The 107415-nt window shown below is 33.7% G+C and carries 90 protein-coding genes and 1 pseudogene; 41 read left to right on the top strand and 50 right to left on the bottom strand.

Features of this window, described 5'->3' with window-relative positions:
* The 4 genes from FNW17_RS16370 to FNW17_RS12895 all read right to left on the bottom strand — a co-directional run.
* Window positions 1–1207: CHASE3 domain-containing protein (locus FNW17_RS16370; protein WP_185965306.1), on the bottom strand; the 1207-nt coding region annotated here is incomplete at its 3' end.
* A 43-nt stretch (window positions 1208–1250) separates the two neighbouring features.
* Window positions 1251–1790: a helix-turn-helix domain-containing protein gene (locus FNW17_RS12905; RefSeq protein WP_144071845.1), complete on the bottom strand. Its 540-nt coding sequence runs from the start codon at window positions 1788–1790 to the stop codon at window positions 1251–1253.
* A gap of 452 nt (window positions 1791–2242) precedes the next feature.
* The gene (locus tag FNW17_RS12900) at window positions 2243–3151 is read right to left on the bottom strand and encodes a phospholipase A (protein ID WP_235893277.1); all 909 of its coding nucleotides are present in this window, start codon (window positions 3149–3151) and stop codon (window positions 2243–2245) included.
* Window positions 3152–3387: 236 nt separating this feature from the next.
* On the bottom strand, window positions 3388–3672 hold the full coding sequence (locus FNW17_RS12895) for a GNAT family N-acetyltransferase (protein ID WP_143391942.1): 285 nt from the start codon (window positions 3670–3672) through the stop codon (window positions 3388–3390).
* Between the two features lie 267 nt (window positions 3673–3939).
* Here FNW17_RS12895 and FNW17_RS12890 point away from each other — a divergent pair, with 267 nt between their 5' ends.
* The gene (locus FNW17_RS12890) at window positions 3940–4596 is read left to right on the top strand and encodes an alpha/beta fold hydrolase (protein WP_143391940.1); all 657 of its coding nucleotides are present in this window, start codon (window positions 3940–3942) and stop codon (window positions 4594–4596) included.
* 77 nt (window positions 4597–4673) lie between these two features.
* On the opposite strand, the gene FNW17_RS12885 is transcribed toward FNW17_RS12890, so the two are convergent.
* A complete protein-coding gene (locus FNW17_RS12885; protein WP_143391939.1) occupies window positions 4674–5189 on the bottom strand; it encodes a DUF2892 domain-containing protein in 516 nt (171 codons plus the stop codon).
* 164 nt (window positions 5190–5353) lie between these two features.
* Here FNW17_RS12885 and rpmH point away from each other — a divergent pair, with 164 nt between their 5' ends.
* The 4 genes and pseudogenes from rpmH to FNW17_RS12865 form a co-directional block, all read left to right on the top strand.
* Window positions 5354–5515: a 50S ribosomal protein L34 gene (rpmH, locus tag FNW17_RS12880; RefSeq protein WP_022828464.1), complete on the top strand. Its 162-nt coding sequence runs from the start codon at window positions 5354–5356 to the stop codon at window positions 5513–5515.
* A gap of 163 nt (window positions 5516–5678) precedes the next feature.
* A complete protein-coding gene (carB, locus tag FNW17_RS12875) occupies window positions 5679–8531 on the top strand; it encodes a carbamoyl-phosphate synthase large subunit (RefSeq protein ID WP_144071843.1) in 2853 nt (950 codons plus the stop codon).
* Between the two features lie 368 nt (window positions 8532–8899).
* Window positions 8900–9820 (top strand): AEC family transporter, encoded by a 921-nt coding sequence (locus tag FNW17_RS12870; protein ID WP_143391937.1) that lies wholly within the window; start codon window positions 8900–8902, stop codon window positions 9818–9820.
* Window positions 9821–9873: 53 nt separating this feature from the next.
* A pseudogene (locus FNW17_RS12865) lies at window positions 9874–10098 on the top strand (hypothetical protein); the annotation flags it as partial.
* 279 nt (window positions 10099–10377) lie between these two features.
* On the opposite strand, the gene FNW17_RS12860 reads toward FNW17_RS12865, so the two are convergent.
* Window positions 10378–10833 (bottom strand): hypothetical protein, encoded by a 456-nt coding sequence (locus tag FNW17_RS12860; RefSeq protein WP_143391936.1) that lies wholly within the window; start codon window positions 10831–10833, stop codon window positions 10378–10380.
* A gap of 262 nt (window positions 10834–11095) precedes the next feature.
* Here FNW17_RS12860 and FNW17_RS12855 point away from each other — a divergent pair, with 262 nt between their 5' ends.
* Window positions 11096–12058 carry an ion channel gene (locus FNW17_RS12855; RefSeq protein WP_144071842.1) on the top strand — a complete coding sequence of 321 codons (963 nt, stop codon included), beginning with the start codon at window positions 11096–11098 and terminating at the stop codon, window positions 12056–12058.
* A 287-nt stretch (window positions 12059–12345) separates the two neighbouring features.
* Here FNW17_RS12855 and FNW17_RS12850 read toward each other — a convergent pair whose 3' ends face one another.
* The 5 genes from FNW17_RS12850 to FNW17_RS12830 form a co-directional block, all read right to left on the bottom strand.
* Window positions 12346–12711 carry a hypothetical protein gene (locus tag FNW17_RS12850; RefSeq protein WP_144071841.1) on the bottom strand — a complete coding sequence of 122 codons (366 nt, stop codon included), beginning with the start codon at window positions 12709–12711 and terminating at the stop codon, window positions 12346–12348.
* A 206-nt stretch (window positions 12712–12917) separates the two neighbouring features.
* Window positions 12918–15623, bottom strand: a complete 2706-nt coding sequence (locus FNW17_RS12845; protein WP_143391933.1) for a phosphoenolpyruvate carboxylase — start codon at window positions 15621–15623, stop codon at window positions 12918–12920.
* A gap of 171 nt (window positions 15624–15794) precedes the next feature.
* On the bottom strand, window positions 15795–18281 hold the full coding sequence (locus FNW17_RS12840) for a DUF5686 and carboxypeptidase regulatory-like domain-containing protein (RefSeq protein WP_144071840.1): 2487 nt from the start codon (window positions 18279–18281) through the stop codon (window positions 15795–15797).
* Window positions 18282–18381: 100 nt separating this feature from the next.
* A complete protein-coding gene (gene aroQ, locus FNW17_RS12835) occupies window positions 18382–18795 on the bottom strand; it encodes a type II 3-dehydroquinate dehydratase (protein ID WP_143391931.1) in 414 nt (137 codons plus the stop codon).
* 72 nt (window positions 18796–18867) lie between these two features.
* Window positions 18868–19431, bottom strand: a complete 564-nt coding sequence (locus FNW17_RS12830) for a porin family protein (protein ID WP_144071839.1) — start codon at window positions 19429–19431, stop codon at window positions 18868–18870.
* A gap of 970 nt (window positions 19432–20401) precedes the next feature.
* Here FNW17_RS12830 and FNW17_RS12825 point away from each other — a divergent pair.
* Window positions 20402–21001 (top strand): porin family protein, encoded by a 600-nt coding sequence (locus tag FNW17_RS12825; RefSeq protein ID WP_143391929.1) that lies wholly within the window; start codon window positions 20402–20404, stop codon window positions 20999–21001.
* A 73-nt stretch (window positions 21002–21074) separates the two neighbouring features.
* On the top strand, window positions 21075–21971 hold the full coding sequence (gene xerD, locus FNW17_RS12820; protein WP_126563193.1) for a site-specific tyrosine recombinase XerD: 897 nt from the start codon (window positions 21075–21077) through the stop codon (window positions 21969–21971).
* A 113-nt stretch (window positions 21972–22084) separates the two neighbouring features.
* On the opposite strand, the gene rny is transcribed toward xerD, so the two are convergent.
* From rny to FNW17_RS12800, 3 genes are all read right to left on the bottom strand, one after another.
* Complete coding sequence (gene rny / locus FNW17_RS12815; RefSeq protein ID WP_143391233.1) at window positions 22085–23647, bottom strand: ribonuclease Y; 1563 nt, start codon at window positions 23645–23647, stop codon at window positions 22085–22087.
* Between the two features lie 209 nt (window positions 23648–23856).
* A complete protein-coding gene (locus tag FNW17_RS12805) occupies window positions 23857–24150 on the bottom strand; it encodes a cell division protein ZapA (RefSeq protein WP_143391232.1) in 294 nt (97 codons plus the stop codon).
* Between the two features lie 8 nt (window positions 24151–24158).
* Window positions 24159–24449, bottom strand: coding sequence for a hypothetical protein (locus FNW17_RS12800; RefSeq protein WP_143391231.1), 291 nt, complete (start codon window positions 24447–24449; stop codon window positions 24159–24161).
* Window positions 24450–24627: 178 nt separating this feature from the next.
* Between FNW17_RS12800 and FNW17_RS12795 the strand changes: the two genes are divergently transcribed.
* Both FNW17_RS12795 and FNW17_RS12790 read left to right on the top strand, forming a co-directional pair.
* Window positions 24628–26322, top strand: a complete 1695-nt coding sequence (locus FNW17_RS12795; RefSeq protein WP_144071838.1) for a M23 family metallopeptidase — start codon at window positions 24628–24630, stop codon at window positions 26320–26322.
* An 11-nt stretch (window positions 26323–26333) separates the two neighbouring features.
* The gene (locus tag FNW17_RS12790) at window positions 26334–28799 is read left to right on the top strand and encodes a TonB-dependent receptor (RefSeq protein ID WP_144071837.1); all 2466 of its coding nucleotides are present in this window, start codon (window positions 26334–26336) and stop codon (window positions 28797–28799) included.
* On the opposite strand, the gene FNW17_RS12785 is transcribed toward FNW17_RS12790, so the two are convergent.
* From FNW17_RS12785 to FNW17_RS12765, 5 genes are all read right to left on the bottom strand, one after another.
* Window positions 28800–29501 (bottom strand): hypothetical protein, encoded by a 702-nt coding sequence (locus FNW17_RS12785; protein ID WP_144071836.1) that lies wholly within the window; start codon window positions 29499–29501, stop codon window positions 28800–28802. It lies immediately after the preceding gene.
* A 49-nt stretch (window positions 29502–29550) separates the two neighbouring features.
* Window positions 29551–31419 carry an ABC transporter ATP-binding protein gene (locus FNW17_RS12780; RefSeq protein WP_144071835.1) on the bottom strand — a complete coding sequence of 623 codons (1869 nt, stop codon included), beginning with the start codon at window positions 31417–31419 and terminating at the stop codon, window positions 29551–29553.
* Window positions 31420–31495: 76 nt separating this feature from the next.
* Complete coding sequence (locus FNW17_RS12775) at window positions 31496–33223, bottom strand: phospho-sugar mutase (RefSeq protein ID WP_144071834.1); 1728 nt, start codon at window positions 33221–33223, stop codon at window positions 31496–31498.
* 68 nt (window positions 33224–33291) lie between these two features.
* Window positions 33292–34245: a glycosyltransferase family 2 protein gene (locus FNW17_RS12770; protein WP_143391225.1), complete on the bottom strand. Its 954-nt coding sequence runs from the start codon at window positions 34243–34245 to the stop codon at window positions 33292–33294.
* 7 nt (window positions 34246–34252) lie between these two features.
* The gene (locus FNW17_RS12765) at window positions 34253–34780 is read right to left on the bottom strand and encodes a DUF4199 domain-containing protein (RefSeq protein ID WP_235892994.1); all 528 of its coding nucleotides are present in this window, start codon (window positions 34778–34780) and stop codon (window positions 34253–34255) included.
* A 243-nt stretch (window positions 34781–35023) separates the two neighbouring features.
* On the opposite strand from FNW17_RS12765, the gene FNW17_RS12760 reads away from it, so the two are divergent.
* From FNW17_RS12760 to mtaB, 3 genes are all read left to right on the top strand, one after another.
* Window positions 35024–35275, top strand: coding sequence for a type B 50S ribosomal protein L31 (locus tag FNW17_RS12760; protein WP_143391223.1), 252 nt, complete (start codon window positions 35024–35026; stop codon window positions 35273–35275).
* A 135-nt stretch (window positions 35276–35410) separates the two neighbouring features.
* The gene (locus FNW17_RS12755; protein WP_144071833.1) at window positions 35411–36586 is read left to right on the top strand and encodes a GlmU family protein; all 1176 of its coding nucleotides are present in this window, start codon (window positions 35411–35413) and stop codon (window positions 36584–36586) included.
* A gap of 165 nt (window positions 36587–36751) precedes the next feature.
* A complete protein-coding gene (gene mtaB / locus FNW17_RS12750) occupies window positions 36752–38080 on the top strand; it encodes a tRNA (N(6)-L-threonylcarbamoyladenosine(37)-C(2))-methylthiotransferase MtaB (protein WP_143391221.1) in 1329 nt (442 codons plus the stop codon).
* 73 nt (window positions 38081–38153) lie between these two features.
* Here mtaB and FNW17_RS12745 read toward each other — a convergent pair whose 3' ends face one another.
* A complete protein-coding gene (locus FNW17_RS12745) occupies window positions 38154–38870 on the bottom strand; it encodes a 3-ketoacyl-ACP reductase (protein WP_143391220.1) in 717 nt (238 codons plus the stop codon).
* A 1-nt stretch (window position 38871) separates the two neighbouring features.
* Window positions 38872–39699 (bottom strand): DUF6929 family protein, encoded by an 828-nt coding sequence (locus tag FNW17_RS12740; RefSeq protein ID WP_144071832.1) that lies wholly within the window; start codon window positions 39697–39699, stop codon window positions 38872–38874.
* Between the two features lie 148 nt (window positions 39700–39847).
* Between FNW17_RS12740 and FNW17_RS12735 the strand changes: the two genes are divergently transcribed.
* Window positions 39848–40726 (top strand): PPK2 family polyphosphate kinase, encoded by an 879-nt coding sequence (locus tag FNW17_RS12735; protein WP_144071831.1) that lies wholly within the window; start codon window positions 39848–39850, stop codon window positions 40724–40726.
* A 73-nt stretch (window positions 40727–40799) separates the two neighbouring features.
* Here the strand turns inward: FNW17_RS12735 and FNW17_RS12730 are convergent, their stop codons facing one another.
* On the bottom strand, window positions 40800–41351 hold the full coding sequence (locus FNW17_RS12730; protein WP_143391217.1) for a hypothetical protein: 552 nt from the start codon (window positions 41349–41351) through the stop codon (window positions 40800–40802).
* A gap of 170 nt (window positions 41352–41521) precedes the next feature.
* On the opposite strand from FNW17_RS12730, the gene FNW17_RS12725 reads away from it, so the two are divergent.
* From FNW17_RS12725 to FNW17_RS12715, 3 genes are all read left to right on the top strand, one after another.
* Entirely contained in the window at window positions 41522–42898 is a 1377-nt protein-coding gene (locus tag FNW17_RS12725) for an MATE family efflux transporter (RefSeq protein WP_143391216.1), read from the top strand.
* Window positions 42899–42979: 81 nt separating this feature from the next.
* Window positions 42980–43888: a prohibitin family protein gene (locus FNW17_RS12720; RefSeq protein ID WP_143391215.1), complete on the top strand. Its 909-nt coding sequence runs from the start codon at window positions 42980–42982 to the stop codon at window positions 43886–43888.
* Between the two features lie 80 nt (window positions 43889–43968).
* Window positions 43969–44199: a hypothetical protein gene (locus tag FNW17_RS12715; RefSeq protein WP_132004290.1), complete on the top strand. Its 231-nt coding sequence runs from the start codon at window positions 43969–43971 to the stop codon at window positions 44197–44199.
* 14 nt (window positions 44200–44213) lie between these two features.
* Here the strand turns inward: FNW17_RS12715 and FNW17_RS12710 are convergent, their stop codons facing one another.
* Genes FNW17_RS12710 through FNW17_RS12700 form a run of 3 tightly spaced genes read right to left on the bottom strand, consistent with a single transcriptional unit; the run spans window position 44214 to window position 46652 of the window.
* Window positions 44214–44783 (bottom strand): dual specificity protein phosphatase family protein, encoded by a 570-nt coding sequence (locus FNW17_RS12710; protein ID WP_143391214.1) that lies wholly within the window; start codon window positions 44781–44783, stop codon window positions 44214–44216.
* 59 nt (window positions 44784–44842) lie between these two features.
* A complete protein-coding gene (locus tag FNW17_RS12705) occupies window positions 44843–45709 on the bottom strand; it encodes a lysylphosphatidylglycerol synthase transmembrane domain-containing protein (RefSeq protein ID WP_143391213.1) in 867 nt (288 codons plus the stop codon).
* Complete coding sequence (locus FNW17_RS12700; RefSeq protein ID WP_143391212.1) at window positions 45696–46652, bottom strand: glycosyltransferase family 2 protein; 957 nt, start codon at window positions 46650–46652, stop codon at window positions 45696–45698. The genes FNW17_RS12705 and FNW17_RS12700 overlap by 14 nt, the downstream gene beginning before the upstream one ends.
* A 172-nt stretch (window positions 46653–46824) precedes the next feature.
* Between FNW17_RS12700 and FNW17_RS12695 the strand changes: the two genes are divergently transcribed.
* Complete coding sequence (locus FNW17_RS12695) at window positions 46825–48501, top strand: ArnT family glycosyltransferase (RefSeq protein WP_185964833.1); 1677 nt, start codon at window positions 46825–46827, stop codon at window positions 48499–48501.
* Between the two features lie 31 nt (window positions 48502–48532).
* On the opposite strand, the gene meaB is transcribed toward FNW17_RS12695, so the two are convergent.
* Window positions 48533–49633, bottom strand: coding sequence for a methylmalonyl Co-A mutase-associated GTPase MeaB (gene meaB / locus FNW17_RS12690; protein ID WP_144071830.1), 1101 nt, complete (start codon window positions 49631–49633; stop codon window positions 48533–48535).
* A 358-nt stretch (window positions 49634–49991) separates the two neighbouring features.
* On the opposite strand from meaB, the gene FNW17_RS12685 reads away from it, so the two are divergent.
* Window positions 49992–50648 carry a T9SS type A sorting domain-containing protein gene (locus FNW17_RS12685; protein ID WP_143391209.1) on the top strand — a complete coding sequence of 219 codons (657 nt, stop codon included), beginning with the start codon at window positions 49992–49994 and terminating at the stop codon, window positions 50646–50648.
* A gap of 217 nt (window positions 50649–50865) precedes the next feature.
* Here the strand turns inward: FNW17_RS12685 and nudK are convergent, their stop codons facing one another.
* The 12 genes from nudK to FNW17_RS12625 form a co-directional block, all read right to left on the bottom strand.
* Entirely contained in the window at window positions 50866–51447 is a 582-nt protein-coding gene (gene nudK, locus FNW17_RS12680) for a GDP-mannose pyrophosphatase NudK (protein WP_143391208.1), read from the bottom strand.
* Between the two features lie 55 nt (window positions 51448–51502).
* Window positions 51503–52774: an adenylosuccinate synthase gene (locus FNW17_RS12675; RefSeq protein WP_143391207.1), complete on the bottom strand. Its 1272-nt coding sequence runs from the start codon at window positions 52772–52774 to the stop codon at window positions 51503–51505.
* A gap of 18 nt (window positions 52775–52792) precedes the next feature.
* Complete coding sequence (locus FNW17_RS12670) at window positions 52793–53260, bottom strand: Fur family transcriptional regulator (protein ID WP_143391206.1); 468 nt, start codon at window positions 53258–53260, stop codon at window positions 52793–52795.
* 96 nt (window positions 53261–53356) lie between these two features.
* A complete protein-coding gene (locus tag FNW17_RS12665; RefSeq protein ID WP_144071829.1) occupies window positions 53357–55576 on the bottom strand; it encodes a RelA/SpoT family protein in 2220 nt (739 codons plus the stop codon).
* A gap of 78 nt (window positions 55577–55654) precedes the next feature.
* Window positions 55655–57205 carry a serine hydrolase gene (locus tag FNW17_RS12660; RefSeq protein WP_144071828.1) on the bottom strand — a complete coding sequence of 517 codons (1551 nt, stop codon included), beginning with the start codon at window positions 57203–57205 and terminating at the stop codon, window positions 55655–55657.
* 64 nt (window positions 57206–57269) lie between these two features.
* Window positions 57270–58055 (bottom strand): TrmH family RNA methyltransferase, encoded by a 786-nt coding sequence (locus tag FNW17_RS12655; protein ID WP_144071827.1) that lies wholly within the window; start codon window positions 58053–58055, stop codon window positions 57270–57272.
* Between the two features lie 217 nt (window positions 58056–58272).
* Entirely contained in the window at window positions 58273–59604 is a 1332-nt protein-coding gene (locus FNW17_RS12650; protein ID WP_144071826.1) for a DUF58 domain-containing protein, read from the bottom strand.
* Window positions 59605–59755: 151 nt separating this feature from the next.
* On the bottom strand, window positions 59756–60013 hold the full coding sequence (locus FNW17_RS12645) for a hypothetical protein (protein ID WP_144071825.1): 258 nt from the start codon (window positions 60011–60013) through the stop codon (window positions 59756–59758).
* Between the two features lie 33 nt (window positions 60014–60046).
* Window positions 60047–61054, bottom strand: coding sequence for an AAA family ATPase (locus FNW17_RS12640; RefSeq protein ID WP_144071824.1), 1008 nt, complete (start codon window positions 61052–61054; stop codon window positions 60047–60049).
* Between the two features lie 135 nt (window positions 61055–61189).
* A complete protein-coding gene (locus tag FNW17_RS12635) occupies window positions 61190–62389 on the bottom strand; it encodes a DUF4350 domain-containing protein (protein ID WP_144071823.1) in 1200 nt (399 codons plus the stop codon).
* Window positions 62382–63143, bottom strand: coding sequence for a DUF4129 domain-containing protein (locus FNW17_RS12630; protein ID WP_143391199.1), 762 nt, complete (start codon window positions 63141–63143; stop codon window positions 62382–62384). Before FNW17_RS12630 ends, FNW17_RS12635 begins: the two co-directional genes overlap by 8 nt.
* 75 nt (window positions 63144–63218) lie before the next feature.
* On the bottom strand, window positions 63219–64187 hold the full coding sequence (locus tag FNW17_RS12625; protein WP_143391198.1) for a stage II sporulation protein M: 969 nt from the start codon (window positions 64185–64187) through the stop codon (window positions 63219–63221).
* Window positions 64188–64208: 21 nt separating this feature from the next.
* Between FNW17_RS12625 and FNW17_RS12620 the strand changes: the two genes are divergently transcribed.
* The 8 genes from FNW17_RS12620 (at window position 64209) to FNW17_RS12585 (ending at window position 72134) form a co-directional block, all read left to right on the top strand.
* Window positions 64209–64952, top strand: coding sequence for an RDD family protein (locus FNW17_RS12620; protein ID WP_143391197.1), 744 nt, complete (start codon window positions 64209–64211; stop codon window positions 64950–64952).
* A 70-nt stretch (window positions 64953–65022) separates the two neighbouring features.
* Window positions 65023–65625, top strand: coding sequence for a trimeric intracellular cation channel family protein (locus FNW17_RS12615; protein ID WP_143391196.1), 603 nt, complete (start codon window positions 65023–65025; stop codon window positions 65623–65625).
* A gap of 35 nt (window positions 65626–65660) precedes the next feature.
* Window positions 65661–66638 carry a GNAT family N-acetyltransferase gene (locus tag FNW17_RS12610; protein WP_144071822.1) on the top strand — a complete coding sequence of 326 codons (978 nt, stop codon included), beginning with the start codon at window positions 65661–65663 and terminating at the stop codon, window positions 66636–66638.
* On the top strand, window positions 66635–67732 hold the full coding sequence (locus FNW17_RS12605; RefSeq protein WP_144071821.1) for a DegT/DnrJ/EryC1/StrS family aminotransferase: 1098 nt from the start codon (window positions 66635–66637) through the stop codon (window positions 67730–67732). Before FNW17_RS12610 ends, FNW17_RS12605 begins: the two co-directional genes overlap by 4 nt.
* Before the next feature lies 1 nt (window position 67733).
* Window positions 67734–69008, top strand: coding sequence for an O-antigen translocase (locus FNW17_RS12600; RefSeq protein WP_144071820.1), 1275 nt, complete (start codon window positions 67734–67736; stop codon window positions 69006–69008).
* Window positions 69009–69098: 90 nt separating this feature from the next.
* Window positions 69099–69284: a hypothetical protein gene (locus FNW17_RS12595; protein ID WP_144071819.1), complete on the top strand. Its 186-nt coding sequence runs from the start codon at window positions 69099–69101 to the stop codon at window positions 69282–69284.
* Window positions 69285–70655 carry a methyltransferase domain-containing protein gene (locus tag FNW17_RS12590; RefSeq protein ID WP_144071818.1) on the top strand — a complete coding sequence of 457 codons (1371 nt, stop codon included), beginning with the start codon at window positions 69285–69287 and terminating at the stop codon, window positions 70653–70655.
* A 21-nt stretch (window positions 70656–70676) separates the two neighbouring features.
* Complete coding sequence (locus FNW17_RS12585; RefSeq protein WP_144071817.1) at window positions 70677–72134, top strand: hypothetical protein; 1458 nt, start codon at window positions 70677–70679, stop codon at window positions 72132–72134.
* Here the strand turns inward: FNW17_RS12585 and FNW17_RS12580 are convergent, their stop codons facing one another.
* Window positions 72135–73274 (bottom strand): glycosyltransferase, encoded by a 1140-nt coding sequence (locus FNW17_RS12580; protein WP_144071816.1) that lies wholly within the window; start codon window positions 73272–73274, stop codon window positions 72135–72137.
* 43 nt (window positions 73275–73317) lie between these two features.
* On the opposite strand from FNW17_RS12580, the gene FNW17_RS12575 reads away from it, so the two are divergent.
* Together FNW17_RS12575 and FNW17_RS12570 are read left to right on the top strand one after the other, a co-directional pair.
* Window positions 73318–74142 carry a glycosyltransferase family A protein gene (locus tag FNW17_RS12575; RefSeq protein WP_144071815.1) on the top strand — a complete coding sequence of 275 codons (825 nt, stop codon included), beginning with the start codon at window positions 73318–73320 and terminating at the stop codon, window positions 74140–74142.
* Window positions 74142–74555, top strand: a complete 414-nt coding sequence (locus FNW17_RS12570; RefSeq protein ID WP_144071814.1) for a sugar 3,4-ketoisomerase — start codon at window positions 74142–74144, stop codon at window positions 74553–74555. Before FNW17_RS12575 ends, FNW17_RS12570 begins: the two co-directional genes overlap by 1 nt.
* Here the strand turns inward: FNW17_RS12570 and FNW17_RS12565 are convergent.
* The 4 genes from FNW17_RS12565 to FNW17_RS12550 all read right to left on the bottom strand — a co-directional run bounded on the left by FNW17_RS12565 (window position 74532) and on the right by FNW17_RS12550 (window position 77781).
* The gene (locus tag FNW17_RS12565; protein ID WP_144071813.1) at window positions 74532–75458 is read right to left on the bottom strand and encodes a glycosyltransferase family 2 protein; all 927 of its coding nucleotides are present in this window, start codon (window positions 75456–75458) and stop codon (window positions 74532–74534) included. The genes FNW17_RS12570 and FNW17_RS12565 overlap by 24 nt on opposite strands.
* Window positions 75459–75956, bottom strand: a complete 498-nt coding sequence (locus tag FNW17_RS16570) for a class I SAM-dependent methyltransferase (protein ID WP_262710857.1) — start codon at window positions 75954–75956, stop codon at window positions 75459–75461.
* A gap of 254 nt (window positions 75957–76210) precedes the next feature.
* Window positions 76211–77098, bottom strand: a complete 888-nt coding sequence (locus FNW17_RS12555; protein ID WP_144071812.1) for a glycosyltransferase family 2 protein — start codon at window positions 77096–77098, stop codon at window positions 76211–76213.
* Window positions 77098–77781 (bottom strand): cell division ATP-binding protein FtsE, encoded by a 684-nt coding sequence (locus tag FNW17_RS12550; protein WP_143391184.1) that lies wholly within the window; start codon window positions 77779–77781, stop codon window positions 77098–77100. The genes FNW17_RS12555 and FNW17_RS12550 overlap by 1 nt, the downstream gene beginning before the upstream one ends.
* A gap of 182 nt (window positions 77782–77963) precedes the next feature.
* On the opposite strand from FNW17_RS12550, the gene FNW17_RS12545 reads away from it, so the two are divergent.
* The 11 genes from FNW17_RS12545 (at window position 77964) to FNW17_RS12495 (ending at window position 99739) form a co-directional block, all read left to right on the top strand.
* The gene (locus FNW17_RS12545) at window positions 77964–80978 is read left to right on the top strand and encodes a tetratricopeptide repeat protein (RefSeq protein ID WP_144071811.1); all 3015 of its coding nucleotides are present in this window, start codon (window positions 77964–77966) and stop codon (window positions 80976–80978) included.
* A gap of 120 nt (window positions 80979–81098) precedes the next feature.
* Window positions 81099–82850, top strand: coding sequence for a TonB-dependent receptor (locus FNW17_RS12540; protein WP_144071810.1), 1752 nt, complete (start codon window positions 81099–81101; stop codon window positions 82848–82850).
* Between the two features lie 125 nt (window positions 82851–82975).
* Window positions 82976–83425: a hypothetical protein gene (locus FNW17_RS12535; protein ID WP_143391181.1), complete on the top strand. Its 450-nt coding sequence runs from the start codon at window positions 82976–82978 to the stop codon at window positions 83423–83425.
* Window positions 83426–83629: 204 nt separating this feature from the next.
* Complete coding sequence (locus tag FNW17_RS12530) at window positions 83630–83899, top strand: Asp-tRNA(Asn)/Glu-tRNA(Gln) amidotransferase subunit GatC (RefSeq protein ID WP_185964831.1); 270 nt, start codon at window positions 83630–83632, stop codon at window positions 83897–83899.
* A gap of 1 nt (window position 83900) precedes the next feature.
* Complete coding sequence (locus FNW17_RS12525) at window positions 83901–85298, top strand: amidase (RefSeq protein WP_144071809.1); 1398 nt, start codon at window positions 83901–83903, stop codon at window positions 85296–85298.
* The gene (gene gatB/aspS, locus FNW17_RS12520) at window positions 85298–88654 is read left to right on the top strand and encodes a bifunctional amidotransferase subunit GatB/aspartate--tRNA ligase AspS (protein WP_144071808.1); all 3357 of its coding nucleotides are present in this window, start codon (window positions 85298–85300) and stop codon (window positions 88652–88654) included. The genes FNW17_RS12525 and gatB/aspS overlap by 1 nt, the downstream gene beginning before the upstream one ends.
* A gap of 289 nt (window positions 88655–88943) precedes the next feature.
* Window positions 88944–90887 (top strand): DNA topoisomerase (ATP-hydrolyzing) subunit B, encoded by a 1944-nt coding sequence (gene gyrB, locus FNW17_RS12515; protein ID WP_144071807.1) that lies wholly within the window; start codon window positions 88944–88946, stop codon window positions 90885–90887.
* A gap of 91 nt (window positions 90888–90978) precedes the next feature.
* Window positions 90979–91914: a malate dehydrogenase gene (locus FNW17_RS12510; protein WP_144071806.1), complete on the top strand. Its 936-nt coding sequence runs from the start codon at window positions 90979–90981 to the stop codon at window positions 91912–91914.
* Window positions 91915–92136: 222 nt separating this feature from the next.
* Window positions 92137–95109 carry a protein translocase subunit SecDF gene (gene secDF, locus FNW17_RS12505; RefSeq protein ID WP_144071805.1) on the top strand — a complete coding sequence of 991 codons (2973 nt, stop codon included), beginning with the start codon at window positions 92137–92139 and terminating at the stop codon, window positions 95107–95109.
* A 204-nt stretch (window positions 95110–95313) separates the two neighbouring features.
* Window positions 95314–96849 carry a T9SS type B sorting domain-containing protein gene (locus tag FNW17_RS12500; RefSeq protein WP_185965305.1) on the top strand — a complete coding sequence of 512 codons (1536 nt, stop codon included), beginning with the start codon at window positions 95314–95316 and terminating at the stop codon, window positions 96847–96849.
* Window positions 96850–97210: 361 nt separating this feature from the next.
* Window positions 97211–99739, top strand: coding sequence for a glycoside hydrolase family 9 protein (locus FNW17_RS12495; protein WP_144071803.1), 2529 nt, complete (start codon window positions 97211–97213; stop codon window positions 99737–99739).
* Window positions 99740–100284: 545 nt separating this feature from the next.
* On the opposite strand, the gene lgt is transcribed toward FNW17_RS12495, so the two are convergent.
* The 6 genes from lgt to FNW17_RS12465 all read right to left on the bottom strand — a co-directional run bounded on the left by lgt (window position 100285) and on the right by FNW17_RS12465 (window position 105721).
* Complete coding sequence (gene lgt / locus FNW17_RS12490) at window positions 100285–101238, bottom strand: prolipoprotein diacylglyceryl transferase (protein ID WP_144071802.1); 954 nt, start codon at window positions 101236–101238, stop codon at window positions 100285–100287.
* A gap of 61 nt (window positions 101239–101299) precedes the next feature.
* Window positions 101300–101581 carry a membrane protein insertion efficiency factor YidD gene (yidD, locus tag FNW17_RS12485; protein WP_143391674.1) on the bottom strand — a complete coding sequence of 94 codons (282 nt, stop codon included), beginning with the start codon at window positions 101579–101581 and terminating at the stop codon, window positions 101300–101302.
* Window positions 101582–101745: 164 nt separating this feature from the next.
* Window positions 101746–103230 (bottom strand): cysteine--tRNA ligase, encoded by a 1485-nt coding sequence (gene cysS, locus FNW17_RS12480; RefSeq protein ID WP_144071801.1) that lies wholly within the window; start codon window positions 103228–103230, stop codon window positions 101746–101748.
* A gap of 65 nt (window positions 103231–103295) precedes the next feature.
* Window positions 103296–103685, bottom strand: a complete 390-nt coding sequence (locus tag FNW17_RS12475) for a four helix bundle protein (RefSeq protein ID WP_143391672.1) — start codon at window positions 103683–103685, stop codon at window positions 103296–103298.
* A 34-nt stretch (window positions 103686–103719) separates the two neighbouring features.
* On the bottom strand, window positions 103720–104391 hold the full coding sequence (gene folE, locus FNW17_RS12470; RefSeq protein WP_143391671.1) for a GTP cyclohydrolase I FolE: 672 nt from the start codon (window positions 104389–104391) through the stop codon (window positions 103720–103722).
* A 133-nt stretch (window positions 104392–104524) separates the two neighbouring features.
* A complete protein-coding gene (locus FNW17_RS12465; RefSeq protein WP_144071800.1) occupies window positions 104525–105721 on the bottom strand; it encodes a pyridoxal phosphate-dependent aminotransferase in 1197 nt (398 codons plus the stop codon).
* A gap of 121 nt (window positions 105722–105842) precedes the next feature.
* Between FNW17_RS12465 and FNW17_RS12460 the strand changes: the two genes are divergently transcribed.
* On the top strand, window positions 105843–107171 hold the full coding sequence (locus tag FNW17_RS12460) for a PDZ domain-containing protein (RefSeq protein ID WP_144071799.1): 1329 nt from the start codon (window positions 105843–105845) through the stop codon (window positions 107169–107171).
* A 50-nt stretch (window positions 107172–107221) separates the two neighbouring features.
* On the opposite strand, the gene FNW17_RS16365 is transcribed toward FNW17_RS12460, so the two are convergent.
* Window positions 107222–107362, bottom strand: coding sequence for a hypothetical protein (locus FNW17_RS16365; protein WP_185965304.1), 141 nt, complete (start codon window positions 107360–107362; stop codon window positions 107222–107224).
* Window positions 107363–107415 lie beyond the last annotated feature (53 nt).

The raw sequence follows: 107415 nt of genomic DNA, 5'->3' as shown, positions 1-107415 counted from the left end.
TATTTTCTTTCTCTTGGTTTTGGTAAGCGAGTTCTTTATTGGCAATGCTCAATTCATTGGCTCTATTTTCTTTCTCTTGGTTTTGGTAAGCGAGTTCTTTATTGGCAATGCTCAATTCATTGGCTCTGTTTTCTTTCTCTTGGTTTTGGTAAGCGAGTTCTTTATTGGCAATTTGTAAATCTAAGGCCCATTTTTGTTCCGCAATATCTCTGGCTACAATTACAACTCCCAGAATAGCCCCATTGTCATTTCTATATACGGAACCGTTAAATAAAACGTCTGTCAATTTTCCGTCTTTATGACGAATAGTCAGAGGGAAATCGGCTACGTAACCTTTTTCAAAAACTTCTTGATAAACTTCTCTAGCACTTTGTTGATCAGTAAAATAATCGAAAAAATCAGAACCTACAAGTTCCTCTCGAGTTACACCAGTAATGTTTACTAATGCTTCATTCATATCCATGATTTTTCCTTTAACATTAATGGTCACTAGCGGGTCATGACTTGCCTCGATGAGGCTTAGAGCATAATGAGAGGCTGATTTTTGATTGGCATTAAAAGTTTTTAATTCGTTATTCGTTTTCTTCTGATTTTTTATGATAATTATCACGAGAATAAAAATGACACCCAAAAAAACAAGAAGCAAAAAAAAGATTAATTCAGAAAAATGATAGTCTTTTTCGTTTTCAATTTTTTGATTCTTAAGCAGTCTGGATTCTTCATTAGTAACAGAGCTTTTGGTCGTTCTTATATTGTCAGTAATAATTTTGCCTTCTTCAATTATTCCTATTTTTTCAGCAACAGTCAATTCTTTAGGACTCTTGAATGCTAGATATTTTTCGGTAAAATTAAGTCGTTCTTCCACCTTTTTTTTCAACAAAAGGACATTGTTTTGCTGATTTGGATTGTCTTTGGTTAGTATATCCAATGTGTCTAAATTGGCGTTTACTTTATTTTTAGACAGATTATAAGGTTCCAAAAAAACGCTATTGCCAGATAACAAATAGCCTCTGAATCCGGTTTCAATATTAAGGACATCCAACAAGACTTCGTTACTCTTGCTGATGACTTCCTGATTGTGTAACAATTTTTTGCTCGAAGCAATTTCTTTTTGATTGTTTAAATAAAGTACCGACAAAACTGTGGTCAACAGAATAACGGAGAGGATATAAAAGAGGGTAGTTTTCTTTTCAAATAGAAGTTTCATAATGTTTTTTGTGATAATAGGTTAGTCTCTTTTGCTATTTGAATCAAATTTCTTCAATCGGACTTCGCCTTTTGTCTTTCAATTGTTTAAAATGAGAAGGAGTAAGCCCAGTGACTTTCTTGAACTGGCTCGATAAATGCGCTACACTGCTGTACCCCATTTTCCAAGCAATTTCGGTAATATTGTGTTCGCCGTAAATAATTAATTCTTTGATGCGTTCTATTTTATGAGAAATAATATATTGCTCAATTGTAGTTCCTTGAACCTCTGAAAACAAATTAGACAAATAAGTGTAATCGTGATTCATTTTTTCACTCAAGTAATCCGAAAAATTGACCTTGATAATTTCGTTCGAGTGATGCACCATTTCTATAATTATAGTTTTGATTTTTTCGATCATCATGGCTTTCTTATCATCCATTAACTCGAGGCCTGATTGAAGCAAATTTGCTTTTAACAACGCTCGTTTTTCCATAGAAATATTTTCCATAATATCAACTTCCCCTAAATCGACTAGGATATAATGGAGGCCAAGATTTTTTAGCTCTTCTTTTACCGCCATTTTGCAACGGTTGCTAACCATGTATTTGATATATAATTTCAAATTATTTTGTGATTAAAATAGTTGATGTAAAAGTCTAACGATTCGCATAAAAAAAACTTATATAACTTTAGAAAAAACTTATATAATTCACACATTTCAGATCGGAATGTACTAGGATGCTAAGCTATTTATAAAGGTTTTTTTCTTTCTTTTATTTAGTTAAAAAGCTAAAACAGCACTCCTTTTTTGTCTAAGATACAATTTAATCTACTTAAATGGGTACTTTTTGAATATTATAGCATTCGAACAAGAAAGAAACTACAATTGTTATGAATTTATATCAAAAAGGATTTGTGTCAAAATTGATTTTATGCAACTATTTGATGCTTTACTATTTGGTATATTTTACATCATAAATTTTTAATATTTACTAGATGCAACTTTTTATACTATAAAACCAACTGTTATCAGTTTTCAAATTTGTTTAAATTTTATTGCCATTCAATCAAGGAGACGCCGACTCCTACTGTAGTTTGATTATGGTTGTAATCTATGAGTGAATTTCCATAGCCGTGAGTAACTTGTATGTATCCTTTAAGATTTCCTTTTATTGGATAGGACCAAGAAAATGCTGCACTACCTCTCATTTCTCCTTTAAAATTAAAATTATGACTTCCTTCAAAAGAATAAACACTTCTGTTTTTAGAATAAATTAGAGTCAAATCACCATTGCCAACGAAGTCAGAAATATCTGGATTGTCTCCTTTCGATTCGGGAATTACATACCAAGGCCTGATATAGATATTCCAATTTTCTCTTTCAAAACCAGCAAACAGGATTATCCTATTCCAACTTCTTGTATTTGGAAAACTCTTGCCATTGGATTCGTGATTAAACGAAGTCCCAATCATTCTGGTTTTAAAACCAAGAAAATTAAATTTTAGCGGAAAATTAAGTATGATTTCGGGCTCATAATTTATCTCTCTAAACGGACGAGATAAATCTGAATTGTAAATTTGCCAATGCGAAACTTGTGTATATGCAACCCATAAATCGGCTTTTCCCCATAAAAAACTTTGCAGAATTTTAGTTTTAAAACTCAATTGAAACTTTAACTCAACTACGTCAAAATCTACATTAGGCGCAATATAATCTGGAGATTCATTCCCAGAATTAGGAAGTTCATTAATTCTATTAGACCAAACAAAAGGCAGTATGTATATTGACTTGTAAGGGGTTACCAAAAATGTTCCTCTTGCTGAAGTCGCGTCTAATTCCCAACGTGCAACCATCGATTTGAGTTCAATTTTATCATTAAATAAAGTTTGGACTTGGGCATTGGAATCATAAAAGCCGATTATAAATAAAAATAATACAAGAAATTTTTTGAGTAGAGCCACGGTTTGAGTTTATATACAACAAAGAAAATGCTTAAATTTCAGTGTGATATTACATCATCCTATATTAATTTTATATAATTTACGTATTCTTTAATGGTGATTTTGTATCCGTTTATTGAGAGTTGTTTTTTTGAAAATTTGACTTGTTTGAGTTTTGAAATGAGCTAAACTAAGGGTTATGTTTTTTTGCCTTTTTTAGACATAATAAAGCTGTTTCTTTTAGCGAAACAGTTTTTTTATAATCGAATGCCTGGCGGGAGTAACTCTTTGTAAACTGGATTCTTTTTGAAGAAAACAACAATTTTAGGAAGTATAGGAACGACTTTTAGTTTTCTTTCAATGGCAATTGCCATAATTTCTTTGAGTAAATTCGAAATAAATAGCTCATCATCAAATGAATCTGGAGTATTAATTTTTGTTAAAAATATTTTTTTCTCCTGAAAAGAATATTCAACTGTTACTAAGCCTTTTTTAGTTATGGTTTCAAATTGTCGGGCAAAAGTATTGTCCTTGATTTCAATAATGGCTGCAGTTTCCATACTATTTAATTTAATGGGCATTTAGGACACAAAAAGTATTTTGGTTTAAATTGATTTTGATTTCAATGATGATATATACTAGGTGATTTATTTTGGTATTGTGAATAGGTTTACAAAGGTATCGATTTGATTTTCAATATCAAACGATTATTGATAGTATAATAGTATTGGTTTCAAATAAAACGTTTAATTTTATCCAAATTTCGTTTACAAAAAAGGTATTGAAAATTCTGCCTTAAAACTAACAATATGAGTAAAATTCCAGTTTATTTTATGCCTGGTTTGGCTGCAAGTGCTCAAATTTTTGAACGAATAGTACTTCCTGATGCTACTTTTGAAACAGTACTTTTAGAATGGGAAATCCCTTTGGATAATGAAACTTTACTTCAATATGCCAAACGAATGAGCCAGAAGATTACACACCCGAATCCAGTATTAATAGGAGTTTCATTTGGTGGAATTTTAGTTCAGGAAATGGCTCAATTTATTCAAGTTAGAAAAGTTATCATCATTTCGAGTGTTAAAACAAATCTCGAGTTTCCTATAAGAATGAAATTGGCCAAAACCACCAAAGCTTATAAATTGATTCCAACCGCTTTATTTGCCAATATTGAAAGTCTATCTAAATTTTCCTTTGGCGAAAAAATAAACCAAAGGCTAAAATTATATGAAAAATTTCTTCGCGTTCGAGACAAGCGTTATTTAGACTGGGCTGTGGAGCAAGTTATTTTGTGGACAAGAAACGTTGCTGACAAAAGTGTAATTCACATTCACGGAGATGCCGATGATGTTTTTCCGATAAAAAACATTCAAAACTGTATTGCGGTAAAAGGCGGAACACACGTTATGATTCTGAGTAAATACAAGTGGTTGAATGAAAATTTACCCAAAATAATCTTGGAATAAAAAAAGCGATTAGATTTTAGTCTAACCGCTTTTCTGTTTTTAGCTCACTCTCCTTCGTAAAGGGTCGGGGAGAGGAATTATATTTTCTTCATTTGATCTTTCATCATCTTAATCTGATCGGTTAACATATTCTGTTTGTCTAGTTTTCTTGCTTCATTAAGTAAATTTGTCGCTTCCAGTTTTCTTCTTCGAGTCATTGCAACTCCGGCGAGATTTAATTTGGCAACAGCCAAGTCCATATCCATGGACAATCCCAATTCGATTGCTTTCTTGAAATATTTTTCAGCTTGATTAATATTCGTTTGCGAAAGCATAATTCCATGTAAATAATTAAAATAACCTTGTTGTTTTCTAACTAAAGCTCCTTCTGGATTTTTGATGTAAGCCAACCATTTTTTGGCTCCTTCGAAATCTTGTTTTCTCAATTTTAAGAAGGCCAATAATATAAATTCATTTTTAAAGTAAAGAAAAATTGGAAAAGCAGTCAATAATATAAGGAAGATTCCGTTGCCAATATTAGATTCTGTAAATTGCCAAACCGCTGCAACTACTAGAAGGCCAGCGATAATAAGTTTGATATTCTTGTGAAACATAGTGTGTAAATTTATATCAGCAAAGATAGTAAAAGGAATTAAAAAAAAAATTATAAAACCACTTGCCAGAAATAAAAGTCTTTGTATATTTGCACTCGGTTTTAGAATAACGGAATTCAAAACTACCAAAGACATTTAAATACATTTTTTAAAGATACAAAGCAATGAGCAAAAGAACGTTTCAACCATCGAAAAGAAAAAGAAGAAATAAGCACGGATTTATGGACAGAATGGAATCTGCAAATGGAAGAAAAGTCCTAGCTCGTCGTAGAGCAAAGGGAAGACATAAATTGACTGTTTCTTGCGAACCAAGACATAAAAAATAATGTTTCTATAAACATCATAAAGGCGTTACTTTTTTTAGTATCGCCTTTTTTTATACCTTATCGTTAAAAAGGTTTAAAGTTTCATGTTTAAAGTTAGTTGAGCAACTTGAAACCTGAAACCTGAAACCTGAAACTAAAAATACAAACAACAAACAACTACACTATGCCAAAAGACAACTCCATAAAATCAGTTTTAATAATAGGTTCGGGTCCAATCGTGATTGGTCAAGCTTGCGAATTTGATTATGCAGGTTCCCAATCGGCACGTTCTATTCGTGAAGAAGGAATCGAAGTTATCTTGATCAATTCCAATCCGGCAACAATTATGACCGACCCATCAATGGCCGATCATATTTATTTATTGCCTTTGACCACTAAATCAATTATTCAAATCTTAAAAGAACATCCACAAATTGATGCTGTTTTGCCAACAATGGGAGGTCAAACTGCTTTAAATCTTTGTTTGGAAGCGGATGAAAAAGGGATTTGGAATGATTTTGGAGTGAAACTAATTGGCGTTGATGTCAATGCCATCAACATTACCGAAGACAGAGAGCAGTTCAAGCAATTGCTAAAGAAAATTGGAGTTCCATCTGCACCCGCAGAAATCTGTACTTCTTACCTTCGTGGAAAAGAAATTGCACAGGAATTTGGTTTTCCGTTGGTTATTCGTCCATCCTTTACTTTGGGAGGAACTGGAGCTGCAATTGTATACAAAAAAGAAGATTTCAACGAACTTTTAACTCGCGGGTTAGAAGCTTCTCCTATTCACGAAGTCTTGATCGACAAGGCCTTGATGGGTTGGAAAGAATATGAATTGGAATTGTTGAGAGATAAAAACGACAATGTCGTGATTATTTGTTCTATCGAAAATATGGATCCAATGGGGATTCATACCGGAGATTCTATAACAGTCGCGCCAGCAATGACTCTGTCTGACACGACTTTCCAAAGGATGCGTGATTATGCTATTTTGATGATGCGTTCTATCGGAAATTTTGCTGGAGGTTGTAACGTGCAATTCGCCGTTTCGCCCGACGATAAAGAAGATATCGTGGCAATTGAAATCAATCCTCGTGTGTCTCGTTCATCAGCATTAGCATCAAAAGCAACGGGTTATCCTATTGCAAAAATTGCTTCGAAACTGGCTTTGGGTTACAACTTGGATGAATTGCAAAACCAAATTACCAAATCGACTTCGGCGCTTTTTGAACCGACTTTGGATTATGTGATTGTAAAAATACCACGTTGGAATTTTGATAAATTTGAAGGAGCCGACAGAACTTTGGGGCTTCAAATGAAATCCGTAGGTGAAGTAATGGGAATTGGACGTTCGTTCCAAGAAGCCTTGCACAAAGCTACACAATCATTGGAAATCAAAAGAAATGGACTTGGAGCTGACGGAAAAGGATATAAAAACTACGAGCAAATTATCGAGAAACTGACTTTTGCGAGTTGGGATCGTGTTTTCGTAATTTATGATGCCATTGCTTTGGGAATTCCATTGAGTCGCATTCACGAAATCACCAAAATCGATATGTGGTTCTTGAAACAATACGAGGAATTATATACTTTGGAAAAGGAAATATCCAACTTTAAATTGGAAACTTTACCAAGAGAATTATTACTCGAAGCAAAACAAAAAGGGTTTGCCGACAGACAAATTGCACATATGTTGGGATGTTTGGAAAGTCAAATACATACTTTGCGTATGTCAATGAACATCAATCGCGTGTTCAAACTAGTCGATACTTGTGCTGCGGAATTCAAGGCATTGACTCCTTATTATTACTCCACTTTTGAGGCCGAAATCGAAAAAGCAAACGGAGAACGTTACGTTCACAACGAAAGTATCGTAACCGACAAGAAAAAAATAATCGTTTTGGGTTCAGGACCAAACCGAATTGGACAAGGAATTGAATTTGATTATTCTTGTGTTCACGGGGTTTTGGCGGCCAAAGAATGTGGTTATGAAACTATTATGATCAACTGTAATCCAGAAACGGTTTCGACCGATTTTGATACGGCCGACAAATTGTATTTCGAGCCCGTTTTTTGGGAACATATTTACGATATTATCCAACACGAAAAACCGGAAGGTGTCATCGTGCAATTAGGCGGACAAACGGCTTTAAAAATTGCTGAAAAGTTAGCCAAATACGGAATAAAAATTATTGGAACCAGTTTCGATGCTTTGGATTTAGCCGAAGACAGAGGACGTTTCTCGGAACTTTTAACCGATTTGAAAATTCCTTTTCCACAGTTTGGTATTGCTGAAACGGCTGACGAAGCTTCTGCTTTGGCTGACACTTTGGACTTTCCATTGTTGATTCGTCCATCTTATGTTTTGGGAGGTCAGGGAATGAAAATCGTGATCAACAAACAAGAATTGGAAGAACACGTCATCAATTTATTGAAAACGATTCCAGGAAATAAATTGCTTTTAGACCATTATTTAGATGGAGCAATCGAAGCTGAAGCCGATGCGATTTGCGACGGTGAAAACGTGTACATCATTGGAATAATGGAGCACATAGAGCCTTGCGGAGTTCACTCTGGCGACAGTAATGCGACTTTGCCACCGTTCAACTTGGGCGAATTTGTGATGACCCAGATAAAAGACCATACCAAAAAAATTGCTTTAGCCTTGCGAACCGTTGGTTTAATCAACATCCAGTTTGCGATAAAAGACGATATCGTTTATATCATTGAAGCGAATCCTAGAGCGTCTCGTACCGTTCCATTTATTGCGAAAGCCTACGGAGAACCTTATGTGAACTACGCTACCAAAGTGATGTTGGGCGAAAAGAAAGTAACTGATTTTGTTTTCAATCCGCAATTAAAAGGATTTGCCATCAAGCAACCCGTTTTCTCTTTCAGCAAGTTCCATAACGTGAATAAAGCGTTGGGACCAGAAATGAAATCAACTGGCGAAAGCATTTTGTTTATTGACGATTTGAAAGACGACCAATTCTACGAATTGTACTCTAGAAGAAAAATGTATTTGAGCAAATAAAATTTAATTTTGTATATTGAAAAAGCCCCGTTTGGGGCTTTTCTTGTTTGTAGATACGAGCGGTACGCTCGCACCAGCCTGGGGTTTTTCAATCTTATTTGTTAAAGCTGTAAGATTTGATAAGCTAATTTTCCCAGTTTGTATTGTTTTTAGGATAGTGTCTTCTGAAACTGTAGGTTCTTCATTGGTGCTAAGATTTAGGTATAAAAAAGTTTTATCCTTTGATGTATCCCAAAATCAGGATTCAGGATTTTAGCCATAAAGTCATTTTTATACTTTATTGGTACTATTTTTAGTTTAGATCTTAACAAATTTCCATTACTTTTGTGACTTATATAAAATTGTATAAAGCAAATAATCTCTAATTTATGAACGCTATTCTTGTCAAGATTTTTCCAATATTTTTAATGTTAATTATTGGTTTCTTACTCCAAAAATCCAAAGAAATTAATACAACTGTCATTAATGGTCTTAAATTTTTGATTCTAAGAGTTTCCTTGCCTTGCATATTGTTTTTTGCTTTTAGTAAAGCCAATTTACAATTAAGTTATACATTGCTGTTTCTTATAGTTTTTCTTTTCTGTATTTTATTATATGGCATTGGAATTTTTTTAAGAAAATATTTGAAGCGTTCTTATACAGGTCTTTTTTTTACAGGCTTCGAATTTGGCATGATAGGTATTGCACTTTTTGGTGCGCTTTATGGTATTGAAAATATTTCGGTAATAGCCCTGTTGGCTTTGGGGCATGAGTTTTTTATTTGGTTTGTCTATTTTCCTTTGTTGGAGAGTAAAAACAATGGACAAATAAGCATATCGCAAAATTTCATTCGTTTTCTCAAATCACCGACTATAGTAGCTATTTTTGTAGGTATAATAACCAATTTAACCAATACATATGATTGGTTTTCACATCAAGCTGTTATAATTGGTGTTTTTTCGGCGATGGAAACATTGTCAAAAATCACTGTTCCATTAATTCTAGTTGTAGTGGGATATTCGATTCAATTTACTGATGTCAATTGGGCTGAAACTTTTAAATTTATTGGTTTACGGATTTTGGTTGTAGCCATCTGTGGTTTTTTTACCTACCAACTTATTTTTTTTACCGTTGGGGAATTTAATCCCTTATTTAAGGTCGGTTTTATAACGTTTGTACTACTTCCTCCACCATTTATTCTGCCTTTATTTATTAAAAATAATGAAGATGAGCTGAAGTTTTTCAGCAATGCTATTTTGGTTTATACACTAATTTCATTGGTTTTATTTACAGTACTTTCCGTGTTTTAATCTAAGCTAAAACGTGTCTTTTACTTAGAAATCTGTTTGCATCAATTTATTCAGTAATGTTGGGCCACAATAAAGCAGTTGATTTTGTTTTCAATGCGCAGTTAAAAGGATATGCAGACAAACAACCGGTTTTCTCTTTCAGCAAGTTTCATAACGTAAACAAAGCATTAGGTCCAGAAATGAAATCTACCGGAGAAAGCATTTTGTTTATTGATGATTTGAAAGACGACCAGTTTTATGAATTGTATAGTAGAAGAAAAATGTATTTGAGTAATTAAGCTTATATTTAAAACAGAAAAGCCCCGTTTTGGGGCTTTTCTGTTTTAAATATAAGAATGGCGAGTAGCCATAAGAACTTTTTTTAATGATATAATTTTATTTAATTTTGGTTTTAATAACGGTTTGGCGCTTGGCGAAGAAGCGGATTCGAAGCAAAAAACCGTCTGCCACCACTGAACTAGATACGAAGCACAAAGCACCATTTAAGCAATGAACCCGCTTTTTTGCCAAACGCCTGTTAAGCGGTTCGACTTTCTATAAATTGTCTGAATTTTTTACTATTTAACTTCAAAATCTAATTGTCTCCCTTCATTAAAAGCCTTTTTGTCCATACTTGAACCAACCCCAATTCCAATTGCCATACCAATCGGTAGTCCAATTCCTAGCATTCCTAAATTTCCAATACTTAAACCAAATGCAACACCCATAGGTATTCCGAATATAGACATACCTAAAATCATCCACAGTTTCCTGTAATAATTTTTTGGTGCAATTTTGTGTTTTTTCTCTATCAATTTTATTACTCCATTTTCTTTTTCTTTTATTGCTTTCACAAAATATTTATCAATATCTGAAATAGAATTTATTTGTTCTATTTCATTGTTTATCAAATCAACTGTTTCGTCGGGCAATTCTTTTATTTCTATGGAATTTAAAAGTTTGCCAAGTTGTTCATAAGCATTAGAATCTTTTGAGTTTTCTGAAATGTTCGTTCTTTCGATTAGTTTTTTCATAGTAGATTTTGTTTTAAGCTGACCGCCAACTTGCATATTGGTAAGACAAAATCAGACATATCATTCCTAAATTGGGTCGCTTTATCTGACAAACGTTAATGTTTATTCAAATTCAAATATAGTGAAATCCTTTGATTTCTTTGTGTTTACAAATCGTATTTTCTTTAAAAAAACATTTAAACTAGACCTAAATAAGTTCCAATCCGTGGACTTTTTTGTATGCTATTTTTAGTTAATTTTACTTTTCAAAAAATTAGAACCAATGGCGTTTTTAAATAGCATCAATACTAAAGCAAAAGCTTTTTTTAATTCTGGATTTGGAACAAATTCTAATAGTTATGGTGGGCGTTTTTTAAATAAAGATGGTACTGCAAATGTTCAAAAACGTGGAATGGGTTTTTTTAACCGCATTAGTTGGTATCACACCTTATTGGATATGCCTACTTGGAAGTTTATTATGATTATTTTGATCTTTTATATTGTTATTAATTTTGCTTTTGCTCTTATTTATTTTGTAATAGGAATTGAATATTTAAATGGGATTGATACTTCTAGTTCGACTTGGGTGCAATTTGGGCAAGCTTATTTTTTTAGTGCACAAACTTTTACCACAGTTGGTTATGGACATATAAGTCCTTCTGGATTTTTGACAAGTGCAATTTCAGCTGCTGAAGCATTGACAGGCTTGCTAAGTTTTGCTATTGCAACAGGTTTGTTCTTTGGTAGATTTAGCAAACCAGTTGCATTTTTGAAATTTTCACATAATGCAATTATTGCACCTTATCAGGATATTACTGCTTTGATGATTAGAATCACGCCTTATAAAAATACTAATTTTACAGATATTGAAGCCAAAATTACTTTAGGAATGAATGTTTTGGAAAATGGTAATTTGAGTAATAAATTTTATTTTTTGGATCTCGAGTATGATAAAATAAATGCGCTAAATTTAAGTTGGACTCTAGTTCATCCCATAACGGAAGAAAGCCCATTGTTTCAATTTGATGCAGCCAATTTTGCCAATACAACAGGGGAGATAATGGTATACATTAAAACCTTTGACGATATGTATAGTACAGTTGTTGCCACTCGAACTTCCTACACTTTTGAAGAGGTAGTTTATGGTGCTAAATTCAAACCAATGTATTCACGAAGCTCTGATAATTCGAAAACTATTTTACATTTAAATATGTTAAACGAATTTGAAAGACAACCAGTTTTATGAATTGTATAGTAGAAGAAAAATGTATTTGAGCAAGTAAGATTTAGTTTTATATTAAAAAAGCCCCGATTGGGGCTTTTTTTGTTTTAAATATAAAAATGGCGAGTAGCCATAAGTGCTTTTTAATTTTTCGTTTTTAACGTTCCGGCGCTTGGCGAGGTTGCGAACTTCGGAACGAATTATTTTCTGTTAAAGATAAAAAATCTTGCGAAACGAGAACGTGAACTTACCACAAAACTCGCAATTGCGAGAAACGGCTGTTACCGGCTGTTCTTGTTATCATCGCAACGTTAATCCACATAAATTGTTGGGTCAAAAATCTCGGCTCTTTTCTTCAAGATTGTATCAAACTCCATATTTTTCGGATTATCATTTCCGAAATATTTTTCTTTTGCATTATAAATTTCTAAAATTTCGGCTTTAATTTCTGAATCAGGTTTTTCCAAATACTTTTCACACAAACATAATGCTAATTGACGTTTTGCTGATTCAAGTTCCCATTCATTTGATACTGAATGACCTTCATAAAGTTTTTTTTCTCCACATTCGTAACTCGGATATTCTACTTTACAATCTTTAAATGACAATATTTTGGTTTCATCCTTTCGGCAAGAAATGAATAAAAAAAGAATTGCAAAAAAAATAGTTCTATTCATAACCATTCGTGTTTAAGAATTGCCGGTAACTAGTATATAGGTCTGACAAAATCATACAAAGCCACCCGATTTTGGGTAGATAGGTCTGACAAACGTCAGTGTTTATTCAAATTCAAATAAAGTTTAATCCTTTCATTTCATTATGTCGACAAAGCGTATTCTTTAAAAACAAGAATGTGTTTCTTAGAAAGCCACCATTTATATAATCAACCTGTATTTTTCAAGCCGCTAGATAAAGCATTGGTTAAACTTAACAATTTATTTAATAATTTACTCTTTTCTAATTGGTGTTCATCATCCATGCTTCTCCATATTTTTAGGTATTTGATATGCAATTGATGTAAAACAAAAAGTTTGTCATTGCGCCATTTCAAATTGTCATACTGAGCATTTCTTCTGATGGATGCAGGTTCGTGAAACAACTCTTCAACTAACTCAAAACCATTTTGATGATCCGCCAAAAGCTTGTTCATAAACAAATCTCGTTCAACTACATCCTCATCCAGAGCCGCATATTGCTTCATCATTTCTAAATTAGAAAGGATTAAATTTGTTTCCGTTTGAATCATCAAAAACTTAAAGAATTTCCAATGGTTTGCTGATTGTTTTAAAAGGTTATATTCTTCTGGTTTTTCTTCTTTCAGTGTTTTTAAAGCTTCACCTAGTCCGTACCAACCTGTCAAAGAAATTCTGGATAAATTCCAACTAAATACCCACGGAATAGCTCTGAGGTCTTTCAAAGTTCTTGTGCCTGTTCTTCTGGCTGGCCGTGAGCCAATTTTACTATTCTCTAAAACATCTATGCAAGTGGCTGTACTATAAAAATTTATAAAACCAGGCGTTTCTATCAAATTTTTATAATGCTCAAATGATTTTTGTGCTAAAAACTCCAAAGTTTCAATGGGATATTTTGGAGCTTCTGCTTTACTTTTATTTTCAATCACATGTCTTACTACGCCAGAGGATAAGGCGCTTAAGTTATATTTTGCCGTCATTGGATTTCCAAAAAGTTGGGCAACTGATTCACCTTGTACTGTTATTTTAAAGGTGCCGCAAACTGTGTTCTCAGGCATGCTTTCTAAGAAACGATGGTATTTTCCTCCGCCTCTGCTGATTGTCCCACCAGTTCCGTGGAAAAAGTATATTTCGGTGCTATTTTTTCTTCCCACTTCGGACAACGCAATTTCGGCTTTGTATAAATTCCATTTACTGGCAATAGTACCTCCATCTTTATTGCTGTCACTATAACCCAACATCACTTCCTGTTTGTGAGCCATTTTTTTAGCTCGTGATTGCGTGATTGGGTGTTTTAAAAATGAATCTAAAATTTGCGGGCCGTTATACAGATCTTCAATAGTCTCCAGTAGCGGAACCACTCTTATGTCCGTGTTTAATAACTGGGTTTCACGCATCAATAGGTAAACAACTAATAAATCACTTAAATTTCTGGTCATACTGATAATGAAGGAACCAATACCACCTGTACCATACCGATTTATGTGCTGTCTAACAACACTATAACAATCTAAAACAGCATCAGCCTCAATGCCATAAGAAACGGTGACATCTATAATAGGTGAATTTTTTTCTAATAAGTGGTTTAAATAGTGAACACGTTTCTCTTCATTCCAATTTTCAAAGTCAAATTCTTTTTCGCCATTGGCTTGCAAAATTTGAGTAATGGCTTTATCATGAAAGGCACTATTTTGTCGAATATCTAATTTTGCCAAATGAAAACCAAAGGTTTTGACCGAACGTTCCACTGAAAATACTACATCTTCAGCAAGACTTTTTAGACCATTATTCAGCAAAACGTCTCTAAGAAGTTTTAAGTCTTCTTCTAAGGCTTTGCTTGATTTATAATATGTTTTGGAGTCAGCAAAATTTTCAGAAATAGTATTATCAAATTGACAAATTATCAAATTGACAAATTGTCTCCACGGTTCATAATGATTGCGTTCAATGGCTTTTTGCCCTATTTCACCTAGCGACTTCGCTTTTTGGTTTATGGCCTCAGAAAGTTCAAAAGGAACGGGGTTTGAAATGGCAGAAATAGAAAGTTTCTTTACCAAAGTAATTAATTCTTCTCGTAGGAGTGCTAGGGCATTTTTTCGGTGAAGCAATAATGTTTCTTTAGTTACTAAAGCAGATACAAAAGGATGCCCATCTCTGTCACCGCCTACCCAACTTCCAAAACTAATTTTTGGAAATAAATCGGGGTTTTTAATTTTATTGGGATTCAAGCCTAGGGTTACCCAAGAGCTTTTCAATTGATTATCTGCATTTTTTAGCACAACAGGAAAAACCTTGCTCAAATAATGAATTGCGTTTGTTCTTTCATCTTTTATATCTGGTTTTTCCAAGTATATTTCACCTGTTCTCCACCATCTTTCTAAAAGATTAATAATATTTTCTCTGTTTACTGCTTGTTCAATTTTACTTAACGAAGTGTTTTCTTTTTGTACTAAAAGCAAATACAACTCCCGATGAATTTCAATGACAGTAATCCTTTTAGCTTCTGTAGGGTGTGCTGTAAGCACTGGAATTAAGTGAGTTTCAGCAATAGCCGTAAGCATCTCATCTTCACTAACGTTGGCATTTTTCCATAGATTCAATGCTTCCGCCCAAGATCCTCTCATAGATGTAATCTGGTCTTGGTCTTCCAATCTTCTCCGGTATTGCGTTGCAGCATTTTCTTCAACTAAAGTTATTAATTGGAAATAAATACTCAGGGATTGAATCGTTTTTTCGTTTGGAAGTTTGTCTTCTTCTGCGCTAATGACTTGCAAATCAGTATTAATCAAGGAAACTACTTCATTTTCGTTAATTCGAGAAAGCATTTCGGTATAGCAAGCGATGATAAATCTTCTATCATCTGAAATTTTTTTTAATGGAGAATCTACAATACTCATAACTATTATGTTTTATACTGTTTAAAATCTCAAATATAGCTAAATTCTAAAATTTCTAAGTGCTTATAAAGTATTATTAATCAACATACCGTTTTTCAATTATAAATGATTTTAAAAACTATGAACTTCTTGATAAATTGGTACTTTTTTAAAATTGTATTTTTTTAAATTCTATTCCAAAACATTCAAGATTTTCAAACCAAACACAACACCATTTTCTTGAATTCCGTTTTGTAAAGAATGAACATAATCTAAGCGAAATACCTTCAATTTTCCAAAACCAAGATTGTCTAACCCAACCGTAAATTCTGTGTATGGTTTTCTGTCCGGAACAGCAAGTGAGTGAAATCCTAAAACCAAAGTCGAATTCAATTTGTTTAATAAAGGAATTTTGTTCATAATATAGCCTTTGTCGTTGTGCTCCAAATGCGCTTCGAAATAGGATTTATTCGTGCTGTTCGAATAATATGGCATTAGGTTGAAAACGTTCAAATAGCGTGCGCTAGTTCCCATATGTGTTCTATTTCCGTTGAAATGCTTGTAATCTACAAACGAAATATTATCACCGTGAATGAAAGTTCCTGCTTTCAGATTTATGCCTAAAGTTCCCTTGTTTCCAGCATCAAAATCATACCTAACTTGACCTGTAATCAATTGGTATTCGTATTTACTTTCATTAGATGCAAAAGCATTTTCATAGCCAAAAGTCAAAGTGGGGTAGTCGTAGTTGCGGATATTTAATTTCCCGTCTGGTCTTGAAATGTATTTGTTTCCAAAATTTATTTTTGCAAAAACAGCAGCTTTTGTGAGATGATGTTGTTCGAATGCAGGAATCAAATTTTCTTCTGGCAGCAACGGATTATTGGAGCTATAAATATCATCGCTTTTTATAAATGTATAATCTGTCGTGTTAAACAAAGGTTTTCGTTGCTGGTATTCTAAAGTCCCTTTAAAATAAAAATTATTTCCAACGTCTTGACCATAAGTTGCGCCAGCAAATTCCTTATTGTACAATTTCATATAATTGTCTTTAAAAAACAAAGTACTTACTGTGTTTATGAAGCTTGTAATAGGTTCTTCAGGATTGAATTGGTTTACTTTGCTTCCCCCAAAAACGGTTAGTGTTGCGTAATTTTGATTATTGAATCGATGGTAATAATCGGCAGTAGCGCGCAATCTATCATCCGAAAATCCATAATTGAACTTGGTGCTTATCGACGTCGTTTTTCCTTTTTCTTCTTCCGCTGCCCAATCACGGAAAGAAAATCCCGAATCCAGATTCCAACCCTGAAGGGTGTTGAAACTCAATGATGATAAATTGAGTAAACCATCATAATTAAACGATTTTTTTTGACTACTATTTTTCCAATGATAACCGGTAATTGGACTAAAAATTTTGAATTTATTTCCCTTTTTGTCAATAGAGTCCAAATAGGTTTTGGAGTTTCGAACAGTATGAACGCTGTCTTTTTTTATGTAATCGGTATTCTCTTCGATGGTAAGAGGAATTGGTCTGATTTTGTTCCAAAAAAACGTATCTTTTTTATTGGAATTGTCTTCAAAACTTACAATTTCATTGGTAAATGTTTTTTTTACAAACGCTTTTTCAAATTCGTAATTGCTGTAAACATAAGAGAATTTTCCGTTGAATTTTATTCCAAAAATACCCGCTGTAAATTCAAGACTTTGGGTGTTTTTTGCCCAAATTTTATTGTTTTTATTGTAGCTGAAGTTTTGTCTCAATTTCATCACATCTACAAATTCCTGGTGCATTCGATAGCCCTTGATGTCTAAATCTAACGCGTAAATAGCCCAAGAATCTTCGACAATATAAATGTAGCCTTCAAAAACGGGTTCGGCATCTCGCTTTGCAATGACTTTTATTTTGTTAATCATCAGGTTGTTTTCATCCTGAAATGTGCCTTCTAATTTGTATTTGTAATAGTTGAAAGCATTATCGGCAATAGGCGAAATTATTTTGCTGTCGAAGTCCAAAGTGTTGTCATAAAAATCATAAATCGTTGAACGGGCTGTGTTGTAACTGAAACCTTTGTTGTCTCCACTTACTTTTGAGGCAATAATTCGTTCCTTTAAATTGTCGGGTTTTTCAAAAATAATTTTCGAAACAGTTTCTGATAAATAAATTATCCCGGTTCCGGTTGAATCGACTGCGCCGTTTAAATCACCCACTTTTTGACCCAATATTTTTTTGGGTAAATCTTTGACTTTAAAAATGCCACGGGAATAAAAATCAGCTTTGAAACGAGCTGTTTTTTCAGAGTTTTCTTTTTTGCTGGCAATAGCTTGCCTGATTACCGCGTTGGCTGGATTATCTTTGGAGTTGATTAAAACTTCGGAAAGTGATAAATTTTCTTCTGCCAATTTTATGTTTTGAATAAAAGGAAAATTATCAATTGTGAGATTTATTTTCTGGGTTTTGAATCCTAAATATTGGAAAACGATAGTATGTTTTCCTGTTTTTTTGATGTTCAATTCGTAATTTCCTTGCTCATTCGAGGAAGTTCCGTTATAGGTGTTCTCTTCTAAAATAGTTACAAGCGATAGCGGAATTCCTTTATTGTCTGTAATAGTTCCTCTAATTTGTGCAAATGAAAAAAACGAAACTAAAAGAGATAGTAACAAGTAGGAATTTTTCATACAGTAATTTTTTCCTACAAATATACAAGTAGGACTCCATTACAATCATAAAATTTTGTTATTTAAATGCTAAACAAATCGTAACGAAATTAATGGGAAACTACAAAAAAGAAGTGATCGCCAATTCGTAACTTTTCATTCCAAAACCTAGAATTACACCTTTAGCATTTCCAGAAATATAAGATTGATGACGGAAACTTTCGCGCGAAAAAGTATTCGAAATATGTACTTCGACCACCGGAGTTGTTATGCTTTTTATGGCGTCGCCAATGCCAATTGAAGTATGAGTGTATGCGCCGGCATTGATAATAATTCCATCATATGAAAAACCAAATTCTTGAATTTTACCAATCAATTCGCCTTCGATATTACTTTGAAAATAGGTCAATTCCACGTTTGAAAATTTACTTTTCAAGATTTCAAGATACTCTTCAAAAGTTTGTGAGCCATATATTTCTGGTTCGCGTTTTCCCAATAAGTTGAGGTTTGGTCCGTTGATGATGCAAATTTTCATAAAATGTTTTTTGTAAAAATAAAAAAACCCTTCCATAAATTGGAACGGTTTTAATAAAATTTATTATTTTTCTTAGAATTTAATACCTGCTGAAACTTGAACAACAGAGTTTTTAACTTCAGCGTCCTTTGAGGCATCGGTTAATCCCAAGCAATAACGTCCCTGTATAAATAAATGATTAGTAATGTTTATACCTAAACCTCCAACGATTGCAAATTCGAAAGAATTTGCATCTCTGACGTCAAAATTATTTTTTTCGCTCAATAAAAAGGAAGTTTGTGGGCCTAATTCGATGCTTATGACTTTATTCAAATTGATTTTTGCCAAAACAGGAATGGATAAATAGCCCAATTCATTGTCGAATTCTTCAATTGCATTTTTGTAATTAGCTCCTTGTGTAGAATATAGTAATTCGGGTTGTATGGCGAAACTATCTATAAGTTTAATTTCTGCGATTAAGCCAGCGTGGTAACTTGTAATGGCTGAAGTTTTATAATTGGAACTGTTAATTGTTATTTCTGATCCTGTTTGATTTGCGTAATTTAAACCAGCTTTTATGCCTAATTTAAATATTTGTGCTTGCATATTAAAAGATGCTACAAGAAGTAAAACGGTAATTAAGATTGCTTTTTTCATAATTTTTTAATTGTATAGATTAGGGACTTAATTTAAAACTACATAATAGTATATATATTGTATTTCTCCAAAGTAATTCAACTTTTTTGTTTTAATATAGATGGATTCCATAAGTGGAAAATATAGAATATGATAAAAATAAAAGCTTTTAAACGAGTAATTATTAAAAAATAGGTTAATAAGTTTGTCGGTAACCCTTGAATCATGTTTATTACTTGTTTTTTTTGTTTTATTTTAAATTTGGATTATTAACTAAAAATAAAAACGAAAAAAAATATTTTATAGTAGTTTCGATTTTCACATCTGGTATTGCAAACGCACAAGATGTTCCAGATAATGGTTTCTAAAAATGGCTTATATGATTGATGATAAATGGGCTATTGGAGGTTTTTAGCTCTTGCAAGTCAAGACAATGCAAACAATAAAGTAGGTAATTTGGTATTGGTGCTTTCGCTCGTTATTATTTCTTGTATTTAGGCGCTAGTAAAAGCTTCAATGCTTATGGTGAAATTGGATTGGGTTATTCTTTTATCTCAACACAAATAAATAACGGAAACTAAAACACTAATAGTGCTATGAATGCCAACATCGATTTGGGATTGAACTATTTCTTTGCTTCTCATTGAGCAACAACATTCTAATTAGCAAATATTTTGAGCTATAACAACGTGAATCCTGAAAGTGGATCAAATTCAAGTGATTTAAATATAAACTTGTTTAATAACATTTTTGCTACTCCAGATTTCGGATTGTTGTACAAATGGTAATTTAAGTTAACTAAAGGCTGTTTGAAACAATCCGAAAGGGTGTTTTTTTATTGCATTTTGTAAGAAGATAATTTTATTGTATTGTAGGTTATTATTTCTTTTTTCGATTCATTTCTAATAATTTATACAGAAAATAGTCTAATAATAAAATATTTTATTAATTTTAACAAGTATTAGGTGTGTAATCTTTAAATATATAAATTATGAAAAAAATTATTTTAGTAGTCCTGTTAGCTTTGGCTTTTACTTATGGGTATTCACAAGAACAAGGAAAATTTAGAGTTGGTTTAGACTTAGGTTTTGTTCCTTCAGGAGGGGGTGGAGGAGTGATGTTTTCTTTAGAACCTAAATTCAATATTAATGACAATATGAATATTGGTTTAAGGTTTGGGATAGCAGCAATTGTTAAAGATATAAATACTGATGCTAATTCTCCCTCTGCAAAAGTTTCCGCTAGCGGTTCCTATGTTGGAACCTATGATTATTATTTTCATAAATCAGGCAGTTCTTTTGCCCCTTATGTTGGAGGTGGACTTGGTTACTATTCACTAGCAAATGTTGAAGTGGATGAAAATACTGGCGGTGATTCAACTACTGAATATTCACCTGCTGTATCTGGTGCATTTGGCGGTTTAATTCGTGGAGGTTTTGAATGGGCGGGATTTAGAATGGGGTTAGAATATAATTTTATTCCTGATTCTGATTTAGAAGATATAAACGGTGTTAAAAAAGGAACTGCAAAAAACGCCTATTTAGGTATCCACATCGGATTTTTTGTTGGAGGAGGAAAATGGGGGAAATAATTTTTTCTTTATAAAATCAAACCACGCATTTGCGTGGTTTTTTTATGTCCAAAAATAGCTTTACTTTGCTTATATGAACTGGAAAACAGATATCAAAAATTATCAGTCTTATCTTAGGATTGAAAGAGGATTATCTAAAAACACCATCGAAAATTATTCTTTTGATATAGAACGGTTGTGTCTTTTTTTGGAGGAAAATAATTTCTCAGTTTCGCCCATAAAGATAAGCGAAGAAACGATTCAGCAGTTTATTTATAGTGTTTCAAAAGAAGTAAATCCACGTTCGCAGGCCAGAATAATTTCGGGATTAAAAAGTTTTTTTAGCTATTTAATTTTTGAAGATTATCGCTTAGACAATCCCATGGAATTGATTGAAACTCCCAAAACAGGTCGAAAACTCCCCGATACTTTATCAGTCGATGAAATTGATGCTTTAATTTCGGCAATAGATTTGAGTTCCAATGAAGGCGAACGAAATCGAGCAATGTTGGAAACGCTTTATGGTTGTGGGCTTCGGGTTTCGGAATTGGTTTCCTTGAAGATTTCTGATTTATTTTTTGATGAGGGCTTCATTAAAATTACCGGAAAAGGGAATAAACAACGTTTAGTTCCCATAGGGAATTTGACTCAAAAATACATCCAAATTTATAGAGATTACAAACGAAATGATTTGAATATAAAGAAAGGTCACGAAGATACTTTGTTCTTAAATAGGAGAGGAAGTCAGTTGACAAGAGCAATGATTTTTACGATAATCAAAGGTTTAGCAGCTAAAATTGAACTAAAAAAAAGCATCAGCCCTCATACTTTGCGCCATTCGTTTGCCACCCATCTTCTGGAGAATGGTGCCGATTTGCGTTCGATTCAGTTAATGCTAGGGCACGAATCGATAACTACTACGGAAATTTATGTGCATCTGGATAGGAGGTTTTTAACAGAAGTAATCAATAATTTTCATCCGAGAAGATAGTTAGCAGACAGCAGATTTTAGGTTGCAGATAAAAAAAATGACTTTTGTTCAACAAGTCATTTTTTTAAATAATCTATGCTTTCATCTGAAAACGGCCACCTGCAATCTGAAATCTATTTTGCAATATTTACCGCTCTTGTTTCTCTAATTACGGTAACTTTTACTTGGCCAGGATAGGTCATTTCGGTTTGAATTTTTTGTGAAATTTCAAAGGATAAAGTGGCTGCATTTTCATCAGAAACCTTTTCGCTTTCTACAATCACACGTAGTTCTCTACCTGCTTGAATGGCATACGCATTTTTCACACCGCCAAATCCATAAGCTACTTCTTCTAAGTCTTTCAAACGTTGAATGTAGGAATCTAAAACCTGTCTTCTAGCGCCTGGTCTAGCACCTGAAATAGCATCACAAACTTGAACAATTGGCGATAACAATGATTTCATTTCGATCTCGTCGTGGTGTGCTCCAATAGCGTTGCAAACTTCTTCTTTTTCGCCATATTTCTCCGCCCATTGCATTCCTAATAAAGCGTGAGGTAAATCACTTTCGGCATCTGGAACTTTACCAATATCGTGCAGTAAACCAGCTCTTTTGGCTAGTTTCACATTCAATCCTAATTCGGCAGCCATAATTCCACAAAGTTTAGACACTTCGCGAGAGTGTTGCAATAAGTTTTGCCCGTAAGACGAACGGTATTTCATACGTCCAACCACTTTGATTAACTCTGGGTGTAATCCGTGAATTCCTAAATCGATTACAGTACGTTTACCCACTTCGATGATTTCGTCGTCAATTTGTTTGGTGGTTTTAGCCACCACTTCTTCGATACGTGCTGGGTGAATTCTTCCGTCAGTTACTAATTTATGCAAAGCCAAACGTGCAATTTCTCTACGAACGGGGTCAAAACAAGAAAGAATGATAGCTTCTGGTGTGTCATCTACAATGATTTCTACTCCGGTTGCGGCTTCAATTGCTCTAATGTTTCTACCTTCACGCCCAATAATTCTACCTTTTACATCATCAGATTCTATGTTAAAAACAGAAACGCAATTTTCTACAGCTTCTTCTGTTCCAACTCTTTGAATGGTGTTGATGATAATTTTCTTTGCTTCTTGTTGTGCTGTTAATTTTGCTTCTTCAATAGTGTCTTGAATGTGTGACATAGCCTGAGTTTTGGCCTCAGCTCTTAAGCCTTCAATTAACTGATTTTTGGCATCTTCAGTAGATAAACCAGCGATAACTTCTAGTTGTTGAAGGTGGCTTTTGTGCAATCTGTCAACTTCTACTTGTTTTTTGTCTAAAGTTTCAATTTTAGCTGTGTATTCTATTGTTTTTGTTTCAAAATCATCATTTACTTTCTTAGCTTTCGACAATTCATTCGAAACTTGGGATTCTTTGTCTCGAATTCTTTTTTCTACTTCCGCCATCTTTTGATCGCGAGAAAGGATTACTTGTTCGTGTTCTGATTTTAATTCGATAAATTTCTCTTTCGCTTGAAGTATTTTATCTTTTTTGATGTTTTCGGCTTCAAGATTAGCATCTTTTAAGATGGAAGTAGCTTCTTTTTTTGCGCTTTTAATCAAATTAGAAATGTTACTTTTTTCGATTATTTTGGCTAATCCAAAACCTCCTGCAATACCTACAATTCCTGAAATAATTATTGTTAAAATGTCCATAGTTGTTAAAATTTATATATAAAAAAAGCCTACATTAGATTGCTTGAATAAACTCGGAAATACAAGTTTTGAGCTAACTCGCTGTTCAAGCTTCCAAACTGAATTGGCTTGCTATAGTAACGATGATTTGCTCATTCTAAATTGTTAGTGTTGAGTTTACCAAATGTGAACTAATGTAGGCAGTATCTTAGTTTCTGTAAAGAACGTGTTTAATCTAGGAGATATTGATCTAAAAGCGCATTGATTTTTTTAATTCTTTCTATAGTTGCTACACCATCGATAGCATTATCAATTTGCTTTTGTTCTGTTTGAGACGCAAATTGCAAAGCACACATGGCTAGTACATCTTGTTTGTCGCGAACGGCATAATTTTCTTCAAATTGCTTTATCATCGTATCAATTTTCTTCGAAGCGCTTCTAAGTCCTTCTTCTTGAGAGAGTTCTACGGTTAATGGGTAGACTCTGTCCGCAATCGATATCTTAATTTTAAGCTTTTCGTCCATATCTTTTATTAATCTGATAGTTGTGCTATACAGTAATCAATTTCACGAATTAATGAATTTATTTTAAGCTTTGTATCTCTTTTATTCTCTTCACTGCCTAGTAATGCGTTGGCTATTTTTAGTGTTTCATACTGTGCTTTTAGACCTTCAATTTCTTGAGACTGATTTTGTATGATAGCTGCAGATTTTGTTAATTCAATTTTCAAATCTTGAGATTTTTTCTCCAAACTATTTATTTTTGCAAACAGTTTTTCAATCTTATTTTCAAGAGTATCAATTATTTCTACAATTACACTCATATTCTTCCTAAGTATTACTTAATCTTACAAAGTTAGTATTCCTTTTTATTTTTACAATATTTTATTAGCTTTTTTATATAAAAAAAATCAATTGTCAGTATAACAGTTGATTATAATTTTAGATGCCTATATAAATTTTTGTAAACTACTTTTTTTTATCTTAGCAAAAATGAATTCTATGAGATTTAACCTGTTTTTCATCCTTTTTTACGGTTCTGTTTTTGCCCAAGTCGATTATCCAAAAGATTATTTTAGTCCTCCACTGGATATTCCAATGCAGTTGTCAGGAAATTTTGGGGAATTGAGACCCAATCATTTTCATGCAGGTTTTGATTTAAAAACCATGCAAAGGGAAGGGTTAGAAGTTCATGCTGTGGCTGATGGCTATGTCTCAAGAATAAAAATTTCAACCTTTGGAAACGGTAAAACGATTTATATTACTCATTCTAATGGCTATACTTCGGTTTACGGTCATTTACAAAGAGCAACAGATGCGATAGAAGATTTTATCAAAAAAACGCATTATGAGGAACAATCTTTTGAAATTGAAAAGTATCTCAAACCAGGAGAATTAGTAGTCACGAAAGGGCAGACCATTGGATTTTCCGGAAATTCAGGAGCTTCTGAAGGGCCACATTTACATTTCGAATTTCGTGATAATGTTACCGAGAATATTATCAATCCAATGCTTTTTGGCTTTGATAAATTCTTGAAAGACACTAAAAAACCCATTATTTACAACATATATGTCTATCCTTTAGATAATGAAACTTTAGTAAATCAATCTAAAAGACCTTTATTGCTTAATCTTGTTTTACAGAGAGACGGAACTTATCTTGCTGATAAGGTCATTGCTAATGGCAGAATTGGTTTTGGCATCAATACTTTCGATTATGATGATGTTTCATTTAATAAGAATGGGGTGTATAAAGTGCAAACATTTTATAACGGAATGCCTAATTTTGGTTATCAATTTGATACGTATTCTTTTGATGAAATGCGTTATATAAATGCTTTGATAGACTATTCAATGTATAAAAAAACTCTGCAAAGAGTCCAAAAGTTGTTTATGAAAAGCCCTTTCAATTTAAGTATTATCAAAACAGATGCAAGAAATGGTATTGTAAATGTTGTGCCCAATTTGACTACTCAATACCGTGTAGAAGTTTCTGATTTTTACGGAAATTTGACCACCGTAACCATTCCAATTGTCAATGAAGTTTTGCCTGTTATTATAACCAAAGAACCTGTTTCTAAATATTTTGTAAAAGCAAAAAATGAATCCAATTTTACTAAAGAAAATATGTCGGTTTTCTTTCCACCAAATACTTTCTATGAAGATTTCAATTTGAATTTTGATGTTATAAACGACACTTTATTTCTTCATAGTGATACCGTTCCCGCACATTCTAATTTTACTATCGAAATCGAAGATCATAAATTCAGCGAAGCTCAAAGAGAAAAAGTGTTTATTGGCTCAATTGGTTCCAACAAGATTGGATATAATCATACCTTTCGAAAAGACAGTGTTTTTAAGATTAATGTTAAAACTTTAGGCAAATACGCTCTAGTTTTAGACATAATTCCTCCAAAAATCAGTATTTCAAAATCCATTGAAGGCAAATGGTTAACGGATAAAAAGTTTATTCAGTTCACTATTAGCGATGATTTATCAGGCATAAAATCCTATAATGGTTATTTGAACGGGAAATGGATTTTATTCGAATATGACAACAAAACCAAGAAAATAACCCATAATTTTAGCGACGGAATTGTTGCCGAAGGATCCAATGAATTAAAAATTATTGTGATGGATAATTTAGGAAATTCTACTATCTTTGAAACTCAGTTTTTTAGAAGTCAAAAACAATAAAATCAAATTCCTTGGGTTTAAATAAAATAATACTTGTTTTCCTTTTTTTCTGTTTAGGGTCAGTTGCTTTCGCTCAATCTGCTCAAATAAAAGGTGTTATTCTTGATAAAAATAATCAACCAGTTTCCAATGTTAATGTGTCGAGCCAAGATATTGGGACTAGATCCAATGTCAATGGTTTTTATATTTTGAAAGTTTCTGCAAATCAGAAGGTTGTCGTTGTTTTTTCGCATATTTCTTTAAAAAAAGCTACAGTTGCTATTACCCTAAAGCCAGATGAAGATTACGAGTTCAATTTGGTTATGAACGACAAAGATGAACAAATGGGTGAAGTAATTATTACTGTTAATAATAAAAAAAGAGTTCAAGGAGTTACAGTTTTAGAACCCGAAATGATTCGGAAAATTCCTGGCGCCAATCCAGGTGTCGAAAATATTTTAAAATCCTTACCAGGTGTAAATTCCAATAATGAATTGAGTACCCAATATGCCGTTCGAGGCGGAAATTATGATGAAAATTTAGTTTATGTAAACGAAATCGAAGTCTATCGTCCTTTCCTAATTCGTTCCGGTCAACAAGAAGGATTGAGTTTTACAAATACCGATTTAGTTCAAAATGTTGATTTTTCGGCCGGAGGTTTTCAGTCTAAATTTGGTGATAAATTATCTTCTGTTTTAGATATTACCTATCGAACTCCAATCCAATTTGGAGCGGTAGCCGAAGCTAGTTTGCTAGGTGCAAGCCTAGCCGTAGATGCGGTTTCTAAAAACGGTAAATGGTCTGAAGTTTCTGGAATTCGCTATCGCAATAATTCACTTTTGGTGGATAGCCAAGAAACGCAAACCAATTATACGCCCGTATTTGCCGATTTTCAAACGAATGTTAATTTTAAGCCTTCGGACAAATGGGAATTTAGTTTTTTAGGTAATATTTCTTCCAACGATTACAAATACCAACCCTTAAGCCGTCAGACCAATTTTGGTACTATTCAAGATCCAATGGCTTTGTTGATTTATTATGAAGGACAAGAAAAAGACAAATACACTACCGTTTTTGGTGCAGTAAAATCTACTTATACTGCCTCGAAAAACACTACATATAAATTGATTGCTTCTGCTTATCATACGCAAGAACAAGAATATTATGATATTTTAGCGCAATACCGTTTGGGCGAAGTGGATTCTAATTTTGGTTCTGAAAATTTTGGAGATGTTGCTTTCACTAGAGGAATTGGAGCACAACTCAATCATGCCAGAAATGATTTAGATGCTTTAATTATCAATACTGAATTAAAAGGAATTCACAATTGGAAAAAAAACCAATTCGAATGGGGAGCTAAATTTACCCGCGAATCTATTCGGGACAGAGTGATTGAATGGGAAGTGATTGATTCGGCTGGATTTTCTATAAATCCCCCTATTGAATTTTTACCAAAAAACGACCAACCGTATTCACCATATACAGGTCCATTGGTTCCGTATCAAAATGTGAGAGCGACAAATTTTGTTGACATCAACCGATTTTCGGGTTATGCCCAATGGAGTCGAAAAGGATATATTGGTAGCAACGAAGTTTGGATGAATGCGGGCGTTCGTTCTCAAAATTGGATGGTTTCTGGCGACAATATTACGAGTACAAACCAAATTACTTTTAGTCCAAGAGCGCAATTTTCGTTGAAACCCAATTGGAACAAGGATATGTTTTTTAGACTTTCAGGAGGATTGTACCATCAGCCGCCTTCGTATCGTGAATTGCGTGATGCTAATGGAGTTGTGCAACCCGATGTCAAAGCGCAACAATCCATACATATTGTTTTGAGTAATGATTATAGTTTTAAAATGTGGGATCGCCCTTTCAAAATGGTTTCGGAATTGTATTATAAATCCTTGACAGACGTGAATCCATATACTTTGGACAATGTTCGAATTCGTTATGCTGCCGCCAATAATGCAAAAGCCTATGCCGAAGGATTTGATTTTAGATTGAACGGAGAATTTGTTCCCGGAACTGAATCTTGGTTCAGCTTTGGCTATTTAAAAACCGAAGAAAATATTGAAAACAAAGGTTATATATCCAGGCCAACCGACCAAAGATTGAAATTTGCCCTTTTGTTTCAAGATTATATGCCAAAGATTCCAAGCATAAAATTATACCTGAATTTGGTTTACAACACAGGATTACCAGGTGGCTCGCCTTCGTATGCTGATCCTTATTTTTATCAAAACAGATTGCGAGATTATCGTCGTGCCGATGTGGGATTTTCTAAAGTTTTAATTGATGAACAAAATCCAACTTCAAAAAGATGGCTACAAAGTTTCAAAGAATTGGCCATTGGATTAGAAATTTTCAACCTTTTCGACAATCAAAACGCCATTACCAATACTTGGGTTCGTGATGTGTATTCCAAAAATCAATACGCGATTCCAAATTATATGACTACACGTGTTTTTAATGTGAAGGTCAATATGAGGTTTTAATCAAATCAAAATATCACTCTCCAAATCTGATTTTTCTATCGTAAAATCGAAACCCAATTGTTTTACCAATTGAATTACGAGGTTTTTATACCAGTTTTCTGACTTGGGATGGATGTAGATTTTTTCAATTAATTGATTGATGTCCACATTTATTTTTAGACCATCGTTCAATTTGATGTTGCTTTGAGTCACATCCGAAATGATGCGAACTTCTCTCTCGTACTGAAAACTTTTTCGCTTGAATAAGAAAGGGAAAAACATATCGTCAAACGGAATGTACTCTTTTTTGTAATCAATATAGTTCACTTCGCCAATGTACTGATCGTATTTTTTTTCCGGAATTACAGCATTTTGTAATCTTCCAATCGTAGATTGTATCGCTAAACCTTCACTGTTTTGAGTGAAAATTTGCCACATTGCAAACGATTCGTATTCGTTGATGTGCCAACTACTGACGGCTACTTTTTCGCGATGTGATTTGTAATAATTAAGAAATTCAGGATTATTTACAGAAAGTTTTTTTATTTCCTCGTAGGTTGGTTCGCTAAAAGTTCCTTCGTATTGATCTTCAAACTTATCCGAACGCGACATAAAAAGTTTCTGTGACATTAGTAAATCAAGAAACTTTGACAAGTCCAAGTATTTCCAAACAACGGTGTCGGGATCTTCGGGAAGACTTATGTTTTTGTTGTTAAGATACATTGCTGTTAAATTTCGTTTTTATAAAACCAAAAGTCTAAAATTTTAATTATTATTCAAACGACTGCATCGTTACCAATTTGGTATATGTTCCGTTTAAGGCAATCAGTTCTTCGTGAGTTCCTTGTTCGACGATTTCTCCTTTTTGCATTACCACAATCTTGTCTGCTTTTTGAATGGTCGAAAGACGGTGTGCAATCACAATCGAAGTTCTGTTTTGCATCATATTTTCTAACGCCACTTGCACGAATTTTTCACTTTCAGTGTCCAAAGCTGAAGTGGCTTCGTCCAAAATCATAATCGGTGGATTTTTCAAAACTGCTCGAGCAATAGACAATCGTTGTTTTTGACCGCCCGAAAGTTTGTTTCCGCTGTCGCCAATGTTGGTGTAAATTCCAAGTGGTAAATTTTGGACAAATTCATAAGCATTAGCAATTTTCAAGGCTTCGATAATTTCATCGTCGGTTGCGTCTAGTTTTCCTAGCGAAATATTGGCTTTTATGGTGTCATTAAACAAAATACTGTCTTGGGTTACCAATCCCATCAAACCCCGAAGAGACTGCAAATTCAAATCTTTAATATTAACAGCATCAATAGTAATTGTTCCATCATTCACATCATAAAAACGAGTCAATAAATTGGCAATCGTACTTTTTCCACTTCCAGATTGACCCACAAGCGCCACGGTTTGTCCTTTTTTAACTTCGAGTGAAAAGTTCTTTAAAACGGTTTCTTCTTCGTATTTGAAGTTGATGTTTTGTAGCACAATTTCAGAATGAAAAGTTGATTTTTCTACAGCATCAATTTTACTGGTAATTGTGTTTTCTTGTTCGAGAATTTCCAATACGCGTTCTGCTGCTGCATTTCCTCTTTTGATAGCATAAGATGCTTTGGATATGGCTTTTGCAGGAGTCAAAATATTATAAGCCAACCCCATATAAGCAATAAATGAAGCGCCATTCAATGTTTTTTCTATCAAAACCATATGTCCACCGTACCAAAGCAAAATAGCGATAACCATAATTCCCATAAATTCGCTTGCTGGTGAAGCTAGATTTTGTCTGTTGCCAATGCTATTTGATAAAACAAAAAATCGTTCCGTCGATTCTTGGAATATTTTGTTGAAATAGTTCTCAGAATTATAGCCTTTTACCACTTTCAATCCGCCAAGGGTTTCTTCGATAGTCGATAAAAATATGCCTTGTTCGTTTTGAGCTCGCGTTGATTTCTTTTTTAATTGTTTTCCAATAAGTGAAATAACATAACCCGAAATTGGAATGAAAACAAACACAAAAAGAGTTAGTTTTGAACTTATCATAAGCATTGCAATGATCGTAAAAATGATGGTCAATGGCTCTTTTACAGCAATTTCAAGAATAGAAAGGAAGGAATTTTGAACTTCATTTACATCGGCAGAAATCCTTGAAATGGTATCTCCTTTTCTTTTTTCGGAAAAGAAGGAAATAGGCAAATTGATGGTTTTTTTATACATAGCATTTCGCATATCTCTCAAAACACCATTTCTCAAAAAAGTGATAAAAAACATTGCTAAATAATCACTCAAATTTTTTAATAAAAAAACAGATATTATCACAACCACCATAATAGACAAGGTGTAACCTACGCCAAATGTTTGTGTTGTATTTGTTATGTAATAGGATAAATAATTCTCAAAAAAAAGTTTTGTGCTCTCAAAAAAAAGTTTTGTGTCCTCAACAAAATGTCCTGTATTTATAAATCCTTCATAAATAGGTTTTATTAAATTCTTCTTAGTTTGGTCAAATAAAACTTGCATCATAGGAATTAATGATACAAAAGACAGGGTTCCAAAAAGAGCATACAATACATTGAAAAATATGTTTGCGTAAGCATATTTTTTATACGGAATTATGAAGGGAACTATTTTTTTGAAATTACTCATTTAAATTGGTTTTTACCTTATGAGACCCGAAAGCTTTTGAGCTATCGGGTCTTTAGAAAAAATTAGTTGTATTTAATTAACTCAACTGCATAGCAGCAATGATGTTTTTGATTTTATTATCAAGAATAGTTTCCACTTCGGTGAAATCTTGAACGTTATCCAATTGCGAATTTACACTGATGTAAAATTTAATTTTTGGTTCTGTTCCACTTGGTCTAGCACAAATTTTCGAACCGTCTTCAGTATAATAAATCAAAACGTCCGATTTTGGAATGTTCATCGTTTCTTCTTCGCCTGTCAATAGATTTTTAGCAACAGATGATTTGTAATCTTCCAACATAATCACACGTTGTCCGTTGATTTCTTTCACAGGATTTTCACGTAAATCTACCATCATTTGATTGATTTGAGCTAAACCTTCCATTCCTTTTTTGGTAATCGAAATCAAATGCTCTTTATAGAAACCGTGTTCTACATATAATTGTTGTAATTCTTTGTAAATAGAACTTCCGCTAGCTTTGGCTTGAGCCGCCAATTCGCAAATCAATAAAGTGGCTGCTACTGCATCCTTATCACGAACAGCATCGCCTACCATATATCCAAAACTTTCTTCGCCACCACCAATGAATTCTAATTCCGGGAAATCTTTGATCATTTTAGCAATCCATTTGAAACCCGTCAGACCTACTTTGCATTCTACGCCATAAGCTGTCGCCAATTCCATAATCATTGGAGTGGAAACAATAGTCGAACCCACAAATTGTTTTCCGTTGATTTTGTCCTCTTTTTTCCATTCTTTCAATAGAAATGCAGTCATCAAAATCATCGTTTGGTTTCCGTTCAACAAAGTCATTTTGCCTTCGTTATTTCGAACTGCAACGCCCAATCTGTCGCAATCTGGGTCGGTTCCAACAACAATATCCGAGTTGGTTTTGTCAGCTAATGCCATTGCCATTGCCAACGCCTCCGGCTCTTCAGGATTTGGTGATTTCACCGTTGGAAAGTCGCCATTTGGGACTCTTTGTTCTTCAACGATATGTACGTTTTTATATCTCGCTTGCAAAAAAGTATCAGGAACTAAAGTAATCGAAGTTCCATGTAATGAAGTAAATACAATATTCAAATTGTCTTTGGCTTCTTGCGATGTTCCAAAACTTGCATTTTCGATAGTCGATTTGATGAAAGCTTGGTCGATTTCTGTATCGATATATTGTATCAAATCTTCGTTGGCGTCAAACTTAATTTGGTTGTAATTCAAATTTTCGATGGTGTTAATGATGTCTCCATCTTGCGGAGGCACGATTTGACCACCATCTTCCCAATATACTTTGTAACCGTTGTATTCCGGTGGATTGTGCGATGCAGTTAATACAATTCCACATTGACAACCTAAATATTTAAGCGCAAAAGACAATTCTGGAGTTGGTCGCAAATCCGAAAATAAATACACTTGAATGCCATTCGCAGAGAAAACATCGGCCACAGTTTTTGCCAAAGTCTTGCTGTTATGACGACAGTCAAAAGCGATAACGGCCTTCAAAGGTTGGTTCGGAAAAGCAATTTTTAAATAATCCGAAAGTCCTTGGGTGCTTTTTCCAAGCGTGTATTTGTTGATGCGATTGTTTCCAACGCCCATAACACCGCGCATTCCGCCTGTTCCAAATTCCAAATTTTTATAAAAACTTTCTTCTAAATCTTTTGGCGAAGAAGTCATCATTTCGATAACTGCTTCTTGTGTTTTTGTGTCAAATGTTGGCGTAAGCCATTCGTTTACTGCGTCTAAAATGTTTTGTTTGATTTCCATTTTATTTATTTTTTAAAATTGAATATTTTTTATAATGTTTTGAGGTCACAAATTGTGTTCTCAAGTTTTTAATTTATTTCCTTCGAAACCTTATAGCGTTCCTCATTGTTCTTGGTTCTTAAAATAATTTCGCCAAGAAATCCAGCCAAGAATAATTGTGTTCCTAAAATCATTGTGGTCAACGAAATATAAAACCAAGGATTGTTGGTTACTAAACTATATCGCATTCCGTTGTACATATGGTAAAGTTTAGAACATCCGATAAAACCAGCAGCAAAGAATCCAATAATAAACATTATTGACCCTAAAGCACCAAACAAGTGCATTGGTCTTTTTCCAAAACGGGACAGAAACCAAATTGTGATTAAATCCAGAAAACCATTGACGAAACGATCCATTCCAAATTTGGTCTCTCCGTATTTCCGGGCTTGGTGTTGCACCACTTTTTCGCCAATTTTTCCAAAACCGGCATTTTTTGCCAAAACCGGAATGTAACGGTGCATTTCGCCCGAAACCTCCACGTTTTTCACAACAATATTTTTGTAAGCTTTCAATCCGCAATTAAAATCGTTCAATTCTACACCCGAAGTTTTTCTGGCAGCCCAATTGAATAATTTAGAAGGAAGATTTTTTGAAACTATTGAATCGTATCTTTTCTTTTTCCAACCGGAAACCAAATCATAATTTTGGGCTGTAATCATTTCGTACAAGCCCGGAATTTCTTCGGGACTGTCTTGTAAATCAGCATCCATCGTGATGATGACATCGCCTTGGGCTTTGGCAAAACCAGCGTGTAAGGCTTGTGATTTTCCAAAGTTTTTCATAAAACGAATGCCTTTTACATTCGGATTTTCGGATGCTAATTCTTCGATAATTGTCCAAGAATTGTCAGAACTTCCATCGTCTATAAAAATAACTTCGTACGAATAATTGTTGGATTTCATTACCGAGATAATCCAAGTGTACAATTCTTTGATTGATTCGTCTTCGTTGAGAAGGGGTATGAGTATGGATAAATTCATTTATTTTTTATTCTTGAGTAGGTTTGCTTTTAAAGATTAAAGCTAATAATAATCCAAAAAGAGCACTTCCTGCCATGCTAAAAATAGAACTCTTTAATAGTTCAATTGTAGAATATGGATTGTTTTCTTCCATTTTTTTAACCGCCTCAGCGATTGAAGCCGATGGAGCGCCAAAATTTTGCATAGTTTCGGCAGTGTATTTAATGACAATTTCATTTATTGAATCCTTTGCCGAAGGGTCAATAACATTAAATAAAAGGATATTGAAACCTACAGAAATCAATATTCCAATAACAGCAGAAATAAAATAAGTAGTAAAAGCCTCTTTAAATGAGAAGATACCTTTTAATTCTTTTTTGGTTTTTGATAATAAAATTATTCCAATAGTGATGTAAACTAAGAATATTATAATCCCAAGCCACCATTTTACAAATAAATTTAAATCAATTGAATAAATAGCTGTTGTAATCAATGCGCTTACAACACCTGTAATAATCCCATAAGAAATTCCGTTTTTCTTTATAATTTCGTTCATAATTGAAAGTTTTTATTTAATAATCTACAAATATAACAATTCCCAATTTATTCAAGGGTAAAATTCGTTTTTTACGTTTATAAAAAAAATCAAACTAAACATTTGATTATTGAAAAATTAGTGTAAATTTGCACACTCAAAATAAATAATTAGGTTTTAAACAAAACGAGTAGTTGCATTTACACCTTTTTCGAAATCGAGAAAGCTTCAAAATTAAAACGCTCAAAAAATAAATAAATAAAGATGAAAAAAGGAATTCACCCAGAAAATTACAGATTAGTTGCATTTAAAGACATGTCAAATGAAGACGTTTTTATCACTAAATCTACTGCAGATACAAGAGAAACAATCACTGTTGACGGTGTTGAATATCCAGTTGTGAAAATGGAGATCTCTAGAACTTCTCACCCTTTTTACACAGGTAAATCTAAACTTATCGACACTGCAGGACGTATTGATAAATTCAAAACTAAATACGCTAAACACGGTAAATAATATTTATCAGTTTAATAATATACGAAGTCCCGATTTTATCGGGACTTTTTTTATTTTTATTGCGTCCAAAACTTTGTAACTTTGAAATCTATAAGTACGGACAAGTCGCGACTTGTTCCTATCAAAAAACATACTATGAATTATATACTTTTTGACGGACCAGCTAGAAATGCTTTGTTGCCTTTTACCTTTACACGTCCAGTTGCTGATATTCTTATTGGTATTATGACCATTCGTCAAAAATGGGAAATGCGTTTGGGTTCGACCACGACGACATTAACCGAGGAGTATTTGTCGGATAAATTTCCAATGGTGGAAATGGAAGAGAATGTAATGATAAACGCATCCTTTCTTCCCAATGTAATTTTGGCCGAAATGGTCAGTAATCTAACTTCTAATCAAGCTATTTTCAAAGGCGAGGATGTAATTGCCTTTTTTACAAATGAAGAACAAGAGGAAGTGAATTTTGACTCTTATGAAATTATAGAATTCGAATGTGACTGTTTGAGAATCGAGCATTCGTATGATATCTTTTCCAAAAATGCGGCTGCGATTAAAGAAGATTTTGAGCTTTTAACCGAAGATCGAAAATCGCAACCCATTCCTAAGAGTGTTAATGTAATAGATAAAGAAAATATATTTATTGAAGAAGGAGCAAAGTTGGAGTTTGTAACTTTGAATGCTACAAATGGACCAATTTATATTGGAAAAAATTCCGAAATTATGGAAGGCACTGTCATTCGTGGCCCTTTTGCTTTGTGTGAAGGAGCTATCGTGAAGATGATGGCAAAAATATATGGGGCAACCACCGTTGGTCCTTTTTCAAAAATTGGAGGAGAAGTAAATAATGCGGTATTATTTGCCTATTCTAACAAAGGTCACGATGGGTTTTTGGGAAATTCTGTACTAGGCGAATGGTGTAATATTGGTGCCGACACTAATACGTCTAACTTAAAAAATAATTACGAAGAAGTCAAACTGTGGGATTATGAAACCGAAAGTTTTGAAAAAACGGGACTTCAATTCTGTGGATTAATGATGGGAGACCACAGCAAATGTGGTATCAACACCATGTTCAACACAGGAACCGTGGTAGGAGTAAGTGCCAATATTTTTGGTGCTGGATTTCCACGCAACTTCGTGCCGAGTTTTTCTTGGGGTGGGCCTGCAGGTACTACTGTGTATATGACCCGGAAAGCTTTTGAAACCGCTCGATTAGTAATGAGTCGCAGGAATATTGACTTTGACGAGAAAGAAGCCGCTATTTTGCAACACGTTTTTGACGAAACCAAAATTTGGAGGAAAGAGTAATTTGAAAATAATCTAATCGAAATTTAAATAGCCACAATTGCGAAAGTAATTGTGGTTTTTTATTTGTTCATTTTCTATGCAAATTAATGATTTCTTTTTAAAGTTTTTGTTCGTAAATTTGCACACTCAATTTTTTGACAACGATTTCATTAATTGAGCTATTTTATGGAAAACAGAAAAAAAGTAGCGTTCTACACGCTAGGCTGTAAATTAAATTTTTCGGAAACTTCAACCATTGCCCGAAGTTTTCAGGACGAAGGTTTTGATCGCGTCGATTTTGAAGAAGTAGCCGATATGTATGTCATTAATACGTGTTCGGTTACTGAAAATGCCGACAAACAATTCAAGCAGGTCGTGCGAAAAGCAATGAAGCTCAATGACAAAGCTTTTGTAGCTGCCATTGGTTGTTATGCCCAATTAAAACCCGAAGAATTAGCCAATGTTGATGGAGTTGATTTGGTTTTGGGTGCTACCGAAAAGTTTAAAATTACCGATTACATCAACGATTTGTCGAAAAATGATTTTGGCGAAATCCATTCTTGCGAAATCGCAGAAGCCGATTTTTATGTAGGCAGCTATTCCATTGGCGACAGAACTCGTGCATTCTTGAAAGTGCAAGACGGTTGCGATTACAAATGTACCTATTGTACGATTCCATTAGCCAGAGGGATTTCAAGAAGTGACGAACTCGAAAATGTGTTGAAAAATGCCAAAGAAATTTCGGAACAAGGAATTAAAGAAATCGTCTTGACTGGTGTGAACATTGGCGATTACGGAAAAGGGGAATTTGGAAACAAAAAACACGAACATACTTTCTTAGAATTAGTTCAAGAATTAGATAAAGTAGAAGGAATCGAAAGATTGAGAATATCCTCCATCGAACCCAATTTATTGAAAAACGAAACGATTGAATTTGTGTCTAAAAGTCGCACTTTTGTACCTCATTTTCATATTCCGTTGCAATCTGGAAGCAATGAAATCCTGAAGTTGATGAAACGTCGTTACCTTCGAGAAATCTACACAGAACGAGTAAATAAAATTCGTGAAGTTATGCCAGACGCTTGTATTGGTGTTGATGTAATAGTTGGTTTTCCAGGTGAAACGGACGAGCATTTCTTGGAAACATATCATTTTTTGAATGATTTGGATATTTCGTATTTACACGTTTTTACCTATTCTGAGCGTGACAATACCGAAGCTGCAGTTATGGAAGGCATTGTTCCTGCCAATGTACGAGCCAAACGAAGCAAAATGTTGCGCGGATTATCAGTAAAAAAACGTCGTGCTTTTTATGAAAGCCAAATTGGAACTAACAGAACCGTGCTTTTTGAAGCTGAAAATAAAGAAGGGTACATTCACGGATTTACCGAAAATTACGTAAGAGTAAAAACCCCTTGGAATCCAGAATTAGCCAACACTTTACAAGAAATTCATTTGACCAAAATTGATGAAGAAGGAAGCGTTCGAATGGAATTCTTGAATATTGAAGTGTAAATTGAATTAAAGACTTTCTATATATAACAAAACCCCTTTTCGAGGGGTTTTGTTATTTTAAAGAAAAAATATATTATGGATTGGTCGACCAAATACTACTGTTTTTGATAAAAACACGTCGGTTTAATTTAAGTTGGGCGATGATTAATTCGGCCATATCTTCGGCTTGCATTACTTTTTCGGGATTACCGTCAGTAAGTTTAAGTTCTTTGGCTAGATCAGTGGCGACAGTACTTGGTGTAAGAGCGGTTACACGGATATTGTGTTTTCGAACTTCTTGCATCAACGAATCTGTTAATCCTAAAACAGCAAATTTAGAGGCACTGTAAGCGCTTGTTAAAGCATTTCCGCTCAGTCCAGCCGTTGAGGAAATATTGATGATATCACCAGTTTGTCTTTCAATCATATTAGGTAAAACGGCGCGAGTTACATAATAAGTTCCCATTAAATTGACCTGGATAATGCGTTCCCAAGCCGCTGGTTGCAATTCCAAAAATTTTCCAAAAGCAGCAATTCCAGCATTATTGATTAAAATATCGATGGTTTTGAATTCGGCTAAAGCTTTTTCTACGGCAATATTTACTGAATTAATATCAGCTACATCGGCTGTTATTGCTAGTGCCTTCACTCTTAATGAGCGTGCTTTAGCGGCTACATTGTCTATCTCTTCTTGAGTTCGTGCCAATAAAATTACATTGACTCCTTCTTTGGCCAAAGCCAATGCTATAGCTTTTCCAATTCCTTTTCCAGCTCCCGTAATCAGGGCGTTTTTGTTTTTTAAGTCGCTCATTTTATTCTTTATTTAATGTTAATTTATAAATATTTGTTTCCAAAACATCGGTATCATTGTCTTCGCAAATCAGAAATTGGATTTCGGTTTCGGTTTTAGTGTAAAGCGTCAAGCCTTCGAATTTATGGTTATCGGAGATTTTTTGAGTGAATTCGATTTCGAATGTTTGGCTGTTCATTCGACCAATAATACTTCCTAGAATTTCGCCGTCATCATAGGTAGAAATGGTGTTTTCGGCTGTGGCTAAAAAGTAAATTTTATCTTCAACCAAAATGGCATCTGTAAACGAAGTTTCGATGTGTTTGATTTTTGGCAATTGTACTTTTATAAACTCAGTGTGAAATTCAGTTTTGAGAGAATTAATTTTAAAAATTCCGTTTCTGGAATTGACACCATTTCCTCTTTGGAATAAGTGCCATTTTTTCTTAAAAAATGAAGCACCTTCAATATTGAGTTCATCGTCTGAAATGGAAGCAGTTTGTTTTAGATTTTGATACACTTTTGACAAATCTTTTTCAGCTACATTTTTGGTTTCAAGATTGTATGTTATTCTTTTTTCTCTTTTGGGAGTAGACCCAGATCCCAAAATATGGAGTTTATTTCCTTTTAATACAATGGATTCAAAGTCGAATTTGTCTTTTTTTGTGATGTTTTCTTGGCTGTTTGCCAATAGTTTAGTTTTGGATAGTTTTTTTTCGAGAATGTTGTATTCGTAAAGGAATGAACTATTGTCCGAAATAATAAATAAGGAATTGTCTATGTAAACCAATCCTGAAGCAGAACCAATACTAATGATTTGAAATTGTAATTCGAGTGTAAAATTTTGCATAAAATTTATTTTGAAAACGGATGCCCTAGCCCTGATGGAAGCGGCATCCTTTTTGTTTTTGCTGCCAAAAATAAAAAGATAAAGCACACAGCAGGAAACAGCTTCAAATAATTATTATATTTGAATTTGTAAATATAAATCATTCCATATGAAATCTATAAATCCTGATGATTTTAAAGTTGTTGGCAAAATTAAATTGTCAAAAATCCCTACAAATTTGTTTAATGAGGCGAGTGAGGATGATAAAGAAGAGAAATTGGATAAGGTGCAAGCTAAGTTGAGTGAGTTGCAGGACGTGATGTATGCCCACAACAAATATGGTGTTTTGATTTGTTTACAAGGAATGGATACATCGGGAAAGGACAGTTTGATTCGGGAAGTTTTCAAGGAATTTAATCCGCGTGGTGTTGTGGTGAGTAGTTTTAAAACGCCTAATTCGGCCGAATTGGAACACGATTATTTGTGGAGGCATTACCTTGCTTTGCCTGAAAAAGGGAAGTTTGCAGTTTTTAATCGTACACATTATGAAAATGTTTTGGTGACCCGAGTTCATCCTGAATATATTTTAAGCGAAAACTTGCCTGGAATTGAAAAAGTGGAGGATATTACTCCTGTATTTTGGGAAAATCGGATGGATCAAATCAATAATTTCGAGAAACATATTTCGCAAAATGGAACGATAGTGATGAAATTTTACTTTCACCTGAGTAAGGAGGAGCAAAGAAAGCGCTTGTTGAGAAGATTAGAAGAAAAGGAACATCATTGGAAATTTTCGCCTGGAGATTTGAAAGAACGCGAACATTGGGAGGATTATATGAAATTTTATGAAGAAGCGATTAACGAAACTTCTACAGAAATTGCACCTTGGTACATCATTCCCGCCGATGATAAGGAAATGGCACGTTATATAGTGGCAAAAATTATTTGGGAAGAAATGAAAAAACACACTGATATTAAAGAACCGGAGTTGGACGAAAAGGTAAAAGCCAATTTTGAGGAATATAAAAAGCAGCTAGAAATGGAGTGAGACATATTATTGCAAAACATACATTTATAAAAAATGCGCTGAATTACAGCGCATTTTTTATGGGTTTTAATTTTTACAATTCGAAACCGTATGCTAGACGAACACCTAATTGGCCAACACCTTTACCTTGAGAACCATTATTGTTTAATCTTACAAAGTCATTATAGTGTTCATATCGTAAAGAAATGTCCACATATTTTGTTGCATAACCAATACTTGGAGCTAGAAGCAACGAGGTTTTGTGATAACCATTTGTCACTGCAAAAGCTGCTCCAGCTTCACCCATTACATAAAATTGGTCATTCCAAACGAAAGCCTTGAATCCTGCTTTTGCAGGGATAAATCCTAAGTCAGAACCGTCAACTTTGCTTACAAATAGATTTGTAAATCCGGTTGTTAGTGTAATAGAATACCTTTTTGACAGGTCATATTGTAATCTTGTATCTGCTCCTAAAGCTAATTTGTATGGATCGTGAGCAGCATAACCTGCATTTATACCAATTCCCATTTTGAATCCTTGATCATAATTTTTAGAGGTTGTGGTATCTTGAGCTTGTGTGTTACTCGCAAATAGTATCGAAATAGCAAATACTAATACGAACTTGATTTTTTCAATAGTTTTCATAATTTTATTTTTAGTGTTGTATTTATTGACAACATTGCAAATGTAGGTTGGTGTATCAGTGCAGTTATTATAGAATTATTAGTGTTTGTTGTATAATTATGAGTTTATTATTGAAATAGTATTATAGAATTGATTCGTTCTAATTACCTTTGCCAACTAAAAAAAGCAAAGTGAAATTTTCTCAATACACCAAAGAGTTTTCCTATAATCTAAGATTGGCATATCCTGTAATTTTGGGAATGCTCGGGCATACGTTGATAGGAATTGTAGATAATTTTATGGTTGGGAACCTTGGTTCAACGGAGTTGGCTGCGGTTTCACTCGGCAACAGTTTCATCTTTATTGGAATGTCGTTGGGCATTGGATTTTCTACAGCCATCACGCCTTTGATTGCGGAAGCCGATGCTGAGAAAGATGATAAAAAAATCAGAACTACCTTTCATCACGGATTGTTGTTGTGTACTATTTTAGGAATTGCTGTATTCATTTTAATTGTTTTGTCCAAACCAATAATGGAATTGATGAACCAGCCTGAAGCTGTTGTAAGCCTTGCCGCACCTTATATTGATTGGGTCGCATTTTCGTTGATTCCGGTGATTATTTTTCAAGGATACAAACAATTTGCCGACGGTTTGTCACAAACCAAATATTCGATGTATGCGATTTATTTGGCCAATGTGGTTCACATTTTCTTTAATTATGTGTTGATTTATGGCGTTTGGGGTTTTCCAAAATTAGGAATTTTAGGAGCAGCATTGGGAACTGTGATATCCAGAATTATGATGGTGGTTTTTATGCATTATATTCTGAAATACAATGTTACTTTCAAAAGGTATTTTAAGAATTTTAGTTTCAAAGAAATTAGAAAATCAATCTTGATGAAAATCATCAATCTTGGTCTTCCTTCGGCGATGCAAATGTTGTTTGAAGTAACTTTGTTTACAGCGGCAATTTGGCTTTCGGGGTCGCTAGGAAAAAATAGTCAGGCGGCCAATCAAATTGCGTTGACATTGGCTTCTTCTACTTTTATGGTGGCAATGGGTTTTAGCGTGGCGGCGATGATACGAGTTAGTAATGCCAAAGGGATTAGAGATTACAAGCAATTAATTACTGTGGCTCGTTCCATTTTTTTATTGGCCATTATGGTCGAAACTTTCTTCGGAATTGTTTTTGTGATTTCACATAATTTTCTACCGCATTTGTTTTTAAATATGTCCGATGCTTCGCAGCAATTGGATAATACTGAAATAATATTTATTGCTTCTAAATTGCTTTTGGTAGCCGCTGTATTCCAAATTTCGGATGGAATTCAGGTGGTGGTTTTGGGCGCTTTAAGAGGATTACAAGACGTAAAAATTCCAATGTACATTACCTTTGTGGCCTATTGGATTGTGGGTTTTCCAATTTCGTATTATTTAGGAACGCATACTAATTTGGGTGCAACGGGAATCTGGATTGGGCTTTTGGCAGGACTCACCGCTGCAGCTTTATTTTTGTATATTCGCTTTGCGAGATTGACAAAAAAATTAGTTTCGGAAAATATATAATTATAAAGTCTTTTCTTAAAAAATTGTAACTTCTAAATCAATTCTACGTATAATAATCGAACAAATTAATTTTCAAAAAAAATGATACTATTAATTATTATTGGGGTTATTTTACTGATTGTAAGTTTTGCATTAAAAAGCAATGCGAGTAATCCATTTTTCAAGCTTTCGGGACCACTAAGGTTTGCTGGACTTTTAGTCATAGTGTTAGGCGTTTTTTCTTCGATGTTCAAACAAATCGATGCTGGAAAAGTTGGGGTTAAGTCGCTCTATGGAAGCGTTCAACCTGATGTTCTCGAAAGTGGTTTGCATTTGATAAATCCACTTCTTGATGTAACCGATTTTGATATTCAAACCCAAAATTACACAATGTCTGCGGTTCACGGAGAAGGGGCTCAGGAAGGCGATGATGCCATTCGGGTGTTGTCGAATGATGGATTGGAAGTAGTTATTGATTTAACGGTTTTGTATAAAATCACTCCCACTGATGCGCCAAAAATATTCAAACAAATTGGGGTCAATTACACCGATAAAATTGTTCGTCCCGTAACCAGAACTCGTATTCGTGACAACGCTGTTTATTATGATGCTGTGGCTTTGTATTCGACCAAAAGGAATGAATTTCAACAACGAATTTTCAAAAGTATTGAAGAAGATTTTAAAAGTAGAGGTTTGATTTTAGAGCAATTGTTGATAAGAAATATCAATCTTCCTTCTTCAGTAAAAACAACTATCGAAAGCAAGATTAATGCCGAGCAAGATGCCCAAAAAATGACTTTTGTACTTCAGAAAGAAAAACAAGAAGCCGAAAGAAAAAGAGTAGAAGCACAAGGAATTGCTGATTATCAAAGAATTATTTCACAAGGATTAACAGATAAACAATTGCAATACGAACAAATAAAAGCACAAAAAGAAATTGCCACTTCGCCTAACACCAAAATTATTTTTATGGGAAAAGGAAGTGCACCAGTAATTTTGTCTGATAAATAGAAACTGTTTGTAGTTTGTGGTTTGTTGTTCAGAGTGGAGCAACAAACCATAAACCATAAACCATAAACAACAAACTTGAAATGGAATTACCAAAATTTTTACTAGGCGACAACACTGATTTTCCTGAGGATATTTTTATCATTCACCTTGATTATCCTCGATTCATCATCAATCTTAAAGACGATGAGGTGGAGTTTATGGAAGAAGCCGAAGATCTTGATGAAGGAGAATTGAATGTCGAAATGGAAGGTTTGATTGAACAAGCCAACGCATTTTATGACCGTGAAATGGAGCGTTACGAGAAAGAGTAATCTCTACTTTTTTATTATTTTTTAATTTTTTGATATTGATGTAAATAATCTCCCTTAGGAGTTCCTAAATCAAAGGAGCTCCATTTAGTTAAAAGGCGAGTGCTTTTTCTGGCTTCATCAGGATCCATATTTTCATATTCAATTCTATAAATTGCCGAATACATTTCGGCGCGTCCTACTCCGTGATAACAATGGATTAGTACAGGATAATTTTCTGGTTTATCCATAATGGAGAAAAACACATCTAAATTTTTCTGATTAGGAACTTGATCCGAACCATTATTAAAATAATTGACACCTTTTATTTTTGCAATAGCCTCTCTTTCGGCGGTAAGTTCAACGGGTATTTCAGGGTTATTTACATCGTCTCCTGTTCCTGGAAAACGTAAATCAACAACCGATTTGATGTGGTATTTTTTGATGTAATCCTCCAGCTGCTCTGGCGGTATTACGCCTGATTTATAAACTTTCTCTTCGGTAATTGTCTCAAAATTATGATTGATGTTCATATCATAAACATATTTACCCACTCCAACTAGAATAATTATTCCAACTGTTATTAAAAGTTTATTTCTTAATTTCATTTTATTTTGTTTTTTATGGTTGAATTAATTCTTCAGCTTTATTTCGTCACGAACATTATTTAATTTTTTGAATCTTTGATTTTTGTGTTATTGAAATGAAAATATATTCCAAACAAAGATACAAAAGCAGTGAGTATTGAAAACAAAAGTCCGATTGTTACTGCTTTAATTGAATCAAAAACTAATAAAGTTGATGCTTGATAGAGTATCATTTCTCTTATTCCAATTCCAGAAAACGAGAAAATTGAAAGCACCGAAGATAGTAAAAAAGCAATCACATATTTAAAATAATCATCTGTTTCTGAAATGCTTGAAAGCAATAAAACAATACAAAGACATTGTAAAAGTTGTATCAGAATTGATTTTAGAACAGATTTTAGTGTTATTCCCAAAAAAGAAGGGAACAACCATTTTATAAATAAATAGGACGATACAAGTCCAATTACAAGCAGTGCAAATAGTAGCCAAACTAAATTTTCAGTAGTAAAAAAAGGAATAAATAAACAAAAAATTAGGATTAAAATTCCAATAGCAATCAACCCCATTAGTCTATCAATAAAAACGACCGAGGTGAGTTTTTTTATGGGCCATTGGTATTCTTTATTCAAAATATAAATCTTGTAAGCATCTCCTCCTATGCCTCCCGGAATAAAAAAATTGTAAAACATTCCAACGAGGTATAGAATGTAATTTTTTTTTGAGTCTAAATCAAAGCCAGACCATTTGAACAATTGCAATAATCGATTGGCTGATATTAATTGGGATAGGATAAAACAAACTAAAGCTAAGAATAGTAGAAAAGGATTCGATTGTTTTAAAATTAGCCAGACGTCATTCAACGGAATATTAGAAAATACTACATAAAGTAGAATGAAAGTAAGTGCTATTTTAAGAAAAGTAAAAACTAATTTTCTATTTATTTTCATTAGTGTAGGTTCTAATATGTCTTATCTTATAAGGCGTTTTATTTTGAGATTCGTAGTAGGTTCTCATCAACAAATCGGTAACAATGCCGATAGTAAAAAACTGAATTCCTACCAAAATTAATAAGATTCCTAATATCAACAAAGGTCGGGTTCCAATATCGTTGCCCATTAATTTAACTACTAATAAATACAAATTGATAATGACACCAATACCAAAAAAAGTCATCCCTAAATTACCAAATAAATATAAAGGATTTTGTAAATATTTGCGTTGAAAAAGAATTAGTAAAAGGTCATTTATAACTTTAAAAGTTCTCCCTAATCCATATTTTGAAACCCCTAAATGCCTTGCGTGATGTTTTACTGGAATCTCAGTAATTCGAGCGCCATCAATGTGTGCATTTAATGCTATAAAACGGTGTAATTCCCCATAAAGAGGAAGGTTTTTAGCGGTTTCGGCAGTCATTACTTTTAGGGCGCAACCTGCATCTGTAATGTGCAGTTTTGTAGATTTTCTAATAATATAATTGGCTATTTTAGAAGGTAATGTTCTAACAAAACTGTCTTTCCTTTTTTGGCGAATTCCAGTAACCAAATCCCAATCTTCTTTGATGGCAAGTGCTAACATCTCAGGAATATCCGATGGGTCATTTTGCATATCGCCATCCATAGTTACTATATAGTCCCCTTTGGCATAATCTATACCTGCAGCTAGAGCCGAACTTTGTCCATAGTTTCTTTTTAATTCAATAAGAACTACATTTGGATTGTTTAAATCTTTGATTTCTTTTCTAGTATTATCCGAAGAAAAATCATCGATATATATAATTTCATATTTATACCCTTTTAGGCCATTTTCGATAGATTCGGTTAATAAACCAACATTTCCTTCTTCATTATAAACAGGAATTACAATAGATAATAATGTAGTTAAACTACTCATAGTACAATATATTTATGTTGCAAATATAAAACAATAAACCAATTTTGTATTTAGTTCTTGATAAGAAATCTTTTCTTAAATTTGTTTATTATATTTAATGGCTGTTTTTAAACGCTATTTTATCTTATTTTTGCTGGTTTTTAAAATTATAAGTTAACCCTACAACATGTCAATGAACACATTCCTTTCAAAAAGAGATTATATTCCATTATATATATTACTTGCAGTAGTTTATCTTTCAGGATTATGGATTCCACTGATGGAGAATGACTCGGCACAACATGCCACAATGGCTATGCGGATGTTCCTAGAAAATGATTTTTTAAATATTTATAAAGGGGGACAAGATTATCTCGACAAACCACACATGCATTTTTGGTTGGCAGCATTGTCTTTTAAACTTTTTGGAATTTCTCAATGGTCTTATCGAATTCCAGCCCTGTTATTTACACTTTTAGGAGCCTATTCTACGAACCGTTTGGCAAAGGAATTTTATGGATATAAAGCCAGCCATATTGCCTCTTTAGTATTCTTATCCGCTCAAGCCATTATTTTATCAAATCACGATGTTAGAACTGATGCTGTTTTAACGGGAGCAACTATTTTTGGTGTCTGGCAACTTGTGCTTTATGTAAATCATAATAAACTGATTAACGCAGTTCTAGGGGCTATTGGAGTTGCTATTGCTTTTTCGTGCAAAGGGCAATTGGGCGTTTTCGTACCCGCAATTTGCATTCTAAGTTATCTTGCTTATAATAAAAAATGGAAGGCGATTTGGTCTTGGAAAACTATTATTACCATTCTTACTTTTGTATTGGCTATAGCTCCAGTTTTGTACGCCTATTATGTGCAATTCGATTTACATCCTGAAAAAATTATACAAGGACAATCTAATATTTCTGGAATACGATTTATTCTTTGGGATCAAAGTTTTAATAGATTGACAGCCTCTGGTTTTACTGAAACTAGTCCAGATTATTTTTTCTTTTTCCATACACTTTTATGGGCTTTTCTACCTTGGTCTGTTATGGTATATTTAGCTTTATTTTCTAGAATAAAGCTATTTATTGTGTCAAAATTTAAATTTCAATCAGGAATAGAAGCTTTGACATCAATTGGAGTTTTGGCAATCATGATTGTTATTAGTTTTTCAAAATTTAAATTACCTCATTATTTAAATAGTTTATTACCTATTTTGTCTGTTTTAGTTGCTGGATATGTTATTAGTTTATATGAAAATAATAAACTTAAAACTTTAAAAACAGTATTAAATATTCAATATTTCACACTCTCTTTAGGATGTGGATTTGTTTTATTTATTATTTTTTGGTCTTTTCCTATACCTCATTTTGCTTTTATTTTATGCGATTTATTATTATTAATTGGATTAGGTTATATCATTTTTAGCAAAACAAATAGTGCCAAAAAAATGATTTTGATTTCTGTTTATTTTATGATTGTTATAAACTTTTGTTTAAACACTCAGTTTTATCCAAAAATATTACAATATCAAGCCGGAAATAATGCTGCTTTGCTTCTAGAGAAAGAACATATAAATCCTAAAGATGTATATAGGATAGAAGGAGATAAAAATAGTTGGTCGTTGGATTTTTACACAAAACAAACAACTCCCAAAATTACCATAAATAAAATTCCTAAGTATTTAAAAAAAGGACAATGGTTGTTTGTTTATGAAGATCAGATGAAAGAACTCAAAGAAAACAAAATACAATGGTCAAAAGAATTTATGATTGACCATTATAGAATCACTCGATTAAATCTAAAATTTTTAAATCCCAACACTCGTAACGCTAATTTAGAAAAAGCGTTTTTATTACAACTTAAATAAAATGAGATTTAGAAGAACAAGTGAAATGGTATCAGGATATTTTCTTGTAATTTTGGTACACATTCAATAATTCTTGAGCGGCTGCAAAAGGGGATATTTCATCAGTTGAAACCGCCTTTTTAGAAGATTCTAAAAGTTTTATAATTTCAGGATGATTGTAAAAATTACTTTTTAATTGTTCGTTAATGGTTTCCAACAGCCAATATTGATTCTGTTCTTTTCTCTTTTTAAAAAAATATTTATTTCTTTTTGTAAATTCCAGAAACTGCTCTATTGTTTTCCAAACTTCAGGAATCCCATCGTGTGTAATCGCACTACAAGTTGAAGTTATTGGTGTCCAGCCTGATTTTTTGGCGGGAAATAAATGCAAAGCCCTGTTGAATTCTGCTTTTGCTAAATTCGCTTTCTTAATGTTATCGCCATCGGCTTTGTTGATAATAATAGCATCGGCCATTTCCATTATCCCACGTTTTATGCCTTGCAATTCGTCACCTGCACCAGAAATTTTTAATAATAAAAAGAAATCTACCATACTGTGAACAGCAGTTTCGCTTTGGCCAACGCCAATAGTTTCGATAAGAATCGTATCAAATCCGGCAGCTTCGCAAAGGGTTATGGTTTCTCTAGTTTTTCGAGCAACTCCTCCCAACGTTTCTCCCGAAGCCGATGGTCTAATGTAAGCATTCGTATCTTTTACCAATTCTTCCATTCTGGTTTTGTCGCCTAGAATGCTTCCGTGAGAAATTGTGCTTGATGGATCAACGGCAAGTACCGCCACTTTTTTCCCTAATGAAGTTAAATATTTTCCAAAAGCTTCGATAAAAGTACTTTTCCCTACACCGGGAACTCCTGTGATTCCTATTCTTAACGATTCATTGGCATACGGCAAACAAGCATTAATTATTTCATTGGCTTTCGCCAAATGGTTGGCGTTGGTACTTTCGACCAAAGTAATCGCTCGGCTTAAATCAGCAATGTTTCCAGATAAAATTCCGTCGATTAATTCTCTTGAAGAAAGTTGTTTTTTTCTGAACTTCTGAATTTGCTCCACAGCATTTAGACTGATAATTTCGGGTGGTGAAATTCCATCTTTTTCGTGAAGTGCGGAGTGTTTTTTCTTTTCGTTTTTCAAAACTTAAAATCGTTTGAGTAAAATTAGTGTTTAAATATGAATTAATTTTTTTTAGCAATAAATTTAATATGTTTTTGGTTTCAATTTGAAGTGTCAATAAAGTAAAAATAGAATCAAAATTTAAGAAATTTATTTGTGTGAATTGCATAAGAATTGATTCATTAATTTATCGGGTGTAAAATGATTAGTTTTCTAAATCCTAATGATTTAGAGGTATTATTTTAGATATAAAAAAATAATTCATTTATTTTTTTGATATGTAAAAATAATTCATATTTTTGTTAAACAATCGGTTGTATTGTACAACCGATTGTTTAACAAAATATATATAAATAATAACCTTTAAAAAAAATTAATTATGATGAACTTTACTAAAAAAATCTTGCTTACCGCTACTTTAGTAGCAACTTCTTTTGGTTATGCACAAGACACCATGACTGCAGTTGATTTTCCAACTTCAGTAGCTTTGGGATCAACACAAACTGTTAAATTTAATTACACTGCTAGTGTTGATGGTACGTGCGAGATTCAGATTGTTCCCTTAGATGCGAATGATAATACAGTCTATGATGGAGCAATGAGTTATAAAACTGGTATTCCGGTTCCTGCGGCAGCAACGACCACTCTTTTTACTACAACAGCAAATATTGCTTCTGCAATTCCACAAAAATTTATTGATGCAGGGTACACTAGCTACAGATGGTTTACATATATAACAGTTGCAGGTACAACAACTTATTTACAAAGTGCTACTCAATTTGTCAGTTTTACTGGTGGTACAATGGGATTGGAATCTTTCGTAAACCCAAGAGATATGTATGTAAACAAGGCTGCAAAATTACTTGTGGTGAATAAATCAGGTGCTTATGAGTCTGCATCTGTATATGACGTAACTGGTAAAACGGTTATGAATTTTAAGCTTGCTAATGCTTCTAACGTAGATTTGTCTAAATTAACTACCGGAGTGTACATTTTAGTCACTAACGACAACAAAAAATTAAAATTTATGTTGTAGTCAATCAAAATAATTAATTAGAGCCAGCTCATTGAGCTGGTTTTTTTTTTTAATTGTAAAGACTTTTGAGATTAAAAACAAATGATTTTGTTTAGGAATAGTATATAAATTGACCGTCTATAATCAATTGTATTTGTTCTCCTATTTATTAAGACTAACTTGTTGGTTGTAATTATTAAAAAAAGTCAGTTCGAAACTGATCGTCATATTAGATTATTTAAACCAACCCATTTATTTTGGCATATTGCAATAGCATAATAGTTTTAGCATCTTTTATTTCACCAGTTGCAATCAACGCATAAGCTTCCTCAAAAGGCATTTCAATTACTTCAATTTCTTCTTGCTCGTGTTCCAATCCTCCACCTTCGTTTACTTTCATCGAAGCATCATATTCGCCAGCGTATAGATGTAAAATTTCGGTTACGGCTCCCGGAGACATAAAAGTTTCCATAATTTTTTGAACTGATTTTATTCGGTATCCAGTTTCTTCTTCGGTTTCACGAATAATGCATTGTTCAGGATGATCTTGGTCGAGAAGTCCTGCGCATACTTCTATCATCATTCCAGTTTTGTTGCCGTTGAGGTAGGCAGGAAGTCTGAATTGTCGAGTAAGAATGATTGTTTTTTGTTGGCTATTGTAGAGTAATATTGCAGCTCCGTTTCCACGGTCATATACTTCTCTTTTTTGGGTAATCCAAACGCCGTCTTTTCTTAAGAAATCGAATGTGACTTTGTTCAATAAGTACCAATTATCGGAAAGTAACTCGGTTTGTTTTATTTTTATTTTCGGGTTGTTCATTTGAAGTGATTGTTTTAAAAAAAAACGTCCCGATAAATCGAGACGTTCAGTGTTTTTATTTTAAAATCGTTTGCTTTCTATCTGGTCCAACAGACACAATTTTTATAGGAACTTCGATATAGTTTTCTATAAATTCTATATATTCTTTTAATTCGATAGGCATTTCATCATAAGTGGTCATTCCAGTTAGATCAGCTTGCCATCCTTTGAATTCTTTATAAATAGGAGTTACGTTTTCAGTTTCAATATTGTAAGGAAAATGAGAAATTGCTTTGCCTTTGTAGTTGTATTGTGTACACACTTTCAAGGTGGAAAATCCAGAAAGAATATCCCCTTTCATCATCATCAATTGGGTTACACCATTAATTTGGACTGCATATTTCAAAGCTACTAAATCCAACCATCCGCAACGACGTTTTCTACCTGTAACAGAGCCATATTCATTTCCAACTCTGGCCATTGTTTCTCCGTCTTCGTCAAAAAGTTCTGTTGGAAAAGGTCCACTACCTACACGAGTTACATAGGCTTTGAAAATTCCGTATACTTCTTTGATTTTGTTTGGAGCAATTCCTAATCCTGTACACGCACCAGCAGCAGTTGTATTTGAAGAAGTTACATACGGATAAGTTCCAAAATCTACATCAAGCAAAGATCCTTGAGCACCTTCGCATAAAATTGTTTTTCCAGCTCTTTGGGCTTGATTGATATACTCTTCGCTGTCAATAAACTCTATTTTCTTCAATTCCTCGATGGCTTCGAAGAATTCTTTTTCCATTTCATCTAAATTATACTGAATGTTAACATCGTAGAATTTAATCATTTCTTCGTGCTTGTTGGCCAATACACGGTATCTTTCGTTGAAATCTTCCAGTTCAATATCTCCAACACGAATTCCATTTCTACCAGTTTTGTCCATATAAGTCGGACCAATTCCTTTAAGAGTAGAACCAATTTTTGCTTTTCCTTTTGAGGCTTCGGAAGCTGCATCGAGTAAACGGTGTGTTGGTAAAATTAAGTGTGCTTTTCTGGAAATGATTAATTTGGATTTGATATCCATATTAAATTTAGCCAATCCTTCGATTTCTTTTTGAAAAACAACAGGGTCAATTACGACTCCGTTTCCAATAATATTCATTGCAGTTTTATGAAAAATCCCAGATGGAATGGTTCTCAAAACGTGTTTAATTCCATCAAATTCTAAAGTGTGTCCAGCATTTGGTCCACCTTGAAAGCGAGCAATAATGTCATATTTAGACGTAAGGACGTCAACAATTTTTCCTTTTCCTTCATCTCCCCATTGTAATCCTAGTAATAAATCTGCGGTCATTCTATTTATAATTTGTAGTTAGTTTGTTATTTCTTTATTTCGTTTTGTTCCGTATAAATATAAGGAGTGATGTGTGATTTCAATATCGAATATTTCTTCAATGGTTTTTTTGATAGTTTGAATTCGAGGGTCACAAAACTCGATTACTTCGCCAGTATCGGTCATTATAATGTGATCGTGTTGTTTGTCGAAATATGATTTTTCATAATGTGCCTGATTTTGTCCAAATTGATGTTTACGAACTAAACCAGATTCTAATAAAAGTTCAATGGTGTTGTAAAGAGTGGCTCTACTCACACGGTAGTTTTTATTTTTCATCTTGATGTAGAGATTTTCTATATCAAAATGTTCCTCACTATCATATATTTCTTGAAGGATAGCATAACGCTCTGGCGTTTTGCGATGTCCGTTATTTTCCAGATAGATTGTAAAAACATTTTTTACAATTTCTTGATTACTGCTGTTATCAACTGAAATTTGTGTCATATCATGCAAAGATAAATTATATTTTTTAGTTTAGAAGTTTAAGAGTTTAAAAGTTTAGTCACTAAATGCATAACTTTCCCAACTTACACTCTTTTATTAATTTTTATATTCCCGTGTCACTTTATCTACACCATCTATTTGTTTGATATTATCAATTAATTTTTTCAAAATATTGTTGTTTTGAACGATTACTGCTATTTGTCCGTTAAAAATTCCAGCCTCGCCACTCAAAGAAATACTTTGAATATTTACATTCATATTGTCCGAAATTACTTTGGTGAGTTTGTTTGTAAGTCCAATGGTGTCCATCCCTGTAATGTGTAAAATAGCCTTGAATTCCTGTTGTGAAGAGTCAATCCATTTAGCTTGCATAATGCGATACGCATAATTCGATTGGAGACTTATTGAATTTGGACAATCTCTTTTGTGTACTTTAATCCCTTCATTTATTGTGATAAAACCAAATACTTCGTCGCCCGGAATGGGATTGCAGCAGGTTGATAATTTATAATCTAATTTGTCTTGGTCAGCGCCAAAAACCAACATGTCATAATTACTGTTCAGTACTTGTTTGTGAATGTCTTCATTAGAAGTACTAGCTGAACGTTTAATTTTGTTCTTGAAAAAATTAATGAAAGTGTTGCTTTTTTGGGCTGCGTAATCCTTTAATTGTTGATTTTCGATAGCACCAACTCCCACGCGATAAAACAAATCTAAACTTGTTTTTAATTTGAAAAAATTGACTAATTCGTTCACCACCGATTCACTCAAAGTAATTTTTAAGTGTCTCAGTTTTCGAGTGAGTATTTCTTTTCCTTCTTCGGCAATTTTTTTCGTGTTTTCGTTTAGAACATTTTTTATTTTATTTTTTGCTCTCGAAGTGGTTACATAATCCAGCCAGTTGATGGTTGGTTTTTGATATTGGGAGGTTATGATTTCTATTTGATCTCCACTTTTTAATTCGTGATTCAAAGGAACTAATTTTCCGTTGACGCGTGTTCCTCGTGTACGAATTCCAACTTCGGAGTGAATACTGAAAGCAAAATCGAGTGAGGTTGCGCCTTTTGGTAATGATTTTATTTCTCCTTTTGGTGTAAAAACAAAGATTTCCTTAGAATATAAATTCATTTTAAAATCTTCAACAAAATCTACAGCATTGGTTTCAGGGTTTTCTAACGCTTCTTTTAGCAGATTGAGCCAAATGTCTAAACCACTATCTTCAGAGCCGCCTTGTTTGTATTTGTAATGCGCCGCATATCCTTTTTCGGCTATTTCGTCCATGCGTTCGCTTCGAACTTGTACTTCGACCCAGCGCCCTTTTGGTCCCATTACCGTAATATGCAAGGCTTCGTAACCCGTGGTTTTTGGAGATGAAATCCAATCTCTCAAACGACTAGGGCTAGGTCTATAGTGGTCTGTAACGATAGAATATATTTTCCAAGCCAAGAATTTTTCTTCGTGAGGGTTCGATTTGTATACAATTCGCAAAGCAAATTTGTCGTAAACTTCATCAAAACCCACACCTTGAACTTTCATTTTTCTATAAATAGAATAGATTGATTTGGGCCTTCCTTTGATGATGTAATCGAGTTCTTCTGTGTCTAATGCAATCTTTAGAATGTCCGAAATGTCTTTTATATAAGCGTCTTGCTCCTCTTTTGTTTCCTTTATTTTACTTACAATATCATCATAAATAACAGGTTCAGTATATTTTAATCCTAAATCCTCAAGTTTGTTTTTTATTTTATATAAACCCAAACGATGTGCTAATGGTGCATAAATGTATAAAGTTTCTGAGGCAATTTTGATTTGTTTGAAATCTTCCATATTGTCCAAAGTTTGCATATTATGCAATCTATCGGCAATTTTTATCAGGATTACACGCACATCATCATTGAGTGTGAAAAGCATTTTCCTAAAATTCTCGGCTTGCATCGAAACATTCATTTCTTTTTGAACTTTCGAAATTTTGGTCAATCCTTCAACGAGTTGGGCTACTTTTGATCCAAACATCTGTTCGATATCTTCTACTGTTATTGGAGTATCTTCGACCACATCGTGCAATAGTGCAGCGGCAATAGCAGTTGCTCCCAAACCTATCTCCGAAGCCACAATTTTGGCCACAGCAATAGGATGGAAAAAGTATGCTTCTCCAGATTTTCTGCGCTGATCTTTGTGCGCATCCATAGCAACATCAAATGCTTTACGAATGAGTTTCTTGTCTTCGGGTGATAAAGTTTGATAACTTATTCGAAGTAACTCTTTGTATTCGTGAGCAATTGCTTTGTTTTCCTTTTCAAGATCTATTTCTAACATAACAGAATTGTTGATTTTTTAAAAATAGGTATAACTAATGAGATATGCAAACTGGGATTGAATTTATATTTCGAAAATCTATTCCCTAACTCTAACAAAATCCAAATCCTGAAAATCATAACTGAAGTCCGTTAAATCCGAAATGGGTTTCATTTTTATGCCAATTGATTTTCCTTTTTCATCCATTTCAAAAAATAAAAAAGCATCGGCATTAAAACTGCGATTGTTCCATTTTACGGCAAAAATATTGTCTTTATAATAGAAAATTTCGCCAGCAAGTTGTGGCGAACGAATAGATTTAAAAAATAATTTTCCTTTTTTTTCTGAAAGTTCAACTTTGCCAAACCAGTTGTCAACATACAAACTCGTATATTTTTTATAATCGATTTTTAGTTTGTTTTTTTGATTTTTGGCAACCGTTGCCCAAACTTCCACGGTAGTTTTATCCGCTTCGGCGATGTTGTCTTTTTCTCGTTTGCTATACATTTCTACGTAATTGGCGTACGGAATATTGAGATAGCTGTCTTTTATTGTGTTTGTAATCGCTGTAAAAGCGGCTCCAGATTGCTGATTGGTCAATACTACAATTCCTAAATTTAGCTCTGGAAATAACGTCGTTTGCGTCACAATTCCTTCGAGTCCTCCAGTATGAGTCACTTGTTTGTAGCCTTTTATGTCGCTCAAAAACCAACCCAATCCATAGCCGCTAAAGTGCGTATTATAAGGAGGTCTTGTATTGGCGGGAATTATGGTTTGAAGGCTCCACATTTCGTTTTGTTCTTTTTTAGAAAACAATTGAAACTGTTTTTCCGAACCATATTTTCCGTTTTGCAACTGCAGAATCATCCATTTGCTCAAATCATTTACGCTAGAATAAATTCCTGCCGCAGCATCGAAAGCTTGATTTTTATAACGTGAAATTATTTTAAGTTTTCCATCCGTTGGAACGTGTGGCGCAATGATATTTGTGGTGTCTTTTAGTCGTACGAAAGAAGCTGCACTATTATTCATTTCCAATGGTTTCATAATCCGCTCTTCGATGAAATCACACCAAGATTGCCCGCTTACTTTAGCAATGACTTCTCCAGCCACGATGTATAATAAATTGTCGTAATCGTATTTAGTTCTAAAAGCCGAAACAGGTTTTAAATATTGCAAATTATGAATAATATCTGTCGTAATAAAATCACTTCCGTCGGGCCAAATCATCAAATCGCCTGCGCCAAGACCCAATCCGCTGCGGTGCGTCACTAAATCCCGAATGGTAAATTCATTAGTAACATACTCATTATACATTTTGAATTCAGGAATGTATTGAATGACTTTATCATCCCAATTTATTTTTTTTTCATCGACTAACATTGATAATGCTGCAGTTGTAAAGGCTTTGCTGTTGGAAGCAATTCCGAACAAGGTGTTGGCATCTACTTTCTCATTATTCAGGATAGATTTCACTCCATACCCTTTCGAAAGCACCATTTTTCGGTCTTTGACAATCGCCACGGCTATTCCGGGAACATTGAAGCTTTTTAGGGTGTTTTCGACTAATTCATCCACTTGTTTTTCGCTTATTTGTGCGAATGAGTTACAAGTTATTAGCAATATAAATAAGGCAATTAATTTTCTCATAATCTTTTTTTAATTCTAAGTTTCTATATTCTGCAATCTGCTCCCGAAGCTTCGGGACTAAAATCTAAAAACCCCTCTGTCTTTTGGCTTCGAAAATTAAAATGGCAGCGGCAACCGAAACGTTCATACTGTCGATTTCGCCTTGCATCGGGATGATGATGTTTTGGGTAGCAGCCTCTCGCCATTCTTGGGTTAAACCAGTGGCTTCTGTACCGACAACCAAAGCCGTTGACGTGGTGTAATCTTGGGTGTGATAGGAAGTCGAATTTTGTAAAGTAGCACAATAAATGTCAATTTTTTGCTCTTTCAAAAAAGCAATAATTTCGGTTGTAGTTCCTGTTGCAATTTGGTTGGTAAACAAACAACCTACGCTGGAGCGAACGATATTGGGATTGTACAAATCACTTTTCGGATTGGCAATAATCACGGCATCCAAATTCGCAGCATCGGCAGTTCTCAATAAAGCACCAATGTTTCCCGGTTTTTCAGGAGCTTCGGCAACAAGAATCAATGGATTTTCAGATAATTTTAAATCGGATAATTGCAGGGATTTGGTTTTGGCTACAGCCAAAATCCCTTCGGTGGTATCGCGATAAGCCAGTTTTTGATAAATGTCTTTCGAAATTTCGATTAATTCTGCGCTTTTGGAAAGTTTTCTGGCTTCGGTTTCCGAAATTAATTCGGGCAAAAACAAAATCGTTTCCATTTCGTAACCGCCTTTCATCGCGATTTCGATTTCTCTTTTGCCTTCAATCAAGAAAGTGCCGGATTGTTTGCGGGCTTTTGCTTTTTCTTGTAAAAGCACCAACGATTTTATAAATGGATTTTGAGATGAAGTGATTTGTTTCATTGTGAATTATTCGAAAAGTTTCAAAGCCTCAAAGTTACCACCTTTTTTTAAAACCTAAATCCGTAATGCAAACTCTAATGTTGTTTTTGCCACAGATTCACAGATTTATTTTTTTATAAATAGATTTTGTGATTATTGGAAGAACAGATTTTTTTGTCAGTCTTGCTTATTTTTACGAGTATTTTATTAAAATCTGTGAATCTGTGGCTATTTTAATTTACAAAATCCCTCTCGCCTTAATCTCTAAATATTTATTAATGGTTTCCAATGTCAGGTTTTCGGGTTGGGTTAGCACCGAATAAATTCCGTATTTCTTTAGCTCGTTAACGATTAATCGTTTCTCGAAAGAGAATTTCTCGGCGATAACTTTGTCATAGACTTCTTGAATGTTTTCGGCTTTTTTGTTGATGAGTTCGTTGAGTTCCGTGTTTTGGAAGAAAACCACAACCAACAAATGGTTCTTGGCGATTCCTTTCAAATAGGGAAGTTGCCGATGCAAAGCATCCATCGTTTCGAAATTGGTGTACAAAATAATCAAACTTCTTTGGTTGATGTTTTTCTTGATGTCGGTGTACAAACGGCTGAAATCGCTTTCGAAAAAATCGGTTTTGATGTTGTACAAAGTTTCCAGAATTTTGTGCATTTGCGAAGCGCGCCTTTCGGCAAAAACTCGATTTTCTACTTTTTTCGAAAAGGCAAATAGTCCCGCTTTATCTTGTTTTTTCAAGATGACATTCGATAAAACCAAAGTGGCATTAATGGCATAATCCAATAAACTCAAACCGTTGAAAGGCATTTTCATCACGCGACCTTTATCGATAATCATATAAACCGATTGCGATTTTTCGTCCTGAAATTGGTTGACCATCAAGGCATTTTTCTTGGCGGTGGCTTTCCAATTCAAGGTTCTAATGTCGTCGCCTTGATTGTATTCCTTGATTTGTTCAAACTCCATTGTGTGACCAATTCTCCTGATTTTCTTGATGCCGTATTGAAACAAATTATTAGAAAAAGCCATCAAACTGTATTTTCGAAGCTGAATGTACGACGGATAAGTCGGCACCATTCTTTCCTTGTCGAATTGAAATCGTCTCGAAATTAGAAATAGTGGTGAAGAAACATACACATTCAAATTCCCGAAAACATATTCGCCACGTTCGGTGGGACGCAAATAATAGTGGATTTCTTTTTCTGTAGACGCTTTGATTTTTTGCTTTATTTCGAAATTTCGAACCTGAAATTGAAAAGGAATTTCGTCAATTATTTTCACCAAAATCGGAAAAGTATAATAGTTTTTGATGTTGACTTTTATTTCATTTTCATCGCCATTGGACAGTTTTTCGGGCATCATTCGGATTCCTTCGATGCCGTTTTTGGAGAAAAACAAAATCAAGACATCCAAAAACAAAAAGGTCAAAAGCATCAGCAAAACATACCAAGTGGCGTTGTATAAGGCTGGAAATATGAAGGCCAAAACAAACAATCCCACCACGCCCAAAAGCGCATAGAAAAAGAAATTGTTGATGTATAAACTTTTTAGTAGTTTCATAATTTTTAGAATCTGAAAACTTAATTTTTAGCTACGGATTTAACTGGTTAAACGGATTTACGCAGATCTTTTAATCAAACTTTTTTTAATCCGTTTTTATTTGTGTGACATTTTTTTTATGCTTTGCAAGTAATGATACAATCCTTTTATATTACCAGCTTTTGTTTTCGTAATATCCATTTTCTCCAGTTTTTAAATCCTCAATAATTAGTTTTTTTCCAAAACAGAATACAATTTGACAGTTAGAATTATCTATTTGTTTCTGATTTGTAATAACGTCTCCAATGTATTTTCCAGCATTATATTTCCAAAATTGTTTCTCTATATAATAAGAACTATTGAGGTATAATAATACAATCACAAAAATTGATATTAAGATTAAAGATATTTTAATGAATTTTGCTTTCATATTTTTGAATTCTAGAAAATTTACATCTAAAAACTACCTCGGAATCTCCACACTCTCCAAAATCTGTTTGATAATTTCGATACTCGTAATGCCTTCCATTTCACGTTCTGGCGTTACGATAACACGGTGTTGCAACACAGGAATCGCCGCTTCCTTGATGTCTTCTGGCGTTACGAAATCACGTCCTCGAATCGCTGCAAAACCTTTGGCAGCGTTCAAAATCGCTATCGAAGCACGAGGCGAAGCACCCAGATACAAAAAGGCATTTTCACGAGTGTTAATTACGATTTTGGCAATGTATTCCAGCAAGTTTTGTTCGACTATAATTTGTTTGACCAAGGCTTGATACAGCTTAATTTCTTCCGAGGAAAGCACGGTTTTGATGTTGTCGAGTTTGCCTTGGTTTTGGAGTAAATGTTCTCTTTGGATAATCAGGATTTCTTCCTCTATTTTTGGATAATCGATAGAGATTTTGAATAGAAAACGGTCCAATTGCGCTTCGGGCAAACGATAGGTTCCTTCTTGTTCTATTGGATTTTGGGTGGCAATGACCAAAAATGGCGTGTCCAAAATATAAGTAGTTCCATCGATGGTGATTTGGCGTTCTTCCATTACTTCAAAAAGTGCGGCTTGGGTTTTTGCCGGCGCACGATTGATTTCGTCAATCAGGATAAGGTTCGAGAAAATAGGCCCTTTCTTGAATTCGAATTCCGATTTTTTCAAGTCGAAAACCGAGGTTCCCAAAATGTCCGAAGGCATCAAATCGGGTGTGAACTGGATTCGGCTAAAGCCAATGTTCAAGGTTTTGGATAATAGTTTTGCCGTAATCGTTTTGGCAACACCGGGAACACCTTCAAGCAAAACGTGACCGTTAGACAAAATGGCGACCAACAATTGATCGATCATTTTGCTTTGTCCCACGATTACAGTTCCCAATTCCTGTTTGATGGCATTGATGCTTTCTAAAAGCGGTTCTAAATTAATTCGAGATTGAAAATTCAGGTTTTCGGTTGGGTTTTCAGAGTTGGTTATTTCTTCCATATATTTTTGTTTTATTTTTTTTACCACAAATTACACTGATTTTCACAAATTCATCGTTGTTTTGTATTGCACAAATTCCTAATTTAGGTAAAAATAAAATTTGTGCTAATTTGTGTAATTTGTGGTTGATTTTTATTAGTTCATCACTTTTTCTATAGCATTGTTAATTTGCAACAAATCCTCTTCAATGCTCATATAATTATTTTTTCGGTAGGCGTTTATCAAAGACACAATGTTTTTAATATCGTCTAAATCTTTTCCTGATTTAAGGTGCAATTTTTTGATAAAATCATCGTCTAATCTATGAGTTTCAATCAAATATTCGTTCCTGATTTTTTCGAGAAAATAAATAATTTTTTTATCGATAATGTTGTTGTGATCGCCTTCCTGGTAATACAAATTCCCAATGGTTTTTGTAAAATCGACCGTGGTGTTTGCCAACGGTTTTATTATTGGAACGACTCTTTGTTTTCGTTTGGCATTGAAAAATATAAACACAAGCATTCCAATCAAGAAAATATACCAAGCCCATTTTAGCGATGGTTGACTCAAAATGTACCGCATTGGCGAATCCGAAATTACTTCTCCTGTTTGATCTTTGACGCACCAAAAGACTTTTCTTTTCGGGATGTATGACAAGACTTTTTCGGCATATTCGTGATGATTGCCTTTCAATAAATGAAAATTGGTAAACGCCACGGGTTGCGTGTGCAAATAAAATACGCCAGTTTTATAATTGACTTTTATGAAATTGATTCTGGTGCTGTCGCCATTCTGATAGCCTAAAACAGTCGTATTCAGCGTATCGATTTTGGAAAAATAATTGTTGTTTACGCCTTCTATGATTTTGTATTTTTGATTGCCCAGTTTTTTGTTGGCGACCCAATTGTAGATGCTGTCCGAGTATTTGTATTCGCTATCCATTTTTAGATTCAAACTGTCTAACAAGGCATTCGGAATCATTTCGGAACTGATAAAAGCATTGTTTCCGTGATCTACAAACGAGCAAATTTCGGTAATTGATTGGTTGTCAAAATTTGATATTTTCGAAATACTGAGAAACGTTCCTTTGATTCGGTAATCATTTACAAGGGAATCATAATCGTATTTACTATCAAAATATTCATAAGGTGTCGTTTTGAATTTCCTGATTTTTTGTCCCTTCAAAAGCGAATTGATTTCTTGGTCGAATACATACATTCCATAAGGAATTTTGTCTTTGAGGGAAAAGGTTGGTGTCCAATCAATGGGTTTTGGGCGATTGCTATCGATTACAACAATAGCCGCTATGAGCAACACCAAAAGGGCGATGTAGATTTTTAGCGTTTTATCCATTGTTAATAGTTTTTATTGATTTTTCGAAAGCGGTTCTGGCTTTTGTAAAAGTGTTTTCGTCCAATTCGAATTCGCCGTACCAAATATTGTTGTACAGATACGACAAATAGGCAAAATCTTCTTTTTGAGCTTCGTTTTTTATTTCATAAAGATAATCCGAGTTGGTTTTTTCGACATCCCATTCGATGATTTGTTTTTCGGACATTTTCTTGAGCATCCAAAGGTAATAATAACGAATCGTCAATCGTTTTTCGTCGGACTGCAAGCTTTTTTGAATGAGTTTTTCGAAGTCAACCAAATGAAGGTTTTTTTCGATTTCGTCATAGTTTATAATTTTTCTATCAGAATTTCGGCCAAAAATCCATTGTCCTTCTTTGTTCATTATGGCTTTTGCAATTAAATAAATTACCGCAAGAACAATAAGAATGGCGATAGTTCTGAGTAAAATATCCACAAAATGTACAGCCGATTTGCTATCGGTAAAACTGAAAATATTTTTGAAAAAATTGGCTAGCCATTCCTTGAAACGATCCCAAGCATTTTTCTCGGGCGTTTTGAATTCGTAGATAAATGCTGCGTCGGTGTACTTCTTTTTGAAATTTTTGGAAAAAGGTTTTAGCGTTACAAAAGCCGAATCGACAAGGATATCTTTTTTGGTAAAAACGATTTTTTCTTTTTTGGCTACAGCCAATGAATCCTGTGCTCCAACATTGGAATAAAAGAAAAAAAGAAGGATTATGATGAGTTTATTCAATGGTTGACGAAATAGTTTTTGAATTAATATTTGCAAAAGATTAAATGGTATTGTACCTGAAAATTTATTTTTAAATCATTGGATAGCTTGTGTTTTTTGGTGAACAATAAAGGGATAAATCAGGTAATAAAAAGAGATAATTGCCAAGGTGAACAAAATAATAAAACTGCTCAGCCAATTCGGCATATCAATAGAATATCGAGTAATGAAACCTTCGAGAAAGCCCGCTGCAATGGTAAAAGGAACAGTGCTCAAGAATATTTTGAAACTGTTTTTGAAACCAATTTTAAAAGAATTCATTCTCGAATAGGTTTTAGGAAACAGTATGGAAGCACCAAGAATGTAACCTGCAGCAGTTTCTATCACGATGCCAAAAATTTCCATCGAACCGTGAATCCAAATGCCTCGAACGCTTTTCCAAAAAACACCTTGTTGCAAGAAAAAATATTGAAAGGAACCCAACATAATGGCGTTTTGCAACGAAATATAGAAAGTGCCAATACCACCAAAAATTCCAAAAATGTAACACATCATCCCGACCTTTAAATTGTTGAAAGTGATGCCAATAAAACTGCCCCAATTGCTTCCCGATTTGTAGATTGCTACAGGATTTCCAGCTTTGATGTTTTCCAAAGTTGTATTCACATAGCTGTCGCCCAGAATTAATCGAATAAAATCGGCATCGTATCGGGCAGAAATAGCTCCAATAAAAACGGTCACAAAAAACAGCACAAAAGCATAAACCAAATACCTGCGATAGTCGTAAAGAATTAACGGAACTTCGGTTTTGAAGAAATACACCAATCGATTGCTTTCGGTTCGTTTGGTTTTGTAAATTTTTTGATAAATATGTGAAGCTAAATAGTTTAAGTAAACAACGGTTTTGCTTTTGGTATAATACGTTTGTGCATAAGATAAATCATTCATTAATTGAATGTATAAATTTGCCATTTCATCAGGATTTTTTTTAGCTTTACCAAAAATAGCTTGTTCAAATTCAAGCCATTTGTATTTATTGATTTTTATAAATGCTATCTCTCTCATACGAGTGCTAAAATAAGGAATATGTCAGAATTATCTATACATACAACACAAAATGTTGTAATAAATTATAAAGCTGCTTCAGTCGGTGAGAGAATGTCAGCCAGCTTATTGGATTTACTCATAAAAGGGGCCTATATTATTGTAGTTGCTTACCTCTTTTTTGATTTATTAGGAATATCAAATGTCTTGAATAGTGCAGATATGTGGACTAGAATGGCTATAATTATACTGTTTTTCTTTCCCGTTATAATTTATTCCGTGACACTAGAAAGTCTTTTTGAAGGTCAAACCATCGGGAAAAGGTTGGTAAAGATAAAAGTCGTAAAAATTGACGGCTATCAAGCGAGTTTTGGTGATTACCTTACACGTTGGCTTTTCAGGATCGTCGAAAACAATTTGATGGGCGGATTAATAGGTTTGGTGGCAATGATAGTCAATAGCAAAACCCAACGAATGGGCGATATAGCAGCGGGAACGGCTGTTATTACATTAAAAAATAATATCTCCATTAATCATACTATTCTCGAAGAAATTGGGGATGCTTATGTGCCCATTTATCCATTGGTTATCAAACTTTCGGATAATGATATGCGAATTATAAAAGACACTTTTCTGGTTGCCGAAAAGAAAAACGATTTTGAAACCATTGATAAGTTGACCAAAAAAATTGAAAGTGTTACTGGGATAAAAAATCAATCTGGTTTTCAAATTGATTTTATAAAGACCATTTTGAAAGATTATAATTTTTATACTCAAAATATGTAGTTGAACTTTTTGTGGAATAATGCCTATATTTTTTAGGTATTAAAAAAATCTTCATTTAAAATCAAAATTTATGTTCCATTTATTAGACATCATTGGTACGATGGCATTTGCTATGTCAGGAGCTTTAACCGCAATGCATAAAAAACTGGATCCTTTTGGTGTTTTTATTATTGCATTTGTAACCGCAGTTGGAGGGGGAACTTTACGCGATATTATGATTGGGAGAACACCAGTAGGCTGGATGCTAGATGTGAATTATGTTTATGTCATAGTTGTTGGATTTATTTTGGCAATTCTTTTTAGAAAGAAATTCGACAGTTTACGGACTTCTTTGTTTTTTTTCGATACCATTGGACTGGGCGTTTTTACTTTAATAGGTCTTGAAAAAGGAATAAATATTGGTTTGCATCCTGCAATTTGTATTGCTTTAGGAACATTGACCGCTTGTTTTGGAGGCGTGATTCGCGATATTTTATGTACAGAAATCCCCGTTATTTTTAGGAAAGAAATTTATGCCACAATTTGTATTTTCGGAGGAATTGTTTTTTTTATGTTGAGAAAACTAAATCTAGATGCGGATGTTTTGTATTTGACGACTTCTTTATTTATTATTTCAATCCGATTAATGGCCGTGAAATTCAAATGGCATTTGTCTCCTTTAAGTTATAAATAAAAAATGCTTAATTTCACAAAGTCAAAATCAAAATAGTGAAAAATTTCTCTGTCAAATTCTACCAAAACAACGATTATAAAGATTGGAATGCATTTATTGGTCAAGCCAAAAATGCTACTTTCCTTTTTTATCGTGATTTTATGGAATATCATTCGGATCGATTTCAGGATTATTCTTTGATTGTTTTGGATGGCGAAAAATGGGTTGCCGTTCTTCCGGCAAATGTTGTTGGCAATGAAGTTTTCTCACATCAAGGCTTGACTTATGGTGGATTGGTTTATAATGAGAAACTAAAATTGGCTTCGGTTATTGCAATTTTCAAAAGTATTTTATCTTTTTTGAATGCCAATAAAATGGAGAAATTACAGGTGAAATTATTGCCTTCCATTTACCATCAAAAACCCGCCGAAGAATTGAATTATGCTTTGTTTTTAGCTGATGCCCAATTAATACGAAGAGATACATTGGCCGTTTTGGATTTGTCCAAGAAAAATAGTTTGTCAAAACTCAGAAAAAGAAGCATTCAAAAAGGAGTGTCGAATGATTTTGAGATAAAAGAGGTGACTGATTTTGAGGAATTTTGGAATAAAATATTAATTCCGAATTTAGCCCAAAAACACCAAGCCAAACCCGTTCATAGTTTAGATGAAATCATAAAATTGAAAGGATTATTTACAGGAAATATTCGCCAATTTAATGTGTATGAAAATGGAATTATTATTGCTGGAACCACTATTTTCGAAACTTCAAACGTGGCTCATTGTCAATATATTTCAGGCAAAGAAGATAAAAACGAATTGGGCGGATTGGATTTATTATTTCAAAAATTGATTTCAGAGACTTTCAAAAACAAACGTTTCTTTGATTTTGGAATTTCCAACGAAAATCAAGGTCGCAAGCTCAATGGTGGTCTGTCTTATTGGAAGGAAAGCTTTGGTGCAAGTACGATTGTTCACGATTTTTATGAGGTGGAAACTTCAAATTATAGTTTATTAGACACAGTATTGTTATGATAAAATTCCTCGATTTAAAAAAAACAAACGCTCCTTATGAAACTGCTTTTCAAGATAAATTGAAATTGGTTTTAGAAAATGGTTGGTATATTTTGGGCAATGAAGTAGCTGTGTTTGAAACTAATTTTGCCAGCTATTGTGGTACAAAACATTGCATAGGCGTGGGTAATGGTTTTGATGCTTTGGTTTTGATTTTCAAAGGCTATATTCAATTGGGGAAAATGCAAAAAGGAGATGAAGTGATTGTTCCTGCGAATACTTATATTGCCAGTATTTTGGCCATTTTAGAAGCTGATTTAGTTCCTGTTTTGGTTGAACCAAAGTTGGAAACGTACAACCTCAATCCCGATTTGATTTCAGAAAAAATAACATCCAAAACCAAGGCAATTCTTGAGGTTCATTTATATGGACAATTGGCAGAAATGGAGAAAATAAATGCAATTGCCATTCAAAATAATCTTTTGGTAATTGAAGATGCCGCTCAAGCACACGGAGCAGTTTCAAATTTCAGGAAATCTGGAAATTTATCTAATGCAGCTGCTTTTAGCTTTTATCCTGGGAAAAACTTGGGAGCTTTGGGAGACGGAGGAGCAGTTACCACAAATGATGATACATTGGCAAAAGTCATACAATCTTTACGTAATTATGGCTCTGAGACAAAATATCATAATGAATATATTGGCATAAATTCAAGATTAGATGAGTTGCAAGCGGCTTTCTTGAATGTCAAATTACCTCATTTAGATGCTGAAAATAATGTTCGTAGAATCATTGCGAAACGCTATATTTCTGAAATAAAAAACAATAAAATTACTTTACCATTTTGGAATTTGTCCGGAAATCACGTTTTTCATTTGTTTATCATTCGAACTGAAAACAGAGAGGATTTGCAACACTATTTACTAGAAAACGGAATTCAAACGATGATTCATTACCCGATTCCGCCACATAAGCAAAAAGCTTTTAAGGCTTGGAATCATTTGTCTTTTCCCATTACCGAAAAAATCCATAATGAAGTTCTGAGTTTGCCCATAAGTCCTGTATTGACAAAGGAGGAAGTTGATTTTGTTGTTTCAATTTTAAATCAGTATTAACTTGGAATTGATTAAAAAAATTATCCAAACCAATCTGTTTAAAATCACTTCTTTAAATAGTGTAAGTGTTCTGATTAAAATTGGAATTGGGCTGGTGACTTCAAAATTATTAGCTGTTTTTGTGGGTCCAAGCGGAATGGCTTTGGTGGGGAATCTGAGGAATTTTTCAACTTCATTAGAAAGTATTTCAACTCTTGGATTTCAAAACGGAATTGTAAAATATATAGCCGAAAGTAAAGACGACAAGCAGCAACTTCAGAAAACAATTTCTACAGTTTTTATCAGTTTGTTAGTAGTAGCATTTTTCTTGAGTGGTATGCTGTATTTTTTTGCAGCATTTTGGAACCAGCAAATTTTTGGTGCTCATTTCGAATATGAGATAGTTATAAAAGCAATGGCTTTGGCTTTACCCTGGTTTGCAATTGCTGTTTTTTTTCTATCGGTGATTAATGGTTTGGGGAAATTTGCGGCCGTAATTTGGATTAATATTTTAGGAAATTGTATTGGATTGATTGTTTCGATTAGTATGATTGTGCAATATAAGACTTTGGGAGCCTTACTTTCGATAGTGATTTCGCCTGCTTTATTATTTTTTGTAACCTATTATTTCATTGCCAGAGAATTTCATTTTTCAAAACTAATTCAATATAAATTATATGATTTTCAAGTGATTATAAATTTGTCTTCGTACTCACTTATGGCTTTAGTTTCTTCCGTTTTTGGACCTTTGGTTTATTTAGCCATTCGAAAAAATGTAATTTTTGTAGTTGGTATAGAACAGGCTGGATTTTGGGAAACAATGACTCGAATTTCGACTTATTATATGCTATTTATTTCGACAATATTAACTGTTTATTTTTTGCCCAAATTGGCTCTGGCCAAAGATAATTTGGAAACTAAAAAAGTCTTTTGGAGTTTTTACAAAAATATTTTGCCTCTTTTTATTATTGGTTTAATTCTGATATATTTCTCACGAACCATTCTAATAAAATTACTTTTCACCAAGGAATTTCTTCCTGTAACGAGCTTGTTTTTTTGGCAATTATTTGGTGATGTTTTAAAAGTAGCTTCACTGATTTTGGGGTGTCAATTTTATGCCAAAAAAATGACTGTAGCTTTTATTTTTTCTGAATTAACTTCTCTTGGCGTTTTGTATTTTTCGAGCATTTTTCTAATTGAATATCTAGGAATTCGGGGAATTGTAATGGCACAAGCTTTAGATAATTTTATCTATTTATTGGTATTGGTACTCTATTTCAGGAAAAGTTTATTTTAATTTTTTAGCCAATATTTTTCGAATAGGTTAATTATTAGGATTCTTATTTGAATTCGCTCAGAAAATAGGTATTTTTGAAAAAAAATAAAAATGATTCCATTATATTTCGATCCAGGAACCGGTGCATTAATTGTTCAGTTTTTAGCCGCAGCCGTTGCAGGTGTTTTATTGTTTTACAGAACGGTTATGCATAAAATAAAATCTATTTTTGGTATTAAAGACAAAAAAGAAGATGATTTTATGGACGAAACTGACAACTCGGAAGACAATAAATAAATGGAATCGAAACGAAATACCTCGTCATTTAGAGATCCTTCGGGTTATGTTTTTATCGAGAATAATAGCGTTAAACGAGTTATTAACCCAATCTATTTCGAGCAATACAATCAATTAACTTCTAGTGGGTTTTATCAAATACTTTTCGATAAAAAATATTTAATTCCACATCAAGAAATTTCCAGGACTGATTCTGAAATTATCATCGAAGCATCAAAAATACCTTTTATAAATTATCCTTACGAATGGAGTTTTTTGCAATACAAAAATGCAGCATTGCTGACTTTGAAAATTCAGAAATTGTGTTTAGAGCATCATTTTACTCTAAAAGATGCTTCGGCTTTTAATATCACTTTTCACGAAGGGAAACCCATTTTTATTGACACATTATCCTTTGATTTTTATCAGGAAAACAATCCTTGGTTGGCTTATAAACAATTTATAATGCACTTTCTAGGGCCTTTGGTTTTGACAAAATATTTTGGTCAAGATCATCTGAAAACTTTGGCTTTGCATCTTGAAGGCATTTCGTTGCAAAAATTATCTAAATTATTGCCTTTTCAAAGTTATTTGAGTCCTACTATTTTGACCAATATCCATTTATTGGCCAAATACGACAAGAAATACGAGTCGGATAAAAAAACGGTAAAAAACAATTTATCCAAAACTGCTCAGATAAAACTATTGGATGGATTGTACGATTTTATATTAAATTTATCGGTAAACGAAACCACAGAATGGGATCATTATTACAACCAAATCAATTATGATGATGCCGCTTATCAATTCAAAAAAGAGTTTACCAAAGATTGGTTTTTGTCCATAAAAGGGAATACTTTAATTGATATTGGGGGTAATGACGGAACTTTTTCGAGAGAGTTGAAGGATTTGGCAAGCCTCATAATAGTTGCCGATTTCGATCCCAATGCTGTCGAACAAAACTACCGCCAAATACTAAAAAACAAAGAGAAAAATGTACTGCCAATTGTGTCTGATGTGCTCAATCCAGTAGCAAATTTTGGTTTTAACAATGAGGAGCGTTTTTCGTTTATTGACCGAGTGAAAGAGGCAAACCTTGATGGTTGCTTGGCTTTGGCTGTGATTCATCACATTACTTTGTCAGGAAATATTCCTTTCGCTTTATCGGCACAATTTTTCTCGAAAATGGCGCCCAATTTATTGATAGAGTTTCCAACAAGAGCCGATTCCTGGGTGCAATTTTTATTAGATAGCAAAAGAGAATTTGCAAATCATTTTGATTTTTACAATGAAGAGCATTTTGAAAATGAATATTCTGTTTATTTCGAAATCGTCAAAAAGATTAAAATCGATTCGTCAGAAAGGATTTTATACAGTTTAAAACGTCGTTAACCGCAATTTAATTTTTTCGAAATGATACTTAATATCAAAGATAGGTTTAATGATTTTTTGAATAATTCTAAGGATTATCCGATTTTAGCGGGGTTTAGTGTTGGGTTTTATGCCATGGTTTTTTATTTTTCAAACAATTTTGATTTAGTTAATTCTTGGGAGCAAATCTTGTTCTTTTTGCTTTATTATATTGGTGCTAGTGTTGCTGTTCTTTTTAGTATTTCAAAAATCATTCAAAAAAGCAAATATGCACGCTTTGTTTCTCAAGCAATTTTTATTTTAATGATATTGATATTACCCATTTATTTATTTGGGATTTCAAATATTTTGGGTTCTTATAAAAAATTGGGTTTGCTAGCGATTCTGATTTTGGGTTTGTTGATTTTTAAAATGAAAAATTATAAATACTTCATTGTTTTGGTTTTTTTGATGTCGGTTATTCCTGTTTTAAAATTGGGAAAAATTATTTATTTCAATTATTCCAATGCAGCAGAATGGCAAAATCAACCCGATGCTATTTTAAACACTAAATTCAAGAAGTCACCCAATATTTATTACATCCAACCCGATGGTTATGCTGGAGATATTAATTTGAAAGGGAGTTTATATAATTATGACAACTCGGCTTTTGATGCTTTTTTGAAAGAAAAAAAATTCACTTTATATCCTGATTATCGCAGTAATTACGAATCCACCTTGTTTTCTAATTCGTCTTGTTTTTTTATGAAGCATCATTTTTCGAATGAATTTTCGAAATTTAGATATGCCAGAGATTTGATTATCGGCGAAAATCCTGTATTGAAAATCTTCAAGAATAACAATTACAAAACATTTTTTATTTCGGAAAGACCTTATTTGTTAATGAATAGGCCTAAAATGTATTATGATTATTCTAATTTTAAATATGATGAACTTCCTTATTTAAGTGATGGTTGGTCATTTATCAAAGAAATTACTAAAACCATAGAAATACAGATTGTAACTAATACAAAGTCGAATAATTTTTTCTTTATCGAAAAGTTTAAACCTGGTCACATTGGGACTTATAAATTTGCTGAAACGAATAAAGAAAAAGAAAGGATTAAGTATCTTGAAAATGTTGAAATAGCAAATCATTGGTTAAAGCAAATCGTTGTTTTAATCGAAAAAAACGATCCCGAAGCCATTATCATTATTGGGGCTGATCACGGCGGATTTGTAGGTTTTGATTATGCTTTGCAATCTCAAGAAAAAGTCACCGATAAACTGCTGATTCAGTCAATTTTTGGAGCCAAATTAGCAATAAAATGGAATGATTTAAAGCATTCAGAATACGATTCTAAATTGAAAACTTCTGTCAATTTGTTTAGAACGGTTTTCTCTTTTTTGAGCGAAGACAAAACTTTATTGAATCATTTTCAGTCTGATGCAAGTTATAATTGTTACGATCCTACTGATTTTACAAAGGTTTATAAAGCAATTGACGAAAATGGAAATTAATTATTTATTCCAAGTCTCTAGATATTTTTCGGCAATTTTTATATAATGATGCTCTTTTTCTACAAAGCGTCTTGCCCGTTTTCCGATGGCAATGAGTTCATCGGGATTTTCAATTAAAAAAGACAATTCTTCTACTATTGAGTCAACATTTGGCAGGGCATTTATAGTGACTTTTTCGGTCAAATGATATTGTTTTGAGAATTCATTTTCGGCTCCTGTAAAAACTACTTTGCCTTTTGCCATTGCTTCTAGCGCATTGTATCCTTGATCGTAACTATAGACTTGGTCTAATAAAATATGGGCTTTATTGTAAGCTTCAATATACTGTTGGTAAGGAATACTTCTAGTAACAACTGTTTCAACTTGAGTGGGATATTTTTCTTTGATAATTACTAATGCTTTTTCAAAAAACATACTTCCTTTTTTGACAGCACTACTTTCGTTTATGCCTAGAAAAATGATGATTTTAGCATTAATTATCAACGGTTTATATTCAATTTTATCAGTGTTTATTGGGTTTGGAATGAATTGCGAATGGAGTCCCATTGCTTCCATAGGTATTTTATAATCCAAGTCGGAGGTGATTATCGAAGATGATTTTTCCTTTATAAAATCGAATGTTTTTCTATAATTGGGTTGAATGTATTTTAAAGAATAATTATAGTCCTTTTTTAAGTTTTGGTTCGCTATTAAAGGGTTTAAGATAGAATATTTCATTTCATTTTTCAGCAGATATTCTATGATTGGCGTATCTTCTCCACAAATTAAAAGACTTATTTTTTTGTTCTGATGAAAGAGTTTGTTGAGTAGATATCGGGAGGCAAAAGGGTAGGTTTCTATGGCATCCGAATTGATTAATTGAACAATATCGTAGTTTTTTAATTTTGGAAGTAATAAATAGAAACGAATCCCTCTTTCTAATAACCGTAAATCGCTTTTAAATAGTTTAAAAAACACTTTGTTGAAGAATTTTAGTAGGGAAGAGGACAAGAAAATTCGTGGAGTTATCGAATAATCGACAGGAAATTCTTTAAAATCATCTCCGCTTCCAATAATGCTAACGGTATGATTTAGGGATAATAAGCCTTCCTTTAATGAATTGTGCAACCTGCTGAATTCGCCTACTAAAAGTATTTTCATTTTTTTGATAGAAATATTTATATTTACGTAAATATATAAGAAAATGACAAATATCTTTTCGAAAAATGATTTAGAAATCCTAATTGCAACAAAAAACCGAGATAATCTTGACTTTTTAGCACTTATGTTTCCTTTTGAACATTTTTCAAAATTCAGTATTTTGATAATCAATCAGTCCAAAGATACTATTTTGTCATCTGAATTTGAAACGGTTAGAGTGATTAATGTCGATGATAAAGGGTTGTCTAAAAGTAGAAATCTAGCTATTAAAAATGCTTCAAAAAAGATTTGCTTAATCGCCGATGATGATGTTGTTTATTTTTCAAATTTCGATCACGAAATAATATCGGCTTTCAATCAGAATACAAAGGCATCAATAATTACATTTAACCATCAACGCATTGGAAAAAATGAACCTCATAATAAATCAAAAAAAGTATATTCTCATTCCAAAAAAACTATCGAAAATGTATGTTCGATTGAAATAGCTTTTCAATTGAAAGATATTGTAGTAAACAATATTTGTTTTGATGAGAATTTTGGCTTGGGTTCCTATTTTGAAACGGCCGAAGAATATTTGTTTTTGGGAGATGCTATTGGGATAAAGTTAAATGTACTATTTAGTCCATTTGTTATCGTTTCTCATCCTTTATTGTCTTCGGGAGAAAATCAAGGAGAGGCTAAAATTTTATTTGCACGAGCCGCTTTATTTTATAAAACAAAACCGAATTTAGCTTACATTTGGGTACTTAAATATGTCTTTTTTCTTGCCAGAAATGGGTACATTAATTGGAATGAATGTTGGAGAAAATACAAAATAGGTTTGAAGGGAATTCAAAAATATAAAGAATTAGTAAAATTAAAGTAATGACAACTATTGATGATGTACAATTGATTGAAGTTCCAAAAGCACACGATGTTAGAGGAAATCTATCGGTTATAGAAGGAAATACAATACCTTTCGAAATAAAAAGAGTGTATTATTTGTATGATATTCCCACAGCAAGTGTTCGAGGTGGTCACGCCCATAAAAATCTGCATCAACTTTTAGTTGCTTTGAGTGGGAGTTTTGACGTTGTATTAAAAGATGGAATTTCTCAAAAAGTGATAACACTCAACAAACCCAATTTTGGACTCTTAATTCCGAAGGGAATTTGGAGAGAATTACAAAATTTTTCTTCAGGTTCTGTTTGTCTGGTTCTAGCTTCGGAAGTTTTTGATGAAGGGGATTATATTAGAAATTTTAAGGAATTCAGATTATTTAAAAACAGAATTTCCTAATCCAAAATTGGCTAATAAAGTCTTTAAATCGATAAGTAGTTTTAATATGTAAACGGGGAGTTTCAATAAAATTCTTTTTTTAAGGGACAAATTTTCTAAATCGATTGCCTTGTAAAATAGTAGAAAATGCTTTTTTTTTCCAACTATTTTTGACTTTATAGCCAATGAAAACCGATTCAAATCGAGAAATTTTTTCAAACTGGGATTCGTTTTTTCTAATAAAGTGTATTTAGAGAAATCAAAGGAATTAATGGTAGTTGAGTGATTTTTGGTAAGGCTTTTTGGGTCATAAACATATCTAGCCAGAATTTTCCAAGAAAATAATATCGGGTAAATTAATCCAATTCGTATCCACATATCGGTGTCTTCTCCACTTTTTAATTGGATGTCAAAGTTACCCGTTTTTTCAAAAACACTTTTATTAAAAACGGCACAGGAAGTGCAAATAACAGTTTCTTTGGAACTCGCCTCAAAATAATTCACAATTTCGCAATCACCAGTTTTTACAATCGAGTAAGTTGATGGAATAATTTTTTTCGACGTTTCTACTTCAATTGCAGCTGAAAACACTTTTAGTTCTGGAAAACGATCAATATTTTCAAACATTTCTTGAAGAAAATTGGGATACCAAAAGTCATCTGCATCAATAAAAGTGATATAATCGGATTTCGCTTTTTCTATTCCAAAATTTCTAGCTGCAGAAACACCGCTATTTTTTTTATAAAAATAGTGAATTCTGGCGTCTTTAAATCCCAATACTTTTTCTTCGCTTTTATCAGTTGATCCATCATTAATTATAAGCACTTCAAAATCAATGAAACTCTGATTGAGAACACTTTTTAGAGTGTTTTCAATAAAATTTTCTTTGTTGAAAAGAGGTATAATGACAGTAAAAAAAGCCATTTATTTTGAGTTTAACGGTTTGGTAATTACAATAATTGTTTCTTTTTCATCAAAATCATATTTATTTTCAGATTGAAAAAAGTCTCTTATTTCAACAAAAAAACCACAGTCTTGCAGCCTTTTACTCAATCCTGAAACCGAATAAATTCGTACATGGTCTTCCTGTCCAAAATGTTTCAATCGGTCTTCGTTAGATAAAATGGAGTAATTCTCGTAAGTTTCACCTTCCTTAAACGGTGTTTGAATCAATGCTTTCCCTTCAGGTTTCATCACCCTGAACAATTCTTTTATGGCTTGAACGTCGTCATTAATATGTTCCAAAATGTGATAGCAAATAATCAAGTCCAAATTATTATCTGCAATTTCTAAATTGGTAATATCAAATTGATGGTCAGCTATGAAATCCCCAGACAAGTCAGTGCTTGTATAGTTGATAGTTTTTAACTTTTTCAATTTTCGATATAAGGATCTTGAAGGGGAAAAGTCTAAAATGCTCATATTAGGGATTAACAATTCGGTTTCTAAAAGTGACCATAATCTCCGAGTTCTTTTTAGGCTTCCGCAATTCGGACACAGAGAATCTTTATTTGATAACTCAATAAATTTTCTTAATTTTATATGGCAAATATTGCATTCGTATTTGTTTCCAGTATAAAAAATAGAGTACCATCTTCGCAAAGTTTCTTCTTGTTCAAAAATAAATTTTCTTGGGACAATTTTAGTTATGATTTTTTTGAAAGTTTGATACATATTTAATTTGAGTTTAATTTGCACAAATTCCCCAGACGATATAAGTCAAAAATTAATAGAGAAGGATTTTTACTAGATAGATTTTTAAGAAATATGAATCGTGTTGTTTTATAAAAAAAGGCAAAAGCAAAGTTGAGTTTTAGTTTTTCAATTTTCGCAGCTATTTTTGAAATTCGAACATAATCTGTGGGCAATAATTGATGGTCTATAAGGTATTTCAAACCCAAAATAGATTCGTTTTCTTTTTTTATAGCCACTTCAAAATCATCTATTCCTAGATGAAAAACTGGGTTTTCAATATGTATAATTTTAATTTTTTGTTCCATCAAATTATAAGAAAACAAAGTGTCTTCGTGTCTTAAATTGGGAATAGTTTCGTTGAAGAAAACCGTTGAAAAAATGCTTTTTTGAATTAAAAAATTTAGGGTCAGAAAAGAAATATAGGGATTTATATTTCGTTTTTCAACCGAAAGTGCTTCTCTTGAATGTCCATATTTCCATCGTAAAATCCGACTTTTTTTTGGTTTGTCTTTTTGATATTCAATTCCACCATAAACCACTTTTTCGTCATCATTTATTTGGGCAACATAGCTTTTTATAAAATGATTATGAATTGGAATTGTGTCTGCATCAAGAAAAAGCAAACTGTTGAATTCGGCTTTTTTTGCTAATAAATTTCTAATAGCACTTCGTCCAATATTTTTTTCTAATACTTCAAAACGGCAATTTTCTATGCTATTTATCTTCTGATTTTTATAAATAAATAGTTTCGAACAGTCATCAAACACAAGAATTTCAAAAGTGATTTTACATTCCAAACATTGTTTTTGTAACTCCAAAACCAATGGAACTACATTATAATTATAGGTAGGAATGAGTATAGAAAGCATTATACCGTTTTTTGAACGACCTCAAAAAGGCTCGTGTCTTCACACTTCAATGTCTTTGAAGGAAATTTCATCAACATCGCATAATCGTGGGTGGCCATAATGACTGTTTTTCCAGTTTCGTTAATTTTTCTCAAAACATCCAAAACTTCAATGCTAGTTTGAGGGTCAAGATTTCCTGTAGGTTCGTCGGCAAGAATAAATTCGGGATTGTTGAGCAAAGCGCGGGCTATGGCAATTCGTTGTTGCTCACCGCCAGAAAGTTGGTGTGGCATACTATCTACGAAAGCTTTCATCCCAACTTTGTCTAAAACTTCGTCGATTTTATGTTGAATTTCTTCTTTTTCTGTCCATCCTGTTGCTTTTAGTACAAATAACAAATTGTCTTTTACCGAGCGATCGGGCAGCAATTTAAAATCCTGGAAAACAAAACCAATCTTTCTTCTCAAAAACGGAATATCATCTTCTTTTAAAGTAGCCAAATCAAAATCCACAATTCTTCCTTCGCCTTCGGATAAAGGCAAATCAGCGTAAAGAGCTTTCATAAAAGTGCTTTTTCCGGACCCCGTTTTTCCGATGATGTATATAAATTCTCCGTGATTAACTTCAAGGTTTACATTGGATAAGATAGTTTTACCTCCTTGAGCTAGGCTTACATTTTTTAAAGATAATACGGTTTTTGACATAATGGGTGTTATTTTATTTGGTAAATGTAATTATCAATTAGCACACGAGCAAACAAAAAAATATTTTTGTTGATTATCTGCGTTTTGCTATTTGTTAAAACTTTTGTTCATAATAAAAACCAATTGCATTCCGTTATACCCTTTAGAATATGATATATTTGAATTATTAAATCAAAATCACAATGCGAAAAATTTCTTGGCTTTTCTTTTTGTTCCTATTTATTCAATCTCTGTCTGTTTCAGCCCAAAAATCAGCAATATATACAAACGATTCGAAAGATTTTGATAAAGCGATTTTGTTGTATAATGAAAATCAATATGCTTCGGCTCAGTTACTTTTTGAAAAAGTGAAGTCGGCTACAGCCAATGAAGAACTGAAATCCGACTGTTTTTTTTATATCGCGAATTGCGCCATTCGAACCAACCAATCAGGTGCCGATGTGCTAATGGAACATTTCGTTACGGATTATCCTACTAGCAGAAAACAAAACCAGGCATATATTGGAGTGGCACAATTTTACTTTGCCCAAGGAAATTATCCACAAGCCTTACAATGGTTCGACAAAGTGGATGAAGGCAATTTGAGCGGCAACGATAGAGATAAATTCAATTTTCAAAAAGGGTATAGTTTTTTTGTTTCCAAAAATAAAAAGGAAGCTACAACCTATTTTAATAAAGTGACAAATTCAGCTGAATACGGTTCGCAAGCCAAGTATTATCTGGGTTTTATGGCTTATGAAGGAGACGATTACAAACAAGCCACCAAGTATTTTGACGAAGTTTCTGGTGAAGAAAAATACAAGGAAAAATTGTCTTATTACCAAGCTGATATGAATTTCAAGTTGGGAAATTTCCAAAAAGCGATTGATTTAGGTCTAAAAGCAATGACAAAATCAAATGCTCTAGAACAATCGGAATTGAATAAAATCATTGGCGAAAGCTATTTCAATTTGAAACAATACGCCAAATCCATTCCATATTTGGCATTGTATAAAGGCAAAAAAGGGAAGTGGAACAACACCGATTTCTACCAATTGGGTTATGCTTATTATATGCAAAAGGATTATGAAAGTGCGATTTCGCAATTCAATAAAATCATTGCAGGGAAAGATTTTGTAGCCCAAAATGCCTATTATCATTTGGGCCAAAGTTATTTGAATTTGGATAAAAAACAGCAAGCCTTGAACGCTTTCAAGAATGCTTCCGAAATGGAATTTGAACTTGCCATTCAAGAAGACGCCAGTTTGAATTATGCCAAATTGAGCTACGAAATTGGGAATCCGTATCAAAGTACACCAGCCGTTTTGATGGGTTTCTTGAAAAAATATCCAAATAACGCCAACAAATCAGAGATCGAAAAATTGTTGATTGATTCTTATATCTCATCAAGAAATTACAAAGAAGCTCTGGTTTTATTGGAGAAAAACAAATCCCCAGAAAATAAATTGGCTTACCAAAAAGTAACTTTTTATCGTGGATTAGAATTGTTTACTGATAAAAAATATCAGGAAGCAGCAACGCTATTCGAGAAATCATTAGACCAACAAAAAGACACCAAATTCACCGCTCGTGCCACGTTTTGGAAAGGAGAAACCGAATATGTTTTGGACGATTTCAAAAATGCGGTTTTGAGTTACAAACAATTTCAAGGTTTGGCTGCTGCTAAGGAAACTCCGGAATTCAAAAATGTCAATTATAATATTGCCTATTCGTATTTTAAGTTGAAAGAATACGATCAAGCGGGGAATTATTTTGATAACCAAATTGAAAAAGTAAAAGACGACAAAGTACGTTTGCACGATTCTTATTTGCGTTTGGCCGATTGCCGATTCGTTACCACAAAATATACTGCGGCACTTGAAGCTTATAACAAGGTAATCGAATTGAAAAGTGTCGATGCGGATTATGCGTATTTCCAAAAAGCAATTTGCTACGGATTTGTTTCCCAAAATGATAAAAAAATTGAAGAACTCAACGTTTTTTTGAAATTATATCCAAATTCAGAATACCGTGATGACGCCTTTTTCGAACTTGGGAATACTTATGTGGCCGAGAATAAACAAGATCTTGCTATAAAAACGTATGATAAATTAAATACCGAATTCAAAAACGGCTCGTTTACTGCTAAAGCAATTTTGCGTCAAGGATTAGTGTATTATAATGCAGACAAAGACGAGCAAGCCTTGACGAAATTCAAGAAAGTTGCTGCCGATTTCCCTAAAACTCCCGAAGCTCTTGAAGCCGTTTCAACAGCAAGATTGATTTATGTCGATAACGGAAAAGTGGATGAATATGCGACTTGGGTCCGCACTTTGGATTTTGTTGCTGTGACGGATGCAGAGTTGGATAATGACACCTACGAAGCCGCCGAAAAACAATATTTGCAAAATAATACTAAACAAGCTATTTCGGGATTTAGCGGTTATGTTTCTAAATTTTCAGACGGAATTCACTCTTTGAAAGCCAATTTCTATTTGGCTCAATCTTATTTTTCCGATGGACAAGAAAGTAAATCTGTTCCGAATTATGAGTATGTAATTGAACAACCTCGAAGTGAATTTACAGAACAATCTTTGGCGAGATTGGTACAAATTTTCTTGAAGAATGACGATAAAACGAAAGCTATTTCAGTCTTGACTCGATTGGAAAACGAAGCCGATTTTCCGCAGAACAAAACTTTTGCCCAATCTAATTTGATGAAATCCTATTATGATAACAAGGATTACTCCAATTCGGTTGTGTATGCTGAGAAGGTTTTGGCCAACCCAAAAACCGATGATAATGTAAAAAGTGATGCGCAAATCATCATTGCTCGCGCTGCCATTCAAACTGGTGACGAAGCGAAAGCTCGTTCTGCTTACGCCAAATTGCAAACCATTGCCAAAGGAGAATTAGCCGCCGAAGCTTTGTATTATGATGCCTATTTCAAAAACAAGGATGCAAAATTTGAAGCTTCGAATACTGTAGTTCAAAAATTGGCAAAAACTTATTCTAGTTATAAATTTTATGGTGCCAAAGGATTAATCTTAATGGCGAAAAATTTCTATGGATTGAAAGATAGTTTTCAAGCTACCTATATATTAGAAAGCGTGATAAAAAACTTCACCGATTTTCCAGATGTAGTTTTAGAAGCACAGAAAGAATTGGATACCATCAAAAGCGAAGAAGCTAAAACAAATTCGTCAATTGGAGGTTAGAAGAGGGAAGTTAGTGGTTAGAAGTTAGGAGGAGAATAGAATAATAAAAATATAAATCAATTATCCACTTTCAGCTCTCTCTCCTTTGGAGAGGGTTGGGGAGAGGAAAAAATTAAAAATATGAAAATCAATTTCAAACATATAATTGCCTTTGCTTTAGTGCTAATTGCCCAGTTTTCGTTTGCCCAAAAAAAGGATGAAAATATTGGAACGGAAGTCGTAAATGTGGTAAAACCATATACGCCAACCATTTCGGATGCTTTCAAAGTAAACGAAACACCAGTACTTGACGATGCCGATAACAGCAAAAAAGAAATCATTAATTATACTATTTTCTCCTTTCCGGTAGCTTCTACTTTTACGCCGTCAAAAGGAAAGGCCGAAGGAGTCGAAAAAGAAAAACAAGCGCATTTGTTTAATAATTATGCCACCTTTGGAGGAGGAAATTATGGGGTTTTAAACGCTGAATTATTCGTAAATCAAGAGCTTGGTACCAACGATTATGTGGGTGGAATGTTTCGCCATCTTTCGTCACAAGGCGGAATAAAAAATGTAGAACTTGATGATGCTTTTTATAACACTTCCATTGATTTGACTTATGGAATTCGTGAAAAAGATTTGTCGTGGAATCTAGATTTGGGTTACCAAAACCAAATTTATAATTGGTATGGTTTGCCAATGGGTTTCGGCAGTTCTTTAACTCCAAATAATAGAGCTAATTTAATTTACGGAATCAACCCGCAGCAAGTTTACAATAACATCTATTTAGGAAGTAAAATAGCACTTGAAGGCAGTATTATAAAGGAAGCAAGCTTGAAATTCAATCATTTTTCGGATGCTTTTGGTTCTTCGGAAAATAGATTTTACGTGAAACCTTCTTTCGAATTTAATATCAATGATAAGCTAATAAAAACGAATGTAATCGTAGATTATTTGAACGGAAGTTTTGAGAAAAATTATTCGAATACAAATGCTATTAAATACGGTTTTACTAATTTTGGAATTGCCCCAAGTTTTGCGATGCAAGAAGACGATTGGACTTTAAATATTGGTCTTGGCTTGTTTTATAGCTTGGATTTAGAAAATAAAAACAACAAGTTTTTGATTTATCCACAGATTAATGCTTCCTATAAAGTGGTTGGCGATTTGATGATTTTCTACGCGGGTGCCGAAGGGAATTTGGAACAAAACACCTATGCTGATTTTGTGAATGCAAATCCTTATTTGTCTCCAACATTAAGCATTAAACCAACGGACAGACAATATGATATTTTCGCTGGTTTGAAAGGAAAATTGACTAATACTGTGAGCTACAATCTTCGAGCTTCTTATGTTAATGAAAGAGATAAAGCCTTGTTTAAAAGTAATGACTATACTGAAACAAATACTAATGAAAATTATGCCTTTGGGAATTCCTTTCAATTGGTTTATGACGATACAAAAACGGTGAGTTTTTACGGCGAACTAAAAGCTGATATTTCAAATGATGTAAGTGTTGGAATCGACGGAACTTTTAGCAGTTATACTACCGATGTGCAAAGTGAAGCCTGGAATTTACCTTCCGTAAAATTAAACGCCAAAGTAGATTTTAACATCACAGAAAGATGGTATGCTGGAGCGAATGTGTTTTTTGTGGGAGAAAGAAAAGACCAACAATTGAACACAAATATTATTAATGTTATTGCTCCAAGTCCAATTACTTTGGATAGTTATTTTGATGTAAATGCACACCTTGGATTCAAATACAGCGATAGATTGACTGCTTTTTTAAGAGCCAATAATATCGCCAATCAAGCTTATCAAAAATGGATGAATTATCCAGTTCAGGGATTTCAAGTAGTTTTGGGAGCGAATTATAAATTTGATTTTTAACTTTTCTTAACCACAAAGTTCACAAAGTTCACAAAGAAGGCACGAAGAGCACAGAAAATAAATTTTAAAACTTTGTGAACCTTGTGCCTTCTTTGTGAACTTTGTGTTTAAACTTTTCCTAAATTATGACTTTCAAACAAAAAACACACCAATATTATCTGCAATTAATTCAGGATCGAGTAGATGCTTTTCGGGATATGATTGTGGCTTTGACCGAAGATTCAAAAAACGATGCCAAAGGTTCAGCTGGCGACAAACACGAAACTGCTTTATCGATGATGCACATCGAGCAGGAAAAACTCAATCACAAATTGAAAGAGGTTTTGGCTCAAAAAGCCATTTTAGACAAAATTGATTCCGCTACAATTGCCAAAACGATTATCGTGGGAAGTTTAGTCAAAGCCAATGGAATTTACCTTTATTTAAGTGCAGCTCTTCCTAAAATTGCTGTTGATGGGATTAATGTTATTGCGCTTTCTCCACAATCGCCATTAGGAAATAAATTAATGGGAAATGAAGTAGGTTTTTCGTTCGAGATTAATGGAACAAAGTATTTGATTGAGAGTATCGAATAGAATTCTTTTTGCTCGTGTCTTGTTCTTCTTAACTTGACTACTATTTTATAACAATCTAACATATTATAACAAAATCAAACATTATGTTAAAATAGTATCTTCTTTGATTGAAAACCATCTAAATCATTAAAAAATAGAAATCCCTAATAAAACTTTTCGTAAATTCGCGACCTTAAAAGTTTGACTTTAAAACGAAACGAAATTATGAACAAAACAATGACAGTCGACATCTTGTCGAGTATTAAAGGAGCACAGCCTTCCGAGAGCGTGAACAAATTATTTGATGTAATTAAAAATGCAATTCCATCAAATGCTACTACTTTAAATAATGTCAATCGAAATTGTGTGTCTGTGAGTAATTTAAGAGATGATGTTGTGATAGCCAGTTCGGCTATTGAAAGACAAATAATTTTGGAAAACTTCCCGAACAAAAAAAATGGTTTTTTAGTAGTTGCTAAAGTTATAGAAGGATAAAATGGAATCTCAAATAAAAAAAATACACCAACAATTGGTGTCAAAACAAATAACTTGCACCGCTTTGGTACAAGAAAAATTAGACTTACTAAAGCAAAATACCTATAACTCTGTCAATTCTGTTTTAGATACTTTGGCGCTTGAATTAGCTGTAAAAGTAGATGCTAAAATTGCACGTGGAGAAACAATAGGTTTGCTAGAAGGAATTCCTTTTGGAATTAAAGATGTATATATGTTGCAGGGAACTTACGCTACTGCAAGTTCTGATTTGTTGAAAAATTATAAATCTCCTTACACGGCTACTGCTATTCAAAAATTATTGGATGCAGGCGCTATTCCATTGGTGAAAGAAAACTGTGATAGTTTTGGACACGGTTCTTCTAGCGAAAATACGATTTTTGGTGCTGTAAAAAACGCTATCAATCCAGAATTAGTTGCTGGAGGTTCAAGTGGAGGATCTGCCGTTAACGTTGCCAAAGAATATACTGTATTTTCTATTGGTGGCGATACTGGAGGTTCGATTCGTCAGCCTGCTGGGTACAACCATATTTACGGTTTCAAACCAACTTATGGTAGAATTTCTAGATTTGGTCTTATGGCTTATGCTTCTTCTACAGATTGTGTTGGTCCATTGGCAAAATCCATTGAAGATATTCGAATTGTGTTGAATGTAATGAGCGGAAAAGATCCAAAAGATCAAACTTCAATCACTTCAAATGAAATTAGTGAAGAAGCAATTGCAACTTCAGGTGTAAAAACAGTTGGTTATTTCAAGAACTTTATCGAAAGTGATGCAATTGATAGTCAAATAAAAGCTGATTTTTTAGCCACCATCGAAAAATTAAAAGCCAAAGGAATTGAAGTTAAAGCATTGGATTTTTTCAAATCAGATATTTTAGTTTCGACTTATTATACTTTGGCAATGGCTGAAACGGCTTCGAATTTATCTCGTTTAGACGGAACAAATTATGGTAACCGTATTGAAGCAGAAAATTTAATCGAAACTTACGCTGTTACCCGTTCTGAAAATTTTTCGGAAGAAACGAAGCGTAGAATTGTTGGTGGAAACCAAGTGTTGTCACAAGGTTTCTCAGACGAAATATATTTAAAAGGATTGGCTTTAAGAGATCAAATTTCGGAGAATTTCAGTAGAGATTTTAACGAGGTTGATATTATTTTGTCGCCAGTTACACCAGGTGCTCCGCCAAAAATTGGAGACAGTTTAAAAGCCCCTTTAGCGATGTACTTATCCGATGCTTACACGGTTGGTTTTAGTTTGGGACAATTGCCAACTTTGACCGTGCCACAAGGAACAAGCACTGGATTGCAAATTACGGCTGCAAAAAATAATGATGAATTAGTGTTGCAATTTGCAAACTTCTTAAAAGATACAATATAATGGAATTGGAGCAATTAACTGCGGCTTTAAAAGCCCACGATTTAGAATTGGTAATTGGACTGGAAACACACGTTCGATTGAATACCAAAACCAAGTTGTTTTGTTCTTGTCCAAATCAAGAAATAGAAACACCTAACGAAAATATATGTTCGGTTTGTACGGGACAAATGGGTATTTTACCGGCCTTGAATAAAGAAGCAATTACAAAGGCGATTTATTTTGGAAAAGCGGTGGATTCGTCTTTTAGTAATGAAATTATATCTTGGGATAGAAAACATTACGAATATCCAGACAATCCGAAAAATATTCAGATAACGCAATTTCATAATCCGATAATTCCTGACGGACACGTTTCTTGTTACCGAAATGACGGTACGCAATTTACCGTAAATCTAACTCAGGTTCATATTGAAGAAGATGCTGCGAAATTGATGCACGAAAAGAAGATTTCTTTGGTCGATTTTAACAAAGCAGGTGTTCCGTTGATTGAAATTGTTACGGAACCTTGCCTCCGAAATATTGAGGATGCTTCGACATATGCGCAATACATTCAACGTATTGTTCAGAACTTGGGAATCTCTGAAGCGAATTTGGAAAAAGGAGAATTCAAATCGGATGTTTCAGTTTCTTTACGCAAAAAACATACTTACGAATTAAATCCAAGAACGGAAATCAAAAACTTGAACTCGTTTAAGTTTATGGTGGAAGCTTTGAAGGAAGAAGTGGAAAAACAATTCAATTATTTTATTGAGCACAAAGAGTTTCGTCCTGACCAAACGACAGTGTTGTGGGATGCTGATTTAAAGCAAACCAAAATAATGCGTAAAAAAGAATTCGAAGCAGATTATCGTTTTATTTCGGAACCCGATTTACCATTTGTAAATATTAAAGCGGAAATCGAAGCGATTAAAGTGGATACAAGCGCTTTGCCTTATGCAGTGGAATCTATTTTAATCAACGGAGGTGTTTTGCCACAAGATGCTAAATTTTTTACAGCAGATAAATTGCGTTCGCAAACATTTGTAGAAATTAATAACGAAATTAAAGATCCTTCGTTTGTCGCTAAAACTTTGGCAAACAATATCAAAGCCGAAGACTACGCTGAAATACACAGTATTGCTCATTTGACGGATATTTTTAAATTATTCAAAGCAGAGAAAATCACGGCGGTTTTAGTTCAAAATGCCATTACGGGTTATTTGAAAGATCGAACTTTTGACTACAATAAGTACTTTGAAGAAAACACCATTTCTGAAGATAAAATCCAAGAAGTTATTGCTAAAGTGATTTCGGAAAATGAGGCTGTTGCCAATGATATCAAAGCTGGAGACCAAGGAAAAGCGGGTATTTTGGTTGGTAAAGTTTTAGGTGTTATTGGAAAAGGTGCGAACGGAAAAGTAATTCGTCAAATTATTTTAGATAAAATTTCCGTAGGGACAGGTAGCGACCTGTCCGTACAAGGGGAAAATCGCGATCCATCCGCAGGGACAAGTCGCGACTTGTCCGTACCAATTTCGGAAGAAAAGGAAAGTCAAGAAGAATCGCTTCCTGAAATTCCGATTATTATAAAAGACATTTATAGAACGCATAAAATTTCACAATTATCCGAAGAAACTATCCAACAAGAAGTAATATTGTCTGGTTGGGTTGCCAGTGTTCGGGATCACGGTGAATTGATGTTCATTGATTTGCGTGATTCCAGTTTTGAGATTTTCCAAGTTCGAATCAGTAGGGAATCATTTCCTAATATTGATGAGTTAGTGAAATTGAAACCAGAATCCGTAATTTCGGTTACAGGAATTGTTGTTGGGCGTAACGAAGATGATTATAATTCAGGCTTGCGTACAGGTAAAATTGAATTAGAAACATCAGCATTAGAAATTTTAAACTTATCGAAAACATTACCTTTTGAAATCAAGAGAGCGGCGAAAACAAATGAAGCCATTCGTTTTCAATACAAGTTTTTGGATCACAGAAATGAAGAAGTACGAAGAGCCATTGTAAACCGTCATAAAGTAATTAAATTATTGCGTGACATTTTAGATGAAGAAGAGTTTTTAGAAATTGAAACGCCAATTTTGAGTGCAGGAACCGATGAAGGAGCACGTGAATTTATTGTTCCTACTCGTAAAGGATCCGGTTTGTTTTATACATTACCACAAGCGCCACAGCAGTTCAAACAAATGTTGATGGTGAGTGGTTATGAAAAGTATTTCCAAATTGCACGTTGTTTTAGAGATGAAGATTCTCGTGGAGATCGTCAGCCAGAATTTACGCAATTGGATATAGAAATGGCTTATGCCAGTATGCAACAAATTATAGATTTAAATACCAAATTGTTTAATGAAGTAGTTAAAAAAATATACGGCAACAAATGGATTTTACGTCCGTTTGAAGTGATTACCTATAAAGATGCAATGGATTTCTATGGTTGCGACAGACCCGATTTACGTTACGGCTTAAAAATGCAAGACATTACCGAAATTGTAAAAGAGACTACTTTCCAGGTATTTAGTAAACCAATTGAAGACGGCGGAATTGTAAAATGTATCAAGGTTTCGGCTAAAGAACAAGGAAACAAACGGATTTCTAAAGGTCAAATCGAAAACCTTACCGCTATTGCGCAACAACACGGTTTAGGTGGATTGGCTTATATTATTGTAAATGAAGACGAGTTGCAATCGCCAATTATCAAGTTTTTGGGTGAAGAAATTGCAGCAGGAATTATAAAAGCTACCAATGCTCAAGTGGGCGATATTGTATTCTTCTCGGCGGCAGATTATGCTACGGCTAACAAAGCTTTGGATGCTGTTCGTCAAGAAATGGGTAGAATGCTACACTTGATTAATCCAAAGGAATTATGTCCGGCTTGGGTTGTTGATTTTCCAATGTTTGAAAAAACGGATGAAGGAAGATGGACATTTACACATAATCCTTTCTCGATGCCTGCGATTTACGATTTGCAAAAACATATGAATGGAACAGATGACGAAATTGGAACTATCATCGCACAGCAATACGACATCATCTTAAACGGTTACGAAATTGGGGGAGGATCAGTTCGTGCACATAAATCGGAGATTCTAGAAGCGACTTATAGAAATATGGGTTACAACAAAGAAGAAATGATGAGGAGTGTGGGAACAATGCATAAAGCTTTCCAATACGGCGCACCACCACACGGAGGAATTGCTTGGGGAATCGATCGTTTGATGATGATTTTAGAGAAAAAAGCATCGATTAGAGAAGTAATGGCTTTCCCAAAAACAGGTTCAAGCGAAGATTTATTATTTGGCGCACCATCACTTTTGTCTGATAAAAAAGTAGAAGAAATGAATGTGAGGATTATGAGATAAAAAAATTTCAATGTCAATGGCAAATTAAAAATAAATAATTTGAATTGTTTATTTTTCCAAATTTCCAAAACAGCATTTTAAATGTTTGTTTTGGAAATTTGTCTTTTATAGCCTTTTTATTGAAATTGCCATTGAAATTGTAATTGATTTTAGCTATTGCCATTGTTGTTGAAATCCACACGTTTTTGTTAATAACTTAACAACTTAAAATGAGATTTTAACCATTAAATCTTATATGGTTTGTTATATTTGCGTGTTATACGAAAAATACATTTTTAGATTAAAAAATATGAGCGAAGAAATTAAAAAAGACAATTATTCAGCAGATAGTATTCAGGCGTTAGAAGGGATGGAGCACGTAAGAATGCGTCCTTCGATGTATATTGGAGATGTAGGAGTTCGAGGACTACATCATTTAGTTTATGAGGTTGTGGATAACTCTATCGATGAAGCGATGGGTGGTCATTGTGATACCATCATAGTTGATATAAATGAAGATGGTTCTATTACTGTTGAAGATAACGGTCGTGGTATTCCGGTAGGAATTCATAAAAAAGAAGGTGTTTCTGCATTAGAGGTTGTAATGACTAAAATTGGTGCTGGAGGTAAATTCGATAAAGATTCATATAAAGTTTCTGGAGGTCTTCACGGTGTTGGGGTTTCGGTGGTAAATGCATTGTCAAACCATTTGAGAGCAACGGTACATAGTAGTGATGGAAAAGTATACGAACAAGAGTACGAAAAAGGAAAAGCGCTTTATCCAGTTAAACAAATTGGAGAAACTACCAAGAGAGGGACAATAGTAACTTTTTATCCGGATCCTTCTATATTTACTCAAACAGTAGAGTATTCTTATGATACATTATCAGGTCGTATGCGTGAGTTGTCTTATTTGAATAAGGGAATTACAATCACTTTTACAGACAAAAGAGAATTGGATAAAGATGGAAATTTTGTTTCAGAAATCTTTCATTCTACAGAAGGTTTAAAGGAATATGTTCGTTATTTGGATGCCAATCGAGAGCCAATTATTTCTCACGTAATATCAATGAATTCTGAAAAAGGAGAAGTTCCAGTTGAGGTTGCCTTGATTTATAATACCAGTTACACAGAGAATATTTTTGCTTACGTAAATAATATCAATACTCACGAAGGAGGAACGCACTTGCAAGGTTTTAGAACTGGTTTAACCAGAGCCTTGAAGAAATATGCAGATGCCTCTGGAATGTTGGATAAATTGAAATTCGAAATTGCCGGAGATGACTTCCGCGAAGGACTTACGGCTATTATTTCGGTAAAAGTTTCAGAACCACAATTTGAAGGTCAAACTAAAACAAAATTAGGAAACAGAGAAGTAGTTGCGCCTGTAAGTCAAGCGGTGAGCGAAATGATTGAAAATTATTTGGAAGAAAATCCAAATGATGCTCGAATCATTGTTCAAAAAGTAATTCTTGCTGCTCAAGCGCGTCACGCTGCCAAAAAGGCGCGTGAAATGGTACAACGCAAAACCGTGATGGGTGGAGGCGGATTGCCAGGAAAACTTTCGGATTGTTCCGAACAAGATCCTGCAAAATGCGAAGTATATCTTGTCGAGGGAGATTCGGCTGGTGGAACAGCAAAACAAGGTCGTGACAGAGCATTTCAAGCTATTTTGCCATTGCGTGGTAAGATTTTGAATGTAGAAAAAGCAATGCACCATAAGGTTTTTGAAAACGAAGAAATCCGAAATATTTTCACCGCACTTGGTGTAACTATTGGTACAGAAGAAGATAGTAAAGCACTGAACATTTCAAAATTGCGCTACCATAAAGTAATTATTATGTGTGATGCCGATGTCGATGGTAGTCACATTTCTACTTTGATTTTGACATTCTTCTTCCGTTTTATGAAAGAATTAATCGAGGAAGGACACGTATATATTGCGGCACCACCTTTATATTTGGTTAAAAAAGGAAACAAAAAAGAATATGCTTGGAACGATGATCAGCGTGATATTGCCAATGCAAAAATGGGAGGAAGTGCAGCAATTCAGCGATATAAAGGTCTTGGAGAAATGAACGCAGAGCAATTATGGGAAACCACAATGGATCCAAGTTTTAGAACTTTGCGAAAAATTACTATTGAAAGTCTTGCTGAAGCCGACAGAGTTTTCTCAATGTTAATGGGTGACGAGGTTCCGCCAAGAAGAGAATTTATCGAGAAAAATGCAGTTTATGCTAATATTGATGCGTAAATAAAGTTTATGGTTTGTTGTTTGAAGTTAGCAACAATCCATATGAAAAGTAGTAAACAACAAACAACAAATAATAATTAAATTAATTTAAATGAAAGTTACAATTGTAGGAGCAGGAAATGTGGGAGCATCTTGCGCAGATTCAATTTCTTATAGAGGAATTGCAAGTGAAGTAGTATTATTAGATATTAGAGAAGGTTTTGCAGAAGGAAAAGCAATGGATATTTCTCAATGTGCCACTAACACAGGTTTTAATACTAATATTTCAGGTGTTACCAATGATTATTCAAAAACAGCCAATAGCGATGTAGTAGTAATTACATCAGGAATTCCAAGAAAACCAGGAATGACTCGTGAAGAATTGATAGGTATTAATGCAGGAATCGTAAAATCGGTGGCTGATAATGTATTAACCCACTCTCCAAATGCAATTATTGTAGTGGTTTCAAACCCAATGGATACAATGACTTATTTGACATTGAAAGCTACGGGTTTGCCTAAAAATAGAGTTATCGGTATGGGTGGAGCATTAGACAGTTCACGTTTCAGATATTATTTATCAAAAGCATTAGACAAGCCATCAAATGATGTTTCTGCAATGGTAATTGGTGGACACGGAGATACAACTATGATTCCATTAACAAGATTGGCATCTTATAATGGTATTCCAGTTTCTGAATTTTTATCAGAAGAAGAATTGGCTAAAGTTGCTGCTTCAACAATGGTTGGAGGTGCTACACTAACAGGTTTACTAGGAACTTCGGCTTGGTATGCGCCTGGAGCATCTGTGGCGTATTTAGTAGATAGTATTTTGAATGACCAAAAGAAAATGATTGCTTGTTCAGTAATGCTAGATGGCGAATACGGACAAAGTGATATTTGTATTGGTGTTCCTTGTATTATTGGTAAAAACGGAATCGAACAAATTCTTGATATCAAATTAAGTGATTCAGAAAAAACGGCTTTTGCTAAAAGTGCAGATGCTGTTAGAAACATGAATGGCGACCTAAATTCTATATTAGGATAGGAATATTTGGTTAAAAAATGAAAAGACTGCACTTTTGCAGTCTTTTTTTGATATTAATCAATAAATATATTGGTTAATCTTAACGTTAATTATATATTTGCTCGGTCAAAAAATATGATTTACTTCATAATGTTTTATTTTATAATAAAAATAGATGTTAGGGCTTATTTTATAAGGGTTGAAACAAAAAAAAATACAATAAATAATTAATTTTCAGTAATAATGCAGAATAAAGGACTTATTAAATTTTTCGCAATTCTATTTGCATTGGTAAGCATTTACCAACTTTCTTTTACTTTCGTTTCAAGCAAAGTCAAAAATGACGCAAAATCTTTTGCAAAAGGAAATCCTGATAAAGAATTAAAATATTTGGATTCCATTGGAAAAGAAAATGTTTTTAATCTTGGATTTACAAATTTTACTTTCAACGAAGTAAAAGACAAACAAATCAATAAAGGTCTTGACTTAGAAGGAGGTATTAATGTTACTCTTCAAATTTCAGTAAAAGATGTTTTGAAAGGATTAGCTAATAATTCTAAAAACCCAGTTTTCAACAAATCTTTGGCTGATGCAACTGCAAACCAAAGAGGAAATCAAACCTATATTGATGCGTTTTTCGAAGCTTTTGAAGCCAATTCAAAAGGAACAGTAAAACTAGCTTCTCCTGATATTTTTGCAAATAAAACTTTGCAAGGAGAGGGTGGAATCGATTTTAAAATGACCGATGCACAAGCTCAAAAAGTAATCAAAATTAAAGTTGATGAATCTGTAGAAAGTGCTTTTGGAGTATTGAGAAAACGTATCGATAAATTTGGTGTTACTCAACCTAACATTCAAAAACTAGGTGAATCTGGAAGAATTCTTGTGGAACTTCCTGGTGCGAAAGATGTAGATAGAATTAAAAAATTATTGCAAAGTACCGCTCAATTAGAGTTTTGGGAAACGTATAAAATAGAAGAAATCGGTAATTTCTTGATGGCTGCAAATGAAGCATTGAAGAAAACCGAAATCAAAACTACCGAAGTTAAGACGATTTCTAAAGATACTTTGAGTGCTTTATTAACTGACAAAAAAGATTCAGTTGACACTAAACAAGGAAGTAATCCAATTCTTGATAAAATAATTCAACAAGGTGGCGGACCGGTTTTGGGTATGTTTTCACCTAAAGATACTGCAGTTGTTGGTGGGTATTTAAGAAGAGCTGACATTAGAGTTTTATTGGCTCCAGACCAGCATTATGCTAAATTTGTTTGGGGAAAACCAACAACTCTTACAGATGCCAAAGGAAAAGAAATTGACGCTGTCGAATTGTATGCTTTGAAAGGCAATAGAGATAATGTTGCATCGATGGGTGGAGGAGTTGTTACTGACGCAAAAGATACTTTTGACCAATCGGGAAAACCTGCGGTTTCAATGCAAATGAATGGTCAAGGTGCTAAAGCTTGGGAAGAATTAACAGGAAGAGCTTACACTCAAAAAAGTAGTATAGCTATTGTTTTGGATAATATTGTATATTCTGCACCAGGTGTTTCTAGTGGTCCAATTTCAGGTGGTAGATCTGAAATATCAGGAAATTTTGAAATAGCAGAAACTAAAGATTTAGCCAATGTTCTAAGAGCGGGTAAACTTCCTGCAGCTGCGGATATTATTCAATCGGATGTTGTAGGTCCATCATTGGGTCAAGAAGCAATTGATAATGGAACTAATTCAGCACTTTTAGGATTGCTATTAGTTTCTCTTTGGATGATGGTGTATTACGGAAGAGCTGGTTGGTATGCGAATATCGCATTGGCAGTCAACTTATTATTCTTGTTCGGAATCTTAGCCAGTTTAGGTGCTGTACTTACATTGCCTGGTATTGCTGGTATCGTTTTGACAATGGGTACTGCGGTAGATGCGAATATTATTATTTATGAAAGAGCAAAAGAAGAATTGCGTTCCGGTAAATCATTAGATGAATCAGTTATTGCAGCCTATAGTTGGAAAGGTGCCATGCGTTCTATAGTTGATGCCAATGTTACTCACATTTTAACTGGTGGGGTATTATTTATTTTTGGTTCAGGACCAATTAAAGGTTTTGCAACTACATTATTAATTGGTATTATCACCTCTTTATTTACTTCAATCTTTATTGCAAGAATCTTTATTGATAGAAGAATTCAAAAAGGTGGACTATTATCATTTGTAACAAGTTTTTCTAAAAATTTCTTTACCAACTTCCACTTCGATTTCTTGAAAATTAAAAAATGGACGTATGCTTTTTCAGCGATTGTAACAGTTGTGAGTATCTATTCATTAGCTACAAATGGTTTGGATCAAGGGGTTGATTTTGTTGGAGGAAGAACTTTCCAAATACGATTTGAAAAACCGGTTGAAGTAGAAGGTGTAAAAGCAGAATTAGCTAAAGTTTTTGATGGTAGCGCCGAAGTGAAAATTATTGGTAACAACAATCAATTAAAAATCACTACAAAATACAAAGTACAAGAACACGGAAGTGAAGCTGATGAAGAAGTAAATAAATTATTATACGATAATTTAAAAAAACATTATGCTTCCGGATTGACTTATGATAGATTTGTGAATGCTTATGATGGTAAAAAACTAGGTATTTTACAAGCTTCTAAAGTGGGACCGACAGTTGCTGAGGACATCAAAAATAATGCATATTGGGCAGTTTTTGGAGCCATGCTTATTGTAGGATTGTATTTGGTTATTAGTTTTAGAAAATGGCAGTATAGTTTGGGTGCGATTGCCGCTGTAGTACACGACGTAATATTTGTATTAGGAATTTACTCTTTGTGTTACAAATTTATGCCTTTCGGTATGGAGATTGACCAGCACTTTATCGCTGCGATTCTTACCGTAATAGGATATTCAATGAATGATACTGTTATTGTATTTGACAGGGTTCGTGAATTTTTAGGTGGCAAAAAAGCCAAAGGAGATTTTAATAGTATCGTAAATCAATCTATTAATAGTACAATGTCAAGAACGATAAATACCTCATTAACGATGATTTTAGTATTATTGATTATGTTTATTTTTGGTGGAGATTCAATTCGAGGATTTATTTTCGCAATGCTTATCGGTATTATCGTTGGAACCTATTCTTCATTATTCATAGCAACTCCAGTTTTGTGTGATACAATGTCAGAAGAAGAACATTTAAGAATTGAAAAAGAGCATAACTCTTAAAGTTATAAAAAATTATAATTATTGAAAAGACTCGAATTTTATTCGGGTCTTTTTTTTGTAATAAAGTGTTGCGTTATCGTCTAATATTTTGTACTGTAACTCAATAAATTATAAAATTTGTTTTGTTCAAAAGCCAAATTTTATATATTTACTGAATATTACTGTTGATCCCCCAAATTTTAAACAGCCTAAAACCTAAAAATGATGAAAAAAATAATCAAATCATTTGTTTGTTTTCTTTTGATTACTGCTTTATCAAATGCCTCTGTTTTTGCTAAGAACACCAATAGTTCCTATCTAATTACTAGTTCGCTATTAGTGCCTCCAAGTCCACCAACTGTAAATGGATTTCAATACTATTGTATAAATGATGTTGTGACACTTACTGCAACAGCATCCGCAGGAGGAATTTTAAATTGGTATGGAACTAATGCATCAGGAGGTACTTCATCAGCAACAACTCCAATTCCTTCTACAATAGTTGCAGGATCTACAACCTATTATGTTAGTCAAACTGTTGCTGGAGAAGAAAGCTCTAGAGCATCAATTGTTGTCAATGTGGATAAACAATTAGGATTATTTTGTGATGCTACTAAAACAACGTCGAATTCAGTAGGGTTTGACTTTGCCAATGTAGGTCAGAGTAGTTTTACTTATAGCTATAGTATTTCTGGTGGCTCTCCAGTTACAGGGGTTTGGTCTGCACCTTCAAATTATGTGGTTACTGGCGTTTTGCCTGGTCAATCGGTTACTTTTACAATTACTGCCATAGGAGCACCGTCTTGTGTTATTTCTTCTCAAACTGAAACTTGTAATTCAGACTGTACTATTGCTCAAATAATAACACCTACATTTAGCACCACACCAACTTCTTATTGTTTAAATGATGTTGTCGTTTTACCAACAACATCAACAAATGGAATCACCGGTACTTGGAGTCCCATTCCAGTTGATACTTCAACTATGGGTGCTAATATTTATACATTCACTCCAAATCCAACATCTTTTCCTTGCGCATTAAAAACAACTTTAAGAATTACAGTAGAACCGATAGTACCTGATTTTAACGATTTTTCTCTTTGTTCTGGTGATATAGCTACTACTCTAAGTCCAGTTTCACCAAATGGCATTACTGGAGTTTGGAATCCAACAACTGTTGATAATATGAATAGTGCTTCTTATGTTTTTACACCTGATCCAGGTCAGCCTTGCACTCCATCTATTAAAACTATAAAAGTTACTGTAAATCCATCAAACACCATATTGAGTTTGAATTGGACAGTAACCGATGCATTTACCAAAAATCAAATAGTTACTATTACAAATCCAGTTGGAGCGAATTATTTATATCAAATGGATTCTGGTCCATTTCAAGCAAGCCCTTTATTCGAAAATGTTGCTTCAGGATTGCATTCTATCTCTGTAAATGATCTAAATGGTTGCAGTAAACTAACTGATAGCAATGTTTTGGTCATTGGTTATCCCAAATATTTTACACCAAATGGTGATACTTATAACGAAAATTGGAATATTTCAGGGCTAAGTGATCAGTTGAATTGCAGAATATACATATTTGATCGGTATGGTAAATTATTGAAAGATATAAGTCCAAAAGAACTTGGATGGGATGGAACTTATATTGGTCAGCCAATGCCAGCCGATGATTATTGGTTTACAGTCGAATACTCTGAACAAAATAGTATCAAAAAATTCAAATCCCATTTTTCTTTGAAAAGATAAAAAACGAAAGCCTCGCAAAATTGTGAGGCTTTCGTTTATAATAACAAATACAAATAGTAGTTTTGATTAAAAACTTGCTCTCGTTACTTTCTCATTGTTCTGGTAGAGGTGAGGAGACTATCACAAAATTCCATAAGATAAATTTATTTTTGAAAAAACACTTTGTGCAGCGGGGAAGATAAAATACTATAATATGCTAACTAATTTATTAACAAAGACATAGCTATATTTATTTTGATAAACGCAACAGTTCCCTGATTAAAATCAGTTACGAAATCAACTTTTCCTTTTTTAATATAGTTTTTCCATTTATCTTTAGAAATTATAAACCACTCCAATACGGGATTATTTATTTATCAATATGAAAAAAAATATTTTTTTTTTACTTACTATGGTGTTTGCAACATCAAATCATATCTGTGGTCAGGATTTAAAACTTAACGATCTTGAGTATTTCGAGACACAAGGCGTCAATGTACTTGTCTATAATAACATTTTTAGTGGAGGTTTTAACGACGAAAAGAATGCTGGAATAGAAATAATTCATCATGGAGTCAGAACATCACAAGGTGGGGCAGTTAGACTTTCTAATACACCAGAGCAATGGGATCTTGTTCCTGATGTAACAAGTAGAAAAGTAAACCGTGCGACAAAATCTATTGAAACTATATTAAGATATAAAGATTACGATTTTGATTCACGAGTCGTTGTTACGGCTAAGGGTAAAGGCGTAGAGATATCCATTTATCTTGATAAACCTCTCCCAAAAGCTCTTGAAGGTAGTGCAGGATTTAATCTTGAGTTTCTGCCTTCGCAATACTGGGCGAAAGCATATACGATGGATGGACGCTACAATCGATTTCCACGCTATGTGGTAGGAAACACCACTACCAGGCCTAATAATGAAAAAACAAAACAGTACAAGGGTTACAAAACTTACGACGACAGGGGAACAGACAAATTTATTGATCCGCTTCCGCTTGAAACGGGCCGTACCTTTCTTCTGGCACCAGACGAACCTTCCCGTTTAATAAAAATAACTTCTCCGGACGCAGATCTAATGCTTTTTGACGGTCGTGTATTGGCACAAAATGGATGGTTTGTAGTTCGCAGTTTACTTCCGGCTGGAAAAACCGGCAAGGTATTGAGCTGGATGGTGGAACCAAATGCGATTAATGGTTGGACGAGAGAACCAAATATTGGTTTCTCTCAAGTAGGCTACATCCCTTCGCAACAAAAAGTTTCGGTAATTGAACTTGACAAGAAAGACAAACCATTTGCAAAAGCCTCGTTGTATAAAGTTGGCAATGACGGTAATGCCACCGAAGTATTCAACGGAAAAACAACGCCTTGGGGTAACTATTTTAAATATAACTATGTAAAATTCGATTTTACTTCGGTAAAAGATTCCGGTATATACTATATCCAGTATGGCAATATCAAAACGAACAATTTTTTGATAGAAAATAATGTCTATGATAAGATTACTGATGCTACTAGTGATATATGGATACCAATACATATGAATCACATGTTTGTAAACGAGGGTTACCGAGTATGGCATGGTGAACCATTCAAAGAAGGGTACCGCCAAGCTCCACCAAACACCGATCATTTCGATCTTCATAGCCAAGGCCCAACAACCGATACCAAGTATAAAGCACTTGAATTAATTCCCGGATTAAATGTTGGAGGTTTTTTTGACGCTGGAGATTTTGATATAGAGACGGGATCAAATATCAGCGTGGTAAACAATTTCGTTGAAACCTGGGAGTATTTCAAACCAATGCGAGATCAGACTTTTGTGGATCAAAAACAACGTTATGTTGATCTTCACAGACCCGACGGAACACCAGATGTACTGCAGTTTATCGAGCACGGAACCCTGAATCTGGTAGCTCAGGCTGAGACAATCGGTCACATGGCACAAACACTGTCTAACTCTGTTCTTGATAATTATCATCACCTTGGCGATGCAGCCTCATTAACAGATGGGCTTCCTTATAATCCAAAACTAGGCTCATATGAAAAAGCCAGTGACGGACTATCTAGCGGTGTTAAAGATGATTTGTGGGCGTTTACAAGTCGCGATCCTCACCTCGATTTAAATGCAGCTACAATGTTTGCCGCAGCAAGCAGAGCGCTAAAGGGTTACAATGACAATCTTTCGGCCAGGGCTTTAGTACAATCAAAAAGACTTTTGAAAGAGTCCACAGAATTACTCGCCAATCAGCCGCAAGACAGTATTAGCAAGTACGGCAGATCCTCAAATGCGGCAACCAATCTTCAATTGTATATCTCCACGAACGAAAACCAATATTTGGATAAATTCCAGGAACTTTTGTGGCCAGATCTTGATCGAAATGTAAATTTTGGTCTTCTGACGGCATTAGATGCCCTACCGCACATGGACGCATCGTATAAAGAAAAACTTAGACCTTATGTTGTAAAGTTCAAAGAGTATATGGATAAACTCGAAAAGGATAATCCTTACGGTGTGCCTATTGGTCTTGGTAACTGGGCAGGTGGCGCGGCTCTATTGAATTTTGGAACAACTGTTTGTTTCGCGAGCAAAAACTTTCCAGATATCATCAATCCAAGTCATGCTTTCAAGACCTCTAACTATCTCTTTGGCTGTCACCCGTACCATAACTATTCGTTGGTGGCAACAGTGGGTGCTACTCGTCCTAAAGCAGTTTTTTATGGTAATAACAGAGCTGATTTCTCCTTTATTCCGGGCAATGTTGCTCCTGGTATACTATTTAGAAAACCAGACCATTTTGAAAATTTTGACGACTGGCCATTTTTATGGGGGCAAAATGAAGGTACTATTGGCGGAAATACCAGTTATTTAATTTTTGGATCTGCTTTTAAGAGTTTATTAAAATAAACAAATTGCTTTTAAACAGTTTTGAATTAGCAGCTGATTCAAAACTGTTTAATTTTTAGGGTAAAATGAAAAGCTATAGTTATTAAATTTTAAACTGAAACAGGAAAAACAATTACTCATCGGTTTTTCAACAGACCTAAACCCTCCCGATCGCTCGGGTGCATTCTGTGCCAACTCCAATAAGCCACTCCAACAAAACTAACGTATTTTTTATGAATTTTTTTTTTTAAAAAAAGCCACATCTTTTATTGATATAGTTTTTTTGATTTGTATTGCTTGCTCAAATTTATTGGCACAGAATATAATTCTGGGCTACCCGTTGGGGAGAAAACTTATTTCTCGTCAAGGATATCGAGGTTTGACAGCTATGGATAGTAATGATAGAGGTTGTTCAGCCCATGCCAGCAACAGATTATTGGTTTAGTTTTGAATATGAAGAGCAAGGAATTAGCAAAAAATTCAAATCCCATTTTTCTTTAAAGAGATAAAAAACGAAAGCCTCGCAAATTGTGAGGCTTTTGATTTTAAAATTATTTTGTGATAAACTATATGTGAACGGGTTTTTCGGCTGTAAAAACCAAATACAATCCAATCAATATGAATGGAATACTGAGCCATTGTCCAGTAGATAAAAGACCTAAGGCACTTTCGAATCCCCCTTGACTTTCTTTTACATATTCCACAACAAAACGTACAGACCATAAAAGCACTAGGAAAAGACCAAATAAATACCCTGATTTTTCTCTTGCGTCGGTTTTCCAATACAAGAAAAACAGTATGGCAAAAACAAAAATATAGCAAAAAGCTTCGTATAATTGTGCTGGGTGTTTTGCTGGAACTTGTACTAATAAATCAGCAAACTGTGGGTTGGTCGCAATGGCGTTGTAGGCTTCATTTGGTGATGCTAATTGTGTCGCATTTACAGCTTCTCTGGCGCTAAACTGATCCCGAATAAAGCGAATTCCAAAAGGTGAACTAGTCACGTTTCCAACAATTTCTGAATTGAAAAAATTGCCTAAACGTACAAAGATTGCCCCACTAGATACAGCGATGACAATTCTATCTAAAATCCACATTTGGGGTCTTTTTAATATATTTTTACTAAAAAAGTACATTGTAATTATAATGGAAATAGCTGCTCCATGGCTTGCCAATCCTTGATAACCTGTAAATTCCCAGCCATTTATGATGTGAAAAAGGGTTCCTTCGGGATTTTCCCTAATTGGAAGTAGTATTTCTGTCAAATGATTGCGATAATATTCCCAATCGTAAAAGAAAACATGACCCAAACGAGCTCCGGCTAATGTAGCCAAAACGGTCCAAATAAATAAGGAGTCTAATTTGTCTAGCGATTCGTAGTCACGTTCGAATATTTTTTTCATTATAAACCAACCCAGTCCAAAAGCAATTACAAACATCAGGCTATAAAAGCGAATTACAAAAAAACCTAAATCAATGCCTTCTGACGGATTCCAAATTATATTTAAAGCGTGTGTCATATAATGTGTTTTAAAGATTGTAAAAATATATATTTTAATAAGAGTATATCTTTATAAAAAGTTAATGTTTGTGTGAGCATTTGTTTTTGGTCTCAACACTTTGGCTTGAATGTGGCTTGGAAGGCACAGGATCATACCCCGTTTTTCCCCAAGGATGACAACTCAATATTCTTTTTATTCCTAAAAAACCACCATAAAATAAACCGTGTTTTTGTAATGCTTCAACCATATAACTCGAACATGTAGGCTCAAATCTACAAGTAGAGGGAGTGAATGGAGAAATAGCACTTTGATAAAAACGTACTAAAATAACAAAAGGAAATATAAGTATTTTCTTTAACATATCTTAAAAAAGTGTTCGGTGTTCAGTTTTTTAGTGATCAGCTATTGGAACTTTAAATACTATTAGCATACAAATTTTTAGTAAATCAATCTGCAACTTTAAATCTGCAACTTTAAATCTGCAACCTGCCATCTGCCATCTGTAACCTGCCATCTGCAGCCTGATTACTGAATACTAAAAGTAGTCCCTTCTTTCCCGTCCTTCAACTGAATTCCTAAGGCAATCAATTGATTTCTTATTTGATCTGACATTGCAAAATCTTTATTGCCTCTAGCCTCATTTCGCATACCTATTAGCATATTGACTACGCCTTCTAGTTTTTCGTTATTGTTTTCAACACCTTTTTCGTCTTTAAGTCCCAAAACATCAAAGATAAAAGTGTTTGTCGAATGAATAAATAATTTTAAATCTTCGGATGTGAGGCTAGCAGAATTATCATTTAATAAATTGATGTACCGAATTCCTTCAAATAAATTAGCAATTAGAATTGGAGTATTAAAATCGTCATTCATTGCTGCATAACAACTTTGAATCCAATCGGGAACTGAGAAAGAAGAAGTGGTGTTGGGTTGAATGGTTGCAATCAATTTTACACCTTCAAGCAATCTGTTTAATCCTTTTTCGCTGGCAATCATGGCCTCGTTCGAAATGTCTAAAACACTGCGATAATGAGCTTGCAAAAAGCAAAAACGAACCACATTAGGTTGAAATTTCTTTTCGAAAAAAGTGTTTTCACCCGAAAGCAATTCCATAGGTAAAATATAATTCCCAGTCGATTTGCTCATTCGCAAACCATTCATCGTTAGCATATTGGTGTGCATCCAAATATTTACTGGAGTTATTCCGTTACACGCTTTTCCTTGAGCTACTTCGCATTCGTGATGAGGGAATTTTAAATCCATTCCACCTCCGTGAATATCAAAATGCTCTCCTAAATATTTGGTGCTCATTGCGGTACATTCTAAGTGCCAGCCCGGAAAACCTTCGCCCCAAGGGGAATTCCAACGCATGATGTGTACAGGGGAAGCATTTTTCCACAAAGCAAAATCTTGAGGGTTTTTCTTTTCGTTTTGACCGTCTAAATCTCTTGTATTGGCAAACAATTCATCAATATTTCGATTACTCAATTCGCCGTAATTTAAGCCTTTTTTGTTGTATTCATAAACATCAAAATAGACAGAACCTTGGGTTTCGTATGCAAAACCATCGGCAATTAGTTTTTGAATCAATTCTATTTGTTCAATAATATGACCTGTTGCGGTAGGCTCAATTGTAGGAGCCAAAAAATTAAATTTTTCTAAAACCTTATGAAAATCGACAGTGTATTTTTGAACTACTTCCATGGGTTCCAATTTTTCTAGTCGAGATTGTTTTACAAAACGGTCGTTTTCAACATTTCCATCATCGGTCAAATGTCCAGCATCGGTAATATTTCTAACATAACGCGTTTTGTAACCCAAATGCAAAAAATACCTAAAGATTACATCAAACGACATAAACGTTCTCACATTTCCAAGATGTACATTGCTATAGACCGTTGGTCCACAAACATACATTCCAACATTTCCTTCGTGTATGGGTTCAAAAATTTCTTTTTCCCCCGAAAGAGTATTGTATATTTTTAAATTTTGGGATTTGTATAAAGGCATTCTTGATTATGGTTTATTGTTTGTAGTTTATGGTTTATAGTTTGTGGTTAATGGAACATAATTTATTATTTAAATTTAAGTCCTTTTATTTCACAATTGTTGAGATAGTTCATCATTGATCCAATTTTATTTTTCTCTAATTCAACCATTTCGTTTAATTTCAAATATTGTTCTTCAGAAATCAATTTTTTATCAAATGCTCTATAAGATTGAGATTTTACTTCGCCAGATGAACCTTTTGCAATGCTCAAAAATTGAATAAATTCTCTATTCCCGTTTCGCTCGAAACCTTCAGCAATATTGTCCATAATCGATCCTGAACTTCTGTCAATTTGGTCTTTTGGGGAATAGTTGGTCTTTAGATTTGTATTTTGAATTAGAAACTCAACATATTGACAGATTTCTCTAGCCAATCTCCATATTTCTAAATCCTCGAATTTTAGTATTTTTCCCATAACAACAAACTATAAACCCAAAACTATAAACCCTTTAAAACTTCGTTTCTAACTTTATATATTCTAATAGTTCTCTTCGAGTTTGTTCTTCTTTAAATTTACCTCCAAATTCTGAGGTTACTGTACTGCTTTCGATGTCTTTTATTCCTCTCGAATTAACGCAAAGATGTTTGGCATCGATAATACATGCCACATCTTCTGTACCCAACGCTATTTGAAGTTCTTGAACAATTTGCATTGTTAAGCGTTCTTGAACCTGAGGTCTTTTCGAATAAAACTCAACTATTCTGTTTATTTTTGATAGTCCAACAACTCTTCCGTTTGAGATGTAAGCTACGTGTGCTCTTCCAATAATGGGCAACAAATGGTGCTCACAAGTTGAATAAAGTGTAATGTTTTTTTCGACCAACATTTCTCCATATTTGTAGCTGTTTTCGAAAGTTGAAGCGCTTGGTTTTTTTGCTGGATTTAGACCTCCAAAAATTTCTTTCACAAACATTTTTGCTACTCGATTGGGTGTTCCTTTCAAGCTATCGTCGGTCAAATCCATGCCTAGAGTAACAAGTATATTTTCGACATCTTTCTTTATTTTTTCGATTTTTTCATCGTCAGATATGTCAAAAGCGTCTTCTCTTACTGGGTTTTTTGCTGCTGAACTAATATGGTTGTCTCCTATTTCGTCCTGAAATTCTTCGTTGTTTATCATTAAAAGTTACAATTATTGTATGAAATGAATTAAGGGGTAAAGATAATTAATTAAAGCCAAAGAATTTCTAAAGCTTTTAATAATTAATTGGGATAAAATGCAATTGAATTTTAAAATAAAAACATGAGTTTCCTTATTTCGAATTATAAATTGGAATTGCCTCTTTTAAGATTTGTACAGCTCGAACTAAATCTTCTTTTTTTAGCACATAAGCAATTCGAACTTGATTTAATCCAACGCCTGGAGTAGAATAAAATCCTGCCGCAGGAGCTACCATTACAGTTTCTCCATCAAGATTGTAGCTTTCAAGAAGCCATTGGGCAAAATCATCGGTATTGTCAACAGGTAGTTGAGCAATGCAATAAAACGCGGCTTTTGGAGTGGTTACGATTACACCTTTTATTTTGTTTAATTCGGTTATTAAGGCATCTCTTCGTTCTTTGTATTCTGAAATTACTTCGTCAAAATAACTTTGGGGAGTATCTATTGCAGCTTCGCAAGCGATTTGTCCAATCGTCGGTGGGCATAAACGAGCCTGAGCAAATTTCATTGAGGCTGAAATAACTTCTCTATTTTTGGTAACCATGCAGCCAATTCTTGCGCCACACATACTGTATCTTTTGGAAACAGAATCAATCATTATGACATTTTGCTCAATTCCTTTGAGGTTCATCACCGAAAAATGTTTGTCTCTGTCGTCGTATATGAATTCGCGATACACTTCGTCAGCAATTAGAAATAAGTCGTGTTTTCGAACCAATTCTCCCAATTGATTAATTTCGGATTCTGAATACAAATAGCCAGTTGGATTATTGGGATTACAGATTAAAATCGCTTTGGTTTTTGATGTAATCGCTTTTTCAAATTCGGCAATAGTAGGAAGGGTAAAACCACTTTCGATATTGGAAATTACAGGCACAACTCGAGCACTTGATTCTGCTGCAAAAGCACTATAATTGGCATAAAAAGGTTCAGGAATAATGACTTCATCTTCGGGATCCATAATGCTGCCCAGCGCAAACAATAGCGCTTCAGAGCCACCTGTGGTTATCATTATATCATCAAACGAAACTCTTACATTTTGATTGGTGTAAAATAAGGCTAGTTTTTTTCGGTAACTTTCATAACCTGCGGATGGGCCGTATTCTATAATATCTAAATTAATATTTTTTATAGCTTCAATGGCAATTTCAGGGCTTTTTATATCGGGTTGACCAATGTTTAAATGATACACTTTATGGCCTTTTAATTTGGCTTGTTCTGCATAAGGGGCTAACTTTCGAATTGGCGATTCGGGTATTTTTTGACCTCTAATAGAAATACTTGGCATGTTTTTAAATTTGGTGCAAAATTGCGATTTTTTTTTCAAAAATAAACACTTCAATTCTGTTTATTTGTTAATAAAAGTGTGTTATTATTCAATATTTCATTAACTTTATAAAAAAAATAGGATGAGTCGAATAATCATTTTATGCTTTTTTATTATTTATTCTTTATCTGTTTTTGGACAGGACGAATTTCAATTTGAAAAAGGAACCGATAAAGTGATTATCCCTTTCAAAATCATCAATAATTTGATATTTATTCCCATAAAAGTTAATAATGTTGAGTTATACTTCCTCTTAGATTCTGGTGTTGAAGAGACCATACTGTTTAGTATGGAGGAAAAGAAAGATGTGAGTTTTTTTAATGTCGAAAAAATAGCATTGAGAGGTTTGGGAGGTGAGAATTCTATTGAAGGGCTAAAATCTGCAAATAACACATTAGAGGTCGATGGGTTAAAGTCAAATAATCATTTATTGTACATTGTTTTAGATCAAAGTTTCAACTTGTCTTCACACATTGGGATTCCTGTAAATGGTATTATTGGCTATCATTTTTTAAAATCGAATCTGGTTGAAATTAACTATCAGAGAAAGCAAATTACGGTATTTAAAGACAATGAGAAAAATCGAAAACGAATAGTTAAAAAATTTCAGATGGTTCCCATAACTGTTGAAAAATCAAAACCTTACATTCAGGGTAGTGCTATTATTGATTCTTCTGAAATTTCTACAAAATTATTAATTGATATCGGCAATAGTGACGCTATTTGGCTTTTCGAGAACAAAGGAAAATCAATAAATATTCCTGCAAAAAATTTTGAGGATTACTTAGGAAAAGGTTTTAGTGGTGATGTTGAGGGAAGAAGGGCTCAGATTAAAAAAATTACTTTTTCTAAATTTGAATTTAATAATCCTATTGTTGCTTTTCCAGATTCGTCTTCATTAAAAAATGTTAGAATGGTTAAAGATCGTGCTGGATCAGTGGGTGCCGAAATTTTAAAAAGATTCAATTTAGTTTTTGATTATCAAAATCAGCAACTTTTTTTGAAGAAAAACAGTAGTTTCAAATCATCTTTTAATTATAATAAAAGCGGAATTGAAATTCAGCATCATGGTTTACAATGGGTTCAGGAGACGGTTAGTCTTGAAACTGTGCCTTATGCAGGAAAAGAAATTGATGCAAAAGCAAATGTTATCTACAGTAATTTTAAATATAAATTTGTTTTAAAACCAATATACACGATTGTTAATGTTCGGAAAAATTCACCAGCAGCAATCAGCGGACTCCAAAAAGGAGATATAATCGTTAGCATTAATCAAAAGCCTGGATATGAATTTACTTTAGAAAAAATTTATTCTTTATTAAAATCTGAAGAAGAAAATTGGATAAATTTTGTTGTAGAAAGAGATAGTCAAGTTCTAAAATTTCAATTTCAATTGATAAATGTGTTATAAAAAACGTTTATTGAATCGAGTCAAGAAGCGTTTTTTAATTAATTTATTTCTTATTCTTTGATATAGGAACTTCCAATACCATCGTAATTGTTGTCATCTAAAAGTAAATTTGTATTATCTAATTTAGATATAATCATTTCACCACCAACCGAAAATATAATTGATTTTTTTGATTGTCCGCAATTACCCATAATTTAATAAAAAGCTTTATATTTGATAAAAAAAGTGATGAATCTATTCAATT

Origin of the sequence: Flavobacterium franklandianum, from assembly GCF_007097365.1 — a bacterium.
Classification (GTDB): Bacteria; Bacteroidota; Bacteroidia; order Flavobacteriales; family Flavobacteriaceae; genus Flavobacterium; species Flavobacterium franklandianum.
The sequence above is the reverse complement of the archived record's forward strand: the minus strand, read 5'-3'. Positions and strand labels throughout refer to the sequence as shown.

Excerpts from the sequence above, each read along its gene's own strand:
- FNW17_RS12785 (WP_144071836.1), bottom strand. The coding sequence starts at position 29,501 with ATGTATCTTAACAACAAAAACATAAGTCTTCCCGAAGATCCCGACACC.
- FNW17_RS12640 (WP_144071824.1), bottom strand. The coding sequence starts at position 61,054 with ATGGAAGAAATAACCAACTCTGAAAACCCAACCGAAAACCTGAATTTT.
- FNW17_RS12635 (WP_144071823.1), bottom strand. The coding sequence starts at position 62,389 with ATGGATAAAACGCTAAAAATCTACATCGCCCTTTTGGTGTTGCTCATA.
- FNW17_RS12585 (WP_144071817.1), top strand. The coding sequence starts at position 70,677 with ATGATACTTAATATCAAAGATAGGTTTAATGATTTTTTGAATAATTCT.
- FNW17_RS12730 (WP_143391217.1), bottom strand. The coding sequence starts at position 41,351 with ATGAAAACTATTGAAAAAATCAAGTTCGTATTAGTATTTGCTATTTCG.
- FNW17_RS12905 (WP_144071845.1), bottom strand. The coding sequence starts at position 1,790 with ATGGTTAGCAACCGTTGCAAAATGGCGGTAAAAGAAGAGCTAAAAAAT.
- FNW17_RS12555 (WP_144071812.1), bottom strand. The coding sequence starts at position 77,098 with ATGCTTTCTATACTCATTCCTACCTATAATTATAATGTAGTTCCATTG.
- FNW17_RS12475 (WP_143391672.1), bottom strand. The coding sequence starts at position 103,685 with ATGGGAAAAATACTAAAATTCGAGGATTTAGAAATATGGAGATTGGCT.
- gyrB (WP_144071807.1), top strand. The coding sequence starts at position 88,944 with ATGAGCGAAGAAATTAAAAAAGACAATTATTCAGCAGATAGTATTCAG.
- xerD (WP_126563193.1), top strand. The coding sequence starts at position 21,075 with ATGAACTGGAAAACAGATATCAAAAATTATCAGTCTTATCTTAGGATT.
- FNW17_RS12745 (WP_143391220.1), bottom strand. The coding sequence starts at position 38,870 with ATGAGCGACTTAAAAAACAAAAACGCCCTGATTACGGGAGCTGGAAAA.
- FNW17_RS12570 (WP_144071814.1), top strand. The coding sequence starts at position 74,142 with ATGACAACTATTGATGATGTACAATTGATTGAAGTTCCAAAAGCACAC.
- FNW17_RS12720 (WP_143391215.1), top strand. The coding sequence starts at position 42,980 with ATGATACTATTAATTATTATTGGGGTTATTTTACTGATTGTAAGTTTT.
- FNW17_RS12830 (WP_144071839.1), bottom strand. The coding sequence starts at position 19,431 with ATGAAAAAAGCAATCTTAATTACCGTTTTACTTCTTGTAGCATCTTTT.
- FNW17_RS12595 (WP_144071819.1), top strand. The coding sequence starts at position 69,099 with ATGATTCCATTATATTTCGATCCAGGAACCGGTGCATTAATTGTTCAG.
- FNW17_RS12855 (WP_144071842.1), top strand. The coding sequence starts at position 11,096 with ATGGCGTTTTTAAATAGCATCAATACTAAAGCAAAAGCTTTTTTTAAT.
- FNW17_RS12670 (WP_143391206.1), bottom strand. The coding sequence starts at position 53,260 with ATGACACAAATTTCAGTTGATAACAGCAGTAATCAAGAAATTGTAAAA.
- FNW17_RS12545 (WP_144071811.1), top strand. The coding sequence starts at position 77,964 with ATGCGAAAAATTTCTTGGCTTTTCTTTTTGTTCCTATTTATTCAATCT.
- FNW17_RS12495 (WP_144071803.1), top strand. The coding sequence starts at position 97,211 with ATGAAAAAAAATATTTTTTTTTTACTTACTATGGTGTTTGCAACATCA.
- FNW17_RS12590 (WP_144071818.1), top strand. The coding sequence starts at position 69,285 with ATGGAATCGAAACGAAATACCTCGTCATTTAGAGATCCTTCGGGTTAT.
- FNW17_RS12580 (WP_144071816.1), bottom strand. The coding sequence starts at position 73,274 with ATGAAAATACTTTTAGTAGGCGAATTCAGCAGGTTGCACAATTCATTA.
- FNW17_RS12685 (WP_143391209.1), top strand. The coding sequence starts at position 49,992 with ATGATGAACTTTACTAAAAAAATCTTGCTTACCGCTACTTTAGTAGCA.
- folE (WP_143391671.1), bottom strand. The coding sequence starts at position 104,391 with ATGATAAACAACGAAGAATTTCAGGACGAAATAGGAGACAACCATATT.
- FNW17_RS12615 (WP_143391196.1), top strand. The coding sequence starts at position 65,023 with ATGTTCCATTTATTAGACATCATTGGTACGATGGCATTTGCTATGTCA.
- FNW17_RS12645 (WP_144071825.1), bottom strand. The coding sequence starts at position 60,013 with ATGAAAGCAAAATTCATTAAAATATCTTTAATCTTAATATCAATTTTT.
- FNW17_RS12525 (WP_144071809.1), top strand. The coding sequence starts at position 83,901 with ATGGAATCTCAAATAAAAAAAATACACCAACAATTGGTGTCAAAACAA.
- FNW17_RS12845 (WP_143391933.1), bottom strand. The coding sequence starts at position 15,623 with ATGAGTATTGTAGATTCTCCATTAAAAAAAATTTCAGATGATAGAAGA.
- secDF (WP_144071805.1), top strand. The coding sequence starts at position 92,137 with ATGCAGAATAAAGGACTTATTAAATTTTTCGCAATTCTATTTGCATTG.
- FNW17_RS12665 (WP_144071829.1), bottom strand. The coding sequence starts at position 55,576 with ATGTTAGAAATAGATCTTGAAAAGGAAAACAAAGCAATTGCTCACGAA.
- FNW17_RS12800 (WP_143391231.1), bottom strand. The coding sequence starts at position 24,449 with ATGAGTGTAATTGTAGAAATAATTGATACTCTTGAAAATAAGATTGAA.
- FNW17_RS12465 (WP_144071800.1), bottom strand. The coding sequence starts at position 105,721 with ATGCCAAGTATTTCTATTAGAGGTCAAAAAATACCCGAATCGCCAATT.
- FNW17_RS12860 (WP_143391936.1), bottom strand. The coding sequence starts at position 10,833 with ATGAAAAAACTAATCGAAAGAACGAACATTTCAGAAAACTCAAAAGAT.
- FNW17_RS12565 (WP_144071813.1), bottom strand. The coding sequence starts at position 75,458 with ATGGCTTTTTTTACTGTCATTATACCTCTTTTCAACAAAGAAAATTTT.
- FNW17_RS12740 (WP_144071832.1), bottom strand. The coding sequence starts at position 39,699 with ATGCAAAATTTTACACTCGAATTACAATTTCAAATCATTAGTATTGGT.
- FNW17_RS12550 (WP_143391184.1), bottom strand. The coding sequence starts at position 77,781 with ATGTCAAAAACCGTATTATCTTTAAAAAATGTAAGCCTAGCTCAAGGA.
- FNW17_RS12530 (WP_185964831.1), top strand. The coding sequence starts at position 83,630 with ATGAACAAAACAATGACAGTCGACATCTTGTCGAGTATTAAAGGAGCA.
- aroQ (WP_143391931.1), bottom strand. The coding sequence starts at position 18,795 with ATGAAAATTTGCATCATCAACGGACCAAACCTCAACTTATTGGGAAAA.
- FNW17_RS12650 (WP_144071826.1), bottom strand. The coding sequence starts at position 59,604 with ATGAAACTACTAAAAAGTTTATACATCAACAATTTCTTTTTCTATGCG.
- FNW17_RS12780 (WP_144071835.1), bottom strand. The coding sequence starts at position 31,419 with ATGAGTAATTTCAAAAAAATAGTTCCCTTCATAATTCCGTATAAAAAA.
- FNW17_RS12715 (WP_132004290.1), top strand. The coding sequence starts at position 43,969 with ATGGAATTACCAAAATTTTTACTAGGCGACAACACTGATTTTCCTGAG.
- FNW17_RS12655 (WP_144071827.1), bottom strand. The coding sequence starts at position 58,055 with ATGAAACAAATCACTTCATCTCAAAATCCATTTATAAAATCGTTGGTG.
- FNW17_RS12620 (WP_143391197.1), top strand. The coding sequence starts at position 64,209 with ATGTCAGAATTATCTATACATACAACACAAAATGTTGTAATAAATTAT.
- FNW17_RS12840 (WP_144071840.1), bottom strand. The coding sequence starts at position 18,281 with ATGAAAAATTCCTACTTGTTACTATCTCTTTTAGTTTCGTTTTTTTCA.
- FNW17_RS12605 (WP_144071821.1), top strand. The coding sequence starts at position 66,635 with ATGATAAAATTCCTCGATTTAAAAAAAACAAACGCTCCTTATGAAACT.
- FNW17_RS12885 (WP_143391939.1), bottom strand. The coding sequence starts at position 5,189 with ATGTTTCACAAGAATATCAAACTTATTATCGCTGGCCTTCTAGTAGTT.
- FNW17_RS12625 (WP_143391198.1), bottom strand. The coding sequence starts at position 64,187 with ATGAGAGAGATAGCATTTATAAAAATCAATAAATACAAATGGCTTGAA.
- FNW17_RS16570 (WP_262710857.1), bottom strand. The coding sequence starts at position 75,956 with ATGAGCATTTTAGACTTTTCCCCTTCAAGATCCTTATATCGAAAATTG.
- FNW17_RS12760 (WP_143391223.1), top strand. The coding sequence starts at position 35,024 with ATGAAAAAAGGAATTCACCCAGAAAATTACAGATTAGTTGCATTTAAA.
- FNW17_RS12870 (WP_143391937.1), top strand. The coding sequence starts at position 8,900 with ATGAACGCTATTCTTGTCAAGATTTTTCCAATATTTTTAATGTTAATT.
- FNW17_RS12890 (WP_143391940.1), top strand. The coding sequence starts at position 3,940 with ATGAGTAAAATTCCAGTTTATTTTATGCCTGGTTTGGCTGCAAGTGCT.
- FNW17_RS12765 (WP_235892994.1), bottom strand. The coding sequence starts at position 34,780 with ATGAACGAAATTATAAAGAAAAACGGAATTTCTTATGGGATTATTACA.
- FNW17_RS12695 (WP_185964833.1), top strand. The coding sequence starts at position 46,825 with ATGAACACATTCCTTTCAAAAAGAGATTATATTCCATTATATATATTA.
- FNW17_RS12755 (WP_144071833.1), top strand. The coding sequence starts at position 35,411 with ATGAATTATATACTTTTTGACGGACCAGCTAGAAATGCTTTGTTGCCT.
- nudK (WP_143391208.1), bottom strand. The coding sequence starts at position 51,447 with ATGAACAACCCGAAAATAAAAATAAAACAAACCGAGTTACTTTCCGAT.
- FNW17_RS12460 (WP_144071799.1), top strand. The coding sequence starts at position 105,843 with ATGAGTCGAATAATCATTTTATGCTTTTTTATTATTTATTCTTTATCT.
- rny (WP_143391233.1), bottom strand. The coding sequence starts at position 23,647 with ATGGACATTTTAACAATAATTATTTCAGGAATTGTAGGTATTGCAGGA.
- FNW17_RS12540 (WP_144071810.1), top strand. The coding sequence starts at position 81,099 with ATGAAAATCAATTTCAAACATATAATTGCCTTTGCTTTAGTGCTAATT.
- FNW17_RS12795 (WP_144071838.1), top strand. The coding sequence starts at position 24,628 with ATGAGATTTAACCTGTTTTTCATCCTTTTTTACGGTTCTGTTTTTGCC.
- FNW17_RS12510 (WP_144071806.1), top strand. The coding sequence starts at position 90,979 with ATGAAAGTTACAATTGTAGGAGCAGGAAATGTGGGAGCATCTTGCGCA.
- FNW17_RS12575 (WP_144071815.1), top strand. The coding sequence starts at position 73,318 with ATGACAAATATCTTTTCGAAAAATGATTTAGAAATCCTAATTGCAACA.
- yidD (WP_143391674.1), bottom strand. The coding sequence starts at position 101,581 with ATGTTAAAGAAAATACTTATATTTCCTTTTGTTATTTTAGTACGTTTT.
- cysS (WP_144071801.1), bottom strand. The coding sequence starts at position 103,230 with ATGCCTTTATACAAATCCCAAAATTTAAAAATATACAATACTCTTTCG.
- FNW17_RS12500 (WP_185965305.1), top strand. The coding sequence starts at position 95,314 with ATGAAAAAAATAATCAAATCATTTGTTTGTTTTCTTTTGATTACTGCT.
- FNW17_RS12700 (WP_143391212.1), bottom strand. The coding sequence starts at position 46,652 with ATGAGTAGTTTAACTACATTATTATCTATTGTAATTCCTGTTTATAAT.
- gatB/aspS (WP_144071808.1), top strand. The coding sequence starts at position 85,298 with ATGGAATTGGAGCAATTAACTGCGGCTTTAAAAGCCCACGATTTAGAA.
- FNW17_RS12660 (WP_144071828.1), bottom strand. The coding sequence starts at position 57,205 with ATGAGAAAATTAATTGCCTTATTTATATTGCTAATAACTTGTAACTCA.
- rpmH (WP_022828464.1), top strand. The coding sequence starts at position 5,354 with ATGAGCAAAAGAACGTTTCAACCATCGAAAAGAAAAAGAAGAAATAAG.
- FNW17_RS12775 (WP_144071834.1), bottom strand. The coding sequence starts at position 33,223 with ATGGAAATCAAACAAAACATTTTAGACGCAGTAAACGAATGGCTTACG.
- FNW17_RS12770 (WP_143391225.1), bottom strand. The coding sequence starts at position 34,245 with ATGAATTTATCCATACTCATACCCCTTCTCAACGAAGACGAATCAATC.
- FNW17_RS12735 (WP_144071831.1), top strand. The coding sequence starts at position 39,848 with ATGAAATCTATAAATCCTGATGATTTTAAAGTTGTTGGCAAAATTAAA.
- FNW17_RS12675 (WP_143391207.1), bottom strand. The coding sequence starts at position 52,774 with ATGACCGCAGATTTATTACTAGGATTACAATGGGGAGATGAAGGAAAA.
- FNW17_RS12850 (WP_144071841.1), bottom strand. The coding sequence starts at position 12,711 with ATGAATAGAACTATTTTTTTTGCAATTCTTTTTTTATTCATTTCTTGC.
- FNW17_RS12705 (WP_143391213.1), bottom strand. The coding sequence starts at position 45,709 with ATGAAAATAAATAGAAAATTAGTTTTTACTTTTCTTAAAATAGCACTT.
- FNW17_RS12825 (WP_143391929.1), top strand. The coding sequence starts at position 20,402 with ATGAAAAAAATTATTTTAGTAGTCCTGTTAGCTTTGGCTTTTACTTAT.
- FNW17_RS12535 (WP_143391181.1), top strand. The coding sequence starts at position 82,976 with ATGACTTTCAAACAAAAAACACACCAATATTATCTGCAATTAATTCAG.
- lgt (WP_144071802.1), bottom strand. The coding sequence starts at position 101,238 with ATGACACACGCTTTAAATATAATTTGGAATCCGTCAGAAGGCATTGAT.
- FNW17_RS12805 (WP_143391232.1), bottom strand. The coding sequence starts at position 24,150 with ATGGACGAAAAGCTTAAAATTAAGATATCGATTGCGGACAGAGTCTAC.
- carB (WP_144071843.1), top strand. The coding sequence starts at position 5,679 with ATGCCAAAAGACAACTCCATAAAATCAGTTTTAATAATAGGTTCGGGT.
- FNW17_RS16365 (WP_185965304.1), bottom strand. The coding sequence starts at position 107,362 with ATGGGTAATTGCGGACAATCAAAAAAATCAATTATATTTTCGGTTGGT.
- mtaB (WP_143391221.1), top strand. The coding sequence starts at position 36,752 with ATGGAAAACAGAAAAAAAGTAGCGTTCTACACGCTAGGCTGTAAATTA.
- FNW17_RS12710 (WP_143391214.1), bottom strand. The coding sequence starts at position 44,783 with ATGAAATTAAGAAATAAACTTTTAATAACAGTTGGAATAATTATTCTA.